This window comes from Streptomyces desertarenae, from assembly GCF_042681365.1.
GTDB lineage: Bacteria > Actinomycetota > Actinomycetes > Streptomycetales > Streptomycetaceae > Streptomyces > Streptomyces desertarenae.
Genome location: NZ_JBHUFU010000004.1, coordinates 114064 through 229406 on the forward strand (window position 1 = coordinate 114064; position 115343 = coordinate 229406).

The 115343-nt window shown below is 72.7% G+C and carries 97 protein-coding genes, 1 tRNA gene and 1 pseudogene (2 of these 99 only partly in view); 61 read left to right on the forward strand and 38 right to left on the reverse strand.

Annotation, left to right across the window (positions count from 1 at the left end; genetic code table 11):
* Positions 1–387, forward strand: the 3' portion of a protein-coding gene (locus ACFSJS_RS08520) for a glycerophosphodiester phosphodiesterase (RefSeq protein WP_380898529.1). 300 nt of this gene lie to the left of the window's left edge; the window shows 387 of its 687 coding nt (coding positions 301–687); its start codon lies beyond the left edge, outside the window; the stop codon is at positions 385–387.
* On the opposite strand, the gene ACFSJS_RS08525 is transcribed toward ACFSJS_RS08520, so the two are convergent.
* Positions 371–982: a GNAT family N-acetyltransferase gene (locus ACFSJS_RS08525; protein WP_380898531.1), complete on the reverse strand. Its 612-nt coding sequence runs from the start codon at positions 980–982 to the stop codon at positions 371–373. The genes ACFSJS_RS08520 and ACFSJS_RS08525 overlap by 17 nt on opposite strands.
* Positions 983–1060: 78 nt before the next feature.
* Here ACFSJS_RS08525 and ACFSJS_RS08530 point away from each other — a divergent pair, with 78 nt between their 5' ends.
* From ACFSJS_RS08530 to ACFSJS_RS08550, 5 genes are all read left to right on the forward strand, one after another.
* Positions 1061–1453, forward strand: a complete 393-nt coding sequence (locus tag ACFSJS_RS08530; protein ID WP_380898533.1) for a VOC family protein — start codon at positions 1061–1063, stop codon at positions 1451–1453.
* A 165-nt stretch (positions 1454–1618) separates the two neighbouring features.
* Entirely contained in the window at positions 1619–2191 is a 573-nt protein-coding gene (locus ACFSJS_RS08535; protein WP_380898535.1) for a DUF5134 domain-containing protein, read from the forward strand.
* Positions 2192–2255: 64 nt separating this feature from the next.
* Entirely contained in the window at positions 2256–3200 is a 945-nt protein-coding gene (locus ACFSJS_RS08540; RefSeq protein ID WP_380898537.1) for a M56 family metallopeptidase, read from the forward strand.
* Between the two features lie 102 nt (positions 3201–3302).
* A complete protein-coding gene (locus ACFSJS_RS08545) occupies positions 3303–3980 on the forward strand; it encodes a phosphatase PAP2 family protein (RefSeq protein WP_380898539.1) in 678 nt (225 codons plus the stop codon).
* A gap of 211 nt (positions 3981–4191) precedes the next feature.
* The gene (locus tag ACFSJS_RS08550) at positions 4192–4887 is read left to right on the forward strand and encodes a TetR/AcrR family transcriptional regulator (protein ID WP_380898541.1); all 696 of its coding nucleotides are present in this window, start codon (positions 4192–4194) and stop codon (positions 4885–4887) included.
* On the opposite strand, the gene ACFSJS_RS08555 is transcribed toward ACFSJS_RS08550, so the two are convergent.
* Positions 4878–6359: an LVIVD repeat-containing protein gene (locus ACFSJS_RS08555; RefSeq protein WP_380898543.1), complete on the reverse strand. Its 1482-nt coding sequence runs from the start codon at positions 6357–6359 to the stop codon at positions 4878–4880. The genes ACFSJS_RS08550 and ACFSJS_RS08555 overlap by 10 nt on opposite strands.
* A 166-nt stretch (positions 6360–6525) precedes the next feature.
* Between ACFSJS_RS08555 and ACFSJS_RS08560 the strand changes: the two genes are divergently transcribed.
* Positions 6526–7227 (forward strand): DUF305 domain-containing protein, encoded by a 702-nt coding sequence (locus ACFSJS_RS08560; protein ID WP_380898545.1) that lies wholly within the window; start codon positions 6526–6528, stop codon positions 7225–7227.
* On the opposite strand, the gene ACFSJS_RS08565 is transcribed toward ACFSJS_RS08560, so the two are convergent.
* Entirely contained in the window at positions 7224–7586 is a 363-nt protein-coding gene (locus tag ACFSJS_RS08565; RefSeq protein ID WP_380898548.1) for an ArsR/SmtB family transcription factor, read from the reverse strand. The two genes, ACFSJS_RS08560 and ACFSJS_RS08565, sit on opposite strands and share 4 nt — an antisense overlap.
* A 109-nt stretch (positions 7587–7695) precedes the next feature.
* Here ACFSJS_RS08565 and ACFSJS_RS08570 point away from each other — a divergent pair, with 109 nt between their 5' ends.
* The 4 genes from ACFSJS_RS08570 to ACFSJS_RS08585 all read left to right on the forward strand — a co-directional run bounded on the left by ACFSJS_RS08570 (position 7696) and on the right by ACFSJS_RS08585 (position 11733).
* Positions 7696–8778 carry an NADH:flavin oxidoreductase/NADH oxidase gene (locus tag ACFSJS_RS08570; RefSeq protein ID WP_380898550.1) on the forward strand — a complete coding sequence of 361 codons (1083 nt, stop codon included), beginning with the start codon at positions 7696–7698 and terminating at the stop codon, positions 8776–8778.
* Between the two features lie 121 nt (positions 8779–8899).
* Positions 8900–9577 (forward strand): uracil-DNA glycosylase, encoded by a 678-nt coding sequence (locus tag ACFSJS_RS08575; protein ID WP_380898552.1) that lies wholly within the window; start codon positions 8900–8902, stop codon positions 9575–9577.
* Complete coding sequence (locus ACFSJS_RS08580; protein WP_380898555.1) at positions 9574–10608, forward strand: N-acetylglucosamine kinase; 1035 nt, start codon at positions 9574–9576, stop codon at positions 10606–10608. The genes ACFSJS_RS08575 and ACFSJS_RS08580 overlap by 4 nt, the downstream gene beginning before the upstream one ends.
* A 153-nt stretch (positions 10609–10761) precedes the next feature.
* A complete protein-coding gene (locus tag ACFSJS_RS08585) occupies positions 10762–11733 on the forward strand; it encodes a sirohydrochlorin chelatase family protein (protein ID WP_380898557.1) in 972 nt (323 codons plus the stop codon).
* A gap of 25 nt (positions 11734–11758) precedes the next feature.
* On the opposite strand, the gene ACFSJS_RS08590 is transcribed toward ACFSJS_RS08585, so the two are convergent.
* Both ACFSJS_RS08590 and ACFSJS_RS08595 read right to left on the reverse strand, forming a co-directional pair.
* Positions 11759–12814, reverse strand: coding sequence for a lactonase family protein (locus ACFSJS_RS08590; protein WP_380898559.1), 1056 nt, complete (start codon positions 12812–12814; stop codon positions 11759–11761).
* 170 nt (positions 12815–12984) lie between these two features.
* Complete coding sequence (locus ACFSJS_RS08595; protein ID WP_380898561.1) at positions 12985–13407, reverse strand: secondary thiamine-phosphate synthase enzyme YjbQ; 423 nt, start codon at positions 13405–13407, stop codon at positions 12985–12987.
* 91 nt (positions 13408–13498) lie between these two features.
* Between ACFSJS_RS08595 and ACFSJS_RS08600 the strand changes: the two genes are divergently transcribed.
* Positions 13499–14620, forward strand: coding sequence for an NAD(P)-binding domain-containing protein (locus ACFSJS_RS08600; RefSeq protein WP_380898564.1), 1122 nt, complete (start codon positions 13499–13501; stop codon positions 14618–14620).
* A 15-nt stretch (positions 14621–14635) separates the two neighbouring features.
* On the opposite strand, the gene ACFSJS_RS08605 is transcribed toward ACFSJS_RS08600, so the two are convergent.
* The gene (locus ACFSJS_RS08605; RefSeq protein WP_380898934.1) at positions 14636–15649 is read right to left on the reverse strand and encodes a LacI family DNA-binding transcriptional regulator; all 1014 of its coding nucleotides are present in this window, start codon (positions 15647–15649) and stop codon (positions 14636–14638) included.
* 135 nt (positions 15650–15784) lie between these two features.
* Positions 15785–16105, reverse strand: a complete 321-nt coding sequence (locus ACFSJS_RS08610; RefSeq protein ID WP_380898566.1) for an L-rhamnose mutarotase — start codon at positions 16103–16105, stop codon at positions 15785–15787.
* A gap of 244 nt (positions 16106–16349) precedes the next feature.
* On the opposite strand from ACFSJS_RS08610, the gene rhaI reads away from it, so the two are divergent.
* From rhaI to ACFSJS_RS08650, 8 genes are all read left to right on the forward strand, one after another.
* Positions 16350–17510: an L-rhamnose isomerase gene (gene rhaI, locus ACFSJS_RS08615; RefSeq protein ID WP_380898568.1), complete on the forward strand. Its 1161-nt coding sequence runs from the start codon at positions 16350–16352 to the stop codon at positions 17508–17510.
* A gap of 5 nt (positions 17511–17515) precedes the next feature.
* Complete coding sequence (locus ACFSJS_RS08620) at positions 17516–19567, forward strand: bifunctional aldolase/short-chain dehydrogenase (RefSeq protein ID WP_380898570.1); 2052 nt, start codon at positions 17516–17518, stop codon at positions 19565–19567.
* 213 nt (positions 19568–19780) lie between these two features.
* Positions 19781–21295, forward strand: coding sequence for a rhamnulokinase (locus tag ACFSJS_RS08625; RefSeq protein ID WP_380898572.1), 1515 nt, complete (start codon positions 19781–19783; stop codon positions 21293–21295).
* Positions 21286–22047 (forward strand): (Fe-S)-binding protein, encoded by a 762-nt coding sequence (locus tag ACFSJS_RS08630; protein WP_380898573.1) that lies wholly within the window; start codon positions 21286–21288, stop codon positions 22045–22047. The genes ACFSJS_RS08625 and ACFSJS_RS08630 overlap by 10 nt, the downstream gene beginning before the upstream one ends.
* On the forward strand, positions 22044–23549 hold the full coding sequence (locus ACFSJS_RS08635; RefSeq protein ID WP_380898575.1) for a LutB/LldF family L-lactate oxidation iron-sulfur protein: 1506 nt from the start codon (positions 22044–22046) through the stop codon (positions 23547–23549). The genes ACFSJS_RS08630 and ACFSJS_RS08635 overlap by 4 nt, the downstream gene beginning before the upstream one ends.
* Positions 23546–24202, forward strand: coding sequence for a LutC/YkgG family protein (locus tag ACFSJS_RS08640; RefSeq protein WP_380898577.1), 657 nt, complete (start codon positions 23546–23548; stop codon positions 24200–24202). Before ACFSJS_RS08635 ends, ACFSJS_RS08640 begins: the two co-directional genes overlap by 4 nt.
* Before the next feature lie 130 nt (positions 24203–24332).
* Positions 24333–25631 (forward strand): exo-beta-N-acetylmuramidase NamZ family protein, encoded by a 1299-nt coding sequence (locus tag ACFSJS_RS08645; RefSeq protein ID WP_380898580.1) that lies wholly within the window; start codon positions 24333–24335, stop codon positions 25629–25631.
* A 172-nt stretch (positions 25632–25803) separates the two neighbouring features.
* Complete coding sequence (locus ACFSJS_RS08650) at positions 25804–26034, forward strand: hypothetical protein (RefSeq protein WP_380898582.1); 231 nt, start codon at positions 25804–25806, stop codon at positions 26032–26034.
* Here the strand turns inward: ACFSJS_RS08650 and ACFSJS_RS08655 are convergent.
* Together ACFSJS_RS08655 and ACFSJS_RS08660 are read right to left on the reverse strand one after the other, a co-directional pair.
* Complete coding sequence (locus tag ACFSJS_RS08655) at positions 26018–26533, reverse strand: O-acetyl-ADP-ribose deacetylase (protein ID WP_380898583.1); 516 nt, start codon at positions 26531–26533, stop codon at positions 26018–26020. The genes ACFSJS_RS08650 and ACFSJS_RS08655 overlap by 17 nt on opposite strands.
* A 75-nt stretch (positions 26534–26608) precedes the next feature.
* Positions 26609–27301 (reverse strand): ThuA domain-containing protein, encoded by a 693-nt coding sequence (locus ACFSJS_RS08660; protein ID WP_380898585.1) that lies wholly within the window; start codon positions 27299–27301, stop codon positions 26609–26611.
* Between the two features lie 91 nt (positions 27302–27392).
* Between ACFSJS_RS08660 and ACFSJS_RS08665 the strand changes: the two genes are divergently transcribed.
* Complete coding sequence (locus ACFSJS_RS08665; RefSeq protein ID WP_380898587.1) at positions 27393–27782, forward strand: VOC family protein; 390 nt, start codon at positions 27393–27395, stop codon at positions 27780–27782.
* On the forward strand, positions 27779–28213 hold the full coding sequence (locus ACFSJS_RS08670; protein ID WP_380898589.1) for an NUDIX hydrolase: 435 nt from the start codon (positions 27779–27781) through the stop codon (positions 28211–28213). The genes ACFSJS_RS08665 and ACFSJS_RS08670 overlap by 4 nt, the downstream gene beginning before the upstream one ends.
* A gap of 34 nt (positions 28214–28247) precedes the next feature.
* On the opposite strand, the gene ACFSJS_RS08675 is transcribed toward ACFSJS_RS08670, so the two are convergent.
* A complete protein-coding gene (locus ACFSJS_RS08675; RefSeq protein WP_380898591.1) occupies positions 28248–30128 on the reverse strand; it encodes an ABC transporter ATP-binding protein in 1881 nt (626 codons plus the stop codon).
* Between the two features lie 295 nt (positions 30129–30423).
* Between ACFSJS_RS08675 and ACFSJS_RS08680 the strand changes: the two genes are divergently transcribed.
* Positions 30424–32295 carry an ABC transporter transmembrane domain-containing protein gene (locus ACFSJS_RS08680; RefSeq protein ID WP_380898593.1) on the forward strand — a complete coding sequence of 624 codons (1872 nt, stop codon included), beginning with the start codon at positions 30424–30426 and terminating at the stop codon, positions 32293–32295.
* Positions 32292–34073, forward strand: coding sequence for an ABC transporter ATP-binding protein (locus ACFSJS_RS08685; RefSeq protein ID WP_380898595.1), 1782 nt, complete (start codon positions 32292–32294; stop codon positions 34071–34073). Before ACFSJS_RS08680 ends, ACFSJS_RS08685 begins: the two co-directional genes overlap by 4 nt.
* A 73-nt stretch (positions 34074–34146) precedes the next feature.
* On the opposite strand, the gene ACFSJS_RS08690 is transcribed toward ACFSJS_RS08685, so the two are convergent.
* Positions 34147–34941, reverse strand: coding sequence for a metal-dependent hydrolase (locus ACFSJS_RS08690; RefSeq protein WP_380898597.1), 795 nt, complete (start codon positions 34939–34941; stop codon positions 34147–34149).
* Positions 34942–35062: 121 nt separating this feature from the next.
* Between ACFSJS_RS08690 and ACFSJS_RS08695 the strand changes: the two genes are divergently transcribed.
* Positions 35063–37576 carry a DEAD/DEAH box helicase gene (locus ACFSJS_RS08695; RefSeq protein WP_380898599.1) on the forward strand — a complete coding sequence of 838 codons (2514 nt, stop codon included), beginning with the start codon at positions 35063–35065 and terminating at the stop codon, positions 37574–37576.
* A gap of 34 nt (positions 37577–37610) precedes the next feature.
* On the forward strand, positions 37611–38516 hold the full coding sequence (locus ACFSJS_RS08700; RefSeq protein WP_380898601.1) for an acyl-CoA thioesterase: 906 nt from the start codon (positions 37611–37613) through the stop codon (positions 38514–38516).
* Here ACFSJS_RS08700 and ACFSJS_RS08705 read toward each other — a convergent pair.
* Both ACFSJS_RS08705 and ACFSJS_RS08710 read right to left on the reverse strand, forming a co-directional pair.
* Positions 38450–39433, reverse strand: coding sequence for a DUF6397 family protein (locus ACFSJS_RS08705; RefSeq protein WP_380898603.1), 984 nt, complete (start codon positions 39431–39433; stop codon positions 38450–38452). The two genes, ACFSJS_RS08700 and ACFSJS_RS08705, sit on opposite strands and share 67 nt — an antisense overlap.
* A gap of 181 nt (positions 39434–39614) precedes the next feature.
* Positions 39615–40007, reverse strand: a complete 393-nt coding sequence (locus ACFSJS_RS08710; RefSeq protein WP_380898605.1) for a roadblock/LC7 domain-containing protein — start codon at positions 40005–40007, stop codon at positions 39615–39617.
* A gap of 190 nt (positions 40008–40197) precedes the next feature.
* Between ACFSJS_RS08710 and ACFSJS_RS08715 the strand changes: the two genes are divergently transcribed.
* Positions 40198–40797 (forward strand): class I SAM-dependent methyltransferase, encoded by a 600-nt coding sequence (locus tag ACFSJS_RS08715; protein WP_380898606.1) that lies wholly within the window; start codon positions 40198–40200, stop codon positions 40795–40797.
* Between the two features lie 133 nt (positions 40798–40930).
* Positions 40931–41746 (forward strand): hypothetical protein, encoded by an 816-nt coding sequence (locus ACFSJS_RS08720; RefSeq protein ID WP_380898608.1) that lies wholly within the window; start codon positions 40931–40933, stop codon positions 41744–41746.
* A gap of 118 nt (positions 41747–41864) precedes the next feature.
* Here the strand turns inward: ACFSJS_RS08720 and ACFSJS_RS08725 are convergent, their stop codons facing one another.
* From ACFSJS_RS08725 to ACFSJS_RS08745, 5 genes are all read right to left on the reverse strand, one after another.
* On the reverse strand, positions 41865–42050 hold the full coding sequence (locus ACFSJS_RS08725; RefSeq protein ID WP_380898610.1) for a hypothetical protein: 186 nt from the start codon (positions 42048–42050) through the stop codon (positions 41865–41867).
* Positions 42051–42173: 123 nt separating this feature from the next.
* Positions 42174–43250: a fatty acid desaturase family protein gene (locus ACFSJS_RS08730; protein WP_380898612.1), complete on the reverse strand. Its 1077-nt coding sequence runs from the start codon at positions 43248–43250 to the stop codon at positions 42174–42176.
* A 363-nt stretch (positions 43251–43613) separates the two neighbouring features.
* Positions 43614–44420 carry an SGNH/GDSL hydrolase family protein gene (locus ACFSJS_RS08735; protein WP_380898614.1) on the reverse strand — a complete coding sequence of 269 codons (807 nt, stop codon included), beginning with the start codon at positions 44418–44420 and terminating at the stop codon, positions 43614–43616.
* A gap of 448 nt (positions 44421–44868) precedes the next feature.
* On the reverse strand, positions 44869–45120 hold the full coding sequence (locus ACFSJS_RS08740) for a DUF397 domain-containing protein (protein WP_380898616.1): 252 nt from the start codon (positions 45118–45120) through the stop codon (positions 44869–44871).
* Complete coding sequence (locus ACFSJS_RS08745) at positions 45117–45995, reverse strand: DUF5753 domain-containing protein (protein WP_380898618.1); 879 nt, start codon at positions 45993–45995, stop codon at positions 45117–45119. Before ACFSJS_RS08745 ends, ACFSJS_RS08740 begins: the two co-directional genes overlap by 4 nt.
* Positions 45996–46158: 163 nt before the next feature.
* Between ACFSJS_RS08745 and ACFSJS_RS08750 the strand changes: the two genes are divergently transcribed.
* On the forward strand, positions 46159–46626 hold the full coding sequence (locus tag ACFSJS_RS08750) for an ATP-binding protein (protein WP_380898620.1): 468 nt from the start codon (positions 46159–46161) through the stop codon (positions 46624–46626).
* Positions 46627–46915: 289 nt separating this feature from the next.
* Here the strand turns inward: ACFSJS_RS08750 and xylA are convergent, their stop codons facing one another.
* Entirely contained in the window at positions 46916–48088 is a 1173-nt protein-coding gene (xylA, locus tag ACFSJS_RS08755) for a xylose isomerase (RefSeq protein ID WP_380898622.1), read from the reverse strand.
* A gap of 78 nt (positions 48089–48166) precedes the next feature.
* On the opposite strand from xylA, the gene xylB reads away from it, so the two are divergent.
* From xylB to ACFSJS_RS08785, 6 genes are all read left to right on the forward strand, one after another.
* The gene (gene xylB / locus ACFSJS_RS08760) at positions 48167–49594 is read left to right on the forward strand and encodes a xylulokinase (protein WP_380898624.1); all 1428 of its coding nucleotides are present in this window, start codon (positions 48167–48169) and stop codon (positions 49592–49594) included.
* A 70-nt stretch (positions 49595–49664) separates the two neighbouring features.
* Positions 49665–50885: an ROK family protein gene (locus ACFSJS_RS08765; protein WP_380898626.1), complete on the forward strand. Its 1221-nt coding sequence runs from the start codon at positions 49665–49667 to the stop codon at positions 50883–50885.
* 686 nt (positions 50886–51571) lie between these two features.
* Positions 51572–51862: a hypothetical protein gene (locus ACFSJS_RS08770; protein ID WP_380898628.1), complete on the forward strand. Its 291-nt coding sequence runs from the start codon at positions 51572–51574 to the stop codon at positions 51860–51862.
* A gap of 83 nt (positions 51863–51945) precedes the next feature.
* Positions 51946–52713 (forward strand): bestrophin-like domain, encoded by a 768-nt coding sequence (locus ACFSJS_RS08775; RefSeq protein ID WP_380898630.1) that lies wholly within the window; start codon positions 51946–51948, stop codon positions 52711–52713.
* A 90-nt stretch (positions 52714–52803) separates the two neighbouring features.
* Positions 52804–54288 carry an acyl-CoA synthetase gene (locus ACFSJS_RS08780; protein WP_380898631.1) on the forward strand — a complete coding sequence of 495 codons (1485 nt, stop codon included), beginning with the start codon at positions 52804–52806 and terminating at the stop codon, positions 54286–54288.
* The gene (locus tag ACFSJS_RS08785) at positions 54281–55639 is read left to right on the forward strand and encodes a carboxyl transferase domain-containing protein (RefSeq protein WP_380898632.1); all 1359 of its coding nucleotides are present in this window, start codon (positions 54281–54283) and stop codon (positions 55637–55639) included. Before ACFSJS_RS08780 ends, ACFSJS_RS08785 begins: the two co-directional genes overlap by 8 nt.
* A 63-nt stretch (positions 55640–55702) precedes the next feature.
* On the opposite strand, the gene ACFSJS_RS08790 is transcribed toward ACFSJS_RS08785, so the two are convergent.
* The 9 genes from ACFSJS_RS08790 to ACFSJS_RS08830 all read right to left on the reverse strand — a co-directional run bounded on the left by ACFSJS_RS08790 (position 55703) and on the right by ACFSJS_RS08830 (position 68468).
* On the reverse strand, positions 55703–56935 hold the full coding sequence (locus tag ACFSJS_RS08790) for a monodechloroaminopyrrolnitrin synthase PrnB family protein (protein ID WP_380898634.1): 1233 nt from the start codon (positions 56933–56935) through the stop codon (positions 55703–55705).
* Between the two features lie 230 nt (positions 56936–57165).
* Positions 57166–58206, reverse strand: a complete 1041-nt coding sequence (locus ACFSJS_RS08795; RefSeq protein ID WP_380898635.1) for an MsnO8 family LLM class oxidoreductase — start codon at positions 58204–58206, stop codon at positions 57166–57168.
* Between the two features lie 49 nt (positions 58207–58255).
* The gene (locus ACFSJS_RS08800) at positions 58256–59092 is read right to left on the reverse strand and encodes a nitroreductase/quinone reductase family protein (RefSeq protein WP_380898636.1); all 837 of its coding nucleotides are present in this window, start codon (positions 59090–59092) and stop codon (positions 58256–58258) included.
* A gap of 782 nt (positions 59093–59874) precedes the next feature.
* A complete protein-coding gene (locus ACFSJS_RS08805; RefSeq protein ID WP_380898638.1) occupies positions 59875–63000 on the reverse strand; it encodes an FG-GAP repeat domain-containing protein in 3126 nt (1041 codons plus the stop codon).
* A 202-nt stretch (positions 63001–63202) separates the two neighbouring features.
* On the reverse strand, positions 63203–63910 hold the full coding sequence (locus tag ACFSJS_RS08810) for an ABC transporter ATP-binding protein (protein ID WP_380898640.1): 708 nt from the start codon (positions 63908–63910) through the stop codon (positions 63203–63205).
* Complete coding sequence (locus ACFSJS_RS08815) at positions 63903–64889, reverse strand: ABC transporter ATP-binding protein (protein ID WP_380898642.1); 987 nt, start codon at positions 64887–64889, stop codon at positions 63903–63905. The genes ACFSJS_RS08810 and ACFSJS_RS08815 overlap by 8 nt, the downstream gene beginning before the upstream one ends.
* The gene (locus ACFSJS_RS08820; protein WP_380898644.1) at positions 64886–65803 is read right to left on the reverse strand and encodes an ABC transporter permease; all 918 of its coding nucleotides are present in this window, start codon (positions 65801–65803) and stop codon (positions 64886–64888) included. The genes ACFSJS_RS08815 and ACFSJS_RS08820 overlap by 4 nt, the downstream gene beginning before the upstream one ends.
* The gene (locus ACFSJS_RS08825; protein WP_380898935.1) at positions 65800–66768 is read right to left on the reverse strand and encodes an ABC transporter permease; all 969 of its coding nucleotides are present in this window, start codon (positions 66766–66768) and stop codon (positions 65800–65802) included. The genes ACFSJS_RS08820 and ACFSJS_RS08825 overlap by 4 nt, the downstream gene beginning before the upstream one ends.
* 104 nt (positions 66769–66872) lie before the next feature.
* On the reverse strand, positions 66873–68468 hold the full coding sequence (locus ACFSJS_RS08830; RefSeq protein ID WP_380898646.1) for an ABC transporter substrate-binding protein: 1596 nt from the start codon (positions 68466–68468) through the stop codon (positions 66873–66875).
* A gap of 286 nt (positions 68469–68754) precedes the next feature.
* On the opposite strand from ACFSJS_RS08830, the gene ACFSJS_RS08835 reads away from it, so the two are divergent.
* Entirely contained in the window at positions 68755–70020 is a 1266-nt protein-coding gene (locus ACFSJS_RS08835) for an extracellular solute-binding protein (protein ID WP_380898648.1), read from the forward strand.
* Between the two features lie 84 nt (positions 70021–70104).
* On the opposite strand, the gene ACFSJS_RS08840 is transcribed toward ACFSJS_RS08835, so the two are convergent.
* Entirely contained in the window at positions 70105–71082 is a 978-nt protein-coding gene (locus ACFSJS_RS08840) for an acetylxylan esterase (RefSeq protein ID WP_380898651.1), read from the reverse strand.
* 237 nt (positions 71083–71319) lie between these two features.
* On the opposite strand from ACFSJS_RS08840, the gene ACFSJS_RS08845 reads away from it, so the two are divergent.
* On the forward strand, positions 71320–72744 hold the full coding sequence (locus ACFSJS_RS08845; RefSeq protein WP_380898654.1) for a lipase maturation factor family protein: 1425 nt from the start codon (positions 71320–71322) through the stop codon (positions 72742–72744).
* 140 nt (positions 72745–72884) lie between these two features.
* On the opposite strand, the gene ACFSJS_RS08850 is transcribed toward ACFSJS_RS08845, so the two are convergent.
* Positions 72885–74222, reverse strand: a complete 1338-nt coding sequence (locus tag ACFSJS_RS08850; RefSeq protein WP_380898656.1) for an NAD(P)/FAD-dependent oxidoreductase — start codon at positions 74220–74222, stop codon at positions 72885–72887.
* Between the two features lie 436 nt (positions 74223–74658).
* Between ACFSJS_RS08850 and ACFSJS_RS08855 the strand changes: the two genes are divergently transcribed.
* Positions 74659–74732: transfer RNA gene (locus ACFSJS_RS08855), tRNA-Pro, on the forward strand.
* Positions 74733–74931: 199 nt separating this feature from the next.
* Here ACFSJS_RS08855 and ACFSJS_RS08860 read toward each other — a convergent pair.
* Positions 74932–76149 (reverse strand): tyrosine-type recombinase/integrase, encoded by a 1218-nt coding sequence (locus ACFSJS_RS08860; protein ID WP_380898657.1) that lies wholly within the window; start codon positions 76147–76149, stop codon positions 74932–74934.
* The gene (locus ACFSJS_RS08865; RefSeq protein ID WP_380898658.1) at positions 76149–76355 is read right to left on the reverse strand and encodes a helix-turn-helix transcriptional regulator; all 207 of its coding nucleotides are present in this window, start codon (positions 76353–76355) and stop codon (positions 76149–76151) included. The genes ACFSJS_RS08860 and ACFSJS_RS08865 overlap by 1 nt, the downstream gene beginning before the upstream one ends.
* Before the next feature lie 1339 nt (positions 76356–77694).
* Between ACFSJS_RS08865 and ACFSJS_RS08870 the strand changes: the two are divergent.
* From ACFSJS_RS08870 to ACFSJS_RS08900, 7 genes and pseudogenes are all read left to right on the forward strand, one after another.
* A pseudogene (locus tag ACFSJS_RS08870) lies at positions 77695–77868 on the forward strand (transposase); the annotation flags it as partial.
* Positions 77869–78121: 253 nt separating this feature from the next.
* A complete protein-coding gene (locus ACFSJS_RS08875) occupies positions 78122–78295 on the forward strand; it encodes a hypothetical protein (protein ID WP_380898953.1) in 174 nt (57 codons plus the stop codon).
* 224 nt (positions 78296–78519) lie between these two features.
* Positions 78520–79575 carry a serine/threonine-protein kinase gene (locus tag ACFSJS_RS08880; RefSeq protein ID WP_380898660.1) on the forward strand — a complete coding sequence of 352 codons (1056 nt, stop codon included), beginning with the start codon at positions 78520–78522 and terminating at the stop codon, positions 79573–79575.
* A gap of 60 nt (positions 79576–79635) precedes the next feature.
* Entirely contained in the window at positions 79636–82572 is a 2937-nt protein-coding gene (locus ACFSJS_RS08885) for a helicase-related protein (RefSeq protein WP_380898662.1), read from the forward strand.
* The gene (locus ACFSJS_RS08890) at positions 82569–87482 is read left to right on the forward strand and encodes a type II restriction endonuclease subunit M (RefSeq protein WP_380898664.1); all 4914 of its coding nucleotides are present in this window, start codon (positions 82569–82571) and stop codon (positions 87480–87482) included. Before ACFSJS_RS08885 ends, ACFSJS_RS08890 begins: the two co-directional genes overlap by 4 nt.
* A 9-nt stretch (positions 87483–87491) precedes the next feature.
* Entirely contained in the window at positions 87492–94103 is a 6612-nt protein-coding gene (locus ACFSJS_RS08895; protein ID WP_380898665.1) for a DEAD/DEAH box helicase, read from the forward strand.
* Entirely contained in the window at positions 94103–96253 is a 2151-nt protein-coding gene (locus ACFSJS_RS08900) for a UvrD-helicase domain-containing protein (protein WP_380898666.1), read from the forward strand. Before ACFSJS_RS08895 ends, ACFSJS_RS08900 begins: the two co-directional genes overlap by 1 nt.
* A gap of 102 nt (positions 96254–96355) precedes the next feature.
* Here the strand turns inward: ACFSJS_RS08900 and ACFSJS_RS08905 are convergent, their stop codons facing one another.
* Positions 96356–96652 (reverse strand): hypothetical protein, encoded by a 297-nt coding sequence (locus ACFSJS_RS08905; protein ID WP_380898668.1) that lies wholly within the window; start codon positions 96650–96652, stop codon positions 96356–96358.
* A gap of 36 nt (positions 96653–96688) precedes the next feature.
* Complete coding sequence (locus tag ACFSJS_RS08910) at positions 96689–97429, reverse strand: phosphotransferase enzyme family protein (RefSeq protein ID WP_380898670.1); 741 nt, start codon at positions 97427–97429, stop codon at positions 96689–96691.
* 799 nt (positions 97430–98228) lie between these two features.
* Between ACFSJS_RS08910 and ACFSJS_RS08915 the strand changes: the two genes are divergently transcribed.
* Positions 98229–99296, forward strand: a complete 1068-nt coding sequence (locus tag ACFSJS_RS08915) for a hypothetical protein (RefSeq protein WP_380898672.1) — start codon at positions 98229–98231, stop codon at positions 99294–99296.
* Positions 99297–99799: 503 nt separating this feature from the next.
* Here ACFSJS_RS08915 and ACFSJS_RS08920 read toward each other — a convergent pair.
* Together ACFSJS_RS08920 and ACFSJS_RS08925 are read right to left on the reverse strand one after the other, a co-directional pair.
* Positions 99800–100033 carry a DUF397 domain-containing protein gene (locus ACFSJS_RS08920; RefSeq protein WP_380898674.1) on the reverse strand — a complete coding sequence of 78 codons (234 nt, stop codon included), beginning with the start codon at positions 100031–100033 and terminating at the stop codon, positions 99800–99802.
* A complete protein-coding gene (locus ACFSJS_RS08925; RefSeq protein WP_380898676.1) occupies positions 100030–100935 on the reverse strand; it encodes a DUF5753 domain-containing protein in 906 nt (301 codons plus the stop codon). The genes ACFSJS_RS08920 and ACFSJS_RS08925 overlap by 4 nt, the downstream gene beginning before the upstream one ends.
* A 188-nt stretch (positions 100936–101123) precedes the next feature.
* On the opposite strand from ACFSJS_RS08925, the gene ACFSJS_RS08930 reads away from it, so the two are divergent.
* From ACFSJS_RS08930 to ACFSJS_RS08950, 5 genes are read left to right on the forward strand one after another with little or no spacing between them, the layout of a single operon-like run.
* Positions 101124–102617 (forward strand): hypothetical protein, encoded by a 1494-nt coding sequence (locus tag ACFSJS_RS08930; RefSeq protein WP_380898678.1) that lies wholly within the window; start codon positions 101124–101126, stop codon positions 102615–102617.
* Positions 102618–102656: 39 nt separating this feature from the next.
* Positions 102657–103658, forward strand: coding sequence for an asparaginase (locus ACFSJS_RS08935; protein WP_380898680.1), 1002 nt, complete (start codon positions 102657–102659; stop codon positions 103656–103658).
* 31 nt (positions 103659–103689) lie between these two features.
* Entirely contained in the window at positions 103690–104169 is a 480-nt protein-coding gene (locus ACFSJS_RS08940; RefSeq protein WP_380898682.1) for a PPC domain-containing DNA-binding protein, read from the forward strand.
* Positions 104170–104229: 60 nt separating this feature from the next.
* A complete protein-coding gene (locus ACFSJS_RS08945; protein WP_380898684.1) occupies positions 104230–105456 on the forward strand; it encodes a tetratricopeptide repeat protein in 1227 nt (408 codons plus the stop codon).
* An 11-nt stretch (positions 105457–105467) separates the two neighbouring features.
* On the forward strand, positions 105468–105965 hold the full coding sequence (locus tag ACFSJS_RS08950; protein ID WP_380898936.1) for an NUDIX domain-containing protein: 498 nt from the start codon (positions 105468–105470) through the stop codon (positions 105963–105965).
* Between the two features lie 22 nt (positions 105966–105987).
* Here the strand turns inward: ACFSJS_RS08950 and ACFSJS_RS08955 are convergent, their stop codons facing one another.
* Positions 105988–107034, reverse strand: a complete 1047-nt coding sequence (locus tag ACFSJS_RS08955) for an aldo/keto reductase (RefSeq protein ID WP_380898686.1) — start codon at positions 107032–107034, stop codon at positions 105988–105990.
* Positions 107031–107591, reverse strand: coding sequence for an ATP-binding protein (locus ACFSJS_RS08960; RefSeq protein ID WP_380898688.1), 561 nt, complete (start codon positions 107589–107591; stop codon positions 107031–107033). Before ACFSJS_RS08960 ends, ACFSJS_RS08955 begins: the two co-directional genes overlap by 4 nt.
* Before the next feature lie 848 nt (positions 107592–108439).
* On the opposite strand from ACFSJS_RS08960, the gene ACFSJS_RS08965 reads away from it, so the two are divergent.
* From ACFSJS_RS08965 to ACFSJS_RS09010, 10 genes are all read left to right on the forward strand, one after another.
* Entirely contained in the window at positions 108440–108697 is a 258-nt protein-coding gene (locus tag ACFSJS_RS08965) for a DUF5999 family protein (protein ID WP_380898691.1), read from the forward strand.
* A gap of 23 nt (positions 108698–108720) precedes the next feature.
* Entirely contained in the window at positions 108721–109266 is a 546-nt protein-coding gene (locus ACFSJS_RS08970; protein ID WP_380898937.1) for a DUF5999 family protein, read from the forward strand.
* Positions 109263–109652, forward strand: a complete 390-nt coding sequence (locus tag ACFSJS_RS08975) for a DUF6302 family protein (RefSeq protein WP_380898693.1) — start codon at positions 109263–109265, stop codon at positions 109650–109652. Before ACFSJS_RS08970 ends, ACFSJS_RS08975 begins: the two co-directional genes overlap by 4 nt.
* Positions 109653–109766: 114 nt before the next feature.
* Positions 109767–109946, forward strand: a complete 180-nt coding sequence (locus ACFSJS_RS08980) for a hypothetical protein (RefSeq protein ID WP_380898695.1) — start codon at positions 109767–109769, stop codon at positions 109944–109946.
* A 32-nt stretch (positions 109947–109978) separates the two neighbouring features.
* The gene (locus ACFSJS_RS08985) at positions 109979–110902 is read left to right on the forward strand and encodes a Scr1 family TA system antitoxin-like transcriptional regulator (protein ID WP_380898698.1); all 924 of its coding nucleotides are present in this window, start codon (positions 109979–109981) and stop codon (positions 110900–110902) included.
* Positions 110899–111093, forward strand: coding sequence for a hypothetical protein (locus ACFSJS_RS08990; protein WP_380898700.1), 195 nt, complete (start codon positions 110899–110901; stop codon positions 111091–111093). Before ACFSJS_RS08985 ends, ACFSJS_RS08990 begins: the two co-directional genes overlap by 4 nt.
* A complete protein-coding gene (locus ACFSJS_RS08995) occupies positions 111090–111878 on the forward strand; it encodes an SAM-dependent methyltransferase (RefSeq protein WP_380898702.1) in 789 nt (262 codons plus the stop codon). Before ACFSJS_RS08990 ends, ACFSJS_RS08995 begins: the two co-directional genes overlap by 4 nt.
* Positions 111875–113725, forward strand: coding sequence for a glycoside hydrolase family 15 protein (locus ACFSJS_RS09000; protein WP_380898704.1), 1851 nt, complete (start codon positions 111875–111877; stop codon positions 113723–113725). The genes ACFSJS_RS08995 and ACFSJS_RS09000 overlap by 4 nt, the downstream gene beginning before the upstream one ends.
* A gap of 94 nt (positions 113726–113819) precedes the next feature.
* Entirely contained in the window at positions 113820–115115 is a 1296-nt protein-coding gene (locus ACFSJS_RS09005) for an ATP-binding protein (RefSeq protein WP_380898706.1), read from the forward strand.
* Positions 115112–115343: the 5' portion of a roadblock/LC7 domain-containing protein gene (locus ACFSJS_RS09010; protein WP_380898709.1), read on the forward strand. It continues 173 nt past the right edge of the window; only the first 232 of its 405 coding nucleotides appear in the window; its start codon is at positions 115112–115114; its stop codon lies beyond the right edge, outside the window. Before ACFSJS_RS09005 ends, ACFSJS_RS09010 begins: the two co-directional genes overlap by 4 nt.

Consider the following 115343-nt stretch of genomic DNA (forward strand, 5'->3'; position numbering starts at 1 on the left):
ATCAAGGACCGCGCCGCGGCCCGGGTGCTCGCCCGGGCCGTCGAGCGGCTCGGCCTGCACGAACGGGTCAGGGTGATCTCGTTCCACGACGACGCCCTGCGCGAGACCCGCAAGCTCCTGCCGGAGATCCCCATCGCGCTGGTCACCGGCTCCTCCACGCCCACCGCACCCGAGCGCGCCGCGGACCTGGGGGCCGACATGGTCTCCTGCGAGCTGCCGCGGCTGACGGCGGACGTCGTGGAGCGCTGCCGCGGCATGGGCATCGAGGTGATCTCCTGGACGGTCAACACCGACCGGGACCTGGCCCGCGTCCGCGAGCTGGGCCTGGACGGGGTCGTCACCGACCTGCCCGCCGTACGGCGGGCGATCGTCAGCGGAGCGGCTTGACCAGCAGCTCGAACTCCAGGTCGGGGCGGCGCGGGACACCGAAGCGCTCGTCGCCGTACGGGAAGGGGCTCCGCTGCCCGGTGCGCACGTAGCCGCGCCGCTCGTACCAGGCGACCAGCTCCGCGCGGACCGTGATCACGGTCATGTGCATCTCGCGCGCGCCCCACTCGTCCCGCGCCAGCCGCTCGGCCTCCGCCAGGACGGCCCCGCCCAGCCCGCCGCCCTGGAGGGAGGGGCGGACGGCGAACATCCCGAAGTACGCCACCGGCTGCCCGGACCCGTCCGTGCGGCGCTCCAGCTGGCAGCAGGCGACGGGCTCGCCGTCCCGCTCGGCCACCAGCAGCAGGCTGCCGGGGGCCCGGATGACGCCGGCGACGCCCTCGGGGTCCGTGCGCTGCCCGTCCAGCAGGTCCGCCTCGGTGGTCCAGCCCGCCCTGCTGGACTCCCCGCGGTACGCCGACTGCACCAGCGCGACCAGCGCGGGCACGTCCTCCTCGCCCGCGGGGCGCAGGCGCAGGGCCGGTACGGCCGTGCCGCCGGGGGCGGCGTCGTGGAGGGCGGTGTCCTGGGGGCCTGCGGCGTTCGGGGCGTTCATGGGGCCGAGCCTAACCGGCACGCCCGCCGTCCGGTTTCCGCGTTCCGCGCACCGGACTCCGGCCCTAGGCTCCGGGGCATGGTACACGTACTGAGCAGCCGGGTGCTGCTGCGCCCCGCCGACCCCGAGCGCTCCCGGGCCTTCTACGGCGAGGCCCTGGGCCTGCCCGTCTACCGGGAGTTCGGCACGGGGGCGGAGCGCGGGACGGTCTACTTCCTGGGCGGGGGCTTCCTGGAGGTCTCCGGGCGCTCCGGGGAGCCGCCCTCGCCCGCGCTGCGGCTGTGGCTCCAGGTCGCCGACGTCGCCGCGGCCCACCGGGAGCTGGCCGCCCGCGGCGTGGAGGTGCTGCGCGAGCCGCGGCGGGAGCCGTGGGGCCTGGTGGAGATGTGGATCAGCGACCCGGACGGAGTGCGGATCGTCCTGGTCGAGGTCCCCGCGGACCACCCTCTGCGGTACCGCCCCGGCATCTGACCGGGGCCGGACGGGGGCGCGCCCAGCGGCCCGTCCCCGCGGTACGCCCCCGTCCCGCTCCGGCGCCCTCCCCGTCCGTGCGCACCCTCCCGTCCGCTTCCGCGCGCTCCCGTGCGCGCGGCCCCGGCCGGGCAGCCTCCCCGCGGAGTCGGTCGGGGAGGCGCGGTGCACGGACCGGAGCTGGTCGGCTGGATGCTGGTGGCCCTGTGCGGCGGCGTGGGCGCCTCCCGCCTGCGGCCGCTGCGCGGCGGCGGGCCCGGGCGGCGGGCCGCGGCGGGCGAGGCGCTGATGGGGTTCGGCATGGCGGTGATGGCGGTGCCGGACCCGCCCGTACAGCCGCCGCCCCACGCCTTCACCGTGCTCTTCGGCGCCGCCGCCGTGTACGAACTGGCGCTGGCCGCGGGCGGCTCCGGCCACCGTCCGCACCACCTCCACCACGCCGTCGGCGCCCTGGCCATGGTCCACATGGCCCTCGCCATGGCGTCCTCCCCTCCGGGCGCGCACGGGCACCACGCGGCCGGGGCGGCGGGCGGCCCGGTCCCGGCCGGCGCGGTGACGGCCGTGCTGCTGGCGTACTTCGCGGTGTACGTGCTGTACGCCGGCGCCCGGCTGGTCCCCGCCGTGCCGCGTCCGGGTACGGCCGTCGCCTCCGGCGCGGCGCCGCGGCCGCCGGAGGTGGCGGCGGCCTGCCGGCTGTCGATGGGCATCGGGATGTTCGCCATGCTGCTCGCCGTGTGAGGCGTACGTCACTTCCCCCCTCCGGCCGGACCCGCCGCGGCGGCCTGCTCATAGGCTGTGCCCCATGATGGTGGCGCTCGCACTGCTCGTCCTGGGCGCGCTGATCGCGGCGACGGCGCCGCGCGTGCTGGCCCGCGGCTCCTGGCCGGATCGCGAGCCCGTCCTGGCGCTGCTGGTGTGGCAGTGCATGGTGGTCGCCGTGCTGCTGTGCTGCGTGCTCGCCATGGCCCTGTCCGGCGCCGCAGCCTGGCAGGCCGTCCGGGGCCACGTCTTCGCCCCCGCCCCCAGCCAGGTCGTCGAGGCGTACGGGCTCAGCACGTTCGGCGAGTCCTGGCCCGCGGTGGTCGCGGTGCTGCTGGCCTGCGGCGGCCTGTGGACCGCGGCGATGCTCACCCGGGAGATCCGCCTCTCGCGCGCCCGGCGGCGTGCGCGCCGCGCCGAACTGCGCACCCGCGCGCCGATGCTGCCGGGCGAGGAACCCGCCCCCGGCGAGCGGCTGGTGGTGCTGGAGGGCGACCGTCCGGACGCGTGGTGGCTGCCGGGCAGCCCCCCGCGGCTGGTGGTCACCACCGCGGCGCTGCGGCGCCTGGAGGGCCGGGGGCTGGACGCGATCCTCGCCCACGAGCAGGGGCACCGCCGGGCGCGGCACGACTGGCTGCTGCACTGCTCCTCGGCGCTCGCCTCGGGCTTCCCCCGGGTACCGGTCTTCCGGGCGTTCCGCGACCAGGTGCACCGCCTGGTGGAGCTGGCGGCCGACGACATGGCCTCGCGGCGCTGCGGACGGCTGGCGGTGGCCCTGGCACTGGTCGAACTCAACGAGGAGCGGGGCGTCTTCGACCCCGCCGTGCCGCACCCGGCCGCACAGGTCCCGCAGCGGATCGACCGGCTGCTGGCGGCCAGGCCCAGGCTGCCGGTCGTCCGCCGGCTGCGGGTGACGGCGCTGGCGGCGGCGGTGCCGCTGGTGCCCCTGCTGGTGGCCTTCGTCCCCGGGCTCAGGGCGCTGGGCTGACCGGCGCGCAGGCCGGCCCGTCCCCGCCTTCCGTGTCCGCGCGCCCCCTCCTCCCGCCCCGCCGGACGGTTGAAAAGCCCTCCGGCGGCCACGATGTCCACCATGGCCTCCTCCCCCGCACCCCCGAAGTCCTCCCCCCTCCGCCTCACCGCGCTGGTGTGCACGGTCGTCTCCGCGGTGGTCGCGGCCCTCGTCACGGCCGGCTGGGACCCGCTGCTGGGGTTCGACGCCCGCGTCACCTCCGAACTGCACCGCACCGCCCACGCCGAGCCGGGCTGGACCCGGCTCAACCGGGTGCTGACCGACTGGGTCTGGGACCCGTGGACCATGCGGGCCCTGCTGCTGGCGGTCGTCGTGTGGCTGCTGGCGCGCGGCGCGGCGCGTCCGGCGCTGTGGACCGCGTGCGCCGCGGCCGCGGGCACCCTCCTCCAGCAGGGGCTCAAGGCGCTGCTGGACCGCGACCGCCCCAGCTGGCCCCGTCCCGTGGACTCGGCCGACTACGCGGCCCTGCCCTCCGGACACGCCATGACGGCGGCCCTCACCTTCGGTCTCCTGCTGTGGATCGCGCAGTTGACCGCCGTCCGCCGCACCGTGCGCCTGGCCGTGCTCTGGGTCGGCGCGGTGAGCGTCGTCGGGGTGGGGTTCACCCGGGTCTACCTCGGCGTCCACTGGCCGACGGACGTCCTCACCGGCTGGCTGCTGGGGATCGCCGTGGCGGCGGCCACGGCGGCGCTGTGGCACAGGCGGGCCGCTCGGGCCCCGGAGCGCCGGCCGGGCTGACCGCCCCGCGCCGGAGGGCCCTCGCCCGGTCCGCCGGGGCGGGACGGGCGCTTCGGGCTGCGCCGGAGGGCACCGCGAAGCCGGTGGCCGATCTCGGGCGATCCCCCGCGTCGCCCGAGATCGGCGGTCGGCCGGGCACCGGCCTGCACGGTCGGTGCCCGAAGTCCTCTGAGTATATTGGCTCGGAGCCAGTCAACGCAGGAGTTACAGGATGTCCCCTCGCAGCGCATCGGTCAATGAGGAGTTGCGCCGACGGTCGCGCGAACGGCTGCTGCGGGCGACGGTGGAGCTGGTCGACGAGCGCGGCTACGAGGCGACCACGCTGGGGGACATCGCGGACCGGGCGGGCTCGGCGCGGGGGCTGGTGTCGTACTACTTCCCCGGCAAGCGGCAGTTGCTGCAGTCGGCCGTCCACCGGCTGATGCACCTCACCCTGGCCGAGGCCCTCGACCGCGAGCCCCGCCCCGCGGGCCCGGACGCCGGACGGGAGCTGCTGGCCCGCGCGATCGACGCGATCCTGGGGCTGGCCAGGGACCACCCCACCCTGATGCGCACCCACATGGCGGGGATCCTGCAGTACGAGGGGTTCGTCCAGTGCGACGAGCAGCAGCGGCTGGCCGGGCTCCTGCGCGACACCGTCGTCCGCTACGGCTCCCCCGACCCGGACACCGACTACCCGATGCTGCGCGCGCTGCTCATGGGCGCCGTCTTCGCCGTGCTGCTGCCCGGGGCCCCGATGCCGCCGGCGCGGCTGCGCGCCGAGCTGTTCGGCCGGTACGGGCTGGAGTGGGGGATGGGCTGCCCGCCGGACGCCCCCGAACCCGGGGCGTCCGGCAAGGGCCCGGCGCCCGCCGGCCGTGACGGCCGGCGGGCGCCGGGGGGCGGAGGCGTCCGGCCTCAGCGGTAGTCGGGCTGGGTCTGGGCGTTGAGCTCGTCCAGCCTGACGCGCTCGGCGCCGGCGACGCGCCGGTCCCGGATCTTCAGCACGTCGAAGCCCATCTGGATGTCGTTCGAGTAGATGTGGCCGTTGTAGTAGTACGCCGACCACGAGCCGCCGATGGCGTCGGGGTCCGCGTACGGGCCCCGCTCGAAGTAGCCGATCTCCCTCGGCCGGGTGGAGTCGGTGAACTCCCAGACGGAGACGCCGCCCTGGTACCACGCCTGGACCATGATGTCGCGGCCCTTGACCGGGATCAGCGAGCCGTTGTGGGCCACGCAGTTCTCGGTGTCGGCCTGGTGGCGCGGGATCTTGAAGTAGCTCTTGAACACCAGCTTGCGCTCGTCGCCCCTGCCGGTGATGTGGTAGATGCCGTTGGCGCCGCGCTTGTCGCCGACCTCGGCGTTGCAGGTGGCTCCCACACCGCCGCCCAGCTCGTCGGTGAAGACGACCTTGCGGCCGTTCTCACTGAAGGTCGCCGAGTGCCAGAACGCGAAGTTCTCGTTGTCCTGCACCCGGTCGATGACGCGGGGCCGGGCCGGGTCGGAGACGTCCATCAGGATGCCGTCGCCCATGCACGCGCCCGCCGCGATGTCCTCCTCGGGGAAGACGGTGATGTCGTGGCAGCCCGTGGTGGGGACCATCGTGTTCGGGTTCGACGGCGGACCGGGGTTGCCGCCGTCCGGGAAGAGGACGGGGAAGTCGACGACCGCGGCCTTCTCGGGCGCCGTGCGCGGCACCTTCACGATGGAGATGCCGTCGTGCGGCGGCCGGCAGTCGGGGTAGGTCTCGTCGGGGAAGTAGGACGAGACGTAGACGTAGACGTCCCTGCGCTCCGGCACCAGCGTGTGGGTGTGGGAGCCGCAGGCGGTCTCGACGGAGGCGACGTACTTCGGGTTGCGCTTGTCGCTGATGTCGAAGACCTTGATGCCCTCCCAGGCGCTCTTCTCCGTGGGCGACTGCGCGGTGCTGCTGCAGGAGTCGTCGCTCCGCGAGGAGTCGGTGGACAGGAAGAGCAGGTCGCCGGAGACGGAGATGTCGTTCTGCCCGCCCGGGCAGAGGACCTGGCTGACCACCTTCGGGGCCTTCGGGCGGCTGATGTCGTAGACGGTGAAGCCGTCGTAGTTGCCCGCGAAGGCGTAGCGCCCCTGGAAGGCCAGGTCCGTGTTGAGGCTCTTCAGCGCGCCCTTGGGCAGGTTGGCCAGATGGGAGATGTTCCTGCTGTGGACGATCTCGTCCGAGCCGGGTATACCGCCGCGTCCGGCCTCCCCGGCCGCCGTGCGGTTCTGCTCCGACGCCTTCCCCGGCCTGGTCGGCGGGTCGCCGGGGTCGGGGACGGCCGCCGCCGGTCCGGCGGTCGTGAGCGCGGCCAGCAGGCCGAGTACGGCCGCCGCGGCGCCGAGGTGTCTGCGTCCTGCGCGGGGTCTGGGCAGCGACGTCACTTTTCCTCCCTGTCGATCCGTTCGGCTCCGCCCGGGTCGGGCGGTCGACGGACGTGGGCAGTATGCCGTCTTACATGCTCATGGCGACAGGGATATACCGGCACGGTGACGGCGCCTTCCGTGCCAGGATCGGGCGCACCGGACCATCCAGTGCCCAGGAGGAGAAGTGGCAGACCGTCACGGATTCCCGACCGCCCCCGTCCCCCGCAGGCCCCTGAGGCGGCCGGCGCTCGCCGCGCTGGCCGCACTGACCGCGCTGACCGCGCTGACCGGCTGCGACGGCGGCTCCGGGGAGGCGGCCCCCTCCGCCGCCGGCCCCTCGGTGATCGCGCCCGGCAGGCCCGGCGAGGCGGCCGAGACGCTCTCCGCCGAGGAGGCGCGGAAGGCGGGCGAGGAGCGGCGGGACAAGCCCAACGAGGCGGACTTCTCCTACGTCTCCGGCATGATCGAGCACCACGAGCAGGCACTGGTGATGACCGGCCTGGCCGAGGAGCACGCCTCGGCCGGCGCGGTGCGGAGGCTGGCGGAGCGGATCTCCGCCGCCCAGAAGCCGGAGATCACCGCGATGCGGTCCTGGCTGCGGCGCAACGGCCGCGGGGAGGGCGGGGACGGGCACGGGCACGGCGGCCACGGCGGGGGGCCGATGCCGGGGATGGCGACCGAGGAGCAGCTCGAGGAGTTGCGGCAGGCGCGCGGCGGGGAGTTCGACCGCCTCTTCCTGAAGCTGATGATCACCCACCACGAGGGCGCCGTGACGATGGCCGAGGACGTGGCCCGGGACGGCCGGGACGTGCAGGTCCAGGAGATGGCGGGCGACGTGGCCGTCCAGCAGACCGTCGAGATCGGCAGGATGCGCTCGATGCTCTAGCCCGCGCCGGCCCGCCCCTCCTGCCGGGCCGCCGCGGTGAGCACCGCCTCCAGCAGCCCGGGGAACAGCGCCTCCAGGTCGTCGCGGCGCAGTTCGCTCATCTTCGCGGTGCCCCGGTAGCTCTGGCTGATCACGCCGCTCTCGCGCAGGACCCGGAAGTGGTGGGTGGTCGTGGACTTGCTGACCGGCAGCTCGAAGACCGAGCAGGACATCTCCTCCCCGGCCGTCGCCAGGGTGCGGACGATCCTCAGGCGGACGGGGTCGGAGAGGGCGTGCAGGACGCCCTCCAGCCGGATCTCACCGGTGGCCGGGTGATCCAGCTCTCGGGCGGCGGACGGGCTCTGGGTGCGGGGCGTCACAGTTCCATGGTACGAGAACCATCGTAGTTTGACACCTCCCGTACTACGACGGTTATCGTAAAAGGACCAGTCGGCCGACCACCCGATCCGATCCGACGAGGAGCCCGCCGTGAGCGCCCTGTTCGAGCCGTACACCCTGCGATCGCTGACCGTGCCCAACCGCGTCTGGATGTCCCCGATGTGCCAGTACTCGGCCGAGCCCGACGGACCGGCGGCGGGCGTGGCCGGCGAGTGGCACGCCGCCCACTACGCCGCCCGGGCGGTCGGCGGGACCGGGCTGATCCTGCTGGAGGCCACCGCCGTCTCCCCCGAGGGCCGGATCAGCCCCGGAGACCTGGGGCTGTGGAACGACCGCCAGGCCGAGGCGCTGAAGCGCATCACCGGCTTCCTGCGGGAGCAGGGCGCCGTTGCGGGCATCCAGCTCGCCCACGCCGGGCGCAAGGCCTCCACCGACGCGCCCTGGCGCGGCGGCGCGCCGCTGGCCGCGGACCGCGGCGGCTGGCGCCCCCTCGCCCCCAGCCCGGTGCCCTTCGCCGAGGGCCACCCGGTGCCGCACGAGCTGACGCGCGAGGAGATCGGCCGGATCGTGCGGCAGTTCGCCGACGCCGCCCGGCGGGCCCTGGCGGCCGGGTTCGAGGTCGCCGAGGTCCACGGTGCCCACGGCTACCTGATCGGCCAGTTCCTCTCCCCCCACAGCAACCGGCGCACCGACGCCTACGGCGGAAGCTTCGAGAACCGCACCCGCTTCGCCCTGGAGGTCGTGGACGCGGTGCGGGAGGTGTGGCCGCAGGAGCTGCCGCTGTTCTTCCGCATCTCGGCCACCGACTGGCTGGAGGAGGGCGGCTGGACCGCCGACGACACCGTGCGGCTCGCCGCCGTGCTGCGCGAGCACGGCGTGGACCTGCTGGACGTCTCCAGCGGCGGCAACGCGGCCGGCGTGCGCATCCCGGTCGGCCCCGGCTACCAGGTGCCCTTCGCCGCCCGCGTGAGGGCGGAGACCGGGATGCCGGTGGCGGCCGTCGGACTGGTCACCGAGCCGGAGCAGGCCGAGAAGATCGTTGCCAACGGCGAGGCCGACGCGGTGCTGCTCGGCCGCGAGCTGCTGCGCGACCCCCACTGGGCGTACCGCGCCGCGCGGGAACTGGGCGGCGGGCCCGTGCGGGTGCCCGATCAGTACGCCTGGGCGCTGTGACGCGCCCGTGCCGTCCCGCCCGCGCGGGCGGGACGGCACGGCCCCCGCGGCGCCGGGGCGGCGCGGTCGGTACCCGCCGCCGGGCCGGGCGGGGGCGGCGGAGCCAGTAGAGTGACCGCCCGTGGCAGCACGACCGTTGAACGAGATCGTCGAACCGGGCTGGGCCAAGGCGCTGGAGCCGGTGGCCGGGCGCATCGCCGCGATGGGCGACTTCCTGCGCGCGGAGATCGCCGCGGGACGCACCTACCTTCCGGCCGGGCCCGATGTGCTGCGCGCCTTCCGGCAGCCCTTCGACGACGTCCGGGTCCTCATCGTCGGCCAGGACCCCTACCCGACGCCGGGCCACGCCGTCGGCCTCAGCTTCTCCGTCGCCCCCGACGTCCGCCCGCTCCCCGGCAGCCTGGAGAACATCTTCCGGGAGCTCCACGCCGACCTCGGCGTCCCCCGGCCCTCCAGCGGCGACCTGACCCCGTGGACGGAGCAGGGGGTGCTGCTGCTCAACAGGGCGCTGACCACCGCGCCGCGCCGTCCCGCCGCGCACCGCGGCAAGGGCTGGGAGGAGGTCACCGAGCAGGCGATCCGGGCCCTGGTGGAGCGCGGCAAGCCGATGGTGGCCATCCTGTGGGGGCGCGACGCGCGGAACCTGCGCCCGCTGCTGGGGCCCGTGCCGTCGGTGGAGTCCGCGCACCCCTCCCCCATGTCGGCGGACCGCGGGTTCTTCGGGTCGCGCCCGTTCAGCAGGGCCAACGACCTGCTGGTCCGGCAGGGGGCCGAGCCGGTCGACTGGCGGCTGCCGTGACGCGCTGGGTGCTGGGCGTCGACTCCGGCGGCTCCGGACTGCGCGTCGCGCTGGCCCGGGCCGACGGCGCCCCGGACGGCGTGCCCGTGCCGGCGGGCGCCGCCGACGCCGGCGGGCCGGTGCGCACCGGCCCCTCGGGCATCGACCCCGACCACCTGCTGGACCTGGTGCTGCCCCGGGCCAGGGCCCTGCTCGCGGAGGCGGCACCGGGCGGGGAGGGGGAGCGCGGCGGTGGCCCCTCCGGCCACCGGGTCGACGCCGTGTGCGTGGGCGCGGCCGGCATGGCGACCCTCGGGGACGCGCTGCGCGCGGTGCTGCCCGGCGCGTTCGCCCGGGAGCTGGGGGCCGGGTGCGTGGCCCTGGCCGCGGACGCCGTGACCGCCTACGCCGGGGCGCTGGGCGAGCGGCCGGGCGCGGTGGTCGCCGCGGGCACCGGGATGATCGCGACCGGCACGGACCTGGGCGCCTGGCGGCGGGCCGACGGCTGGGGCCACCTGCTGGGCGACTGCGGCGGCGGCGCCTGGATCGGCCGGGCCGGTCTGGAGGCCGCCCTGCGCGCCCACGACGGCAGGGCGGGCGGCTCGGCGGCGCTGCTCGCCCGCGCCGAGGAGGTCCTCGGACCGGCCGCTTCCCTGCCCGGACGGCTCTACCCGCGCACCGACCGCCCCGCGGTGCTGGCGTCGTTCGCCCCCGAGGTCGCCCGGTGCGCCGGGGGCGACCCGGTGGCGGCCCGCATCATGGCGGAGGCCGCCGCCGAGATCGCCGCGAGCGCCGCCGCCGTCTGCCCGGCGGGCCGGGAGAGCCGGATCGCCCTGACCGGCGGCCTGTTCCGGATCGGCGAACCGCTGCTGGCCCCGTTGCGCCGGGAGCTGGCCGGCCGGCTGCCGCACGCCCGCACCGTCCCCGCCGCCGGCGACCCCCTGGCCGGAGCGCTGCTCGTGGCCGGCCGGCTGGCCCGGGACGCGCTGCGGCTGCCGCCCGATCCGGCGCTCCTGCACATCACCCGCACCGGCGGAGGGCGCTCCGCGTGACCGGCGCCGCGCGGAACGGAGGAGGCGGCACCTGATCCGGTGACCCAGGGAGAGGGTCCCGTCACCACGACGCGCGGGAGGAAAACGGACAGACCGGGACTCGCCCGCCCCGCCCGAACAGCCGAGCCCGTCCAGGCATTAGCATGCGGCGCCATGAGCACCCCCACTGGGCCCGCAAATGGCCTGCCCGTACGAATGCCGCGTCCCCGCCAGCCCGGACGGCACCGCCGGCCGGAGCCCGTCGTCGCGCCCGAGGGTGCGCCCGCTCTGGTGCTGGCCGTCCCCGGGGTGCCCTCCGGCGCCTCGCGGAGCCTGGCCGAGGAGACCCTGAGCATCGCCCGGTCCGAGCTGCCCGGACTCGACGCCCGGGTCGGCCACGTCGACGGTGACGACGAGGAGTTCCCGTCGCTCCGGTCCGTGCTGGCCCAGGTGGCCTCCGAGCGCTCCGCGCGCATCGCGGCGGCGGCGGCCGCCGCCGAGGCCGCGGCGGCCGAGGGCTCGGAGGTGGCTCCCGAGGCCGAGGAGGCCCGGCGCCGACTGGAGGAGTCCCCGGCCGCGGTGGTCATCCCGCTGCTGGCCGGCCCGGACAGCGCCCAGCTGCGCCGCATACGCCAGGCCGTGCTGAACAGCGGCTCCGGCGCCGAGCTGACCGACGTGCTCGGCCCGCACCCGCTGCTGGCGGAGGGCGTCCACGTGAAGCTCTCCGAGGCGGGGCTGGCGCGCGCCGACCGCGCCCGGCTGTTCACCGTGGCCACCGCCGCGGACGGCATCATCCTGGCCACCATGGGCGGCGAGGAGGCCGTGCAGGCGGCCGGCATCACCGGCATGCTGCTGGCCGCGCGCCTGGCGATCCCGGTGCTGGCCGCCGGGCTGGACGAGGACGGCGCCGTCGCCCGCGTGGCGGAGCAGCTGCGCGAGGCCGGCTCCCGGCAGCTGGCCCTGGCGCCCTGCCTGATCGGCCCCGAAGTGCCCGAGGGCCTGCTGGAGTCCGCCGCGAAGGAGGCCGAGTGCCCGGCCGCAGAGCCGCTGGGCTCCTACACCGCGGTGGGCAAGCTGATCGCCTCCGCCTACGCCGCCAAGATCGGCATCGCCCAGCGGTCGCCGCAGGGGGCGCCGGCCCGCTGACGCGGGCCGCCCCTGCGGCGGGGCGTCACCCGAAGACGACGCACGTGGCGGCGGGCACCTCGATGCTCCCCGCCCGGTGCGGCGTACCGGTCGCGGGGTCCAGGTCGAACCAGGTGACGTCGCCCGAGCGCTCGTTGGCCGCGTAGAGCCTGCGCCCGGCCGGGTCGAGGGCCAGGTCGCGCGGCCAGTGCCCTCCGCAGGAGACCGTGGTCACCAGTTCCATGTCCGCGCCGTGCGGCTCCAGGGCCAGCACCGCGATGCTGTCGTGCCCCCGGTTGGCCGCCCAGGCCCAGCGGCCGTCGGCCGAGACCACCAGTTCCGAGGGGTGGTTCTCCCCCGCCGCTCCGGCGCCGTCCGGCAGCGTCCGGACGGTCGCGGCCGGCTCCAGGGCGCCGCTCGCCCGGTCCCAGCGGCAGCAGGTGACGGTGGAGTCCAGCTCGTTGATGACGTAGAGCCACTCGCCGCGCGGGTGGAAGACCAGGTGCCGCGGCCCGCTGCCGGGGCGCAGCGGGGTCTGCCCGTGGGGGCGCGGCGCGGCGCCGGCGTGGTCGAGCCGGTAGGTCCACACCGAGTCGGTGCCCAGGTCCACCGCCAGCAGCCAGCGCCAGGAGGGGTCGGCCACCACCGCGTGGGCGTGCGGACCCTCCTGCCGGTCGCGCACCGGCCCGCCGCCGTGGTGCGGCAGCACGGTCGGCGGCCCGGACAGGCCGCCGTCGGGCCGCAGCCGCAGGGAGCTGATGCTGCCCGAGGTGTAGTTGGCGGTGATCAGCTGGCCGGCGGCGCAGGTCAGATGGGTCGGCCCGGAACCGCCGACGGGCACCGGGGCGCCGACGGGCGCCGGCCGGTCGGGGTCGGCCAGGGAGAACGCGGCGACCCGGCCGTCCTCCGTCTCGCTGACCGCGTAGAGCATTCCCGCTCCCGGTCCCGGCACCAGGTAGGAGGGGTCGGGCACCGCGTCCGTGTGGTGCAGCACGGTCAGCGCACCGGTGCCGGGGTCGACGGCGGCCGTGGTGACGCCGCGCCCGCCCGCCGAGGTGAAGGACCCGATGTAGGCCCGCCGTCCGCCGCCCGTTCCGTCCACTGCGCCGCCCCTCTCCTGCTTCTTCTCCGTCCGGCCCCGCGCGGGGGCACCGCCGCCCGCCGCCGGGCGTGCCGGGCCGACCGTAGCATTGGACTGGACCAAGATGGGAGCGCTACCAGCCTCCTTCCTCGCCCGCCCGCGTACGGTCCGGGCCGGGCGGCGGGCGGCCGTCAGGCGAGGAAGCTCAGCCGGACCCTGCGCTCGGGGTTGTCGCCGTTGGTGTCCACCAGGCAGACCGACTGCCAGGTGCCCAGCTCCAGCCGCCCCTCCACCACCGGCAGCGTGGCGTGCGGCGGGACGATGGCCGGGAGGACGTGGTCGCGGCCGTGGCCGGGGCTGCCGTGCCGGTGGCGCCAGCGGTCGTCGGCGGGCAGCAGGTCGCGCAGCGCGGCGAGGAGGTCGTCGTCGCTTCCGGCTCCGGTCTCGATCACCGCCACGCCGGCGGTCGCGTGCGGCACGAAGACGTTGAGCAGCCCGTCGCGGCCGCCCGCCACCTCCGCGAGGAACGCCTCGCACTCGCGGGTGAGGTCGGCGACGGTCTCGCCCGAGCCGGTGGTGACGTGGAGCACACGGGTGGTGAATCGATCGCTCATGCCTCCATCTTGGCGCCTTCCGGTTCCCGTCCGCTCCCCGCCGGGTGCCGGATCCGGGAAGCAGCGGAGCTCCCGCGCGGTTGGTGCGGACATGGACGATGTGGAGGTCGTGGTCGTCGGCGCCGGGCAGGCCGGGCTGTCCAGCGCCTACCACCTGCGGCGCACCGGATGGGAGCCGGGACGGGACTTCGTCGTCCTGGACCGCTCACCGCACCCGGGCGGAGCCTGGCAGTTCCGCTGGCCCACCCTCACCTACGGCCGGGTGCACGGCATGCACTCCCTGCCCGGCATGGAGCTGACCGGCGCCGATCCCGCACGCCCCTCCGCCGAGGTGATCGGGGAGTACTTCGACGCCTACGAGCGCGCCTTCGGCCTGCGGGTCCTGCGCCCGGTCCACGTGCGCGCGGTGCGCGAGGCCGGGGACGGGCGGCTGCGGGTGGAGAGCGACGCCGGCGTGTGGACCACCCGCGCGCTGATCAACGCGACCGGCACCTGGGACCGGCCGTTCGTGCCCCGGGTGCCCGGCCAGGAGACCTTCGCCGGGCGCCAGGTGCACACCGCCCGGTACCCCGGGCCGGACGCCTTCGCGGACGAGCGGGTGGTCGTCGTGGGCGGCGGCACCTCGGCCGTCCAGCACCTGCTGGAGATCTCCCGGACCGCGGCCGCCACCGCCTGGGTGACCCGCCGCGAGCCGCTCTTCACCGAGGCCCCCTTCGACGAGGACCGCGGACGTGCCGCCGTCGCCCTGGTCGAGGAGCGCGTGCGGGACGGGCTGCCGCCGCGCAGCGTGGTGTCGGTGACGGGCCTGCCGATGACCGAGGAGGTGCGCGCCGCCCGGGAGAGCGGGGTGCTGCGGCGGCTGCCGATGTTCGACCGGATCGTGCCCGCAGGCGTGGAGTGGGACGACGGGCGGGCGGTGGCGGCCGACTCGATCGTGTGGGCCACCGGTTTCCGTCCGGTGGTCGGCCACCTGGCGCCGCTGCGGCTGCGCGAGGCGGGCGGCGGGATCCGGATGGCGGGGACCCGGGTGGCCCGCGACCCGCGGATCCACCTGGTCGGCTACGGCCCCTCGGCGAGCACCGTCGGCGCCAACCGCGCGGGGCGGGCCGCGGTCCGCCAGGTGCGGGCCCTCCTCGGGCGCGACCGGGCGGGCGGACCGGGGAGCGGCCCCCTCCTCGGCGGCGCGACCGCCCGGGAGCCGGCCGCGCGGTGACCGGGGGCCGGCGGGTCAGCGGGGCGAGGAGATGCTGGAGTCGCGGACGACGAGTTCGGGCTGGAGGACGATCCGCTGGTGGCGGTGGGACTCGGCCTCCCCACCGGTCTCCTCGATGAGGAGGTCGGCCGCCGTGCGGCCCATCCGGAAGGCGGGCTGCCGCACCGAGGTCAGCGGCACGGCGGCGGCCGCGGCGAACTCGATGTCGTCGTAGCCGACCAGCGCGATGTCACCGGGCACCGAGACCCCGGCGGCGAACAGCGCCTGGAGCACGCCCAGGGCCAGCAGGTCGTTGGCGCAGAAGACGGCCGTCGGCCGGGGCGTCATCCCCAGCAGCCGCGCCCCCGCGTCCCGTCCGGCCGCCACGTCCAGCCGCTCGCCCTCGACGCGCCGCAGCGCGCCCTCGGGCAGGCCGGCCTCGCGCAGCGCCGCCAGGGCGCCGGTGTACCGGTCGCGGCACTGCGACAGCTGCATCGGGCCGCTGACGTAGACCAGTTCGCGGTGGCCCTGCGCCAGCAGGTGCCGCGCGGCCAGTGAGCCGCCGGTGATGTCGTCGACGGAGACCGAGCAGCCCTCCTCGCTGGGGAGCACCCGGTCCACCACGACGTAGGGGATGTCGTGCCGCCGGAAGTCGGCCAGGTTGCGGCCGGTGGCGTCGGCCGGGGTGACCAGGACGCCGCGCACCCGCTGCTCGGCGAAGAGGGAGAGGTAGTCGGCCTCCTCCGCCGGGCTCTGGGCGCTGTTGCACAGCATCACGCCCAGGCCCTCCTCGCGTGCGGCGCGCTCCGCGCCGGAGGCCACGTCGGCGAAGAAGGGGTTGGACATGTCGAGCACCAGCAGCGCGATGATCCGGCTCCGTCCGGCCCTCAGGTGGCGCGCCGACTCGCTGCGCACGTAGCCGAGGCGGCTGATGACGGCCTGCACCCGGGCCCTGGTCTCCTCCGCGACCATCTCCGGCCGGTTGATGACGTTGGAGACGGTGCCGACCGACACCCCCGCCTGACGTGCCACGTCCTTGATGCCCACCATGCGCGCCACGAGTCGACCGTCCCCTGACCTCTCACTCTCCGCGGCGCCTGGCCCGGGGCCGCGCGCCCATGCTACGCACCCGCCCACCGCGGCGGGTCCGTGTCCGGCGGTGGCCCCGCCGCCCGGCGGCGCTCCCTAGTCGAGGTGGAAGACCTCGGTCAGGGGGCGCATGGCCTCGTCCGGCCGCCCGCCGTCCAGCGACTCGAAGAAGCCGGCCATCTCCGCCTGCCACCGGGCGTTGACCTCGGTCGCCTCCATCGCCGCCCGGGCGGCGTCGAAGTCCTCGGTCTCCAGGTAGCCCACCAGCAGGCCGTCCTCGCGCAGGAAGAGGGAGTAGTTGCGCCAGCCGCTCTCGCTCAGGGCCCGCAGCATCTCCGGCCAGACGGCGGCGTGGCGCTCCCGGTACTCCGCGAGCCGGTCGGCACGGACCTTCAGCAGGAAGCAGACACGCTGCACGGGCTCCTCCTCGTCCGGATATGGGGTGCCATGGCCATGAAAGGTTTCAAGGTGATCGCAGGGACGCTAGGGCCGTCGAGCGGCGCCCGTCAATGGCCGAGCGGGGAAAATCCGAACCGGGCCGGAAAGAGCGGTGACATCGGGGCGGGATGCCACCCGCCCCCTTGACACCCCGATCGGCCGCCCATAGTTTTCCGCCGATGAAACGATTCATGAAGCCGTTCACCTCCAGGAGCTCTGACACATGACCGCCGTGTCCGCCGTGAAGGCGGCCCTCAGGAAACAGGCCGTCGAGACACCCTCGTGGGCCTACGGCAACTCCGGAACGCGCTTCAAGGTCTTCGCGCAGCCCGGCGTCCCGCGCACCCCCCGGGAGAAGCTCGACGACGCGGCCCGGGTGCACGCGCACACCGGCGTCGCGCCCACCGTGGCCCTGCACATCCCCTGGGACCGGGCCGACGACTACGCCGCCCTGGCGGCGTACGCCGAGGAGCGCGGGGTGCGGATCGGCACGATCAACGCCAACGTCTTCCAGGAGGACGACTACCGGCTCGGCAGCGTCTGCCACCCCGACGCGGCGGTGCGGCGCAAGGCGCTGGACCACCTGCTGGAGTGCGTCGACATCATGGACGCCACCGGTTCGGGCGACCTGAAGCTGTGGTTCGCCGACGGCACCAACTACCCCGGCCAGGACGACGTGCGCGCCCGCCAGGACCGGCTGGCCGAGGCCCTGGCGGCGGTGTACGAGCGCCTCGGCACCGGGCAGCGGATGCTGCTGGAGTACAAGCTCTTCGAGCCCGCCTTCTACACCACCGACGTCCCCGACTGGGGCACCGCCTACGCCCACTGCCTCAAACTGGGCGAGAAGGCCCAGGTCGTGGTCGACACCGGGCACCACGCGCCGGGCACCAACATCGAGTTCATCGTGGCCGTGCTGCTGCGCGAGGGGAAGCTGGGCGGCTTCGACTTCAACTCCCGCTTCTACGCCGACGACGACCTGATGGCCGGCGCGGCCGACCCCTTCCAGCTCTTCCGGATCATGTACGAGGTGGTGCGCGGCGGCGGCTACGGGCCGCAGACCGCCTTCATGCTCGACCAGTGCCACAACATCGAGCCCAAGATCCCGGCGATCATCCGCTCGGTGATGAACATCCAGGAGGCCACCGCCAAGGCGCTGCTGGTCGACCGCGAGGCGCTGGCGGCGGCCCAGGCCGCCGGCGACGTGCTCGCCGCCAACGCCGCGCTGATGGACGCCTACAACACCGACGTACGGCCGCTGCTGGCCGAGGTCCGCGAGGAGATGGGCCTGGACCCGGACCCGGTCGCGGCCTACCACCGCTCGGGCTGGGCCGAGCGGATCGCCGAGGACCGCAAGGGCGGCCGGCAGGCCGGCTGGGGGGCGTGAGGGACATGACCGGAACGACCGAACGGAACGAAGCGGTCGAGGCGCTGCTCGCCCGCTCCCACCGGCTGGGCGCCGACCCGCGCAACACCAACTACGCCGGCGGCAACGCCTCCGCCAAGGGCACCGCCTGCGACCCCGTCACCGGCGGCGAGGTGGAGCTGCTGTGGGTCAAGGGCTCCGGCGGGGACCTGGGCACGCTCACCGAGCAGGGCCTGGCCGTGCTGCGCCTGGACCGGCTGCGCGCGCTGAAGGCCGTCTACCCGGGCGTGGAGCGCGAGGACGAGATGGTCGCCGCCTTCGACCACTGCCTGCACGGCAGGGGCGGCGCGGCCCCGTCCATCGACACCGCGATGCACGGCCTGGTCGAGGCCGCCCACGTGGACCACCTCCACCCCGACTCGGGCATCGCGCTGGCCTGCGCGGCCGACGGGGAGAAGCTGACCGCCGAGTGCTTCGGCGACCGCGTGGTGTGGGTGCCCTGGCGGCGCCCCGGCTTCCAGCTCGGTCTGGACATCGCCGCCGTCAAGGAGGCCAACCCGCGGGCCATCGGCTGCATCCTGGGCGGACACGGCATCACCGCCTGGGGCGAGACCTCCGAGGAGTGCGAGCGCAACTCGCTGGAGATCATCCGCACCGCCGAGGCGTTCCTCGCCGAGCGCGGCAGGCCCGAGCCCTTCGGCCCGGTGGTCGAGGGCTACGAGCCGCTGCCGGAGCGCGAGCGCCGGGAGCGCGCCGCCGCGCTGGCGCCGCACATCCGGGCGATCGCCTCCGCCGACCGGCCGCAGGTGGGCCACTTCACCGACTCCGAGGCGGTGCTGGACTTCCTCTCCCGCGCCGAGCACCCCCGCCTGGCGGCCCTGGGCACCTCCTGCCCGGACCACTTCCTGCGCACCAAGGTCCGCCCCCTGGTGCTGGACCTGCCGCCGGCCGCGCCCCTGGAGGAGGCCGTCGCGCGCCTGGAGGAGCTGCACCAGGAGTACCGCGCGCAGTACCGGGCCTACTACGAGCGGCACGCCACCGCGGACTCCCCGGCGATGCGCGGCGCGGACCCGGCGATCGTCCTGGTGCCCGGCGTGGGGATGTTCTCCTTCGGCCGGGACAAGCAGACGGCGCGCGTGGCGGGCGAGTTCTACGTCAACGCGATCAACGTGATGCGCGGCGCGGAGGCGGTCTCCTCCTACGCTCCGATCGAGGAGTCGGAGAAGTTCCGCATCGAGTACTGGGAGCTGGAGGAGGCCAAGCTGCGCCGGATGCCGGCGCCCAAGCCGCTGGCCACCCGGATCGCGCTGGTCACCGGCGCGGGCTCCGGCATCGGCCGGGCCATCGCGCACCGGCTGGCCGCCGAGGGCGCGTGCGTGGTGGTCGCGGACCTCGACGGCGAGAACGCCGGCCGGGTCGCCGAGGAGCTCGGCGGGCCCGACCGGGCCGTGGCCGTCACGGCGGACGTCACCGACGAGCAGCAGATCGAGGCGGCCTTCCGCGAGGCGGTGCTGGCCTTCGGCGGGGTCGACCTGGTGGTCAACAACGCCGGGATCTCCATCTCCAAGCCGCTGCTGGAGACCACCGCGCGGGACTGGGACCTCCAGCACGCCATCATGGCCCGCGGCTCCTTCCTGGTCTCCCGCGAGGCCGCCCGGGTGATGACCGCCCAGGGGATGGGCGGCGACATCGTCTACATCGCCTCCAAGAACGCGGTGTTCGCCGGCCCCAACAACATCGCCTACGGCGCCACCAAGGCCGACCAGGCCCACCAGGTGCGGCTGCTGGCGGCCGAGCTGGGCGAGCACGGGATCCGCGTCAACGGCGTCAACCCCGACGGGGTGGTGCGCGGCTCCGGCATCTTCGCGAGCGGCTGGGGCGCGCAGCGGGCGGCCGTCTACGGCGTGCCGGAGGAGAAGCTCGGCGAGTTCTACGCCCAGCGCACCCTCCTCAAGCGCGAGGTGCTGCCCGAGCACGTGGCGAACGCGGTCTTCGCCCTCACCGGCGGCGACCTGTCCCACACCACCGGACTGCACGTCCCCGTCGACGCGGGCGTCGCCGCGGCCTTCCTGCGCTGACGCCCGCCGCCCCGTGCCGGGCCGCCGCGGGCGGCCCGGCGGCCGGCGGCTCCCGCCCGGCCACCGCGTGATCGCCCCGCGGTGGCCGGGCGGGCACCGGCTCCCCGCCGCGACCGCCGCCCGGTCCCTTCCGGCCCTCCGGGCCCTTCCACCACCCCTCCCCCTTCCGGCTCTCCGGCTCCTCCGTCCCTTCCGCGTCCCCGCGAGGTCCCCGTGCCCCCTCCCCCGACCGCCCGTTCCTCCGCCGCTCCCTGCGGCCCGCCGTCCTTCGCCGCCGTCGACCTGGGCGCCTCCAGCGGGCGCGTCATGGTGGGCACGGCCGGGCCCGGCGTCCTGGAGCTGCAGGAGGTGCACCGCTTCCCCAACCGGCCGGTCCGCGTCGCGGGCACCCTGTACTGGGACGTCCTGGGCCTGTACCGGGGGGTGCTGGACGGGCTGCGGGCAGCCGGGCGCGCCGTGCCCGGCGGGCGTCCGGCGTCCGTCGGCATCGACTCCTGGGCGGTGGACCACGGTCTGCTGGACGCCTCGGGGACGCTGCTGGGCAACCCGGTGCACTACCGCGACGGCCGCACCGACGGCGCCGCCGAGCGGGCCGCGGCCGTGATGCCGCCGCGGGAGCTGTACGCCGCCACCGGCCTGCAGCACCAGCCGTTCAACTCCCTCCACCAGCTGGTCGCCGCCCGCGGCACGTCCGCGCTGGCCGCCGCCCGGCACCTGCTGCTGATCCCCGACCTGATGGCGTACTGGCTGACGGGCGAGATGGGCACCGAGCTGACCAACGCCTCCACCACCCAGCTGCTCGACCCGCGCACCGGCGACTGGGCGCGGCCGGTGGCCGAGGCGTTCGGCGTCGACCTGGCGCTGTTCCCGCCGCTGCGCCGTCCGGGCGATCCGGCCGGCGAACTGCTCGCGGAGGTGCTCGCGGAGTGCGGGCTGGACGGGCCGGTGCCGGTCACGGCCGTCGGCTCGCACGACACCGCCTCCGCCGTGGCCGGGGTCCCGGCCGAGGGCGGCCGGGCGTTCGCGTACGTGGCCACCGGCACCTGGTCGCTGGCCGGGGTGGAGCTGGAGGCGCCGGTTCTCACCGAGGAGTCGCGGGCCGCCAACTTCACCAACGAGCTGGGCGTGGACGGCACCGTCCGCTACCTGCGCAACATCATGGGCCTGTGGCTCCTCCAGGAGTGCCTGCGCACCTGGGAGGCCGACGGGCTGCGGCCGGAGCTGGAGGCGCTGCTGCGCGAGGCGGCGAAGGCCCCCGGGCTGCGCTCGGTGGTCGACGCCTCCGACCCGGTCTTCCTGCCGCCGGGCCGGATGCCGGAGCGGATCGCCGAGGCGTGCCGCCGCACCGGCCAGCCGGTGCCGCGCGATCCGGCCGAGACGGTCCGCTGCGTGCTGGACTCCCTGGCCCTGGCCCACCGCAGGGCGGTCGCCGACGCCCAGCGGCTGTCGGGGCGCGAGGTGGAGGTGGTGCACGTCGTCGGCGGCGGGGCCCGCAACGAGCTGCTGTGCCGGCTGACGGCCGACGCCTGCGGGCTGCCGGTGGTCGCCGGCCCGGCCGAGGCGGCGGCCTTCGGCAACGTCCTGGTCCAGGCGCGTGCCGCCGGGGCCGTCCACGGCGACCTGACCGCACTGCGGTCGCTGCTGCGGACCACCCAGCCGCTGCGGCACCATGAGCCCATGGGTGATCGAGGGGCCTGGGAGCGGGCGGAGGCCGCGGTATGCGGGTAGCGCTGTTCGTGACGTGCGTGACCGACACGCTCTACCCCGGCACCGGGCGGGCCGCGGTCGCCGTGCTGGAGCGGCTGGGGGTGGAGGTGGACTTCCCCCCGGCGCAGAGCTGCTGCGGGCAGCCGCAGTTCAACACCGGCTACCGCAGCCAGGCCGAGCCGCTGGTGCGCCGCCACGCCGAGGCGTTCCGCGGCTACGACCACGTCGTGACCCCGTCCGGTTCGTGCGCGGCGATGGTGCGGGAGAACCATCCGGGGATCGCCGCCCGCTCGGGGGACGCCGCGCTGGAGCGCGCCGTGGCCGAGGTGGCGTCCCGGACGTACGAGTTGAGCGAGTTCCTGGTGGACGTCCTCGGTGTGACGGACGTCGGCGCCTCCTACCCGCACACCGTCACCTACCACCCCACCTGCCACGGTCTGCGGGCCCTGGGGCTGGGCGACCGGCCCCGGCGGCTGCTGGAGAACGTGCGCGGGCTGGAGCTGGTGGAACTGCCGGGCGCGGAGGAGTGCTGCGGTTTCGGCGGGACGTTCGCGGTGAAGAACGCGGCCGTGTCGGCGGCGATGGGCGCCGACAAGGCGCGCAGCATCGAGGGCACCGGAGCCGAGGCGGTGTGCGCGGTCGACAACTCCTGCCTGATGCACATCGGCGGCATCCTCACCCGGCGGGGGTCGGCCGTCCGCCCCGTCCACCTGGCCGAGATCCTGGCCTCCACCGACGGCACCGGACGCGACGCGGAGGGCGGGGAGCGATGAGCGGCCGCACCTACCTGGGCATGCCCGCCTTCCCCGAGGCCGCGGGCCCGGCCACCCGTGACGCGCGGCTGCGCCGCAACCTGCGCCACGCCACCGGCACCATCCGCGCCAAGCGCGCCGGAGCCGTCGCCGAGCTGCCGGACTGGGCGGAGCTGCGGGCCGCCGGCGCGGCCGTCAAGGACCGCACGCTGCGCCACCTCGACCACTACCTGGAGCAGGTGGAGGAGGCCGTCACCGCCGCGGGCGGCACCGTCCACTGGGCGGTCGACGCCGACGAGGCCAACCGGATCGTCACCTCCCTGGTGCGCGCCACCGGCGAGCGGGAGGTCGTCAAGGTCAAGTCGATGGCGACCCAGGAGATCGGCCTGAACGCGGCACTGGAGGAGGCCGGGATCCGCGTCTGCGAGACCGACCTGGCCGAGCTGATCGTCCAGCTCGGCGACGACCTCCCCTCCCACATCCTGGTGCCGGCCATCCACCGCAACCGCGGGGAGATCCGCGACATCTTCCGCGAGCGGATGGGCCGCTGGGGCCGCCCGGCGCCCGAGGGCCTGGGCGACGACCCCGCCGAGCTGGCCGAGGCGGCCCGGTTGCACCTGCGGGAGAAGTTCCTGCGGGCGAAGGTCGGGATCTCCGGCGCCAACTTCATGGTGGCCGAGACCGGCACGCTGGTGGTGGTCGAGTCCGAGGGCAACGGACGGATGTGCCTGACCCTGCCCGAGACGCTGATCTCGGTGGTCGGCATCGAGAAGGTGGTGCCCACCTGGCGGGACCTGGAGGTCTTCCTCCAGTTGCTGCCCCGCTCCTCCACCGCCGAGCGGATGAACCCCTACACCTCGATGTGGACCGGCACCGCGGGCGCCGGGGAGGCCGACGGCCCGCGCGACTTCCACCTGGTGCTGCTGGACAACGGCCGCACCGACGCCCTGGCCGACACCGTCGGCCGCCAGGCGCTGCGCTGCATCCGCTGCTCGGCCTGCCTGAACGTCTGCCCGGTCTACGAGCGGGCGGGAGGGCACGCGTACGGCTCGGCCTATCCGGGGCCGATCGGCGCGATCCTCACCCCGCAGCTGCGCGGCACCACGACGGAGCTGGACGCCTCGCTGCCGTACGCCTCGTCGCTCTGCGGTGCCTGCTACGAGGTCTGCCCGGTGGCCATCGACATCCCCCGGGTGCTGGTGCACCTGCGCGAGCGCGTCGCCGAGGGCGGGGAGACGACGGTGCGCGGGCAGCGGACGACCGTCCGGCCCGCGCGGGGGCACGCGGCCGAGCGCGCCGCGATGCGGGCGGCCCGCTGGGCCCTCGACCACCCCGGCGCGCTGCGGGCCGGGCAGCGGCTGGCCTCCCGCACCCGGCGGCTGCATCCGCGCCGCCTGCCGGGGCCGGGCCGGGCCTGGACGGCGAGCCGCGACCTGCCCGCGGTCCCGGCGGAGTCCTTCCGCCACTGGTGGCAGCGCACCCGGGGAGCCGGGAGCGCCCGGACGGAAGGGGAGGGGCGATGAGCAGCCGCGAGGTGGTGCTGGGCCGGATACGCCGGGCCCTGGCCGACGTACCGCGCACGGAGGAGCCGGACGGCGTGCCCGTCCCCCGCGGCTACGCGCGCGCCCACGTCCCGTCCGGCGGGCCCGGCGCGACCGCGGCGCTGGTCGACCTGCTGGCGGAGAACCTGGCCGACTACCGCGCCGTGGTGCACCGCACCGGCGCCGACGGCCTTCCGGTGCTGCTGTGCCGGCTGCTGGCCGAGCGCGGCACCGCCGAGGTGCTGGTGCCGCCCGGGCTGCCGCCGTGGTGGCTGGCGGCCGCCGGCCCGGTGCGGATCCACGACCGGGCGGCCTCCACGCCGGCCGAGCTGGACCGGGTCCACAGCGTGGTGACCGGGTGCGCGGTGGCGATCGCGGAGACCGGCACGATCGTGCTGGACGGCTCCCCCGACCAGGGGCGCCGGCGCATCACGCTCGTCCCCGACCACCACGTCTGCGTGGTCCGGGTGCCCGACCAGGTGGTGGCGTCCGTCCCGCAGGCCCTGGAGCGGCTGGACCCCGTCCGCCCGCTGACGTGGATCTCCGGCCCGTCGGCCACCAGCGACATCGAACTGGACCGCGTCGAGGGCGTCCACGGCCCGCGCACCCTGGAGGTCGTCCTCCTGGCGCAGTGAGTGGCGGTCCCGGGGCGGTCCCGCCGCCGCGGGGCCGCCCTTGCGCCGTCGGTGCCCTGTCATTGCTCTACACCTATGTCGCCGTGCGTGGCCCCTTGTCGCCCGCGGTGCGCGCGGATAGCTTCCCGCCATGCCTTCCCGCCGATCACTTCTCGCCGGTGGTGCGGCCGCCGCGCTGGCCGCCCCGCTCGCCTCCCCCGCCACCGCCGCCACCGCCGCCGACGGCCCCTCCGGGGGGCGGTCCCGCGGCCGGGACGTCGTCCCCGGCGCCGACGCCGCGGCCGCCCGCGGCTGGTCCGTGCTGCGCGGCCGCAGGGTGGGCGTGATCAGCAATCCCACCGGGGTCCTGCGCGACGCCACCCACATCGTGGACTCCATGGCGGCCCACGGCGAGCTGGACATCGCCGGGGTGTTCGGCCCCGAGCACGGCTTCCGGGGCAGCGCGCAGGCCGGGGAGTCCGAGCCGGAGTTCACCGACCCGCGCACCGGGCTGACGGTGTACGACGCCTACGGCGCCAACGCGACCAGGATGGCCGAGCTGTTCACGAGGGCCGGCGCGGACACGATCGTCTTCGACATCCAGGACGTCGGCGTCCGCTACTACACCTACATCTGGACCATGTACAGCGCCATGGTGGCCGCCCGCTCGATCGGCGCCCGGTTCGTGGTGCTGGACCGGCCCAACCCGATCGGCCGGCGGGCCGACGGACCGCTGATGACCGAGGAGTTCACCTCCGGCGTCGGAGCCGAGGTGATCGTCCAGCAGCACGGGATGACGGTGGGCGAGCTGGCCCGCTACTTCAACGGGGAGCTGCTGCCGAAGGAGGGCCCCGGCGGGACGGTGGAGCTGGAGGTGGTCCCGGTGCGGGGCTGGGACCCGTACTCGACCGCCCACGAGCACGGCCTGCCCTGGGTGCCGCCCTCCCCCAACATGCCGACCCCGGACACCGCCGTCGTCTACGCCGGGACGGGCTACTTCGAGGGCACCAACCTCTCCGAGGGCCGCGGCACCACCCGCCCCTTCGAACTCATCGGCGCGCCCTACCTGGACCACCGCTACAGCGACCGGCTCAACGCGCGGAAGCTGCCGGGGGTGCGGTTCCGCGAGGGCTACTTCGTGCCGACGTTCGGCAAGCACACCGGCACCACCTGCGGTGGGGTCCAGATCCACGTCACCGACCCGCGCCGCTACGAGCCCGTCACCACGGCGGTCGCGATGCTGGTGGAGGCGCGTCGCTACGACGCCTTCGCCTGGCGGCAGGACGCCTGGGACACCAGGCGCCCGTTCTGGATCGACAAGCTCTCCGGCTCCCCCCGGCTGCGCGGGATGGTCGACGCCGGCAAGGACGTGGACGAGATCACCGCCGCCTGGCGGGAGGAGGTCCGCGCCTTCGAGCGGACGCGGCGGGCCTACCTGCTCTACCGCTGACCGGACCGGCCGCGGACGCGCGGGGCGAAGGCGGCACGGGGAGGCGCGGGGTGGCGCGGGGACATGCGGAGCGGACGTAACACCGCGTTCTCGCACGGGTCGACGGTGCGTAGCACGGGCACGGCAGCATGGGGGCCCGTCACACCCCTCGAACCCGTGTGAAGGAGTCCCCGTGCTGCGGATCGTCACTCCGCTCGCCGCGCTCCCCCTCGTGCTCCTCGTCCTGGCCGAGCCCCCGGAGCCCCCGGACCCGTCGCCGGGTCCGGGGGGCGGGGAGGCCTCTGCGGACACGGACTCCGCCGGGGGCTGGTGCTACGCCCTCACCGGCGGCCCCGACGACACCTGCACCGTGCAGGTGGTGCGGGTGGGGCAGGCGCGGGAGCCGGTCACAGCCATGCCGTGAAGGCCTCGTACGCCCGCTGCCCGAAGAGCACGAAGCGGATCTCCTCGAACGTGTCGTCCCGCTCGGTCTCCCGGCGCACCGCGGCCAGCGCGATGCGGGCGCCGTCGTCCAGCGGCCAGCCGTAGACGCCGGTGGAGATGGCGGGGAACGCGACCGTGCGGGCGCCCAGTTCACGCGCCACGCGCAGCGACTCCCGGTAGCAGGAGGCCAGTTGCCCGGAGCGGTCCTCCGAGGCGGACCAGACCGGCCCCACCGTGTGGATCACCCAGCGCGCGGGCAGCCTTCCGGCGGTGGTGGCGACCGCCTGCCCGGTGGGCAGCCCCTTGCCGTAGCGCGAGGCGCGCAGGTCACGGCATTCGGCGAGGATCTCCGGGCCGCCCCTGCGGTGGATCGCCCCGTCGACCCCTCCACCTCCCAGCAGTGAGGAGTTGGCGGCGTTCACCACCGCGTCGACGGACTGTTCGGTGATGTCACCCGGAATGAGATGGATTGTGACCATACAGCCATCCTTCCACCGTGCCGGGGGCCTACCCTTCCGGTCGTGATGGCCGGACGACGCGTCCGGCGGGCCGGCTCAGGCGTCCGGCGAGTCCGGGGCCGGCAGGGGCAGCCGGGCCGCCCAGGCCAGCCCGCCCAGCAGGTGCCGGCGGAACGCGGGGTCGGCGTAGGACTCCCCGGTGTGGCCGAGGGCGGTGTAGAAGACGCGGCCCCCGGTGTTCTCGTGGCACCACGCCAGCGGATGGTCCTCCCCCATCCCGCCGCCCCGGTAACTGCTCTCGTCCGCGGAGAGCAGCACCCTGACCCGGCCGCGCGGGCTGGAGCGGAAGTCGTACCACTCGTCGGTGAACGGCCACGAGGGCCCCAGGTGCGCGGTGGCCGGGTGGTCGCGGTCCTCGACGACGGCGACGCCCGGCTGGAGCGCGGGGTGCCGGTCGAAGCGGGCGCCGAGCAACTCGCCGTACCAGGGCCAGTCGTACTCGGTCGTGGTCGCGGCGTGGACGCCGACGAAGGCCCCGCCCCGCTCGGCGTACGCCCGCAGGGCCTCGCGCCCCCCGGGCGTGAGCACCTCGCCGCTGGTGGAGAGGAAGACCACCGCGCGGCAGTCCTCTCCGGCGAGGGCGGCGGCGAGCTCCTCCGGGTCCTCGGTGGCGGTGGCGGCCAGGCCGAGGGCGGCGGCGAGCTCCCGGAAGGCGTCGGTGCCCTGCGGGATGGAGTCGTGCCGGTAGCCGGTGGTCCGGGTGAAGACGAGGATCCTGGCGGGAGTCATGGCCCCATGATCCCCCACCGCGCCCGGGACCGCGGCGGGCGGTCGGCGTGCCCGGGGCCGCGGCGGGCGGCCGCCGGGCTACGCTCGGCGCATGCCCGCACGTGTCAAGGACCTGGTCGTGGACGCGGCCGACCACCAGGGGCTGGCCGACTGGTGGTGCGCCGCCCTGGGGTACGAGCGCCGCCGGCCCCTGGGTTACCCTCCCCCGCCGCCCGAGTGGCCGGTGGCCATCCACCACCCGCACGACGCCGGACCGGTGATCTGGTTCGTGCCCGTGCCCGAAGTGGGGGACGGGCCGAGCCGGGTGCGCTTCGAGGTCTGGGGCGACACCGACGAACTCGTCGCGCTGGGCGCCACCGTGGTGCGGCTGCGCGACCGGGAGAAGGAGTGGGACGTCCTGGCCGACCCGGAGGGCAACGAGTTCGGCGTGTTCACCCCGCGCAGGCCGGTGCTCGCCCTCGGAGAGGGGGAGGCGCGGTGACGCTTCCCGCGGAGGGCATACCCGGCGGGCCGGCCGGCCTCGTCGACACGGTGGCGTGGGTGCACCTGCGCGACGGGCTGATCCTGGGCGCGCGCACGCGCGGCAAGGAGCTCTTCTACATCCCCGGCGGCAAGCGCCACGAGGGGGAGAGCGACGAGCAGACGCTGCTGCGGGAGGTCGAGGAGGAGCTGACGGTGGCGGTCCTGCCCGAGAGCATCGTCCACGTCGGCACCTACGAGGCGCCGGTCGGAGCGCACGCGCCGGGCCTGGTGGTCCGGATGGCCTGCTACACCGGCGACCACCGCGGGACGCTCGCCGCCGCCGGGGAGATCGAGGAGATCGCTTGGCTGTCGTACGCCGACCGCGACCGGGTGCCGCCGGTGGACCAGCTGGTCTTCGACGACCTGCGCGCGGCGGGGGAGCTGGCCTGAGCACGGCCGGCCGGAGGAAGGGCCCGCAGGTGCATCAGGCGGACGCGGCCTCCACCGCGCCCGGACCCGCCGCACCCGGACCGGGGCTCGGACCCGGTCCGGCACCGTCCGGTCCGGGCAGGGCGGCGTCGCGCCGCAGCAGGGCCGCGTAGCGCCCGCCCCGGGCCAGCAGCTCCTCGTGGGTCCCCCGCTCGGCGATCCGGCCGCCGTCGAGGACGACGATCTGGTCGGCGTCGCGGACGGTGGACAGCCGGTGGGCGATCGTCAGCGTGGTGCGGCCCGCCGCCAGGGCGTCGATCGCACGCTGGACGGCCTGCTCGGTACGGGTGTCCAGGGCGCTGGTGGCCTCGTCCAGGACGAGGACGGGCGGATCGCGCAGGATCGTGCGGGCCAGGGCCAGCCGCTGCTTCTCCCCGCCGGAGAAGCGGTAGCCGCGCTCGCCGACGAGGGTGTCGTACCCCTGCGGCAGGGAGGCGATGTGGTCGTGGATCTGGGCGGCGCGGGCCGCCTCCTCGATCTCGGCGTCCGTGGCGTCGGGACGGGCGAAGCGGAGGTTGTCGGCTACGGAAGCGTGGAAGAGGTAGGTCTCCTGCGACACCACGCCCACCGTGCGGGCCAGGGAGTCGAAGTCCAGGTCGCGCACGTCGACCCCGTCGATGGTGACCCGCCCGGCGGTGACGTCGTACAGCCGGGGCACCAGGTAGCCGAGCGTGCTCTTGCCCGATCCGGTGGCCCCGACGACGGCGAGGCTGCTGCCCGCCGGGACGGTCAGGTCGATGCCGCTGAGGGTGGGGGTGGCGGCGTCCGGGTCGTAGGAGAAGCAGACGCCCTCGAAGCGGACCTCGCCGCGGGCCCGGTCCAGCCGCACCGGCCGGGCGGGCTCGGTGATGTCCACCGGCAGGTCCAGGTACTCGAAGATGCGCTGGAAGAGGGCGAGGGAGGTCTGCATCTGCACGCCGGTGCTCAACAGGGAGACGGTGGGGCGCAGCAGGCCCTGCTGGAGGGTGACGAAGGCGACCAGGGTGCCGAGGGAGAACGACGGCCCGCCCAGGTGCAGGAGCAGGCCGGCGGTCCAGTAGAGCAGGGCCGGGATGGCCGCCATGACGATGCCGATGACCGACATCCGCCAGCGTCCGGCCGTGTTGGAGCGGACCTCCAGGTCCACCAGGCGCTCGGACTCCTCGGCGAAGGCGCGGGTGAGGGAGTCGGCGCGGCCCATGGTCCGCCCCAGCAGGATGCCGCTGACCGACAGCGACTCGGTCACCATCGCCGACATCGCGGCCATCTGCTTCTGGCGCCGCGTGGCGATCCTCTTGCGCTCGTTGCCGACGCGCCGGCTGATCCAGACGAACAGCGGCAGCAGGACCAGGGAGACGACCGTGAGCCGCCAGTCCAGCGCCAGCATGGCCGCCACCGTCGCCACCACGCTGGTGAGGTTGGAGACCAGGGACGTCGCGGTGGAGGTGACGGTCGCCTGCATCCCGCCGATGTCGTTGGCGATGCGGGACTGGACCTCGCCGGTGCGCGTGCGGGTGAAGAACGCCAGGGACATCCGCTGGAGCTTGGCGTAGACCTCGGTGCGCAGGTCGTGCATGACGCGCTGGCCGACCGTGGTGCTGATCAGCGTCTGGAGGACGTTGAAGACGCTGGTCAGCACCGCTGTGGCGATCATGCCGAGGGCGAGCAGGGTCAGCAGGCCGGTGCGCTGCTGCGGCAGGGCCACGTCGAGGATCTCGCGCAGCAGGAACGGCGAGGCGACCGAGACCAGTGAGGACGCGCCCACCAGCAGCCCGACGACCGCCAGCCGCCCCCGGTAGGGGCGGAACAGGCGCAGGATGCGGCGGATCTGGGCGGGCGGCTGCTCTGCCCCCTGCTCGCGGGACGGCGGGGCCCAGGCGGGTTCGTCGTGGTGCAATGCGCTCCTCGTGGGCGGTCCGGGCGTTCCCCGGCCGGGCCGGCCGGGCCGCCGCGGCGGCCGGTACGCCGGCGCCCGCGGCTCGGCCACCAGCCTACGGTCGCCCGCCGCGGAACCCGGGAGGCCGGGCTCGGCAGCCCCTCCGGGCCGGGGGCGCCGGACGGGCCGAGAGGGGCGCCGCGGCCGGCCGGTGCGGAACCGGGGTCCGCGGGAAAACCCTTTGCCCCTCCCCGGGGAGGGAGGGGAGGCTTGCACGGTTGTTCCTCCCCCTCCCTCCGAGCCGCACGGGGACGCCATGCGCATCAGCGACCTTCCGTATCCCGATCCCGGGGACCCCGACGTGCGCTCGGGGTTCCGCTTCCTGGTCTGGCTGTGGCGTGCACAGGCCGGCGGCCAGCTGAAGTCGCTGGCCTGGGGCATCCTGCAGATGGGGGCGGTCGCCTCCTTCCCCGTGGTGGTGGGCATGGCCGTGGAGGGGGCCGCCGCGGGCTCCGGCGAACGGCTCGCCGCGGTGGGCGCGCTGGTGATGGCGCTGGGCCTGGCGGTCATGGTCGGCGACACCATGCTGCACCGCACCGCCGTCACCAACTGGATCACCGCCGCGGCCCGGGTGCAGCAGCTGCTGGCGCGGCGGACCTCGGAGCTGGGCGCCGCTCTGACCCGGCGGGTGGCGGCCGGCGAGGTCGTCGCCGTCTCCACCGGCGACATCGAGAAGATCGGCTGGTTCGTGGAGAGCGTCTCCCGCTTCGGGGCGGCGCTGCTGAGCACGATCGGGGTGTGCACGGCGCTGACGGTGTACGAGCCCCTGCTGGGCGGCGTGGTGACGCTGGGCGTGGTGGTGCTGGTCCTAGCCGTCCTGCCGCTGCTGCCGCCGGCCACCCGCAGGGCGGACGTGCAGCGCGCGAAGGCGGGGCGGGCCACGGAACTGGCCGCGGACACGGTGGCCGGGCTGCGGGTGCTGCGCGGCATCGGCGGTGAGGAGCTGTTCCTCGACCGGTACCGGCAGGCCTCCCAGGAGGTGCGGCGGGCCGCGGTGCACACCGCCCGGATGTGGTCCCTGATCGACGCCGTGCAGGTGGTGCTGCAGGGGCTGCTGCTGCTCTCCGTGGTCTGGACGGGCACGCGCATGGCCGTGGACGGCCGGGTGGGGGTGGGCGAGCTGGTGACGGTGTACGGGGCCGTGACCTTCCTGCTCTTCCCGCTGCGGCTCTTCCAGGAGGTCGCCATGGCGTACTCCTTCTCCAAGCCCTCGGCGAGGCGGGCCGCCCGGGTGCTGGCCCTGCGCCGGCAGACCGGCGAGAGCCCCGCCGGCGGCACCGGGGGAGTCCGGGAGCCGCACGGCGACCTGTACGACCCCGCCAGCGGGCTCCTCGTCCCGGCCGGTGCGCTGACCGCGGTGGTGTGCGGCGACCCCGACGCCGCCGGCCGGCTCGCCGAGCGGCTGGGCGGGCACGGTGCCGGGTCCGTACCGGGGGAGCCGTCGGTGCTGCTGGGCGGTGTGCCGCTGGACGGACTCCCCCTGGCGACCGCGCGTACGGCCGTGCTGGTGCAGGACAAGGACCCGGTGCTGCTCTCCGGCACGCTGGAGGAGCTGCTCGACGTGCCGTCCTCCGGCGCGGTCCCACCCCGGCGGGCGCTGGAGGCCGCCCAGTGCGGCGACGTGCTGGACGCCCTGGCGCGGGCCTCCGCCGAGCCGGGGGGCGACCCGATGCGGGCGCGGATCACCGAGCGCGGCAGGTCCCTGTCGGGGGGCCAGCGCCAGCGGCTGGCCCTGGCCCGCTCGCTGGTGGCCGACCCGCAGGTGCTGGTGCTGGACGAGCCCACCAGCGCGGTGGACTCGCACACCGAGGCCCGCATCGCGGGGGCGCTGCGCCGCGTCCGGGCGGGCCGCACCACCGTGGTGTTCTCCTCCAGCCCGCTGCTGCTGGACCGGGCCGACCGGGTGGCGTTCGTGCGGGACGGCGCGGTGGCCGCGACCGGCACGCACCGCGACCTGCTCGCGCGGGAGCCGGCGTACCGCGCGGTGGTCACCCGCGACACCGGCGGCACCGCGGACACCACCGGCGCCCCGGGCACCGCCGGCGCGGACGAAGCGCCCGGGGACGGGCCCGTGGCGGCGGAAGCGCCCGTACCGCACCGGCACGAGCAGATGGAGGAGACCGCGTGATCGGCGTCGCACCCCCTTCCCACGATCCGGCCGCACCGGAGTCGGCCACCACCCTGCCAGTGGGCTCGCCGCGGACCGTGCGCGCCTACGTCGGCGAGCTGGCCGGACGGCACCGGGGCGCGTTCGCGGCCCTGGTGGCGGTCAACGCCACCGCGGTGACGGCCTCCATGGCCGGCCCCTACCTGCTCGGGCGCCTGGTGGAGGATCTCGCCGCGGGAGCGCGCGACCTCCACCTGGAGCGCGTCGCGGCCCTGTTCGCCCTCGCCGTGGTCGTCCAGGCCGTCTTCACCCGGCAGGTGCGGCTGCGGGGAGCCGTCCTGGGCGAGCGGATGCTGGCCGATCTGCGCGAGGACTTCCTGGTCCGTTCGGTGCGGCTGCCACCGGGTGTGCTGGAACGGGCCGGGACCGGGGACCTGCTCTCCCGGATCACCACCGACATCGACCGGCTGGCGAGCGCCATGCGCGAGGCGGTGCCCCAGCTGGCCGTCGGCGTCGTCTGGGCGGGTCTGCTGCTGGGCGCGCTCACGCTCACCGCTCCCCCGCTGGCCCTGTCCATCGTGATCGCCGCGCCGCTGCTGCTGGCGGGCGCCCGCTGGTACTACCGGCGCGCGCCCGCCGCCTACCGCTCGGAGACGGCGGGATACGCCGCCGTCGCCGCGGCGCTGGCCGAGACGGTGGACGCCGGGCGGACGGTGGAGGCCCACCGGCTGGGCGCGCGCCGGGTGGCGCTGTCCGAGCGCCGCATCGCCGAGTGGACCCGGTGGGAGCGGTACACGCTGTGGCTGCGGACGGTGCTCTTCCCCGCCGTCAACGGCACGCACGTACTGGTCCTGGGGTCGGTGCTGGTGCTCGGCGGTCTCTTCGTGACGCGGGGCTGGGTCTCGGTGGGCGAACTGACCACGGGGGCGCTGCTCGCGCAGATGCTGGTCGACCCGATCGGCCTGATCCTGCGCTGGTACGACGAACTCCAGGTCGCCCAGGTCTCCCTGGCGCGGCTGGTGGGGGTGCGGGAGATCGAACCGGACGCCGGGGACGGGGCGGTGTCCCCGCGCGGCCGCGAGGTGCGTGCGGACGCGGTGCGGTTCGGCTACCAGGCGGGCGGCGACGTGCTGCACGGGGTCTCGCTGGAGGTGTCGCCCGGCACGCGGATGGCGCTGGTGGGGCCCTCGGGCGCGGGCAAGTCCACGCTGGGACGGCTGCTGGCCGGGATCTACGCCCCCCGGACCGGCGAGGTCACGCTCGGCGGGGCCGAGCTGGCCCGGATGCCGGCGGAGCGGGTGCGCACCCACGTGGCACTGGTCAACCAGGAGCACCACGTCTTCGTCGGCACGCTCCGCGACAACCTGCTGCTGGCCGACGCCGGTGCCGGTGACGGCGCGCTGTGGGACGCCCTGGCGGCGGTGGGCGCCGACGGCTGGGCGCGCTCCCTGCCCGACGGACTGGACAGCGAGGTGGGCTCCGGGGGCGCCGCCGTCACCCCGGCCCAGGCCCAGCAGATCGCGCTGGCCCGGCTGGTGCTGGCCGATCCCCACACCCTGGTGCTGGACGAGGCGACCTCGCTGCTGGATCCGCGTGCCGCCCGGCATCTGGAGCGCTCGCTCGCCCGGGTGCTGGAGGGGCGCACGGTCATCGCGATCGCCCACCGGCTGCACACCGCGCACGACGCGGACGTGATCGCGGTCGTGGAGGACGGCAGGATCAGCGAGCTGGGCAGCCACGACGAACTGGTCGCCGCGGACGGTGCCTACGCGGCGCTGTGGCGCTCCTGGCACGGCTGACCGCACGCCCGCCCGTCCCCGGCCCTCCTCCCCCGCCGCCCCGCCCGGTCGCGGGGGAGGAGGGCCGGGCGCGTCACCCGATGTAGCCCAGAGCCCACAGCCCGCTCAGGCCGCCGGTCAGCATGAACCCGGGCATCAGGACCTGCACCTCCAGCCAGCTGCCGGCTTTGAAGCGCATGGCCTTGGGCGGCCCCACCGGGTACCAGCGCCTGCCGCCCACGGGGACGGGCCACAGGATCGGGCAGCCGGAGACGGTGATGGCGTCGCCGAGGTCGTGGACCAGGGAGCCGAGCACGATCGGCAGGCCCAGCCACAGGTACTCCTGACCCGCACCGGTGAACAGCCAGTCGGCTCCGTTGCCGGGCTTGTTCAGGATGTCCGCCAGGATCCACGCACTGGTCGCGCCGAGCAGCCACACCAGGACGTCGCTGGAGACCCGCGCCGCCCGCCACAGCAGCCCCTCGACGGCCAGCACCATGTGGACGAAGAGGATGCCCAGGACCGCCCAGCGGCCGCCCAGCGCCGCGAGCGCGGAGAAACCCGCTCCCATCAGCACCGCCCACAGCCAGGTGTGGGTGAGGGTCCGGTGGCCGCCCGCCCGCCGGGGGTCCCCGGGCTTGCGGGTCGCCTTGTAGACCGCGCACGACAGCTTCTCGATCACCGTGCAGAGCCACTTGGACAGCGGCCCGAAGGCGCGGGAGATGGTCGCCGACTTGTGGTCGAGGTCGGGGGCGAGGGCGGCACCCGCGCAGATCAGTGCCCCGGCCACCAGGACCGGCCACGGCATCGGCCGGTCCAGGGCGTGCGCCACCGCTCCCACCCCCAGCCACGCTGCCGCTCCCGACAGCGAGTGCGCCGGTCCCATCATGTGTGTCCCCACCCCATCGCGTCCGCTCCGCCGTCCTGCCGGCGACACAGCGTAGCGTCGGTGATCTTCGGGCCGTCGGCCGGTTCACGCCGGGAGGGGGACGGCAGGCAGTATGGGGGGCGTGACCCTTATCGATCAGATGCCGAGCACCGCCGACCCCGACACTCTTTACGAAGCCTTCTCCGGCTGGGCCGAGGGCAGGGGCATCACGCTCTACCCCGCCCAGGAGGAGGCCCTGATCGAAGTGGTCTCCGGGGCGAACGTCATCCTGTCCACGCCGACCGGCTCCGGCAAGAGCCTGGTGGCGGCCGGCGCGCACTTCGCCGCGCTCGCCCAGGACAAGGTCACCTTCTACACCGCCCCCATCAAGGCGCTGGTGTCGGAGAAGTTCTTCGACCTGTGCAAGATCTTCGGCACCGAGAACGTGGGCATGCTCACCGGCGACGCCTCGGTCAACGCCGACGCACCCGTCATCTGCTGCACCGCCGAGGTGCTCGCCTCCATCGCGCTGCGCGACGGGGCGGACGCCGACATCGGCCAGGTCGTCATGGACGAGTTCCACTTCTACGCCGAGCCGGACCGCGGCTGGGCGTGGCAGATCCCCCTGCTGGAGCTGCCGCAGGCACAGTTCGTCCTGATGTCGGCCACCCTCGGTGACGTGAGCCGGTTCGAGGAGGACCTGACCCGGCGCACCGGGCGCCCCACCGCCGTGGTGCGCTCGGCCACCCGGCCGGTGCCGCTGAGCTACGAGTACCGCACGACGCCGCTGACCGAGACACTGACCGAACTGCTCCAGACCCACCAGGCGCCGGTGTACATCGTGCACTTCACCCAGGCGCAGGCCGTGGAGCGGGCGCAGGCGCTGATGAGCATCAACATGTGCTCGCGCGCCGAGAAGGACGAGATCGCCAAGCTCATCGGCAACTTCCGCTTCACCACCCGGTTCGGCCGGAACCTCTCCCGCTACGTGCGGCACGGCATCGGGGTGCACCACGCCGGCATGCTGCCCAAGTACCGGCGGCTGGTGGAGAGGCTGGCCCAGGCGGGCCTGCTGAAGGTGATCTGCGGCACCGACACCCTCGGGGTGGGCGTCAACGTGCCCATCCGCACGGTGCTGTTCACCGCCCTGACCAAGTACGACGGCAACCGGGTGCGGGTGCTGCGGGCGCGGGAGTTCCACCAGATCGCGGGCCGGGCCGGACGGGCCGGCTTCGACACGGCCGGTCTGGTCGTCGCACAGGCGCCCGAGCACGTCATCGAGAACGAGAAGGCCCTCGCCAAGGCCGGCGACGATCCGAAGAAGCGCCGCAAGGTGGTGCGGAAGAAGGCCCCGGAGGGCTTCGTCAACTGGAGCGAGAAGACCTTCGAGAAGCTGATCGCCTCCGACCCGGAGCCGCTCACCTCCCGGTTCAGGGTGACCCACGCGATGCTCCTGTCCGTCATCGCCCGTCCCGGTGACGCCTTCCAGGCCATGCGCAGGCTGCTGGAGGACAACCACGAGGACCGGCGCAGCCAGCTGCGCCACATCCGGCGGGCGATCGCCATCTACCGCTCGCTGCTGGACGGCGGGGTCGTCGAGCAGCTCGACACCCCGGACGCCGAGGGGCGCACCGTCCGGCTCACCGTCGACCTCCAGCAGGACTTCGCCCTCAACCAGCCGCTGTCCACCTTCGCGCTGGCGGCCTTCGAGCTGCTGGACCCCGAGTCGCCCTCCTACGCGCTGGACATGGTCTCCGTCGTGGAGTCGACCCTGGACGACCCGCGGCAGATCCTGGCCGCGCAGCAGAACAAGGCCAGGGGCGAGGCCGTCGCACAGATGAAGGCGGACGGCGTCGAGTACGAGGAGCGCATGGAGCGGCTGGCCGACATCAGCCACCCCAAGCCGCTGGAGGAGCTGCTCTTCCACGCCTACAACCTCTACCGCAGGAGCCACCCGTGGGTCGGCGACCACCCGCTGTCCCCGAAGTCCGTCGTCCGCGACATGTACGAACGGGCGATGACCTTCGGGGAGTTCGTCTCCCACTACGAGCTGGCCCGCACCGAGGGGATCGTGCTGCGCTACCTCGCCAGTGCCTACAAGGCGCTGGAGCACACCGTGCCGGACGACCTGAAGTCCGAGGACTTCCAGGACATCGTCGCCTGGCTCGGCGAGATGGTGCGGCAGGTCGACTCCAGCCTGCTGGACGAGTGGGAGCAGCTGGCCCATCCCGAGGACGAGACGGCCGAGGAGGCCCAGGAGCGCGCCGACCAGGTCAAGCCCGTCACCGCCAACGCCCGCGCCTTCCGCGTGCTGGTGCGCAACGCGATGTTCCGGCGGGTGGAGCTGGCCGCGCTGGACAAGGTGGAGGAGCTGGGCGAACTGGACGGCGAGGCCGGCTGGGACGCCGACGCCTGGGCCGAGGCCATGGACGCCTACTGGGAGGAGTACGACGACCTGGGCACCGGACCGGACGCCCGCGGGCCGAAGCTGCTGCGGATCGAGGAGCGGCCCGAGGACGGCCTGTGGCGGGTCCGGCAGACCTTCGCCGACCCGGAGGGCGACCACGACTGGGGCATCTCCGCCGAGGTCGACCTCACCGCCTCCGACGCGGAGGGACGCGCGGTGATCAAGGTCGTCGACGTGGGCCGGCTGTGACGGCGGACGGGAAGGACATGAGAGAGGACAGACGATGAGCGAGACCGCCCGGACGGACCGGAGCGGCCCCAAGGCCCCGGCCGACGCCGCCGAGAGCCTGGTCGACCTGCTCGACCTGGAGCGGATCGAGGAGAACATCTTCCGCGGGCACAGTCCCGACGAGTCGCTGCAGCGCGTCTTCGGCGGGCAGGTCGCCGGGCAGGCGCTGGTGGCGGCCGGGCGCACCACCGACGGGAAGCGCCCGGTGCACTCGCTGCACGCGTACTTCCTGCGCCCGGGGAGGCCCGGGGTGCCGATCGTGTACCAGGTCGAGCGGGTGCGGGACGGGCGCTCCTTCACCACCCGCCGCGTGGTGGCCGTGCAGCAGGGCCGCACGATCTTCAACCTGACCGCCTCCTTCCATCGCGGTGAGCCGGGCTTCGAACACCAGCTGCCGATGCCCGAGGTGCCGGATCCCGAGTCGCTGCCGAAACTGGCGGACGAGCTCCGCGAGCACCTGGGCTCGCTGCCCGAACCGCTGGAGCGCATGGCGCGCCGCCAGCCGTTCGACATCCGGTACGTGGAGCGGCTGCGCTGGTCCCGGGAGGAGCTGCGGGGGGTCGATCCGCGCAGCGCGGTGTGGATGCGGGCGGTGGGGCCGCTGGGCGACGACCCGCTCGTCCACACCTGCGCGGTCACCTACGCCAGCGACATGACGCTCCTCGACGCGGTGCGCCTGCCCGTGGAGCCGCTGTGGGGTCCGCGCGGCTTCGACATGGCCTCCCTGGACCACGCGATGTGGTTCCACCGCCCCTTCCGGGCCGACGAGTGGCTCCTCTACCAGCAGGAGTCACCCGTGGCGACCGGTGCCCGCGGGCTGGCCAGGGGCCTGCTCTACGACCGGCGGGGGCGGCTGGTCGCCTCGGTGATGCAGGAGGGGCTGTTCCGGACGGCGGGGTGACGCCCGCACCGCGCCCCCGGCCCCTCCTCCGGGCGGGACAGGGGGCGCGCGGCCCGCGCCGTGCCGAGCGCCGCCGCCAGGCCCAGCCGGTGCCACAGCACCTCCTCCTCGCCGTCGGCGGTGAGGAGGGCCCGGACGACCCGCCCGGCCGCCGGGGAGTCCGGCCGGGCGGTGACCAGTGCGGGTCGCAGCTCCTCCAGCCTGGCCCGCTCCGCCGGATCCGGTACGGCCTCCGCCAGCACGTCCGGGGCCAGCACGGCGGCGTGGGCGGCCGCGGCGGCCCACGGGTCGTCCGTACGGCGCACGGCCTGGGCGATCCGCCGGTTGCGCCAGTGGCGCGGCCGCCAGTCCTCCCCCCGGGCCAGCATCCGCCGCACCCCCTCCGGCAGGGGGCCGCGGAGCAGGTCCGGCCGGTGCCCGGCCACGTCCCTCAGCTCGGTGGCGAGGTAGAACCAGACCACGGCCCGGTACCGGTTGAGGGAGAAGCGCACGGGGCCGACGCACCCGGTGCGGGCCAGGCGCGCGAACCGCGCCCGGCTCACCCCCAGCAGCTCGGCGCCCTCCCGGGCACCGACCAGACGCAGCCGCTCGCGCAGGGTGGCCGGAAAACCCTCCTCGGCGCGGAGCCGGGCCAGTTCCGCCGCCGGAACCCGCCGACCGCGTCCACACGGCGGGCCCGCCGCCACCGCCCCGATCTCCCCGAGTTCGACGGCGAGTTCCAGCTCCCGCGGCTTCAGCCCGAGCGCCCGGCACGCCTCGCCCGCCGGCACCGCCTCCACCGGGGCGCCCCGGACACCCCCCGGCGCGTCCTGCGCCGGTGGCGCGCAGGGCAGGGGCCGCGGCGCGGCCTCCGCCTCGCGTACCCCTGCGACCCCCGCGGTCTCCAGCGCCGACGCCCGTACCCGTGCCACCGACATGGCCATCCCCTCCGCACTCTTCCGATCACCGAGTGCGACGAAGGTAGTCCGCCGGCCCGCCGCTTCGCCGAACCTGTGGACGACTCGGGGAAACCGCTGGTGGAGCCGGGTCACCGGGGTCGGCCGCCGGCCTGCGGCGCACCGGCGGCGCGGGAATCGCGCCAGGGCCCTCCCCGGCCGTTCAGCGGCCGTTGCGCGTGGCCACCCCCAGGTGCTCGCCGACCCGGCTCACCAGCAGGGTCGTCTCGTAGGCGAGCTGGCCCATGTCGGCCTCCGGTGCCGCGAGGACGCACAGGCAGCTGCCGTCACCGGCCGCCGTCACGAAGAGGATCCCCTCGTCGAACTCGATCACGGTCTGGCGCACCCGGCCCGTCCGGAAGTGCTCCCCGGCGCCCCTGGCCAGGCTGTGCAGGCCGGAGGCGACCGCGGCCAGGTGCTCGGCGGCGCTCCGCTCGAGCCCCTGGCTGGCCCCGGTGACCAGCCCGTCGCCGGAGAGCACCAGCGCGTGCCGTACCGATGCCATCCGCTGCGTCAGGTCGTCCAGCAACCAGTCCAGTCCACTGCCCAGAGCCATTCCGGTCCCCCTGTCTGATGGTCGTGCCGTGCCAGCCTTACCCAGGACGGCCGCCGGGGCAACCATCGTTCTCGGCCTCCCCCGGCACGGCCGGAAACGTGAGGGGGTACCGTGCCCGGGCGCGGCGACGGTCGCCGGCGGACGGCGGGCCGCGCCGGGCACGCGGCGGAGGACGCACGAAGGAGGGTCTGTGGCGGAGGACGGCAGGGCGCGGACGCGGGAGTTCTTCACCGAGCGGGCCGCGGGCTGGGAGGCCCGCTTCCCCGACGACGGCCCCGCCTACGAGGCCGCCGTGGCCGAGCTGGGGCTCCGCCCCGGGGACGCCGTCCTGGACGCCGGCTGCGGCACGGGGCGCGCACTGCCCGCCCTGCGCGCGGCCGTCGGCCGGCAGGGGACCGTCCTGGGTTTCGACCTCACCCCGGCCATGCTGGAGCAGGCCGTCTCGGCCGGGCGGCACCGCCACGCCCTGCCGGCCGTGGCCGACGTCATGCGTCTGCCGCTGCGCGACGGCGGGCTGGACGCCGTGTTCGCCGCCGGTCTGCTGTCGCACCTGCCCGACCCGGCCGGGGGGATGCGGGAGCTGGGCAGGGTGGTCCGGCCGGGCGGCCGTCTGGCGCTCTTCCACCCGGTGGGCCGCGCCGCCCTCGCGGCCCGCCACGGGCGCGCGGTCGCCCCCGGCGACCTCCGGGCCGAGCCGAACCTCCGGCCCCTGCTGGAGGCCGCGGGCTGGCGGCTGGCCTCGTACGCCGACGAGGACCGCCGCTACCTGGCGCTGGCCGTGCGCCTCTGACCCGGCTGCCGCCGACCCGCGGGCTCCCGCGCCGCCCCTCCCCCGCCCGGTGTGTCCCCCGTCTCTCGACGCGGCCTCCCCGCCGTGGCTAGGGTGCGCGCACGATGTCCGGCTGGCCGGAGAGGAGACCGGTGTGGCGGAGGCCCGGAGCGGGGACGGCGCGGGCGGCGGCGACGACGCCCTGTACGTGCTGACCGCGGTGCTGCTCACCCCGGCGCAGTTCCCGAGCGTCCTCGGCGACGACTACCCCGAGGCGTGCGCCGCGCTCGGTCTGGAGCCGTACGCCGAGGGGTACGGCCTCGTCCTCGGGCAGGACGGGGAGGGCGCCCGCTGGACCGTCGCCACGGAGGACGTCTCCCTGGTGGCGTGCGCGATCGCCGCCTGGGACTGCGGCATGGGGTACGACCTGTCGCCGGGCGAGCGGACGATCGCCGCGGTCCTCCCCGGCTGGCCGGTGGCGGTGGCGGTGGCCGCGCCGGGGGTCCCCGCACCGCACGATCCCGGGCCCGGACCGGAGCCGGGCGGCGGCCGTCCGCCCCTCTCGCCGCCCGACACCTCCGCGTGGGGCCCGGCGCAGCGGCGGCTCGGCGCGGACGAGATCGCGCTGCAGTGGGCCGAGTGGCGCGCGCAGGTCGACGCGGACGTCACGTTCGTCGATCCCGGGGAGGGCTCCGGCTCCAGGGCGCGGCGCGCCCTGGAGGAGGCCCGGGCCTACCTGGACTCCCCGCCACCGCCCGGCCGCGTCCGTTCGGCGTTCGCCCCCGGCGAGGCCCGGACGCTGCGTGTGGACGGTCCCGGCTGGAGCCTGGTGGCGCGGACCGACGACATCGCGTTCGTGCTGCTGGACGACGAGCCGGGCGAGGTGCTCCCGGTGGGCCGCGGGCCGGAGCTGCCCGGTCTGCTCCGGGCGCTGGAGCGCCTGGCGGTCCGGCCGGACACGGTCGTCTGAGCCGGCCGCACGGCGGCCGCCGCCGCCCCGTCGCCCCGCCGCCGTGCGCGGCGGTACCGGAGCGGAGGCCCTCGCCGGGCGCGCCTGCGGAACGGCAGGGATCCCGGGCGGCTGCCCGTCAGCGCCCCAGTTCCTTGCGGCCGACCCGCCGCACCCTGCGGCGCTGCGCGGGGTCGAGTGCCAGGTAGGCGAGGGCCGGGATCCCGACGACCACCGCCAGCCCTATCAGGAAACTGCCGGTCAGCACCCACAGGAGCAGCCCCACGGCCACTCCGCCGACGGCGACCTTCCCCCGGTTGCCCATCTTCAACGCCTCCTCGTGCGGCGGTGGACCGCCGCCTCATCCCTGGAACGTCCCCGCGGCCCGGAGGGTTCCCCGGCCCCGCCCGAAGCAGGCCCGGACGCCGGCCGCCGCCCGCGTGCGGCCTCAGGCGCGCAGCTCGGCGCCGACCTCGTGCATGTGCCGCAGCGCCTGCCGGTAGGAGTCCAGTACCCCCGTCTCGGTGTAGGGCACGCCCAGCGCCTCGCAGTGGCGGCGCACCAGCGACCGGGCCTGCTTCAGGTGGGGGCGGGGCATGCTCGGGAAGAGGTGGTGCTCGATCTGGTGGTTCAGGCCGCCCAGCAGCCAGTCGGTGACCGGCCCGCCGCGGACGTTGCGCGAGGTGAGGACCTGGCGGCGCAGGTGCCCCCAGGGCTCCCCGCCCGGGTCCGGCATCTGCATCCCCTTGTGGTTGGGGGCGAAGGAGCACCCCAGGTGCAGCCCGAACAGCGCGTGGTGGACCAGGGCGAAGGCCAGCGCCCGGCCCAAAGGCATCGCCGCCAGCAGCAGGGAGGCGTAACCGGCCCAGTGGGCGGCCAGGAGCACCGCCTCCACCGCGCGGTCGCCGCGGTGGAGGCGGTCGCGTCCGCCCGACCGCAGCATCCGTATGCTCGTCACCTTCAGGGCGACGCCCTCCAGCAGCAGGAGCGGGAAGAACAGCCGAGCCTGGTTGCGGGTGAGCCAGCGCGCGGCACCGTGCCGCCCGGCGGCCTGCCGCTGGGTCCACACCAGCACGCCGACCCCGACGTCGGGATCCTTGTCGACGTGGTTGGGGTTGGCGTGGTGGCGGTTGTGCTTGTCGTTCCACCACGCGTGGCTCATGCCGAGCAGCAGGTTCCCGTGCACCAGCCCGATCACGCGGTTGGCGCGGCGGCTCCCGGCGATCTGGGCGTGTCCGGCGTCGTGGCCCACGAAGGCGGTGCGGGCCCACAGGACGGCGAGCGGCACGGCCCACACCAGGACCCACCAGGAGTCCCCCAGGGCGAACACCGCGGCGGTGACGGCGGCGAGGGCGAGCGCGTTGACGGCGATGCCCGCCGCGTACCAGCCCGTGCGGTGCTCCAGCAGGCCCTGCTCCCTGACCTGCCGCAGCAGTGGGGAGAACTCGCTGCCGCCGGACGCGGCGGTCTCCCCCGCCGGGCCCGGCGGGCCCTGGGGGACGGTCGGGGGTGCTGTTCCGGGCATGCTGCCTCCGGGGCTGCGGGACGGTGCGGCTTCCGACCCGCCCCAACCTAGGAGCGCCGTACGGGCACCGGCCATGGCGCCGGCACCCGTGCGGCCGGGGACCCAGCTCCCCCGGCCGTACGGGGGGCAGCCCCACCCCGTCCGGCCCGGGCGGTCGCCCGCTCCGGCGCGGTCCCGGGCTCCGGCGAGGCGGCCCTGACCGGTCCCGGGCCGGATCCCGGGGCGCTGGAGTCCCTGGTGGCGCGGACGTCCGGCTCCGGCCGGGGCGGGACGGCCGGCGGCGGCCGCACCGGAAGGAGCGCGGCCGGTGGCGGCCCGCGGGTCCCGCGGGCCGCCACCGGCCGCCGCTCTGGCCGGGTCGGCTCAGGCGATGCCCTCCAGCACGGGGTAGTAGCCCCCGGACTGGCCCGCCGCCTTGGGGTGGTACGAGTTGGTGATGTTGAGCCAGTCGACGCTGTGCAGCCAGGAGTCGCTGGAGCAGATCTCGTGGCCCGTGAAGCGTCCGCGCACGTCGCCGAAGGTGAAGCCGTGGTCGGCGACCCGCTTGGCGATGACGTCGCTGAGGTGGTCGGCCGCGGCGTTGATGGCCGCGCGGGAGGTCTCGCTGAGTCCGACCCAGCAGCTGCCGTTGAGCTTGTAGAAGCGGGGGTAGTTCAGCACCACGACCCGGGCGTTGGGCGCCTTGCCCCGGATGGCGCTGTAGACGGCGTCGAGCCGGCCCGGGAGGGTGTTGGCGATGTACTCGCGCGCCTGGTTGATCCGGGACACGCACGCGCTCTCGCCCTGCAGCACGCAGGTCGTCATGGCGTCGGCGAAACCGGCGTCGTTGCCGCCGACGCTGAGGCTGACCAGGGAGGTGCCCGAGTTCAGCGGACCGAGCTGGTTGTTGATGACGTCGGTCGTCCTGGCCCCGGAGCAGGCGGTGAAGTGGAAGGAGGAGGGGGCGTTGGCGTTCTTCCACAGCACCGGGTACGCCCGGTTGCTCCGCTTGCAGGAACCGCTGGCGCTGTCGTAGTCGCCGGCGCCGACCCCGGAGGAGTACGAGTCCCCCAGGGCCACGTAGGACGTGGCGGCGGCCTCCTGGGCCGACGCCACTCCCGCGCCACCGATTCCCAGTCCGAGGACGGCGGCGAGGGTGACCGCCGCGGAGGCGAGGCGGGACAACTTCATGGGACCTCCCAGAGTGTGGAGGAAGAGGGGAGAGGGATTGTGCCTACTCCGTGGTAGCAGCGGAGAGCGCTTTTAGGAAGCGTCCATGTCAAAACCGATGCGGACATTCAGCTGAACAACCGGTTCACCCTGCCTCGGGTAACGCCCTATGTCCCGACGCTTCGTCAGATAGCGTCCCGGAAAAGGAATCCGCCGAAAACCCGTTCGTCCGGCGTTCGCCGCCAATCCGCGCAAAAAACCCGCGCGCACCGAATCGAGTCGGGCCGCCCCGCGTCCGCCGGAGAAAGCGGAAAGGAGCGGTCCGGCGCCCTGCGGATTTCCGCCCCGCTCCCGGCGCTTCGAGGACGCCTGCGGGCATCGGGGCGCGAGGGGGCGGGGCCGGTCGGTCGCACCGCCTCCGCCGGGGTCCCCGCGGCCTCGTGCGCTCCGGCGCGGGGCGGCCCGCCCCCTACGCGGTCTCCCGGGCGAGCAGGAAGTCCGCCTCGCCCGCCTTCACACCCCGGATGAACCCGGCGATCTCGTGGCGGGTGCAGATCAGGGCGGGGCCGTCGGGGTCGGCGGACTGGCGCAGCGCCACCCGGCCGTCCGCCAGCCGCATGACCTCCACGCAGCTCCCCCCGTTGCCGCCGCTCCACGGCTTGTGCCAGCCCTCGGTCCCCAACTGCCGGGCCGGCATGCCGCTGTAGACGCGTTCCTTCATCCGATCTCCCACAACTCCTTGCGCAAGCCCTCCAGAACGGCCTCGGTCCGCTGCACCGGCGCGGCCTGCGCGCACATCCGGTCCAGTGCCTCCTGGAACGCCGACACCTCGTCGCGCCGGTCGAAGCAGACGGCGCCCACCAGGCTCTCGCCGTAGGCGACGTCGGGCAGTTCCGGGACGGGGAACCGGAAGATGTGGAAGGGCCCGTACATGGCCGGGTGGGGTCCGGCGGCGAAGGGCATGACCTGCAGGCGCACCGTCGGCATCGAGCACGCCTCGACCAGCCGGTCGAGCTGGGCGCGCATGACCTCCGGTCCGCCGACGGGCCTGCGCAGCACGGTCTCGTCCATCACCACCCACAGCAGCGGCGGTTCCGCGCGCTCCAGCAGCCGCTGGCGCTCCAGCCGCAGCGCGACCCCCCGCTCGATCTCGGCGCCGGAGGCGTGCGGCATCCCGGCGCGCAGCACGGCGCGGGCGTAGTCCTCGGTCTGCAGGAGTCCGGGCACGTAGTGGGGCTCGTAGGCGCGGATGACGTGCGACTCGCTCTCCAGGGCGACGAAGGCGCTGAACCACTCGGGCAGTACGTCGCGGTAGCGGTGCCACCAGCCGGGGCGGTTGGCCTCGCGGGCGAGCGCGAGGAAGGAGTCGATCTCCCCCTGGTCCGCGATGCCGTAGGTGCGCAGCAGCTTCTCGACGTAGGGGAGCTTCAGGCCGACCTCCGCCCGCTCCATCCTGCGGACGGTGGCGTGGGTGACGTCGAGCGCCGCCGCGGCCCTGTCGTAAGTCAGTCCGGCGCGCCGGCGCAGTTCCCGCAGCCGCCTGCCCAGCACCACGCGCAGCACCGTCGGTGCGCCGCCCGTCCGGGATTCCGCCACCGCCGCCCCTCCCGCTCCCGCCGACCCGCCCGGCCGGCCAACCGGCGCGCGGAGAGCGGCAGTCTGTCATGCCACTTGACTATTGCGACAGGGTGGCATGTGCGTTTTTGCAAACAACAGATTGATCCTTGCCAGATGTTGTCACCGCCTCCACACTGGGGACGTGGCTCACTTTTCCGAAGTTCGCCCGTTAGAGCGCACCGAGGGTTCGGCCGAACGGAACCTGCGGGACGCTTTCCACCTTCCGGCCATCGGCGCCTCCGTCGCCGAGGCGCGCCGGAGGGTGCTCGCGCGCCTGACGGAGTGGGACATCGGGGCGCTGGTCCGCGACAACGCCCAGCTGGTCGTCTCCGAGCTCTTCACCAACGCCGTCAGACACACCGAAAGCGACAAGGTGGACTGCGAGCTGCGGGTCACCGGACTGCGGCTGCGCCTGGAGGTCACCGACCAGGGCGGAGGCACCCGTCCGCGCCGGCAGGGCGCCGGCGGCGGGACCGACTCCGAGGGGGAGAGCGGACGCGGACTGCTGCTGGTCAGCGCCCTGGCCGAGGAGTGGGGGGTGCGCCCGCGGGAGAGCGGCGCGGGCCACATGGTCTGGGCGGAGCTGGAGTTCGGCCGCTCCGCTCCCTGACGCGGGGCCGCCCGGCCCGGGCGGGGGAGGCCGGGCGGCCCCGGCGCACGCGCACGTCCCGCCTCCGGCGGCCCGCCCGGAACCCGGTCCGGCCCGCCGCGCCCTCCCCGGCCGGGAGGTGCACCGCGGGTACGGGGGAGGCGGCCCCCTCACAGGGCGCGGGGCAGCCCCGCGCGGCGTGACGGACGCACGGCGCGCGGGTGCGCGGGAGGCCGCGGCGGCCGGAGGGAACGGCCGTGCGGGGGTGCGGGCCGCCACCCGCGCCCCCGCACGGGGCTCGCCGGCGCCCTCAGCCGCGGACGCCCAGCAGGTGGTCCATCGCCAGCTGGTCCAGCTGCTCGAAGGCCATGCCGCGCTCCGCGGCGGCCTCCACGTCGAACTCCTCGAAGGCGCTCCGGTCGGCCAGCAGGTCGGCGGCGGTCTCGCCCTCGTCCAGGGTCGGCTTCGCCAGCTCGTCCAGGCGGGCGGCGCGCAGCGCCTCCTGCACGGCCGGGTCGGCGCGGAAGGCGGCGGCCTTCTCCTTGAGGATCAGGTAGTTGCGCATGCAGCCGGCCGCCGAGGCCCACACGCCGCCGAAGTCCTCGGTCCGCGGCGGCTTGAAGTCGAAGTGCCGCGGGCCCTCGTAGCCGGCCGACTCCAGCAGGTCCACCAGCCAGAACGCCTGGCGCAGGTCGCCGGCGCCGAAGCGGAGGTCCTGGTCGTACTTGATGCCGGACTGGCCGTTGAGGTCGATGTGGAACAGCTTGCCGTGCCACAGCGCCTGGGCGATGCCGTGCGGGAAGTTGAGTCCGGCCATCTGCTCGTGGCCGACCTCGGGGTTGAGGCCGACCCGGTCGGCGTGCTCCAGCTCGCCGATGAACGCCAGGGCGTGGCCGACGGTGGGCAGCAGGATGTCGCCGCGCGGCTCGTTGGGCTTGGGCTCGATGGCGAAACGCAGGTCGTAGCCCTGGGAGACGACGTAGTCGCCGAGGAGGTCGAACGCCTCCTTGAGGCGGTCCAGGGCCACCCGCACGTCCTTGGCGGCACCGGACTCGGCGCCCTCTCGGCCGCCCCAGGCCACGTAGGTGCCGGCGCCCAGCTCGACGGCCAGGTCGATGTTGCGCATGGTCTTGCGCAGGGCGTAGCGGCGCACGTCCCGGTCGTTGGCGGTGAAGGCGCCGTCCTTGAAGACCGGGTGGGTGAAGAGGTTGGTGGTGGCCATCGGCACCTTCATGCCGGTGGAGTCCAGCGCCTGGCGGAAGCGCTTGACGATGCCCTCGCGCTCGGCGTCGGAGGACCCGAAGGGGATCAGGTCGTCGTCGTGGAAGGTGACGCCGTAGGCGCCCAGCTCGGACAGCTTCTGCACGGTCTCGACCGGGTCGAGGGCCGGGCGGGTCGCGTCACCGAAGGGGTCGCGACCCTGCCAGCCCACGGTCCACAGACCGAAGGTGAACTTGTGCTCGGGCGTCGGCTCGTAGCTCATGACATGCCTCTCGGGTATTTCGTCAGGGCCGTTGACAAATTAGTATGCGCCCAGAAGCCCCAGAGAGGAAGAGGCGACATGGCCGCACCCGAAGGTCCGCTCGTAGTCGGTGTGGACAGCTCGACGCAGTCCACGAAAGCGCTGGTCGTCGACGCCGCCACCGGCCAGGTGGTGGCCCGCGGCCAGGCGCCCCACACCGTCTCCCCCGACCACGAGAGCGATCCCGGGCAGTGGTGGGAGGCCCTGTGCCGGGCGCTGGAGCAGTGCGGACCGGCCGTCCACCGGGCCGCGGCGGTCTCCGTCGGCGGACAGCAGCACGGGCTGGTGACGCTGGACGCCGGCGGCCGCCCGGTGCGCCCGGCCCTGCTGTGGAACGACGTCCGCTCCGCCCCGCAGCGCGACCGGCTGGTGGAGGAGCTGGGCGGGCCCGGGGCGTGGGCCGAGCGCTTCGGCAGCGTCCCGGCGACCTCCTTCACCGTGACCAAGTGGCAGTGGCTGCGGGAGAACGAGCCCGAGGCCGCTGCCTCCGTCCGCGCGGTGCGGCTGCCGCACGACTACCTCACCGAGCGGCTGACCGGCCTGGGCACCACCGACCGCGGTGACGCCTCGGGCACGGGCTGGTGGTCCACGGCCACCGAGGAGTACGACGCGGAGATCCTGGAGCGGGTCGGGCTCTCCCCCGACCTGCTGCCCCGCGTGCTCGGCCACGGCGAGGCCGCCGGCACCGTGCGGCCCCTGGACGGGCTGCCGCTGCCCCAGGGCGCGCTGGTGGCCGCCGGCACCGGGGACAACATGGCCGCCGCGCTCGGACTGGGCCTGAGCCCGGGCCGGCCGGTGCTGAGCCTGGGCACCTCCGGCACCGTCTACGCCGTCTCCACCACCCGGCCGGCCGACCCCACCGGCATCGTCGCCGGTTTCGCCGACGCCCGCACCGACTGGCTTCCGCTGGCCTGCACCCTCAACTGCACCCTGGCCGTGGACCGCGTCGCGGCCCTGTTCGGCCTGGACCGCGAGGCGGTCGAGGCCGGCGGGGGCGTCACCGTGCTGCCGTTCCTGGACGGCGAGCGCACCCCCGACCTCCCCTACGCCTCCGGCACCCTGACCGGCCTGCGGCACGACACCACCCCCGGCCAGATCCTCCAGGCCACCTACGACGGGGCGGTCTACTCGCTGCTGGCCGCCCTCGACCTGGTCCTGGACGCCGACGCCGCACCGGACGCGCCGATCCTGCTGATCGGCGGCGGCGCCAAGGGCACGGCCTGGCGGGAGACCGTCCGGCGGCTGTCCGGGCGCCCGGTGCAGGTGCCGCGGGCGCAGGAGCTGGTGGCGCTCGGCGCCGCGGCGCAGGCCGCCGCCCTGCTGCTGGGCGAGGACGCGGCCGCGGTGGCGCGCCGCTGGGCCACCGCCGACGGTCCCGCGTACGAGGCGGTGGAGCGCGACGAGGAGACCCTGGCCCGCCTCGCCACCACCCTGAACGACGCGGATACGCTGCTGCGACGGCACTGACCGGGCGCCGGGCGGGCCCGCCCGGCGCCCGCCCGGCGGACCGCCAGGAGACCCCGAGGAGCACACGCCCATGGCAGCACCCGCGCCCACGACCCAGCAGGAGATGCGGCGGCGGAACCTGGCCCGCGTCCTGCACGCGGTGGCCGACGACGGGCCCATGTCCCGTGCCGCCGTCGCGGCCCGGATCGGCCTGACCCGCACCTCCGTCTCCACCCTCGTGGACGAGCTCCTGGGCGCGGGACTGCTGGTGGAGCTGGGCCCGGGGCGCTCCGGTGCGGTGGGGCGGCCCGGTACCGCGCTGGCCCTGAGCGACCGCGGCCCCTGCGGGATCGGCGCCGAGGTCGGCGTCGACCACCTGGCGGTGTGCGCCGTGGACCTGCGCGGCGAGGTCCGCGTCCGGATCGCGGTGGACGCGGCCAACCGCGACAGCGATCCGGGCCCGGTGCTGCGGCGGCTCTCCTCACTGGTGCGCGAGGCGGCGGCGGAGGCCGGGAAGGCGGGGCTGGCCCCGGCCGGGCTGGCCGTGGCCGTGCCGGGCCTGGTGGCCCGGGGCACCACCACCGTCGTCCAGGCGCCCAACCTGGGCTGGACGGACCTCGACATCGCCTCCCTGCTGGACGAGGACACCCCGGGCCTCGCCCCCGGGGCGGGGTGCTCCGTCGACAACGAGGCCAACCTCGGCGCCCTGGCCGAGCTGTGGCTGGGCGGTCACTCCCCCGAACCCGACGGCTTCGTGCACGTCTCGGCCGAGATCGGCATCGGCGCCGCGGTTGTGGTGGACGGCGAGCTGCTGCGCGGCACACGCGGGTTCGCCGGCGAACTGGGCCACGTCCCGGTGCGCCCGGAGGGCCGGCCGTGCGCCTGCGGCGGCATCGGCTGCCTGGAGCAGTACGCGGGCGAGGAGGCCGTCCTGCGGGCCGCCGGCTTCGATCCGCGCGTCACCGCCGAGCGCCATCCCGGCCCCGGCGCCCGCATCGACCTGCTCGCCACCCGTGCCGAGGGCGGCGACCGCGCGGTGCTCAGGGCCCTGGCGGAGGCCGGCACGGCGCTGGGCACCGCCCTGACGGGCGCCGTCAACCTCCTCGATCCGCGCACGGTGGTGCTGGGCGGCGCCCTCGCCCGGCTGGCGCCCTGGCTGCTTCCCTCCCTCGAACACGAGCTGGACCGCCGCCTGGCCGGCCCGCCGCCGGTGGCGGTCTCCCGCCTCGGCCCGGACGGCCCGCTGCTGGGCGCGGCCCACTCCGTCGTCCGCGCCGTCCTGGACGACCCGCTGGCGCACCGGGAGGCCTGACGACCGGGCCGCCCCGCTTCGGGAGCTCGGTGCGCGGAGAATGACGCCAAATTCCCCGATCGGGAAGAGCTTTGGCACATTTTCAGCACATCGGGGGAACCACTGTCCGTTTCCCCCCGTCTGTCGCCCAACCGGCGTAAGAAACACATGTGAACCGAAGGAACCGCAGGCTGGGAGTGGGCGCGGCGGCAGCCGGAGCCGTCCTCGTGCTCGCCGCTCCGGGCGGCGCCCGCGCCGGGGAGGCGCCCGGAGCGCGGATCGCGCTGCCCGGTGTCGAGGTCCGGACCGGGAACAGCGCCGAGGCGCGGCTGACCGGCGGCGGCTCGTCGCTGGAGGTGACGACCCGTCCCGGCTGTCCCCGCCTGTCGGTGGCGATCACGCACGGGGGGGACCTCGGTCCGCTGCTCGACGTGATCCTGGGACGTCACTGCCCCCCGCCCACACCGCCTCCGCCTCGGCCGACCCCCACGCCCACACCGACACCGCCTCGGCCGACCCCCACGCCCACGCCCACACCGCCTCCGCCTCGGCCGACCCCCACGCCCACACCGACACCGCCTCCCCCGCCCCCGTCCCCGACCCCCACGCCCACCCCCGAACCGACACCGCCTGCACCGGCTCCCACCCCCACGCCCGAGCCGCCGGCCGTCCCTCCCACGCCCCCGGCCGCCCCCACCACCGGCCCCGTGCCGCCCCGGCCGGCTCCCGCCCAGCCCGTTCCCGTCACCGCGCCACCGCCTCCCGTCCACGCCGCGCCGCCGCGTGAGAACCCGCCACCGGAGCGCGCCGCCCCCACGCCGAGCGCCTCCCCGGAGGTCGTCTTCCGGGCCACCGCCCCGCACCGGCGGACCGACTCGCGCCTGCCCCTCATCGGGCGCACCCTGCTGATCGTCGCCCCCGCCGTACTGGCCGCCGCGGCGCTGCGCCCCCGCTCCGGCCCGGGGTCCCGTTCCGGCCCGGGAGCCCGTTCCCGCTGATTCCCGCGACCGGCTCCCCGCCGGACCCCCTCCGTCCCCCGGGACGGTCCGCCTCCACCCGACACCACCCGCGAGGGACTCCCATGGCCGAATGGCTCTTCCTGCTGCTCGTCATCGCCGGCTCCTGCGCCGCCGTCGTGGCCGCCACCCTGCTGCGGCAGCGGCGGGCCGGCGAGGACGACGACCCGTCGGAGACCCCCGACGTCATCGAGTACATGACGATGATGATCGGCGTGGTCTATGCCATCGTGCTCGGCCTGGCCATCGCCGGCGTGTGGGAGGGCCGCTCGGCCGCCGACGAGTGGGTGCGCCAGGAGGCCCAGGCCCTGTACGAGGTGCACGAGCGCGTCGAGGCCTACCCCGACGAGGTCCGCGACCGGGTGCGCGCCGACGTCGACGCCTACGTCCGCCACACGGTGACGGTGGAGTGGCCGCACATGTCCGAGCACGGCGAGCTGACCGAGCGCGGCGACGAACTCCTCGACCGGCTGCGCCGGGAGGTGACGGACCACGAGCCGGGCAGCGCGCGCGAGGCGCAGACCTACCAGGCGCTGGTGGACCGGGTGGCCGCAGCCGACGAGGCCCGCACCGCGCGCGGCCAGGGGGCCGAGCCGACCCTGCCCGGCGTGGTGTGGATCGGGCTGGTGTCGGGCGCGGTGATCGCCGTCGGCATGGTGTTCGCCCTGCAGATCCAGCGGTCGGGCCGGGAGCTGGTGCTGGCCGGGCTGTTCACCGCGCTGATCGCCTTCCTCCTCTTCCTCGTCTGGTACTTCGACTCGCCCTTCATCCGCGGACTGGAGGATCCGGCCCAGGCGTTCACCTCGCTCTTCCCGCGGGCGGCGGGCGACTGAGATCACATCGCGCGGCCCGGGCTGCGTGCGGCCGAATGGGTAGGCACCCTGGAGACCGACCGCACGGCCGTACGACACGAGGAGCCCCGGGTGCCCGCAGCGCTGTTTCCGACCCTCCACCAGTCGCCGGGGAAACCGGCGCTGCGCTTCGGCGACCAGGTGGTCGACTACGGGCGGCTGGCCGCGGCCGCGCACGCGCTCGCCCTGCGGATCGCCGAGACCGGGCGGGTCGCGGTGTGGGCCACGCCGTCCGCGCACACCTGTGTCGGAGTGCTGGCGGCGCTGCTGGCCGGGGTGCCGGCCGTCCCCGTCAACCCGCGGGCCGGTGTGGAGGAGATCGCCCACATCGTCTCCGACAGCACGCCCGACCGCGTGCTGGCCGCCCCCGGTGACGAACTGCCCGGGGCGCTGGGCGCACTCCCCCGTACCGACGTCGACCTGGAGCCGGAGGGGACGTACCGGCCCGACGGCACCACCTCGGCGCCCGACGAGAGCGCTCCGGCGCTGATCGTCTACACCTCCGGCACCACCGGGCCGCCCAAGGGCGTGGTCCTGCCGCGCCGGGCGATCGCGGGCACCCTGGACGACCTGGCCGACGCCTGGGCGTGGACGGGCGACGACGTGCTGGTGCACGCCCTGCCGCTGTTCCACGTGCACGGTCTGATCCTGGGCGTGCTGGGACCGCTGCGGCGCGGCGGGACCCTCCACCACCTGGGCCGTTTCTCCCCCGAGGGGGTCGCCGCGGCACTGGAGGAGGGCGGCACCGTGCTCTTCGGGGTGCCGACGATGTACCACCGGCTGGCCGAGGTCCTGGACGGCGGGGCGGCGGACGGCGCGGGCGGTGCGGACGCCGGACGGCTGGCCGCGGCCCTGCGCGGCGCCCGGCTGCTGGTCTCCGGCTCGGCGGCGCTGCCCCTGCACGACCACGAACGGATCACGGCCGCCACCGGGCAGCGGGTCGTCGAGCGCTACGGGATGACCGAGACGCTGATGATCACCAGTGTGCGGGCCGGCGGCGAGCACCGCGCCGGCACCGTCGGGGTACCGCTGCCCAGCGTGGACGTCCGGCTGGTGGACGACGCCGGCGAGCGCATCGAAGGCGGCGACGGCGAGACCGTCGGCGAGGTCCAGGTGCGCGGACCGAACCTGTTCACCGAGTACCTGGGCCGCCCGGACGCCACCGCACAGGCCTTCGACGGCGGCTGGTTCCGCACCGGCGACATGGCCGTCCGGGACGCCGACGGCTGCTACCGGCTGGTGGGCCGCCGTGCGACCGACCTGATCAAGAGCGGCGGCTACAGGATCGGCGCCGGGGAGGTCGAGAACTGCCTGCTGGGCCACCCGGGCGTCGCCGAGGCCGCCGTCGTCGGCGAGCCCGACCCGGACCTGGGCGAGCGGATCGTGGCCTGGATCGTGCCGGCCGAGGGCCGGGAGCGGCCCGGCGAACAGGAACTGGCCGACCACGTCGCGCGGCGGCTCGCCCCGCACAAGCGTCCCCGGGCCGTGCGGTTCGCCGACTCCCTGCCCCGCAACGAGATGGGCAAGGTCGTGAAGCGGGAGCTGGCCCGTGGCTGAGCGGCTTCCGGCCCGCGCCGTGCTGGACGCGGTCTCCGAGGGCTTCGCCGAGCTGCCCGGCAGCGGTGCCGGCCGGGGCGCCGGGGACGGGGACGGCGGCGGCAGCGGTGACGGTCCGATCGGCTGGAGCGGCTACGGCGCCGCCCGGGCCGGGGCGCGCGAGCGGACGGGCGAGCGCGAGTCGGTGGTGTGCGGCACCGGCACGGTCGGCGGTGTCCGCACGGTGCTGCTCGCCTTCGAGTTCGGTTTCCTGGGCGGTTCCCTCGGGCAGCGCACCGGGGACCGGATCGAGGCCGCCCACCGGTACGCCCGTGCCGAGCGGCTGCCGGTGGTGTCGCTGATCGCGACGGGCGGCAGCCGCATGCAGGAGGGCATGCGGGCGCTGGCCCAGCTCCAGCGGGTCGCCCGCCAGTCGGCGCTGACCCGTGCGACGGGCCTGCCGCAGATCGCCGTGGCGCGGGACCCCACGACGGGCGGCGGCTGGGCGACGCTGGGGGCCGGCTCGGACGTGGTGCTGGCGCTGCCCGGTGCGCAGGTCGCGTTCGCCGGCTCGCGGGTCCGCCCGCCGGGCGCCGACCCGGCCGCGTACCGGGCCGAGGAGAAGCTGGCGTCCGGGCAGGTGGACCGGATCGTGGCCCCCGAGGAGCTGCGGGAGGCGCTGGGGCGCTGGCTGTCCCTGCTCGCCTCCCCCGCCGACGGTCCCCCCGAACCGCCGCGTGCGCTCGGCACGGCGCCCGGCCTGCCGCGGACCGGCTGGGAGGCGGTGGAGCGGGCCCGCGCCCCGCACCGGCCGCGCGCCGACGCCTACCTGGACGCGTACTTCGAGGTGCGCGAGGAGATATCCGGTGACCGCTGCGGCGGGACGGACCCGGGGATGCGCTGCGGCTTCGGCATGCGGAACGGCCGCACGGTCGCCTATGCGGCCCAGTGCGGCACCCCGAACCTGCCCGCGGGCTTCCGCACCGCCGCCCGGCTGGTCCGCATGGCCGACCGGCTGGGCATCCCGGTGCTGACGCTGGTGGACACCCCGGGGGCGGCCAACGACGAGGCGGCCGAGCGCTCCGGTGCCGGTGCGGCCATCGCGGACGCCTTCGCGGCGGTGGCCGAGGCCCGGGTGCCGGTGACGACGCTGGTGGTCGGGGAGGGCGGTTCGGGGGGCGCGCTGGCACTGGCGGCGTCCGGCAACACCTGGGTCACGCCGGACTCCTACTTCTCCGTCATCGCCCCGGAGTCGGCCGCCGCCATCCTCAAGCGCGGTCCGGAGCGGGTGCGGGAGACGGCCGACGCGCTGCGGCTGCGCCCGCAGGACCTGGTGGAGCTGGGCATCGCGCGCGGCATCGTGCCGTCGTGACCACCGCCGCCGGGCGGGGCCGGGGACCGCGCCCCGACCGGCGCGGCCCGCCGGGGGCGGCCGTCAGGGTCCGGCCGCCAGCAGTTCCCGGAGCCTGTCGAGGTGGGCCCGTGCCCCGGCCGTCCCGGGCCGGGTGCGGGCCGCGCGGAGGTCGCTCAGCCTTCCGAGCACGGCGATCACCGCGTCCAGGGGCGAGCCGCCGGCCGTGACGGGCCCCCGGCTCTCCCCCGGCAGGTGCCGGGCCGGCCGGGCCGGTTCCTCCAGGAAGGGTCTGACCAGCCTGTGGTGGTGGAAGGCGTAGGCGGCCCCGTGCGCCCGGCACACGTCGAGGAAGAGTTCCGCGTTCCGCCGCAGCCACGGGCCGACGGGGCCCTCCGACGCCTCGTGCAGAAACGCGTCCAGCAGGGGCCGCGCGGTGACGGCCGCGCTCAGGGCGGCCTGGTCCCCCGGCGGGACGTAGGGCCGTTTCTCGGCCAGTACGCCCTGGTAGAAGGGGTCGTCGGCCCGGCACAGCCCGAGCAGGAGGTCGATCTCGTTGATCGCCGCGAAGTCCCCCGCGTTCGCGCCCCGGTACTCCGTGCCGCCGACGCGGTGCGACTGGAAGTACGGCCTGATGTTGAGGCGGAAGCGGTCGGCGTCGAGCGTCTCGGCGAGCCTCCGGTTGAATCCCAGCACGTCCCCGAGCGCCGAGCGGGCGTTCTCCAGCGGGTAGCCCGCCATCGGGTTCGACACCCCCATGGCGGGGATCACGCGCAGGGCCTCGGCGGCGCGCCGGTAGGCCAGCGCGGCCAGCCCGTTGACGGTGACGAACAGGTGCTCGTCGTCGAGCCGGGTGAAGGTGTGCAGGGCTCCCCGGACGGACAGGTTGTGCAGGGACTGGTGGGCGAAGACGTACCGGGGGGCGACGCCGAGCGAGGCGCCCAGCAGGTTCGCCAGCGACCAGGCGGCCGTGAGCGGGCCGCCGGAGCCGCCGCCCGGGCCGGAGCCGCCGCCCGGGCCGGCGCCGTCGGTCCCGTGCCTGCGGCAGGCCGCCAGGTGGAACCCGACCGCGCCCAGGAGCCGGTACCTCTCGTGGGCGTCCGCCGGGACGCGGCCGTCGGCGGCGATCCGGGCGATCAGCCGCGCGCCGTCGGCCGTCAGGGTCCGCCGGGCCTCCTCCAGGTCGGGGCGGCCGGGGACGAGGTCGCCCCCGGCTTCGAAGTACCCCTCCTCCAGGCGGGTGTTCAGGTCGACGAACTCGTTCCTGACCCACCGGTCGAACCGGTCGACCGCACTGTCCACGCTCTGCCTCCGCATGCTCGCTCCCGTCCGCTGCCTCCCCCACCCTGCCTCCGCATTGGACCGCTCGACAGGGCCAAAAGGAGCAGGGCCGACAGGTCCATTGCCGAGGCGTCGCGGCCCTCGGAGCGGGCGGGGGTGCGCCGGGGCGCCGCATCCCGGGCGCGCGGCGGGGCGCCGCATCCCGGGCGCGCGGCGGGGCGCCGCGGAACCGGGGCGGTGGCGGAGCCGGCCGGAGCCGGCTCCGCTCAGCCGCGGGCCGGGCCGGCCAGGCGGGCCAGACGGGCCAGACGGCGGTAGGAGTCCAGGCGCAGCCCGTGGTCGTAGGCGTTCAGGGTGAGCAGCAGCTCGTCGGCGCCGCTGCGCCGGACCAGCCCGGAGAGCGCGGCGGCCACCTCCTCCTGCGTCCCGTGGACCTGGGAGCGGCGGGCCTCGGCGAACAGGGCGCGCTCGCGCCCGGTCATCTCCCGCCCGGTCACCTCCCGCGGCGGGAGCAGCGGCGGGAAGACGCCCCTGGTGCGGGAGACGACCGTCGCCCACGCCTCGGACACCTGCATCGCCTCCGCCTCCTCGGCGTCGGCGCCGACCGCCGCGCTCACCGAGACCACCACGTAGGGCCTCCGGTACGGGTCCGGGGCGTCCGGTGCGGGGCGGAACGCGCTCCGGTACTCCCCGATCGCCCGCAGCATCCGCTCCTCGCCGCGCACCGGGGCGATGACCAGCGGCAGCCCGCGCTCGGCGGCGAGCCGCGCCCCTGCTCCGGTGGCCAGCACGAACACCGGCACCCGCAGCCCCTCGGACGGTACGGCGCGCACCCCCGGCGCGGTCCGGGCCCCGTCGCCGGCGAACCAGCCGAGCAGTTCGGCCAGGTCCTCGCCGAACCGGTCGGCGTCCTCCTTCTGCGCCCCCAGCGCCCGCCGTACGGCGCCGGTGAAGCCGACCGAGCGCCCCAGCCCCATGTCGATCCGGCCGGGGAAGAGGGACTCCAGCACCCCGAACTGCTCGGCGACCACCAGCGGCCGGTGGTTGGGCAGCATCACCCCGCCCGTGCCCACCCGGATCCGCTCGGTGGCCGAGGCGACGGCCGCGGCGAGCACGGTCGGCGCGGAGCCGGCGACCCCGGGCACGCCGTGGTGCTCGGAGACCCAGAAGCGGTGGTAGCCCAGCGCCTCGATCTCCCGGGCGAAGCGCACGGTGGCGCGCAGGGCCTCGTCCGCGCCCTCCCCCTGCCGGATCAGGGAGCGGTCGAGGACCGACAGCCGGACGGCGCGCAGCGGATCGTCGGTCATGCTCCTTCCAACAACCGCGGCCGTGCGGGATTCCCGCCGGGCGTCCTCCTCAGCGGGTCGGGGCGTCGAGCACCGGGACCAGGTGCTCCTCCTCGTGGCGCAGATGGGCCTCGAGCTCGTCCGTGAGCCGTTCGACCTCGCGGAGGACGTGCGCGGGGTCCGCGCCGTCGGCGGAGACGGCCTGCCGCAGGTCCTCCAGGAGGACCGCGACCTTCTCGTGCTCCCGCTCCAGCTGCTCGACCACCGGGGCGAGTCCGGGACGGTCCCGGACGAGGGCCGGGAACATCCCGGTGTCCTCGCTGGTGTGGTGGTGGTGCAGCCCGGCGCAGAGGGTCAGGCAGTTCACCCGGAGCTGGGCTCCCAGCCCGGGGCCGGAGCCGGCGACCTCCCGGCGGATCAGGGACAGCTCCCGGCGGAAGGCGTCGTGGACGGCCTTCAGGGCCTCGCCCCAGGTCTGCGCGGTCGGGTTCGGGGGGCCTGGGACGGCCGTCAGGGCGACGACCGGGATGACGCGCCCGGCCCGCGCCTGGTACTCGGCCCACCCCGGGTCGGCCTCGGCCGCGCGGGCGAAGAGCCGGTCGCGCTCGTCGCCCTCCAGGACGGTGGCCTCCGCCTCGTAGGTGAAGACGCCGTCCTCGACGGTGACGCGGGGGTGGGCGACCAGGTTGCGGAACCAGTCCGGGTGCTCCGGCGCGCCGCCCGCCGAGGCGATGACGAGGATCCGGTCGCCGTCGTGCAGGTATCCGACGGGGGTGGTGTGCGGGGTGCCGGAGCGCGCTCCGGTGGTGGTGAGCAGGATCAGGCGGGCCCCTTCGAAGGGTCCGCCGACCCGTCCTCCGGTGGCCCGGAACTCCTCGATGACCTGCTGGTCGAAGTGATTCGGCATGTGCTGCTCTCCGTTCGGGGGGACACTGCGCCGCATCCGGCCGCGGACGGGGCCGGTCGGAGCCGGCCGGCCGTCCGGCTCCGCCTCCGTGTCGGGGAGGGGCCGCTGTCCGGGATGCGGGGAGGGGACGAGGGCGCGCCGGTTCCGCGGTCGGTCCGGCCGCCGGCCGGCCCCGGGCGGGCTCACGCCGCCGGCGTCGCCGGGGCGGCTCGCCAGGGGGCTCGGGGGCGTCGCACGGAACGTGCGACGCCGCGCGCGCGGCGCGCGGAGAAGGCGGAGACGGCGGGAACGGAACGGCGGGCCCCTCGCCCGCCCCGGCGTCATGCCGGGGCCGGGTGCCCCACTCGTGTATGGCCCATGGCCGACCCGGCAGTCACGGCGGGAAGCCTAGGGGTGGGGGCGGGTCCGCGCAACACCCTTCCGCCGCCGGTCCGTCCTGCCGCACGGGACGACCCCGCGGCCGCGTCCGTGCGTGCCCCACCGCGAACGGACGGGGAGGCGGAGGGAGTCCGCCGGTGCACGTCACGCCGGCCGAGGAGGTCGTGCTGCTGCCGCCGGTCGACGAGTCCGGCTCGGCGAGGGAGTGGTCCTCCACCGGCTGGGGGCCGCCGGGGGCATCCTGCCGGAACCGGTCCTGGCGGGCCGCATCGCGGTGGGCGGGGGCGGGCGGCGGCACCGGTGGACCCGCCGGCTTCGGGAGCGCCGGCGGGTGGGGGCGGCACGGGGCCGGGCAGGGCGCCCAGCGCCCTGCCCGGCCCCTGTCCGGCGGTGGTGGCGGGCCCTCAGAACAGGCCCTCGTAGCCCTTCCAGCCGACCGACACCCGGGTGCGTCCGGAGAAGGTGCCGTCGCCCTTGCCGTCGTTGCGCCACAGCACGCCGTCCCTGTCGCGTGCCACGAGGTCGGCGTGGCCGTCGCCGGTGACGTCCCCGGCCCCGAGGACCGTGTCGTACCAGCCGCCCCAGCCGGAGGCGAGCAGGACCCGCTCCTCCAGCAGTCCGGTGCCGGTGCCGTCGTAGCGGTAGAGCGTCCCGCTCTCGTAGCGCGCCAGCACGTCGCCGTACCCGTCGCCGTTCAGGTCGCCGGCCCCGACGACCGCGGTGTAGCCCGTCCACCCCGAGCGGATCCGCCGCGCCGCCTCCAGCGTGCCGTCGGCCCGGGCGGCGAAGAGGTGGATGTCGCCGGTGGACGCCTGGCGGGCCAGCAGGTCGGCGCGTCCGTCACCGGTCATGTCGCCCGGCGAGGTCAGCACGTCGTAGGCGTTCCAGCCCGTGCCCAGTCCGGTGTACGGCGCCGATGGCGCGACCGGGTCGCCGCACTCGGGCCGGTAGCCGCGCAGCGCCCCGTCGGGCATCCGCACCAGGACGTCGTTGCACCTGTCCCCGTCCAGGTCCCCGAACGGCACCGCCGTGATCCCGCTCGGCCAGCCGTCCGCCGAGGTCTTGCCCTGGAAGCCTCCGGCGCCGTCGCCGCGCTGGAAGGTCAGCCAGCCGCCGTCGGGATGGAAGGTGAGCAGGTCGCCCACGCCGTCCGGCTGGTGCACCGGTCCCGCGTGGTCGCGGCGCACCGGGCCGGCGCCGCGCAGCACGACCGTCCCGCCGTGGGTCAGGGCGGCCCCGTGGCCGTCCTCCGGGGCGACCGACAGCGTCCAGCGGTACCGGCCGTCGGGGAGGAACACGTCACCGGACGCGCCCGGGTGGAGACCGCGCCAGCCGACGGAGAGCAGGCCCCCGGCCGAGCTGCCCGTGACCGTGTCGACCGTCCGTCCCGTCACCGCGTCGCGCACGGTCAGCGTCCAGCGGCCGGCCGGCTTGGACAGCAGCACGGAGGTGATCCGGGAGGGCGCGGCGTCCCGGGTGGCCGCCCACACCTCGGGGGCGTCGCCGGGGGCGCCGAGCGGGGCCAGCGGCCGGGTCGGGACGCCGGTGGGCACTAGGTGCACGCGCTCCTGGCCGTCCACCCACGCGACGTGCCCGCCGAACTCGTCCACCGTCCAGCGCACCCCGCGCTGCGAGGCCCCGGTGTCGGGCAGCTCCCCGACGACCCTGCCGGAGGCGGCGCCGCCCGTGACGTCGGTGAGCGTCAGCCGCCCCGAGGAGCGGTCGTGGGTGACGACGTGGCCGTCGCCGAGCAGCGCCTCGCCGGACGGCACGGTCACCGTCCGGCCCGTGGCGCGGTCGTGCACCACGGAGGGCCCGCTGCCGGGGCAGTCGACGTGGAGCCGGTCGCCGACCGCCTGGAGCTCCTCGGGCACGCAGCCGGCGCCGGTGTCGACCGTGGCCACGGTCCTCCGTGCGGCCAGGTCGTAGGCGGTGACGGTGCCCGCCGTGCCGCCGGGCGTCCACAGCAGGTCGCCCCAGACCGCGGCGGCTCCGGCGGCGCGGATCAGGACGGGGTTGGCGTGGTGGCCGATCCGGTGGACGGTCTGCTCCCCGGGCGCGGTGTGGACCAGGTACTCGCCGGACACGTCCGTGATCTGCCCGCCCGCCCGCACGGGGAACGAGAGGTCCTCCGGGTCGCCGGGGCCGTGGACCCGGACCGTGTCCTGCCCGTCGCCCGTGGCCCGGTCCAGCCAGGCGATCCGCCCGTCCGCGAGGCCGTGGACGCGCGAGCACCCGGCGTCCTGCTCCGGGCAGGGGGCGAACTGCACGGTGGAGTCGGTGAACAGGGTGCGCTCGCCGAAGTCGGGGGTGCCGGTCGCGACGGCCCGCCGCCAGACCTCGCGCCGGCCGCGGCTGTCGTCGGCGACCATCAGCTGCCCGTGGGCCAGCGCCACGCCCCGGATCGCGGTGCGCGGGCGCGGGAGCGGTTTGACCGTGACGACGGCGGGCCGCCCGTCCTCCGCGGCGACCACGCGGTGGATGCCCCAGTCGTCCTGCGCCGTCCGGCCGGTGCGGCCGACGACGACGGCGGTGTGGCCGGGCGCGGCGGAGACCTTCGGGTGGATGTCGGCCAGGAGCGTGACCGCGTCGCCGCCGGCGGCCGGTACGGCCCTGAGGGAGTCCTCCGCGCCGGACCGCCGGTAGGCCAGCCAGTCCCCCACGGCCGTCAGGTGGTGCGCCGGGCTGACGGAACCGCCCTCCAGGGCGACCTCGGCGGGCGCGGCGGACGGGTCGGTGCGCGGCACCACCAGGAGGGTGCTCTGGGAGGTGCTGTACAGCGCGAGGTGGCCGGAGGTCAGGACGGCGTGGACGTAGTGGGCGGGTACCGGGGCGGTCCAGCCCTCGATCCGTCCCGTTCCGCGGTCGGCCAGGGCGGTCCGCTGCTGTCCGCCCACCCTGGCGAGGAAGGCGACGCTCTCCTCGTCGGCCGCCACGGGCCTGCCGATCTCCGAGCCCGCCGGCAGCCCGGTGACGGTCGTGTCCCCGGTGGTGCCGTCGGCCCGCGGCGTCAGCAGGTGGGCCTCCCGGGTGGTCGTCCCGTCCCCGGCGGTGACCGTGCGGTAGGTGGCGACCGTGGATCCGAAGACGCCGTAGAACCCGTGTCCGGCGGGGACGTCCACGGTGCGGGTCGTCCCTTCGGCCACGTCCCGCAGGGTGATCCGGTTCCCGTCCCGGTGGGCGAGCACGTCGCTGCCGGTCGTCTGGGGCGAGGGCAGGTCGTCCCGCTCGGGCACGGGGACGGTCCGGCCGTCGGAGTAGCGCGTCCACTGGAGGCCGGAGCGGCCCTCCAGGGTGTGCAGGACGCCCCGGGCCCCCGCGCCGTCGGTGCTCGACGGGGACTCCGCGCCGTACGGCACCGCCGAGACGTCGAGGGTGCGTTCGGCGGCCGGGACCACCGTCTCCTGCGGGACCTCCGCCGGTGCGGCGGCCGCCGGCGGCACCAGGGCCGTCGCCGCGGCGGCGGACACGGCGGCGGCGACGGCGGCGCGCAGGGCCGGCCGGCCGCGCGCGAGGATATGACGGGCCACAGAGATCCCCTCCCCGAGGAGTTCGAAGCGAGGGGACGACCACCGTCGAAGAAACCGGATTCCCCGGCCGAACCCCCGTACGACGTGTGCCGGGATCGTAACAGCGGCCGGACGGCCCGGATCCCGGCCGGCGCCCGTGCGGCGGTGGCGGTCCCGCGCCGGCTCCGGCCCGTGCGGGGCGCGCCGCCGGCTCCTCCCCGCCTCAGCCCGCCGGGAAGTCCACCACTCGGTCGCACCAGCGCCCCAGCAGCACCCGGTCGTGGCCGACCGCCAGGAGCGCGGCCCCGCGGGCGCGGCGGTACTCCTCCACGGCGGCGACGAGGGCGGCGGCGGTGGAGGCGTCCAGCATCGCGGTCATCTCGTCGCAGATCAGCAGTTCCGGGCGGAGCACCAGCGCGCGGGCCAGGCAGGCGCGCTGGAGCTGGCCGTCGCTGACCTCGTGGGGGCGGCGGGTGAGCAGGTCGCCGCCCAGGCCGACGGAGGCGGCCAGTTCGGGGAGGCGTTCGGGGACCTCGGCGCGGCGGCCGGTGGCGCGCAGCGGCTCGGCGATCAGGTCGGCGAGGGTCAGGCGCGGGTCGGCGGCGAGCCGGGGCTGCTGGAAGACCACGCCGACGGACGTGCGCAGCTCGCGCGGGGCGCGGTGGCGGAAGCCGCGCGCCGGGCGGCCCGACAGCCGCACGGTGCCCGACCAGGGCCGGTGGAGCAGGGCGGCGACGCGGGCCAGGGTGGACTTCCCGCAGCCGCTGGGGCCGAGCAGTCCGACGGCCTCGCCGTCGGCGACGGTCAGGGACACTCCGCGCACCACGGGGGTACGGCGGTCGTACCCGGCGGTGATGTCGCGCAGTTCGAGGGCCGGGGCGGGGCGTGCGTCCGGCGCGCCGGGGGCCGGCGCGGGGGTCGTCTCAGGCATCGGCGGTCTCCGGCGCGCGGGTGTGCGCGTGGTGGCAGGCGACCGCCCGGCCCGGGGCGCCGGGCGGGGCGGTCAGCGCGGGCACGACCGTGCAGGCGTCGGTGGCGCGGTCGCAGCGGGGGGCGAAGGCGCAGCCGCCGGGCAGGGCGTCCAGCTCCGGGGGCATGCCGGGGATGGAGGTGAAGGACCGCTCGGGCAGGGCCTCCAGCAGTCCGCGGGCGTAGGGGTGCCGGGGGCCGGGGGCGCCGAAGAAGTCGTCCGCGCCGGCGAGTTCGACGATGCGCCCGGCGTACATCACCGCCACCCGGTCGGCGACGCGCTCGGCGGCGGCCAGGTCGTGGGTGATGACGAGCAGCCCGCAGCCGGCGTCCACGTGGCGGCGCAGTTCGCCGACGGTGCGGTCGACCAGGTCGCGGTCGAGGCCGGTGGTGGGTTCGTCGGCGATCAGCAGCGGGGCGTCGCCGACGAGGGCGAGGGCGGTGGCGGCGCGCTGGGCGAGGCCGCCGGAGAGCTGGTGGGGGTGGCGGTCGAGGTGGTCGGCGGGGAACGCGGCGCGCTCGGCGGCGCGTTCGGCGGCGGGGCGCACTCCGGCCCCGCGCAGGCCGGTCAGCTCCCGCACCGTCTCCTCCAGTTGGGAGCGGACGGTGCGCACGGGGGTGAGGTGCGAGGCGGGGCTCTGCGGTATCAGGGCGATGCGGCGGCCGCGCACGGTGCCGGCCAGGACGCTCTCCCGGGCGGTGAGCAGGTCCAGCCCGTCCAGCAGGGCCGTCCCCCGCGTCCGGGCGTTGCCGGGCAGCAGGCCCAGCAGGGCCGAGGCCAGCACCGACTTGCCGCAGCCGCTCTCGCCCACCAGGGCCAGGCACTCGCCCGGAGCCAGGTCGAAGGAGACCCCCGTCACGGCGGCGACGGTGCGCCCGCCGCTCAGGTGGAAGCGCACCGACAGGTCGCGCACGGAGAGCCGGGGCGGTTCGGTCGTCACAGCATCAGCTCCGATCGGCGGCGGGGGTTGATCCGCTCGCGCCAGGCGCCGGCGAGTCCGGCGACGGCGAGGGTGGGGACGATGATGAACAGGCCGGGCCAGAGGGTGGGCCACCAGGCTCCGGCGAGCAGGGTGCCGCGTGCGGCGTCGACCATGGTGCCGAGGCTGGCCTGGTGGGCGGGGATGCCCAGGCCCAGGAACGAGAGCGCGGACTCGTGCCAGATGGCGTGCGGGACCATCAGCACCGCGGCCAGTCCGGCCTGCGGCAGGACGCCGGGCAGCAGGTGGCGCACCGCCACCCGCCACCGCGAGGCGCCGCCGGAGATCGCCGCGTCGACGAAGGGGCGGGCGCGCAGCGAGTGGACCTCGGCGCGGACGATGCGGGCGGTGGAGAGCCAGTGGGTGAGGCCGACGGAGGCGATCACCGGCCAGACACCGGGCCGGAACATCGCCACGATGAAGATGCCCAGCAGCAGGTGGGGCACGGCGGCGAAGACGTCCACGACCCGCATCACCAGCCGGTCGGTGCGGCCGCCCAGCGCCCCGGCCAGGCCGCCGACGGCGATGCCGACGACCGTGGCGACCAGGGCGGCGACCACGCCGACCAGCAGGGAGACGCGCAGTCCGTAGACACAGCGCAGCAGCAGGTCGCGGCCCATCTCGTCGGTGCCGAAGGGGTGGTCGGGGGAAGGGGGGCGGAGCTTGGCGGACAGGTCGACGGCCTGCTGGTCCAGGGGGAACAGCAGCGGCACGGCCACCACCGCCAGCACGACGGCGGCGACGACCGCGGCCGAGGCGCCGGTGCGCAGGGCACGGGCGCGGCCCGGGCGTCCTGCGCCGCCCGCGGAGGGGGCGTGCGGGCCGGCCGGGGGCCGGGTCCGGCCGGCGGGGGCGGGCGGGGCGGGGGCGGTCACATCGCCTCCAGGTCGATCCGTGGGTCGGCCAGCGCGTACAGCAGGTCGGCCAGCAGGTTTCCGGCGAGGACGGCGACGGTGGCGAGCACGGTGACCGCCGCCAGCAGCGGGAAGTCGCCGGCGGTTGCGGCCTTCACGGTGGCCGAGGCGATGCCGGGCCAGCTGAAGACGGTCTCCACCAGCAGGGCACCGGTGATCAGTTCGGGGATGCGGGTGCCGACGAGGGTGAGCACCGGCAGCAGCCCGGAGCGCAGGGCGTGCCCCGTCAGGACGGTCCGCTCGCGCAGGCCGCGGGCGCGGGCGCCGCGCACCGGGTCCTCGTGCAGCGCGTCGGCGACGCCCTGGCGCACGTAGAGGGCGAACCACGGCAGCTGGGAGAGGCCGAGCACGGCGGCGGGCAGCGCCAGGTGGCGGAGGAGCGATCCGGCGGTGACGGTGTCCTCGCCGGTGTCGGTGAGTCCCCCGGCGGGCAGCACGCCGAGTCGGAGGGCGAAGAACCACACGGCGAGCAGTCCGAGCCAGAACGGCGGGGCCGCCTGGAGGACGTACGAGGCGCCGGTGACGCAGCGGTCGAGCCATCCGCCCTGCCGGCGCGCGGCGGCGACGCCGAGCACGGTGCCGAGCACCACCGCCAGGACGAAGGCGACCGCGCACAGCAGGACCGACCAGCCCAGCCGTTCGCCGACGACCTGGGTGACGGGCTGCCGCATCGACGTCGACTGCCCGAGGTCGCCGCCGAGGGCGGCGGTGAGCCAGCGCCACCAGTGCTCGGTGAAGGGGCCGTCCAGGGCGAGGTTCTCGCGGAGCTGGTCGAGGGTGTCCTGGGAGGCGCGCAGCCCGGCGCTCCCGGCGTACTGGCGCACCGGGTCGAAGGGGGAGGCCGCGGCCAGCGCGAACACCCCGAGCGTCACGGCGGCCAGGACGGGGACGGCGGCCAGGGCGCGCCGCCCGGCCAGGCGTGCCATGGGGGCCCAGGGCAGACCGGCGCGGGGATGGCCGTCACGCGCCCCGGCCTCGGTTCCCGCGCTCCCCGGCACCGGGGAGCGGTCCGGTTCCTTCACGGTGGACGTCACCGCCTGGGCCGCCAGTCCTCGACGTTCCACCAGGGGCCCGCGCCCAGACCGTGGTCGTGGGGCTCGACCTGGGTGGTGACGCCCTCCCAGGCGTCCTTCACCACGTACACGTGGTCGATGTGGGTGAGGAAGGTGTAGCCGGGGTCCTCGGCCAGCTCGCGCTGGACGGTGGCGTAGGCCTCGGCGCGGGTGTCGCGGTCGCCGGAGCGGCGGCCCTCCTCCAGCGCGCGGTCGACGGCGGGGTTGTCGTAGGCGGCCATGTTGTTGAAGCCGTCCAGGGCGAGGGAGGAGTGCAGCAGCGGGTAGAGGTCGAAGTCGGGGTCGGCCGGGCTGCCGCCGCCGGAGAGGACGGCGTCGTCCTTCATGCGCGGCTCGATGACCTCCCAGGTGCCGGACTCGACGGTGATGTCGATGCCGATCTTCTTGGCGTCGGAGGCGTAGGCGAGGGCGTGCTCCTGGCGGAGGCGGTCGCCGGAGGGGTACCAGAGGGTGAAGGCGGCGCGGCGGCCGTCCTTGCGGCGCACTCCGTCCCCGCCGGGCTTCCAGCCGGCCTCGTCGAGGATCTTCTCGGCCCGCTCGGGGTCGTGCCGGCGTTCGGTTCCCTCGGCGAACCAGGGGCTGTCGGCGGGGACGGGCCCGTACGCGGCCCGTCCGGCGCCGTTCAGGACGCTGTCGACGATCGCGCCGCGGTCCACCGCGACGTCCAGGGCGCGGCGGACGGCGCGGTCGCCGGCGACGGGGTGCGCGGTGGGGAGGGTGACGGCGCGGAAGTCGGCGGTCCTGGCCCGGATCACGCGCTTGTCCCCGTCCTCGGCGAAGGTGTCGGCGAGGGCGGGCGGCAGGATCGCGGCGTCCAGGTCGCCGGAGCGCAGCCGGGTGGCGCGGACGTCGTCGTCCTTGATGACGGCCATGGTCAGCTTCTTCACCTCCGGTGCGCCGCCCCAGTAGTCGGGGTTGGCCTCGAAGGTGAGCTTCTCGCCCTTGCTCCAGCCGGTGAGGACGTAGGGGCCGGTGCCGACCGGCTCGGTGTTGTACGGACCGGTGTTGACGTCCTGCCCCTTGGCGGCCTCCTCGGAGGCGATGGGCAGCACGGTGCGCTCGGCGAAGGCGGCGTAGGGGTACTTCAGCCGGAAGACGACGGTGTCCTCGTCCTTGGCGGTGACGCTCTCCAGGGCGTCCAGTTCGCCCTTGGAGGGGTTGTTGGTCCCCTCGTCGAGGATGGTCTCGTAGGTGAAGACCACGTCCCCGGCGTCGAAGGGGCTGCCGTCGCTGAAGGCGACCCCGTCGCGCAGGGTGTAGGTGTACGTCAGGCCGCCGTCGCCGACCTCGGGGAGTTCGGCGGCGAGGGCGGGCTGCAGCCTCATCTCGGCGTCGTGCCGCAGCAGCCCGTCGAATATCTTGGAGTTGCCGTCCTTGCCGTAGCCGAGCAGGGGGCTGAGGGTCTCCGGTTCCTGGGCTATGCCCACCACCAGGGTGTCCCCCGCGCCGTCGCTCCCCCCGTCACCGGCGGGTGCGGAGCAGGCTCCCGCACCCGCCAGCACCGACCCGGCCACCGCGGCGACCGCCGCTGCCCGCATCGCCCGGACTCGCATGATCCACATCCCTGTTGCGCCTGGAGTCTTGTTGCAAACAGCTTGCAATTAAACAACAGAGATGCGCCACCCCGCCCACCGGGGCACTTCGGCGCTCACCCGCGGCACGGCCCCCGACCGCGACGCTTTGGTCACCCTTCGATCACCTCACGGTCACGAATGACCCCCCGAACCGGTTTACTCGATCTCCTTTTGGTCTGGACCTTGACCACCCCCTTGGCCTGTGCCAAATCTGTGCAGACCCCCACGCGCCCAGGTTTCACACGGCAACCCCCAGGGGAGAGCCATGCCCTTCCGTCACCCCGTCCGGTCCCTCGCACCCCTCCTCCTGTCCACCTCCCTGCTGCTCGGCGGCTGCGGCGTCCTCGGCGACACCGCCGGGGAGGAGGACAGGACCCTCGACGTCTGGCTGATGCGGGGCAGCCTCACCGAGGAGCTCACCGGCGACCTCGTCCGGGACTACGAGCGGCGCAACCCGGGTGTGGAGGTGGAGGTCACCGTCCAGGAGTGGCCCGGCATCGACAAGAAGGTCACCGCGGCCCTCGCCTCCGGCGACGCGCCGGACGTCATCGAGGTGGGCAACACCCAGGTCGCCCAGTACGTGGAGGCCGGCGGCGTCCGCAACCTCACCATCGAGGTCGGCGACCTCGGCGGCGACCACTGGATCCCCGGTCTGGAGGAGCCGGGGAAGATCGACGGGTACCAGTACGGCGTCCCCTTCTACGCCGCCAACCGCGTCGTCATCTACCGCAAGGACTTCTTCGAGCAGGCCGGGATCACCTCGCCGCCCACCACCCGCGACGAGTGGATCCAGGCCACCGCGCGGCTCGACCGGCCCGGGCAGCAGGGCATCTACCTCCCCGGCCAGAACTGGTACGTCCTGGCGGGCTTCATCTGGGACGAGGGGGGCGACCTGGCCACCGAACTCAGCGGGCAGTGGTCGGGCTCGCTCCACACCCGCGAGGCGCTGCGCGGCATGGAGTTCTACCGGCAGCTCCAGTCCTACGGCCGGGGCCCCGTCGACTCCGACGAGGCCGACCCCGAGCAGCGCGGCGTCTTCGCGAAGGGCCGGATAGCGCAGCTGATCGACGTGCCCGGCGCCGCGGAGCTGATCACCGAGGCCAATCCCGGCCTGACCGGCAAACTGGGCTTCTTCCCGATCCCCGGGAAGGAGAAGGGCGAGCCGGGAGCGGTCTTCACCGGCGGTTCGGTGCTGATCATCCCCGAGCGGGCCGCCGAGCAGAAGGAGGCGTACTCCTTCGTCAAGCTGGCCACCGGCGAGAAGTGGCAGCGCGAGCTGGCCCGGACGATGAGCGTGGTGCCCAACAGCACCGAGCTGGCCGACGCCCTGGAGGACGACCCCGGCGCGACCGCGATGGCCGAGGGCGCCCGCAACGGCCACGCCACCCCCAACTCCCCGCGGTGGGGCAGGCTGGAGGCCGACAACCCGATCAAGGAGTACCAGACGGAGGTCCTCCGGGGCGCCGATCCGGCCACGGCGGCGCGCGAGGCGTCCGAGGAGATCACCAGGATCCTGGGCGGGCACTCCTGACGCCGGCCCGGCCGCGGTCCTCCCCCGATCCGGTGCCGGGCTCCGGGCCCTGCCGTGCGGCGGGGCCCGGAGCCCGGCCGCGGCTCAGGACGCCAGCCCGCGCTCGCGCAGCCACAGCAGCTGCTCGTACGGCTGCGAGGCGCGGCCGCCGGCGTGGTCGCCGAAGTGCCACACCCGGATGTCCTTGTCGGCCCCCGCGTAGCGGTGGTAGGCGGCGAAGACCGTCGAGGGCGGGCAGACCGGGTCCATCAGGCCGACGCTGAACAGGGCCGGTGCCGTGGCGCGGGGCGCGAAGTGCAGCCCGTCGAAGTAGTCCAGGGTGGTGAAGACCGCCTCGGGGTCGATGCGCTGGTGCACCCCGAGGTAGTGGGCGATCTCCGGGTAGGGGCCGGCCGAGGCCAGCTCGGCGCCGCGCCGGTAGTGGCACAGGAACGGCACGTCCACCAGCGCCGCCGCCACCTTCTCCGGCGCCAGCCCCGCCACGGCCAGGGCCAGTCCGCCGCCCTGGCTGCCGCCCGCGGCCACCACCCGCTCCGGATCCACCGCCGGGTGCTCGCGCACGGCGTCCACCGCCCGCACGCAGTCGGTCATCAGCCGCCGGTAGTAGTGGTTGGCGGGGGCGTCCAGACCGCGGGTCATGAAGCCGCCGACGTACTGCGGGGCGGTCCCCGGGTCCGGGTCGGGGGTGGCGTGGCCCTGGCCCCGGCTGTCGACGACGAGGGTCGCGTAGCCGGCCGCGCTCCACAGCAGGTGCTCGATGTACAGGCCGCGGCCGCCGCTGTAGCCGATGTACTGGACCACCGCGGGCAGCGGCCCGTCCGCGCCGCGCGGCAGGATCAGCCAGGCGGCGACGGGCTGGCCGTCCCAGCCGGGGAAGCGCACGTCGAACACCTCGACGGCGGTCAGGGGCGCGTCCTCGACCCGCCGGTACTCCGCCGGGCCGGGCGCGGCGGCGCGGGCGGCGGCGAGGGTCTTGGACCAGAAGTCGTCGAAGTCCTCCGGTTCGGCCACCTCGGGCCGGTAGGCGCGCAGTTGGTCCAGCGGCAGGTCGGTCAGTGGCATGCGGGTGTCCGTTCCCTCTCGGCGACATACGGGAGTAAGCGCTTTCTGTCGGCAACCTACGACCGGTCGCGCCCCAGGTCAACGGCTACCCGGGAGTCCGCCCGGCAGACCGGCCCCGCCGTGCCGGCGCCCTCTCCCGCGGCCCCCGCTCCAGAGCGCCGGGCCGCCCGCGCGGTCACCCGGACGACCACCGGGGCCACCGCATGACGGGGCCCTCCGGTGGTATCCATCTGCGCCATGGAGTGGTTCGCGGCACCCGAGTACTGGCTGAGCCGGACGGTCCTGCAACGGGCCCTGGCCGCCGTCTACCTCGTCGCGTTCGCCTCGGCGGCCCTGCAGTTCCGGGCGCTGATCGGCGAACGCGGCCTGACCCCGGCCCCGGCCTTCCTGCGCCGGGTGCCCTTCAGGGCCTCCCCCAGCCTGTTCCACCTGCGCTACTCCGACGGGCTCTTCGCGGCCGCGGCCTGGCTGGGCGCCGCGCTGTCGGCGGCGGTGCTGCTGGGCGCGGCCGACCGGACGCCGCTGGCGGTCTCCATGGCGATGTGGACGCTGCTGTGGGTGCTGTACCTGTCGATCGTCAACATCGGGCAGACCTGGTACTCCTTCGGCTGGGAGTCGCTGCTGCTGGAGGCGGGCTTCCTGGCGATCTTCCTGGGCAACGCGCAGGTGGCGCCGCCGCTGCTCACCCTGCTCCTGCTGCGCTGGCTGCTGTTCCGGGTGGAATTCGGCGCGGGCCTGATCAAATGGCGCGGCGACGCCTGCTGGCGCAAGCTCACCTGCCTGGACTACCACCACGAGACGCAGCCGATGCCGGGGCCGCTGAGCTGGTTCTTCCACCACCTGCCCAGGCCGCTGCACCGGGTCGAGGCGGCGGCCAACCACATCACCCAGCTCGTCGTCCCGTTCCTGCTGTTCGCCCCGCAGCCGGTGGCGACCGGCGCCGCCGCGGTGGTGGCGGCCACCCAGCTGTGGCTGGTGGCCTCCGGGAACTTCTCCTGGCTCAACTGGATCACGATCGTGCTCGCCCTGTCCGCCGTGGACACCTCCCCCGTCCACGACGCGCCGGAGCACGGCCCGGCACCGCTGTGGTTCGAGGCCGCCGTGATCGCGGTGACGGCGCTGGTGGCGGTGCTCAGCTACTGGCCGGTGCGCAACATGCTCTCGCGCCGCCAGCAGATGAACCGCTCCTTCAACCGGCTCCACCTGGTGAACACCTACGGCGCCTTCGGCAGCGTGACGCGCCTGCGCCACGAGGTGGTGATCGAGGGCACCGACGAGGAGGAGATCACCGGCGCCACGCGGTGGCGGGAGTACGAGTTCCGGGGCAAGCCCGGGGACGTGCGCCGGCTGCCGCGCCAGTGGGCGCCGTACCACCTGCGGCTGGACTGGCTGATGTGGTTCGCCGCCCTCTCCCCCTCCTACGCCGCGCCCTGGTTCACGCGGCTGCTGCACAAACTGCTGGAGAACGACCGGGACGTGCTGCGCCTGCTGCGGTCCAACCCCTTCCCCGACGCCCCGCCCGCCCACGTGCGCGCCCTGCTGTACCGCTACCGCTTCACCACCTGGCGGGAGCTGCGGTCCACGGGCGCCTGGTGGGACCGCGAGCCGGTGGGACCGTACGGCCCGCCGGTCTCCCGGCGGGCCATACGGGACGCCGGATGAGCCGGTCCCGGGACGCCGGATGAGCCGGTCCCGGGGCGCCGCCGCTCCGGGGCCGTCCCGCTCCGGGGCCGCCGAACGCGGCGGGGCCCGGGCGGACCGGGAGCGGTCCGTCCGGGCCCCGCGGTGAGGGCCGGCTCCCGCTACCGGTTGCGGGCGGCTCCGCCCGCCAGCCGGGCCGTCTCAGGGGAGGCGGTGTCCAGCGGCACCGACCAGGCGTCCAGGACCCCCAGCTGGACGGCCTGCCGCCGCAGCACGGCGTCCAGCAGCCAGTCGGTGACCACCCGGATCCGGTTCCCCGGCATCGCGGCGAGGTGGTAGCCGCGGGTGACGAGGCTGGCGGGCAGGCCCGACAGCCGCACGCCGAACGGGTTGGCGGCGGCCTGGAGCCCGCCGAGGTCCACCACGAAGCCCAGGTCGCTGTGCCGGTACGGGCGGCGGGTGCCGACACCGTAGGACGCCGCGATGTTGTTCGCGGCCGTCTTGCCCTGCCGGTGCGCGTGCTGGGCCGTCATCGCGGTGTAGTGGCCGGGATCGGTCAGGTCCGGCACGGCGGCCGCGTCACCGCAGGCGAACACCTCGGGGTGGCCGGGGACGTTCAGGTACTCGTCGACCAGCAGCCGGCCCTTCTCGGTCGGCAGCCCGAGCTGGTCCACCAGCGGGTCGGGGCGCACGCCCACGCACCAGATGAGCGAGCGGGTGGGGACGAACTCCCCGGTGTTCAGCAGGACACCGTCCTGGGTGGCCTCCTTCACCGAGGTTCCCATCCGCACCTCCACCCCGCGTTTGCGCAGCACCTGGTCGGCGGTCCGCCCCAGCTTCTCGTCCAGCCCGGGCAGCACCCGGTCGGCGATGTCGAGCAGCATCCAGCGGGGTTTGGCGTCGGCCCGCATGCCGCCGGAGCTGCGGGCGTGCTGGCGGGCGAGGGAGTCGGTGAACATCTTGCCGTGCGCGGCGACCTCGGTGCCGGTGTAGCCCGCGCCCACGACCACGAAGGTGGTGCGCGCCCGGCACTCCTCGGCGTCCTCCGCGTTGGCGGCCAGGGCGATCTGCCGGCTGATGTGGTCGCGCAGGTACAGCGCCTCCGGCATGCCCCGGAACCCGACCGCGTGCTCGGCCACGCCGGGGATGGGCAGCAGCTTGTTGACGCTCCCGACCGTCAGGACGAGGCGGTCGTAGTCCAGCCGCTTCTCGCGCCCCTCGGGGTCGGTGTAGGTGACCGCGCGCCCGTCCAGGTCCACTCCGTGGACCTCGCCGAGCACCAGGCGCACCTTCGGCAGCGTGCCCGCCAGCGACACCGAGACCCGGCGGGCCTCCAGCAGCCCGGCCGAGACCTCCGGCAGCAGCGGCAGGTAGAGGAAGTAGTCGTTGGGGTTCACCAGAACGATCTCGGCAGCCCCGCGGAGTTTCCGCGACAGCGTCCTGGCGGTCTGGTAGCCGGCGAAGCCGGCTCCGACGATCACAATCCGGGAACGGCTCACGTGCGAACTCCAGTCCTCGGGACCAACGGGCCAGGTCACACGCGTTTCCCGCCAGGGCGCGGGCAAACCAGGCCCCTTCCCGCCGGTGGCGGCGCCGCCGTCACCGGATGCACACGCGCCGTGTCCGGCCGGTGCCCCTCGTACGCCCCCGCCCCCGCTCCCCGCCGGACGGGAGACGGGCGGATCGCACGGGCCGCAGGGCGACCCGCGCCTTCGGCGGGATGCCGCCGCGCGCGGCACCGGGTCGGCCATCACCCCAGGCGGGAGGGGGCGGCACCCCCGAAGACCCGCCGCGGCAGGGCCGCCGCCGGCCGCCCGGCCGGCGGCGCGGTCGATCTTCCGCTCCGCCCTCCGGGTGCGCGCGAGCACCCCGCGGAATGCGGTATGGTTTCTGTGCGCGCCCGGCGAGGGGGAAGATCCCGAACCGGGGGAGCAACGGGACGTGGCGCAGCTTGGTAGCGCACTTGACTGGGGGTCAAGGGGTCGCAGGTTCAAATCCTGTCGTCCCGACACTGTCGGAAGGCGCTTCGACCGGGGAGAAATCCCAGGTCGGAGCGCCTTTCTTCGTCTGACGGAACACCAGACCGACCGAGGCGCCGCCGCCCCCTTGGGGACCACTTGGGGACCAGCCGCGGGAAGAAACCGCAGATCAGAGCACGTTTCCCTGGGGACCAAGATCGCCGGGGTTATCCACCCGATTGTGGGATGCCTACAACACCCGGCGCACCGCCCCCGGCGGCTTCGGCGGGCCGGCCGCCACCGACAGGTGGGCGCTGAGCGAGCGGCCCGCCTCGGTGATCGACCGCAGATCCGGATGCAGATAGCGCTGGGTGGTGGCCAGTGATCCGTGCCCGGCGATCTTCCGCAGCACATGCAGCGGGACTCCAGCGTCGGCCATCCACGTCAGTCCGGTGTGCCGCAGGTCGTGGCGGCGCAGGTGCTCGTAGCCGAGCCGGGCGACGACCTCGTCCCAGCGGGTGGCGTCCCGCAGCACCGCGGTGGTGATCCGCCCGCCGCGCGGCCCGGTGAACAGCCGGGCATCCGGATCCGGGCCCATGGCCAGCAGTCGCTGGGCGACCAGGGGCCGCACCTCCTCGATCAACGGCACCCGACGGGCCACCTTGCCCTTGGTTCGCTTGTCCGCCAGCCCGCCCGGGGAGGGGGTGGTCTGGCGGCGCACGGTCCAGATCCAGTTCACCGGGTCGATGTCGCGAACCCGTACCCCCGAGACCTCTCCGATCCGGGCCGCGGTGCACGCGGCGAAGACCACCACCTCGCCCCACCCCGCGAACCTCCCGTGGGAGCGCGCGACCAGGGTGTCGGCCAACGCGGTCAGAGCCGCCCAGTCCGGCAGCGCCAGGGAGCGGGGATCATCGAGCTCGTCCTCGGCCTTGTGATACTCGCTCTGCCAGCCCTTCACCCGGGCCGGATTGGACTGGATGAGCCCGTCCCGCCGGGCCTGCTCCATCACCCGCACCAGCACCGCCAGGCTGTTCTTCACCGTGGACCGGCTGCACCCGTCCGCGATCCACCCGTACACACTGCGGTCCACCGCACCGTTGCTGACCATCGGCAGCGGCAGATGCCCCAGGGAGGGCACCACCCGCCGCCGCCAGCCGGCCAGATAGGGATCGGTGGTCTTCGGCTCCAGCCCGCGCAACGCCAACGCCATGTTCGCCTCCCCATAGGCAGCCAGCGGCTGAACGGAGGTGGCCGGATCGATCCCGCGCAGCGCCGCGGCGCTCAGGGCATCGATCCACTCCTGCGCCTGTTCCTCGGTGCCGTGCGACTGCGAGAGCGACTTGCGCCGCTTGGTGCGGGGCTCGGTCCAGCGCACCCGCGCCCGGTAGGGCTGGGCTCGGTCAGGCCGGTGCTCGATATCGGCGGAGAGCGGAACGGCGACCGGGAGCCTTTCTATGTGCGACATCAGCCCGCCTGCTTCGGATCGACGCGGTGGTCGGCCAGCCACTGCCGGACATCGGCCACGCTGTAGAGGGTGACCCGCTCCGACAACTTGACGAAAGGCGGCCCCTGAGGCGGACGTGCCGTCCGCCACCGGCGCACAGTCGAGGGATCCACTTTCAACAGATGCGCCAGCTCTTCTGTGCGATACCAACCCGCTTCGCTGGACATAGCGACGGGAGGACGGGTGAATGAGGATTCAATGTGTCGCGGCATCAATTTTCCGTGCAAGTAGGCAAGACGGCCCTAAAGACCGAGCGTGAGGTTTATCCGAGAGGCAACGGCTACGGGAAGCAGGGCCGAAGAATCACCTACAGCGCCCATGAGACTCACCAGGGGACTACCGCATCCGCTGAGGAGGATCCCAAGGGAAGGAGTACACCCTGCCCATGGATCGGTCATTCATCTCCACGAGACAGAAACGATCACTCAGCGAGCCCGATGTTCGCCAGAGACTCCCGCAGCCCATAAGTTGCCTCTAAAAATCGCTGCAGGTAGGCGTAGGAATTCTTTGATGAATTGAGCACTGCACACCTGTATCTTCGCTACTATCAGACGCAGCAGATCGAGCACGCGGTCTGTGGGCAGTGCAGACTGCGTTCACCGTTGGCTTCTGGTCCCGCTTGACTGCTGCCGCCGTGAGGCCCTCACCGTCCGGAAGAGATGTGACGTCGGGAGGCCGGTCAAAGAGCTTCCGTGCCAGAGCCGGAAGAGGGCACAGGTATCACGGGCCGACATACAGAGGGGGTCCTTAATCGCAAAAAGGGAGGAACAAGGTGGGATGGCAATACCACTCCCATGCGCGGTGATTGAAAATTACACCGCACATCAGCAGGAAGACGCTGTTGCACCGGAGAGGTGCGGATCAGAGCAGCTCCTTGTCTCCTCTCCTTCTACTCGACACTGCCTACCGAATCCGCAAGGCCCTACCGCCAAGCACAGCCCAGCGCGGACACCCTCAATAGTCATCACGATCGCCGGTTTGGCCAACCGGCGATCGTGGTCTATGTTGCCCCCCACCTCCACACCTCCAAGTTCTAACTGCACACAGGAACAGCAGAGCACAACAGCACTTCCCCGGACCGCTCTAGGTTTACTTACTTCGCCTCGCTGTTCCAGTCCGTTGCGCACCCAACGTGTTTGCTGTCGGCGAATCGGACGATCCCAGCGACAGGCGGGAGCACCGCTGCAAGCGCACTCACTTGACTGCCATCATCAGAGAACAGAGCGGACGCTTTCTAACTGGCTGTTCTCTATCTTTTCATGAAGTCGATCAGGTTCGAACGAGGCCCTTGCCTGGGTGAGTCGGCCGGTGCGGGCGTATGGAAGGAGGGCCTCTTGGTAGCTCGCGGTTGTCAAATCCAGCGAGAGACAAGAGGCCCTGTTGCCGAAGTGTCGCGTGGTCACCGTCGCCGGGTCCAGTTCGCCCACTCCTAGACGTGACTGCCTCGCCCATCGGCTCGGAAACGCGGCCGACCGGCCGGAGCGCCGACCCCGGTATTCCTCGGGCATGAGCGATGCAGAGTGGGTCCAGGTACGGGATCTGCTGCCGGTGCTGGCCTGGATAGCGGGCCGGGGCGGGCGGCCGGAGAGCTACTACCACCGACAGATGATCGACGCGGTGCGCTATCTCGTCGACAACGGCATCAAGTGGCGAGCCATGCCGTGTGACTTCCCGCCCTGGCCACGGGTGTACGCCTTCTTCGCCCGCTGGCGGGACTCCGGCCTGGTGGCCGAGTTGCACGACCGGCTGCGCGAGGCCGTCCGCCGCTCGGAGGGCCGCAAAGAGAAACCGACAGCAGCCGTGGTGGACTCGCAGTCGGTGAAGGCGGACGCCACCGTCACCCATGTATCGCGGGGCTTCGATACCGGCAAGAGGATCAACGGACGCAAGCGGCACCTGCACCGGCACCAGCGAGACCGTCATCCTGTGGTCGATGACCATGGTCGTGAGCCGCCGCCTGGCCGCCCGGCACCAGCCCGTTCCGGTGTGGGAGAGCGTGAAGCGGCCGGGCTTGCCCTCCACCAGCCGCTTCAGCCGGGCCCGCGCCCCTTCGCCCCGGGAAGCCACCGCGCTGTCCCAGCCCAGCGCCACCGCCGCCGCCCGCTGAGCGCCGAGCCCATCGGGTCCCGTCTCCGCAGCAGCGGCCGGCCATCAACACCTGGTAGTCCACCGGCAGCACCTCGATGCCGGCTGGTCCCGTGTGGCGCGGACGAGGTCCAAAGCGGCACAGGACGTACTCCGTACCGCTGATAACCTCTCTGCTGTTGACGTGTGACGCATCGCGTCCGGTGCTTTCGCCTTCATCTGCCCGGTCGCGGAACGGGGGCGATCGTGTTCGAGCCGCTGCGGGAGAAGGACCCCCGAGAGGTCGGGGGCTTCCGGTTAACCCAGCGGCTCGGCAATGGCGCGATGGGAGTGGTCTACCTCGGTTTCCGCAGCCCCCGCCCGGTGGCAGTGAAGATCATCAAGCCGGCGCTGGCGGACCAGCCGTACTTCCGCCAGCGCTTCGCCCAGGAGCTGGAGGCGATCCGACGCGTCGGCGGTTTTCACACCGCAGCGCTCGTGGATGCCGACCCGGACGCCGAGCAGCCGTGGATCGCGACGGAGTACATCCATGCACCCTCCCTTGAGGGGCTGCTCAAGCAGCACGGGGCGGTCAGCGAGCCCGGAGCGTGGTGGCTGGCTGCCAGTTTGTCCGAAGCGCTGCTCCACATCCATTCCGTCCGGTTGCTCCACCGTGACCTGAAGCCCAGCAACGTGCTCGTTACCACGCAGGGCACTCGCGTGATCGACTTCGGCGTGTGCCATGTAGGCGGCGCGACCGGACTCACCTCGGGCGATTCACCGGTCGGCACCCTCGCGTACATGGCACCGGAGCAGGCCAGGGACTCCCGCAAGGCGAGTGAAGCCGCGGACGTGTACAGCCTGGCCGCGACACTGGTGCACGCGGCGACAGGACATCCTCCGTTCTATGCGGACATGCCCGTACAGCGGATGCTGGACGCCGAGCCGGACCTCTCTGGCCTGCCCGCAAGTCTGCGTGAGCTGGTTGTCAGTGCCCTGTCCTACTCTCCTGACGACCGGCCTTCGGCCCACACCATGCTGGAGGTGGCGATGGACCGGCTGCTGGACCACGCGGTGCCGGTCGGCGGCCCCAGGCACCCGCCGCTGCCCGAGGTCTTCCTCAGAGACTTGCTGCAGGTCGAAGGGGCGCCTCCCGCACCACCGTCCGCAGCGCAGTTCCCGGGGCCGGAAGGGCGAGGAGCGGGAGCCGTGGCACCATCGGCCGAGCCTGCTGCCGCGGGCGTGTCCAGCGGTGGGGGGAAACCATGGGCGGAGCGCTGGCGCGGGAAGATCCGCGACCGGCGGTCCGACTTCGGTGGCTGACGTCCGGCCGCGCGGAAGAGCACGACAGGAAGTTCAACAGTGAGTAAAGGTGAGAGCGCGGTGACCAGCGTGACAGGCGTTGCCAAGTTCGCCCCGGGCATGCAGGTCCGCGCACGGGACGAGGACTGGCTGGTCGTCGAGGTGTCCGAGACGTCCCACGACGGCACTCGTCTGGATGTCCGCGGGATCTCGCCGCTGGTACGTGACCAGCGGGCCGTCTTCTTCGCCCACGACTCCCTGGACAAAGTCACTCCCCTACGGCCCGAGGACACCGACCTCGTCGTCGACGGCTCCCCGGAGTGCCGCCGCTCCCGGCTGTTCATCGACGCGCTGATCCGCAAGACCCCGCTTCCCCTGTCCGAGCAGCGGCTCGCGACAGTCGGTACGCACCTCGTCGATGACCTGGTCTATCAGCGGGAGCCGGCCAAAGCGGCACTGCGCGGCCTGCGTCCGAGGCTGCTCATCGCGGACGCGGTCGGGCTGGGCAAGACGCTTGAGATCGGCTTGCTGCTCTCGGAGCTCATCCGGCGGGGCCGCGGGGAGCGCATCCTTGTGGTGACGCCCAAGGCGATTCTCGAACAGTTCCAGCATGAGCTGTGGACGCGCTTCGCGATTCCCCTCGTGCGCCTGGACTCAAGCGGTATCGAGCGCATCCGGCAGAACATCCCCGCCGGCCGCAACCCCTTCTCGTACTACAAGCGCGCGATCATCTCCATCGACACCCTGCGCTCAGACCGCTGGCGCAGCCATCTCATGCAGGTCACCTGGGATGCCGTCGTCATCGACGAGTCCCACAAGCTGATCAACAAGGGCACGAAGAACAACCGGTTGGCGGGACTCCTCGCTCCACGGACTGACGCCTTGGTACTGGCCAGCGCGACACCGCACAACGGCGAGCGCGAGTCGTTCGGCGAGCTGCTGAGTCTCTTGGACCCGACCGCCATCCCCGACACCAGCGACTACGACGAGACTCAGCTCGGCCACCTCTACGTCCGTAGGCACAAGATGTCACCGGATGTGTCGGCGGAGATCGGTCACAAGTGGGCCACCCGCAAGAAGCCCGAAGCCATCGACTGCGTGGCGAGCGATGCGGAGCAGAGGATCTTCGAGGAGCTGTACGACGTCTGGGTCAGCCCTGGGGAGGGCCGGTCGGCTCCGGTGAGCGGCAAGGGAGCCCGCCTGTTCCCCTACACGCTCCTGAAGGCGTTCCTGTCCTCGCACGAGGCTCTGGCCGAGACCGTGAGAAACCGGATCGCGGCCATCGACAAGGACGCCGCGGATCACCCTGAGAACGAGGAGAGCCGTGCCCCTGAGCGCGCGGCTCTTGTACGGCTCGGCGAGGTGGCCGCCGAGGCCGCGGTGGAGGAGGCTGCCAAGTTCCGCCGCCTGGTCACCGAGCTGAAGGAAATGAGGGTCGGCCCGGGGTCCGACAAGCGCGTCGTGGTCTTTTCCGAACGCCGCGCCACCTTGAGAATGCTCCACGAGGCCCTGCCTGGCGAGTTGGGCTTCGAGAAGTCCACCGAGAGGGCCGGCGGCGCGATCCGGCAGTTGCACGGCAACCTGTCCGATGACGAGCAGCAGCGAACTGTGAAGGACTTCGGTCTGGCCGACAGCGACCTGCGGATTCTGCTCACGGGTGACATCGCTGCCGAGGGCGTGAACCTGCATCGTCAGTGCTACCAGATGATCCACTACGACCTGCCCTGGTCGCTGATCACCATCGAGCAGCGCAACGGTCGCATCGACCGGTACGGGCAGCAGACGCCGCCGGAGATCCGCGCCCTGCTGCTGGTCCGCCAGGACGAGGATCCTGAGGTCCCCTCCGCGGACCGGCTCGTTTCCCGTCGACTGCTGGAGCGTGAGGACGAGGTCCACCGCACGCTCGGCGAGGCCGCTTCCATCCTCGGTCTGCGCGACGAGGACGCGGAGGATAAGGCCATCAAGGAAGGGCTCGCAGAGGGAAAGGCGTTCGATGAGATCGTCCCGCCTCAGCCGGATGATCCCTTCGACCTCTTCATGGCCCACCACACGGTCGACGGATCGGGTGCGCGCTATCGCGTACCGCAGTTGTTCTCCTCGACCCGGGCCTTCGTTGAGGAAGCTCTGGAAGAGGTGTACGGCGACCCCGAGCAGAAGATCCACAAGGAATGGGACAAGGACTATCCCGAGCTGCTCACTTTCTGCCCCGACCGCGAGCTGCAGCGCCGTCTCCTCGTCCTCCCCCAGAGCTATCTTGACGAGCGCGGTGTGCTCGACAAGCTGCGCGTCACCTTCGACCCCGGATTCGCCCAGCAGCGTCTTGACCGCGCCCGCGAGCTGAGCGGCGAGCGGCCCAAGGGCGCGATCACCAAGCAGACACGGCGCGAGACGTCCGGCTGGCCCGATGTCAGCTATCTGACCGATCAGCACCCGGTCGTGGAGTGGCTCACCGACAAGGTCCTGGTCCGGCTCACTCGCAACACCGCGCCTGTCATCACCGCCGATGTCGACGAGCCGACGTTCTTGATGCAAGGCATGTACTCCAACGCCAAGGGCCACCCGACAGTCCTCGCCTGGTCCTGCGTGACCGGCCTGGAGCGCGGTGCTCCCGAGTTCGACGACGACATGGTCGGGGTGCTGGAGCGTGCCGGCGTGAAGCCGAAGATGCTCAACCGGCCCTTCGCTGGTGACCTCGACGCGTTGCGTGCCCTGGTGCCGCATGCGGTCGCGGCCACCAGACGGCATCTGGCCGAGCTGCGCAGCAGCCAGGAAGAGCCTCTGATCGAGCAGCTGGCCGAGTACGAGAAGCGTCTGGCGGCCTGGCGCAAGGCAAGCCAGTCGAGCTTCGAGCAGCTCACCCTTGCCATCCACCGCGAGCACGCGGAGAAGCGTGTGGAGAAGACCGCCATAGAAGTGGGGCAGCTGATCGAGCAACTGGCCACGCAAGGTGAGGCAATGATTCGCGTGGTCGGGGTTCTTGTCCCAACCACGGGGGCCGACGAAAAGAAGGGTGTGTGATCACCGTGGCATTCGAAGCGATCGTCAACCGCGGTGAGTACATCTCCGCCCACTACCTCGCCGAGGTCTTCTCCAAGGATCTCGTCGACCTGCGCAAGCGCTGGACCGCAGCGGACCGGGCAGGACAGCCCACATCCCGCTCGGGGGTGAAAAACCTGGGCCGCGGCTACTTCAAGGCCAAGGTCAACATCACCGAGAAGGGCGACCTTGGCGGTGCCGAGCTGCGCAAGCTCAACGACGCCCTGCTCACGGCCCTGGCCTACACCAGCCCCGGGGATGAGCCGCAGCAGCGTGAAGGTGACACCCACACCAGGATCCAGCGTGGTGTCTACGAGGTCATGCGAGCAGACAAGGTCCGTGAGGTCCCCGTCGCTTTCGCCGCGAAGGGCCCCGGAGGCGTCGAACTGGTGGCTCTGGATGTCACCTGGGGCACGGACGCCGACCTCGTCGTCTCCGATGTCGAGGACGGAGGAGCTGAGCTGCTCACTCCGATCCATCTGGACGGCAAGCAGAGGATCACCAGCGCAGCGGACGCCGTCACCTTCCTCTTCGGCTGTGAGGACTCCTACGCCCCGCGGTTCGTACTGCTACTCGCCGGCGGCGCGATCGTTCTTGCCGACCGCACCGCATGGCACGAGGGCCGGTTCCTCGGCGTCAACATCGATGCAGCACTCGACCGCAACCTGGCCGGCGACGATGGTGAGCTGGAAGCCGTCTCGGCCCTGTTCGGCGCCGAGTCCCTACTGACGGGAGGCGGCGCGGTCGGCTTCCTGGACAACCTGGTCGACAAGGGCCGCAAGCACGCGGTCGGCGTGTCCAAGGAACTGCGAGAGGGACTACGGCGGTCCGTCGAACTGATCGCCCAGGAGATCCTGGACCGGATCCACGACCACCCGGCCGACCCAGCAGAACTCGGTGACAGCAACGAACTGGCCACCCGACTCACCCAGGAGTCACTGCGCTACCTCTACCGCATCCTGTTCCTTCTGTACGCCGAAGCCCGACCGGAGCTGGGCATCCTGCCCAGCCAGGACGACGCCTACCAGGATGGCTACAGCCTGGCCCGGCTCGGCGAGCTGGTCTCCTACGACCTGCCCGAGGAAGCCCAGGAAGGGCACCACTTCTACGAGTCCCTGGACCTGCTGTTCCGCCTCGTCGACCAGGGTCACCGCACGATGGAGGACCACGAGCCGCACCACACCGAAACGCTGGACACGGACGGCATCCGCTTCGAGTCGCTGCGCAGCGACCTCTTCAAGGCCGACGCCACCCCGCTGATCGGGTCGGTACGCATCGACGGCGAGAAGGTCGACACCCGGTTGCGCAACAAGGTGTTGTGGCGGGTGCTGAACCTGCTGATGCTCAGCCGAGGCAAAAAGGGCAAGGGCTTCATCTCCTACGCCCAACTGGGCATCAACCAGTTGGGCGCGGTGTACGAGGGACTGATGTCGTACACCGGTTTCTTCGCCACGGAAGATCTGTACGAAGTCGCCAAGCCGGATTCGGACGGACTGGCTGGCACCTGGGTCATCCCCCAGAGCGAAGCCGACAACTATGACGACGAGGTCTTCGTCAAGCGCCCGGACGAGATCACGGGTGTACCCAAGCGGGTCGAGCACAAGAAGGGCTCGTTCGTCTACCGCCTCTCAGGCAGGGAGCGGCAGCGGTCCGCCTCCTACTACACGCCCGAAGTACTCACCCGCAGCACGGTCAGGCACGCGCTAGCCGAGCTGCTGGACCAGGACGGCAAGACCACGCTTGCCAGGGACATCCTGGACCTGACCGTGTGCGAGCCGGCACTGGGTTCGGGAGCATTCCTCAACGAGGCCATCAACCAGCTCGCAGCCGAATACCTCAAGCGCCGCATGGCGGAACTGTCGGCCGAGCAGGGCAAGGAAGTGCAGCTGCCACCGGACCAATACGAGGTGGAACTCCAGAAGGTCAAGGCATACCTGGCACTCCACAACTCCTACGGTGTAGACCTCAACCAGACCGCCGTGGAACTGGCTGAGGTATCGCTATGGCTCAACGCGATGCACAAGGGCCTCAAGGCCCCGTGGTTCGGCCTGCACCTGCGCCGTGGCAACTCCCTCATCGGTGCACGGCGCGCGGTGTACAACGTGTCGGCTCTGAAGCGGAAAGCATGGCTGACCACGGTGCCAACCGATCGGCCGCTCCAGGAAGGCGCAGAGGAGGGCGTCTTCCAAGCAGGGGAGGAGATCCATCACTTCCTGCTCCCGGCCAAGGGGTGGGGCGCTGTCGCGGACGCCAAGCAGGCCAAGGAACTGGTACGGGAGGAGCGCGATCGCCTCGCGGAATGGCGTAAGAAGGTCGCGTCCACTCCGTCAGCGGCGCAGACTAAGCGGCTGCTAGCTCTGGCCACACGCGTCGAGAGACTATGGGCGTTGACGTGGCGCCGCCTTGTCGTATCAGAAGCAGAAGTCCGTCGCGACATCGGAGTGTGGGAAGTTGACAAGGAACGTCCTCTACCGCGCTCGTCGGGAGCGGTATCGCGCGAGCAGGTCGAACAAGCTCTTCAGGAACCGGGCGCACCACTAGGGCGTCTGAAGCTGGTAATGGATGCCTGGTGCGCCTTCTGGTTCTGGCCTGTGGGGCAGCCTGGCACACCGGAACCCCCGACGTTCAACGAATGGCTGGATTTCTGTGAGGCTGTTCTAGGTGTGCCTCCAGCCAAGGCAAAGGCTAAATCAACCAAGCGCGGCGCCGGGGCTGGCCTGGATGATGAGTTCGGGTTGTTCGCGGACAGTGGGGACTTCAAACAGCTCGCAGTCGATGACGAACTCGACCGTACACTGAGCCAGTGTGCGGACATGCCCACGGTAACGGTTCGCTTCCCGTGGCTCAGCGAAGTAAGTGTGATTGTCCGCCGCGAGGGCTTCTTTCACTGGGATCTTGAGTTCGCCCATATCTTCAAGCGCGGAGGGTTTGATCTACAGGTAGGAAACCCCCCGTGGCATAAGCCTGCCTGGAACGACGAACTGTCACTTGCTGAGTACGACCCATGGTTCGGCCTCACGAAAGAGGCACCTGAGAAGGTCCGAGAAACACGCCGTCTTGCCACACTGGCGAATGAAGTCGCCAAGCAAGGATACCTGGCAGATCTCAATTCCTGGGCAGGCGTCAATGCACAGCTTGGGCATGAAACTCTTCATCCTGTAACCAGCGGAATGAAGACGAATCTGTATCTCAATTTCATGGAACAGGCTTGGAGGAACCTCGGACCCCAAGGAGTAGTCGGCCTCCTCCACCCAGAGTCACACTTCACTGACCCGAAAGGTGGCGCACTCAGGTCTGCAACCTACCGGAGACTGCGCAGGCACTTTCAGTTCAGGAATGAAGCCCGACTTTTTGAAGAAGTCCACCACACTTTCGAGTTCGGGATTCACGTGTACTCGCTTCCTCGCGAACCCCTATTTTTCAACATGAGCGGAATCTTCATTCCGGATACCATTGATAAGTCATTGAATCATGATGGCTCAGGGGAGATTCCCGGGCTTCAACACGAGAGCGGCGGGTGGGACACGCGCCCACATTTCAGCAGAGTCGTAGAAGTAAACCCTTCGGTTCTCTCCGAATGGGCAACTCTACTCGATGATCCTGACACACCAAGCAACATGGCGCGAATGGCGCGCCCACTCACAGTCATTGACAGGAATGCAGTGGAGGTCTTCGCAAAGTTCCCCGAAAGACTTGGAGGCCATAAAAACTGGATGACACTCGCTTTCGACGAAAAGAAAGCAAAGCGGGACGGTTTCATCGAATGGAAGACTGCCATTCCGTCATCGATTGACGAAGTGGTTCTCCAGGGGCCGCACTTCAGCGTCGCGAATCCCTTCAATAAGCAACCGAACCCAGGTTGCAGGTCTAATCAAGACTACAGCACCCTCATCCTCGGCGATCTCCCCGAGAGCTTCATTCCGCGAACTAATTACGCTCGAGCGTGTTCACCGGAAGAATTCCGCGACGCACAACGCAAGTGGGACGGAAGAGCTTCAACAGAATACTTCCGAGTGGCGTGGCGGAATATGACATCATCCGAGTTGGAACGCGGCCTTCACGCAACACTAATCCCGCCAGGGCCAACTCATGTTCACGCCGTCCACTCAATGGCGCTTGATTCCCCCATGAAGACTGCAATTGTCGCGGGGCTATGGGCGTCAATCCCGCTAGACTTTCTAGTAAAGGTATCCGGGACGGCGAAAGTTAGCATGGAGTTGGCCGATCGGTTCCCTGCACCTTTTTCTCACCCGCTCGCCACCCCGCTTCTTCTGCGCGCCCTCCGGCTCAACTGTCTGACCCGCGACTACGCGCCTCTATGGGAGGATTTGTTCGAGGCCGTCTGGCTTTCGGATCGCTGGACAGTTCCCGACTCACCCCGTTCGGAAATCCAGGACGTAGAGCCGACATGGTCGATGTCTACGCCGCTGCGCGTGGAGTACGACCGTCGCATGGCCCTCGTCGAGATCGACGCGATCGTTGCCGTGATGCTCGGCCTAACCGCCGAGCAACTCTGTGCAATGTACCGCTCCCAGTTCGCGGTCCTACGCAAGTATGAGTGGGAAATGTTCTTTGCCGCAGACGGTCATAAGATCGGTGCGGCAAACCATAACGTAGGTATCCGGCAGACGCCCGAGGAGACAGCCTTCGTCAAGGCGTGGGTGAAGGCTGCGCGCGCTGGCGATCCGACTCCTGCGGTTCCTGAGGGTTGGGTGAAGCCCAACCGTGAAGCTGAGATGACTCGTGCCCACGCCGACTTCACCGCACGTCTGCTCGCCGGCGAGTACGGGGACTACGCTGCGTACGCCGCTGAGCATGATGACCACGGCAACCTTCTTGGCAAGGCCGAAGCCGATCAGGCTCCTTCCGACGTTCCGGCAGAAAGCAGGTAAGACGCCGTCATGCTGCCCTCTCTGGTCGCCGAGGACCTGCGTCGCGCTCTGGCCACCTACCTCACGACGAGTTTCGCGCTCGCCGACGACGATGTGCGCGAGGAGCTCGACGCGTTCCTTGAGCGGCCAGAGAGCCGGTTGTTCCGCGGACCGTATCTACGTGTACGGACTCCCTTCCGGGAAGCCTCCCCGGGCTGGGAGGCCGCGCTCGACTGGCGTCCGAAGGACTTCACGCCCTACACACATCAGGCTGCCGCCTGGCAGCGGCTGTCGTCGAAGGCAGGACGTCAGCCGGAGCCCACCATCGTCACCACGGGCACGGGATCGGGTAAGACAGAGTCCTTTCTGGTGCCGATCCTGGATCACTGTGCCCGCGCCCGTGCCGCGGGGCAGCAGGGTGTCAAAGCCCTGCTGCTGTACCCGATGAACGCCCTGGCCGATGACCAGGCCCGCCGTATCGATGAGTTCCTCGCCTCCGAGGAAGCGCTGAAGGACGTCACGGCAGGCATATACATCGGTGGCGCCTCCGGGCCTCGTACAGCGCCGGATGAGGGCGAGAGCGAACCGGGCTCCTACGGTCGCGACACCGGTTCGACGTCACTTGCCGGGGATCCCACGATCAAGAAGCTGGTCACCGATCGGGAGGCGATCCGGGCCGAACCACCGGACATTCTGCTCACCAACTACAAGATGCTGGACCTGCTGCTGCAGCGCATCCCGGATGTTCCGCTGTGGCAGTCCAACTCCCTCGCGTACGTCGTCCTCGACGAGTTCCACACCTACGACGGGGCCCAGGGAACCGACGTGGCGATGCTGCTGCGCCGTCTGGGGGCCGCGACCAGAGCGGCACGTGAAGGACGTCCGCTCGGTGACATCACGCCGGTGGCGACCTCCGCGACGCTCGGCGGAGGGGATTCCGGCGAGCTGGCGGTGGAGGGTCCTGAGAAGTCGGACCGCGAGCTGTTGCTGGAGTTCGCGGAGAAGGTCTTCGGTACACCGTTCCCCGGCGCCGCGCTCATCGGCGAGGATCGGTTGCTCCCCGGTGAGATGGTGGCCGAGCCCGATTTCCTGCTGCCCACGCCGACACCCGCCGACCTGGCCGCGCTACCCGACCCGCTGGATGACGAGTCGGCTCTCGTGGACCTGGCGCGGCTGATGCTCGGCCAGCCGATCAGTGACCCGGTGCAGATCGGTACCAAGCTGAGGCAGCACATCTTCGTCAAGGCGATTCTCGATGTTGCCGGGAACACTCCCATCACCGTTCCCGACATCGCGCGGGAGTTCGCCCAGCGCGGTGGCGGGCCGGCCTGGGACGAGGCCGCTCGGAGCGATCCGCGGCTCGTCGAGCTTGCCTTCACACGGATTCTCGCGCTGATCTCGCACGCTCGCACTCCGCATCCCGTGACGGGAAGGTCCGGCCCCTTCCTGCGAGTGGAAGCCCAGCTGTGGGTGCGCGAAGTGAGGCGTGTCATCCGCGCGGCAACCGCTGAGCCGCATTTTCGCTGGTACGACGACGACGGGCCGACCGGTGATTCCCGGCCGAACCCCGCCAATCTCGCCATCTACCAGCCAAAGGAGGTCGACAGCGCCGGGGAGATCGACGAGCTGACCGACGCGTCACGCCGTCCTGTCGGACCGCCTTACCGGCGGCACCTTCCCGCGGTGTACTGCCGCCACTGCGGACGGTCTGGCTGGGCGGCTCTGTCCACCGAGCTGGAGTGGCAGCAACTCAAGACGAACACGCTGGAGATCTACAAGGCTTCCGCGCAGGGAAGGCGGGCTGTGCGCTGGATGTTGCGCGCCCGTCCGGATGAGTACCCGGTGCTTCATCTGCATGCGGAGAACGAACGGCTTCTGACCAATCCCACCGATGACACCGTCGCGGTCATCACGCCCCATGAGCCGCTGCCTGCGAACGCCGGTGACGAATGTCCCTCCTGTGGGCTCGACGACGGCATGCGCTTCCTCGGTGCGGGCACGGCCACTCTCGCCTCCGTCACCACCACCCAGCTCTTCTCGGACCGAGGGCTGGCCGGGGATGAGCGGAAGCTACTGGTGTTCACCGATGCGGTGCAGGACGCCACCCATCGAGCCGCTTTCATCGCCAACCGCAGCTTCGGGTTCACCTTCCGCGGCCTTCTGACCGAGCACCTCCCTCCGGGGCGTCCGATCGCCGTGCACGATCTCGCCGCCGATGCTGCCGAGGCCGTCGTCACGGCCGCCGGCGAGGGCAAGCGCGAGGAGCTCGCCTCCATCGTCCCGCCCGACCTGCGTGAGAACCCTGAGATCCGCACCCTCGTCGACGACTCGGACAGCTTCAGCGACGCCGGCGCGGACATGCTCTACAGCCGTATGGTCTTCCAGACCTTGCTCGAGTTCGGTCTGCGCTCCCGCCTGGGCCGCACGCTGGAACTCACCCGTACCGCGGCCGCCGAGGTCGACCTCAAAGACCTCCCTGCTCTCTGCGCCGAGTTGCGAGAGCGGCACCAGCGTCTCCCGGGGCAGATCTCGCTGCCAACCGAAGATGCGGCATACGCCGTCTTCCTGCGTGGACTTGCCGAGCGGCTGCGGCTGCGCGGCGCGCTGTATCACCCCTGGCTGCAGGAGTACATCCGCCAGGCCGGCTCAAGACGCTGGCCCATCTGGGGTGGCAGGCCCACGGGGATGCCGGCATTCCCGCGCGGCCTCGCCGCTCCTACGTTCCCGGTGTCGGGCGGTACCCGTACCACGGGATTCGACTCGCTCACCCGCGACAACACCTGGTTCGCGGACTGGGGACACCGTGTGCTGGGCTGTGACCGACGCGAGGCGCGTGCGGTGACGGAACTCGCCATGAAGCTGCTTGCCCAGCGGGACATCTTGGCCACCTACCACGCCGAAGGGGGCGCCCTCGTCTACGCCCTCAAACCCCGCAACGTCCTCGTACACCGCATCGACGACATGTCCACATCGGGCGAGGACACCGTCAACGCATGCGGTGTGCGCTGTGACACCTGTACCTGGCGGCAGACCGTGCCGCCGGGGCGGCGCGAGGAGTGGCTGAACACCGAGTGCCTGCGGTTCCGCTGTGCGGGCCGCTTCGTCGAGGACGACCGCGACTACACCACCGACTACTACCGGCACCTCTACACCGTCGACCGCCCGGGCGACGTGCTGACCGCCGAGCACACCGGCGCGCTCAGCCGCGAGCGGCGCGAGCGGATCGAGGCCGCCTTCAAGCACCGGGCCTCGTCCTTCGACCCGAACGTGCTGACCTGCACACCTACTCTTGAACTCGGCATCGACATCGGTGACCTGTCGGCCGTGCTGCTGGCCTCCATGCCGCCCGGGCCCGCCAACTATGCGCAGCGGATCGGCCGGGCGGGCCGCAGCACGGGCAATTCACTGGCCGTCACCTTTGTGCCCCGAGGCGCTCGCAACCACTACTACCTGCACGCCCCGGAGCAGATGCTGGCAGGCCGGGTCATCCCCCCGGACTGCTATCTGGATGCTTCGGAGATCCTGCGCCGCCAGTACCTGGCGTTCCTCTTCGACCGCGCCGCCGACCGCAGCCTGTGGGAAGGCACGGTGATCCCCGAGCGTCCCATGCCGGCGCGCATCGGCGAGCTCTTCGGACGAGGGCTGGCCGAGGACGGCTGGTTCCGCCGCTTCCTCGATGTGGCGAGCACCCGCCATGCCGAACTGTCCGAAGCCTTCATCTCGCTGTTCCCATCGATGTCTCCGGTCGCGGCCCACGGCGTCAGGACCTTCGCCGTCCAAGGACTGGAGGAGGCCGTCGGAACCGCCGCCAACGCGTGGAACAAGCGAGTAGCCGCCCTGCGCTCAAGGATGCGGCAAATCGGCCGGGCCTTCGATTCCCTGGCCTCTGCGACAGGAGATCCGGAGCGCGACAGACAGCGGCGCCAGCTCTTCGCGGAACAGCGGACCGTGCGCAAGCGCCGGGACGCCCTTGTCTCGGAGAACTCGATCAACGCCCTGGTGCGGTTGGGCCTGCTGCCCAACTACACCCTCCACGACGACGCGACCGTGCTGGACGCCACTTTGTGGTGGCGGAACAGCGACGGCGAGTTCGACGAGAGTTCGACCGACTACGGCCGCGGCTCGCGACTCGCTCTGACCGAGCTCGCCCCCGGCAACATCTTCCACAGCGACGGCTACAAGTTCATCGTCAACGGTGTGGACCTCGGCACCGGTGCCGGCGGAGGCGAGAACGCGTACGCTCTGTGGCGTTTCTGTCCCGAGTGCGGTTTCGTCGCCACGGAGGAGACCGGACTCGACATCACTGCCTGTCCGCGCTGTGACGCTCCGCAGATCGCCGACCCCGGGGCCGTTCACAAGGTGCTGGTACCCGAGCGAGTCGTCGCCCGTGAACGGCGAGAGGATGCCCGGCTCACCGATGAGAGGGACGAGCGCGAACGCAGGCAGTTCGACGCGATCACTCTGGTTGACATCGACAAGGACCAGCCCCAAGGGTTGAGAGCGTGGCGCCGGATCAGCGAGGCCGACGGCTCGCCCAGCGGCCCGCCTTTCGGCGTCGAATTCGCCAGGGTGGCCACCATCCGCACCATCAACCTGGGGTCGGCATCCGCGCCGGGCCCGACCCACGTGATCCGCGGTGAAGAGGTTCAAGCCCCCGGTTTCGAAACCTGCCTGGAATGCGGGGCGGTACGGGGCGCCCACCCGCAGGCGTGGGATCCTTCGGCCCAGCGGGTTGGCACCCGCCATGCGTACTGGTGCTCCCACCGCGATGACGGCGTGAACCACGAACCGGCGGAGAGGCTGCTGCTCGCCCACGAGCTGACCACACAGGCACTGCGCATCCTGCTGCCCGTCTCCACGACGGACATCGCGCCTCGCCTGGTCTCTTTCAAGGCGGCCCTGCTCCTGGGCATCACCAGGCACTTCGGTGGCGCTCCCGACCACATCCGCGTGATCACTGACAGCATGCCCGGCGACAGCCGGGAACTGCGGCGACGCTTCCTCGTGCTCCATGACTCCATGCCGGGTGGCACCGGCTACCTGGAGCACCTGGCGGACCCTGTCGTGCTGCACCGCGTCCTGAAGCTCGCCCAGACAGCGCTCCGCGACTGCCCCTGCCAGAAAGAGGAGCAGCGCACCCCTTGCCACCGCTGCCTGCTGCCCTTCGTCTCCAGCAGTGAGCATCCCGACGTCTCCCTGCGCATCGCGAAGGAGCTCCTGGACGAGATCCTCAAGGACTGGGCCGTCGAAAAGGTCGACACCCTCTCCGGTGTCCGTATCGACCAGCTCGTCGACAGCGAACTGGAGGACCGGTTCGTCCGTACCCTCATCGCCTGGGGCCGCCGCGAGGAGGAGAACGGATCGGTCACCGCCAAGGCGGGTCAGCGCGGTGTGGAGCACGAGTTGCGCTTCACCCGCGGTGACGTGGCCACACGCTGGCGCATGCGGGACCACGTACGGATGGACACTTCCGTCCCCTGTGAGCCCGACTTCCTTCTGGAGCGCACCGACGGCCCCACGGAGCGGGTCGCGGTCTTCCTCGACGGCTTCTCCTTCCACGCCAGCGAGCGCGTCAACCGCATCGCCGACGACGCAGCCAAGCGGGCGGCCCTCAGAGCAGAAGGCGTACTGGTGTGGCAGTTGTCCTGGGACGACGTCACGACGTGGGCAGCGGCTGTCAGCAGCGCTGCCCAAGGACAACGGGTGCGTACACCCGCGCAGCCTCCGCATACGGATTCCGTACTGCAACTCGCTCGCCGGATCCATCAGAGTCTGGTCGGCCGGGCTTGTCCCAACGACACCCTCGATCCGGCGCTGCGCAATCCCGTGGAGACGTTTCTGGAGTTCCTCTCCGATCCTGACCGGGCCAAATGGGCGCGGCGGGCAGCCGGCCTGCTGGGCGGCTTCGGAGCAGTGGCACAGCCGCAGCCGATAGACCGAGAGGAAATCGGTCGAGTACTCCCCGACGTAATCCGGGGTACGAGTCTGCCCGCCTCGACCGGGGCTGCCGAGGCAGTCGCGTTCGACGGCCGCACACCTGGTCAGGCGCGGATCATCGGCCTGCTGGACCGCAGACCCGAGCCACGGAGCAAGAAGCCGGATATGCGAGCCTGGTCCGTGTTGGCCGTGCTCGACGATCGGCCGGACGCCGTCGCAAGTGGCGGGCACAAGGAATGCTGGGCGGACTGGCTGCGCTGGTCGAATCTCCTGCAGTTCCTCCAGCCCGCAGCCAGCGACGAGCTGCCCCGCTCCTTCCACCAGGTCGCAGTCTCCACCGGCGACCAGGTGGATCCACACACCGTGGCTCTGCTGACCAGCTCGCTTCCCACGGGAACGGGAGAACCGCAGCCGCTGCCGCCAAAATGGGCCGAAGCGGTCGAGTGGGCCTCCACTGAGGTCGAGGACATCCTGCTCCAACTCGTCGAGAAGGCCCGGGGCGGGAACATCGACGTGCCGCAGGTCGGATTCGAGTACGGAGATCAGGCAGTGCAGGTCGAACTCGCCTGGCCGGACGAGAAGATCGCGGTCTTCGTTGACGTGGACGAGCACCGGGACGCCGATCTCAAGCGCGCGGGCTGGTATGTGGCACACGCCGACGCCGTGAGCGTGCCTGAGCTCATCAAGAAGTTGGAGGGGAAATGATGCCCGGCGCCAAGGTCATCATGGCGGACGTCTTCGGAAAGTCCTATGACGCGCTGGACGGCTCCGTCCAGCCGCAGGTGCTGCAGTTCATCATGAAGATGCAGCGCGACCCGGACTCCAACGGCCTCAATCTCAAACCGCCGAAGGGCGCCAAGGACAAGCGGGTCCGTACCGCGCGTGTCACCGACAACTACCGCGCCGTCCTCATGCACTACGCCGAGCGTATCTACTACCTGGTTGCCGTACTGCCGCACGACGACGCGTACGACCTCGCCGCCAACATCCTCTTCGACATCAACAAGGTCACCGGCGGCATCGAGCTGATCAACCTCGGTAGCCTCTACGGCACTCTCAGTGGGCAGCCGAAAGCCGCCGGCAGCGCGGAGGGTACCCAGCCGTCGTTCTTCGCCGGTGTCTCCGATGCCGACTTCGAACGCCTCGGTGTCCATCCCTCCATCATCCCGGCGCTTCGGGAGATTCGCAGCGAGGACGCGGTCCTGGGCATTGTCGAGACGATGCCCAAACTGGCCCGTGACGTCGTCCTGTGCCTCGCCGACGGCATGTCCGTCGAAGAAGTCTGGGAGCAGGTCAGTTCCCTAGCGGCCACCGAGGACAAGATCGATCCCCAGGACTACGAAGCCGCAATCGAACGCCCGGCCACCAAGGAGGCGTTCGTGGTGACGGGTGACATCGCCGAATTCGGGCGGATCCTGACCGAGCCGCTCTCCGCCTGGCGGATCTTCCTTCACCCCGCGCAAAGGGCCCTGGCAGAGCGCAAGACTCCCTACAAGGGGCCTGCCCGTGTCACTGGGGGTCCTGGTACCGGCAAGACGGTGGTGGCCCTGCACCGCGTCAAGGCGCTGGCCGAGCGCCTGCCCCCCGGTCAGGCCATCCTGCTGACGACTTTCACCACCAACCTCGCCAACCTGCTCAAATCCCACCTGAAAGACCTTGGTGGCGCCCAACTGCTGGCCAAGGTCGACGTCCGCAACATTGACAAGGTCGCCTACGGGACGGTCAAGGAGACCTTCGGCCCCGAAGCACCCAGTCGGCTCAAGGACAGCGAGATCCTCAACCGCTGGATCGAACTCGCCGAGGAGCAGCCGGTACAGCGCTACGACGGCCGCTTCCTCAACGCCGAGTGGAAGCAAGTCGTCCTCGCTCAGGACATCCGCAGCCGCGACGAGTACTTCGCCGCCAACCGCGCCGGCCGCGGCCGGCGGCTCAACCGCCCCGAACGCGCCCAGGTCTGGTCCCTGATCGAGGAATTCGAGCGCAGACTCGACCGCGAGAAGGCCGCCAGCGTCATCCAACTCGCTGCCCAAGCAGCCCGTATCGCCTCTGGCTGGTCCGATGAGGAACGGCCGTACCGGCACATCGTCGTGGACGAAGCACAGGACCTGCACGCCGCTCATTGGAAACTGCTCCGTGCCCTGGTCCCCGAGCAGGACGACGACCTGTTCATCGTCGGCGACGCACACCAGCGAATCTACGACAACCGGACGTCCCTCAGCGCCCACGGCATCAACATCCGCGGCCGTTCCAAGCGGCTGACCCTGAACTACCGCACCACCCGACAGATCCTCGCGGCCTCGCTGAACCTGCTGGGCGACTCCAAGTTCGACGACCTCGACGGGAACACGGAGCAGCTCCGCGGATACCGCTCCGTCCTGTCGGGTGCCAGCCCCGAGACCGTGCGCTACCGCTCCCCTGCCGAAGAGATGTCTGCCTTGGCCAAGCGCGTCGAGACCTGGCAGCAGGAAGGCATCAAACCTCAGGAGATCGCGGTCGTCGGACGCACCCACGCAATCGCCGACAGCGCCGTGCAGGCTCTACGCGATGCCAAGCTGGACGCGGTGAAGGTCGAGGATTACCGCGTACCAGACCCCGATGAAGGCGTCCACGTCATGACGATGCACCGCATCAAAGGGCTCGAGTACCGCGCGGTCGCCATCGTCGGGGCCAGTGACCAGAACATGCCCCTGCCCAGTGCTCTCACTCCGGAGACCGAAGACCGGCTCCAGCACGCCGCTGATCTTCGTCGCGAGCAGTCACTGCTCTTCGTGTCCGCCACGCGTGCCCGCGAGCAGCTCTCGGTCACCTGGTCAGGTCGGCCCAGCCGCTTCCTGGAGCCGCGCACATCCCGTTGAGATGCCCTCAGCAGGATAAGCAGACCGCATCGTCGTCATACAGCGCCCTGTGAAGGAGTAGTACTCACAGGGATCCGCCGGCCTGGGCGGGGCCGGGGTGGGTTACCGGCTGGGTGGGTTGCTGGTGTGGGCCGCGTGTGCCAGCGCGGCCTCGACCTCGTCCAGACGGTCGAGGAGTGCGCTGGCCGCGTGGTGGCGCAGCAGCCAGAACTGGTCGAGGTCACCCTGATCGAGGCCAGGCGCCAGGTAGTGCTCCTTGACGCCGTAGAGACTGACCGCGAGCTGGATGAGCGCGACGCGGGCGCAGGCGGTGACGTCGGCGGCGGGCAGGTGCGGGTTGGCCTCGCGGTAGGCGGTCACGAGGGTGAGGCCGGAGGCGATCCAGTCTGGGGCGTGCACGATGGAGCGGGGGTCGAAGGCGATCCGGCCCAGTTCTCAGGCGGCCAGGTAGGGCTCGGTGGGGCCGAAGTCGACCACGGCGGTGATGTCGTCGTCGCTGAAGAGGATGTTCTTGACGGAGTAGTCGCCGTGGAGGACCTGGGTGTGCAGGGGCGGGAGCCCGGCGAGCAGACCGGGCAGGTGCCGCAGCTGGGTGCGGCGCTCGGCGAGGGTGGCGGCGGCCTGCCGGTCGAACTCGTCGTGCTCCGCACGCCCGTTGATGAGGTCCGACAGCCGGTTGATCGTCGCCTCGCGCTTGGCCAGGTCCGGGGCCAGCCACCTGTCGGCCTTGGGCGAGGGACGCACGCTGGCGGGGTGGCCGGCGAACGCGGCGTGGATACGGCCGAGCATGTGGCCGGCGGCGGCCTGCTGAGCGGGCGTGAAGCCGCTCTCGACAGTGTGGCCGGGCATCCACTGCCACACCGACAGCGCGGTGGCTGCGTGGCGGGTGATGGCCTCGCCGTCGCAGCTGGGGATGACGGCAGCGACCGGCACACCGTGCTGGCCGGCGAGCCGGGTCTGGGCGATCACGTCTTCCTCGGCGGTCAGGTCAGCGGCGGGCTGGTAGTGCTTGACGAACACGACCCGCCCGTCTTCCGACTCGGCGCGGTAGTTGATGGCGACTTGGCCGTCGAGCCGGGTCAGCCGCGCCCCGGCGAGGCCGTAGGCGTCGGCAAGGATCTCGGTGATCTGCGTGGCGGTCGGTGGCTCGGTGGCATTGGTGGTGGTCGTCGGCATGGCCCGCTGTCCTCCTCGGTCATTACGTTTGGTGATCGAGCCGCTACCTTAGCGAGGGTGAAGGTGGTGACGGCTTCGGCGGCCACCTGGTGGAGGACGCGGTCCCACCAGGCGCGAGCCGCCCGGTAACGGTGCAGGCAGGCGGCCGGCGAGCGGTCCGTACCGGTCCACTCCACGGCGACCTCGATCCGCTGCCCGGCGGTGATCCGCGCCCCGGCCTGAGCGGCGACGCTGTGGCACCGGTCCGCGCCGGCACCCGCGTCCGACAGGTGCAGCACCTCCGCCTGGTCCAGCAGGGGTGCGAGCGCCGCATCGCAGCCGTGCTGGCTGGAGGTGTCGGCTGGGGTGAGCTGAAGAACCAGCTCTTCGAGGTCCTCAACCAGGAGATCACACCCCTACTCGAGAGGTACCACGCCCTCATGAAGCCGGACAGCGAGCTGGACGCCCTGCTGACTGAGGGCGCGCAGAAGGCCCGGGAACGCGCCCAGCGCGTCCTGCGGTCGGTCCGCTCCGCCATCGGCATCGACACCGAACATTGGAAGACCGGACATGGAGGTCAGATGACAGGTACAGCTCCGTCCAACGGGTTAGCGGCTGACCTCCGCACCTTCCTCCAAGCGCCGGAGCAACGAGGTGTCTCCGGGTGGCGCACCTGGGCGGGGCATCACAGAGCATCTTGTTTCAGGCCACCACAGGCCCGAAAAGGGATGATCTTCAGCCATTCGACCCCGCGGCGCCGCCCCTCCCGGCACACTACGCAGCGAAGCCAGACGGTTACTTTGATGTGAAGGGTGGGGCTGTGGCCCGCGGGAACAACGAGATCATTCCTCTGCTGGTGGACACCAAGAACACCATCGAGCGCTCAGTGAAGGACGTCGGCGGCCAGGTCACCGCAGGCAACCAGGAACTGAGCCGGCAACTGGAGGGTGCGGTGGCCTCCATCCTGGAGGACCACCGCGAAACCCGTGACCGAGCCTTCGCCGCCTCCACCCAAGCCACCCAGGCCACCGCCGAAATCGCAGGACTGAAGCGGGAAGTCAACGCCCTGCGCAGGACCATTGAGGACCTCGCCGCCCTCCTTCGGGAGGCGCCCGTCCTGCCGCCCGAGTCCGACCAGGCCCCCGTCACTTCGGTGCCCATTCCGCCGTCGGCTCCGGCCGCGGCGGCACCCGCCGCGCAGCCCGGCACCACCCCGAGCGTCACCCTCACCCTCCCCGGCCCGGACAGCAGCACCGCCGGCCAGGACGGCGCCCCGCCGGTGCCCGCCCAGCGCGACGGCTCCCACGACACCGCCCCGCCCACCGACCAGACCTCCGAGGCCGGGACCGACACCGGCCCGGTCGACGCAGCAGAGGCTCAGCCCGCGGCCGGCACGGGCGGGGAAGACGACAGCGAAGCCGGCGCGGCTGCCTCCGCCGCCGACGAGGACCAGGCGGTGGAGACGCCCAGTGAGGACGAGGAGAACAACCACGGTGCTCTTCTGCTGAAGGCCGCGCGGATCGCCCGCGTCACCGTGGTCTGCCACCGCGACGCCTGGGACTTCATCGCCGACCGCGCCGCCGGCCACGAGCACTTCCGCACCACCGCCGTCGTCACCGACGAGGCCGACGGCCTGGTCCGCGTCACCCTCTCCGGCCGCTCCCTCATCGGCGCGCTGATCACCCTGCACGACACCCGCACCGAGGACCGCACGCGGTGGGACGGCACCTGGGCCATGGCCGCGGCCTTCTACGACCGCATCGCCGAAGACCTGTACAAGGCCGGCCGCGACGGCTCCACCCCGCTCACCATCGTCTTCAACGACGGCATCACCGACACCACCCCCACACCCACTCCCCAGGACAACCCCGACACACCTCAGGAGTAGGCGTTCGACAACACGCGCAAGCACACAAGCGGGGGACCCGAGCCATGCGGCGGGCTCGGGTCCCCCGCTCGGGGCCCTCAAGACCGTCTCCCGGCCCCGCGGAGCCAAAGGATTCATCCTCTTGCCCCGCTACTGGAAGGCCGAAGGCACCCTCGGCTGGATCGTGAAATCCCGGCGCAATGTCAGCGACTACGAGCACCTCCCGCAATGCTTCGAGACACACCTCACCTGGGCACTCATCACATTGATGCCCCGCAGTTGCACACGACGAGACCCTCGCATCAACTGGTCGAGAAAACCTTGGCCACCTCTCCGACCTGCACGCTGTCGGCAGCGGTACCTACAGGGCCTTGTAATAGCGGACCAGGAGCAACGCTGTGCACCCGGCTTTCTCCTACGCACTGCGAGCGGTCGCGTGGCCCAAGTGGAGGCCAATGAACTATCTGCGGCGGTGCCTGGCCGGGCCTGGCTGGCCCGGCCACTTGATGGCGCTTCGGGCCAGATCAGAGATCGAGCAGGAAGTCGAAGTCCGTATCCTTGGCGCCGAGCAGCCATGCCTTCGCCTCATCAGGCGTGAACACCTGGGGCAGTCGATCCGGATTCTGCGAGTCACCGATTAGAACGAATCCGTTCTGGACGGCGACCCGCACGCAGTTTCCGCCACCGCCGCTGTACTTGGACACCGTCCATTCGACCGATGTCAGGTCGAACGAGGACGGGTCCGGCTTCGCTGTCACTGTTCTAGCTCCTCGATCCTTTTTTCGAGACGCATGCGCGTCTCTGCGGGGTCCAGCGCCCGCTCCCACAAATTGGTGAAAGCTGCGGTGTAGCGCTGTACGTCTTCAGCACCGTCGAAGTACACGGAACTGACCATGGTCTCCACCCACACCACCTGGCGAGCAGCTTCGGGAAAGCTCATGAGGACGAACGCGCCTGCCGCCCCCGGGTGAAGGCCAATCGCATCAGGAAGTAGGCGGATGGTGTTCCGGTGATCGTCGGACTCGGCGCGAATCCTCTCCAGCTGGTGCCTCAGCACCAACCGGTCCCCGATGGTGTCGCGGAGCGCGCGCTCGTCCACGAGCGCGCGAAACTCCCTCGGCGTACCTCCTCGGACCTGCTGCTGCCGGTCCATGCGGACGTCAACGAGGGCCTCCACTTCCGCGGCGCTCAGTTCAGGTCGCATCCGCGTGATGACGATTCGGGCGTAGTCCTCAATCTGAAACAAGCCCGGCCATATGTCCCGCTCGTAGTTCCAGAGTTCAGCAGCTCGTCGCTCCATCTTGAGGAAGCCCTCGAACTGCATAGGGCCGAGCAGGTTGGCGTTCCGCCGCCACAGCGCGGGACGCGGTCGGCCGGCCGGCGTGGTGTCCGCGCCCAGGAGAGCCAGAATCTCGGAGCGCTCTGCGGCCTTGGCCTGGTAGCACTCGAGCAGCGCCTCGACGAGGTCGCGGGTGACACGACGGCGCTGCCCGCGCTCCAGTCGACTCAGCCCGCTCTTGTCGATCTTGATTCCGCGCCGACTCAGCACCTCGTGACCTGCGGCATCGCCTTGAGTGAGGCCGCGTCGTTCGCGCAACTCCTCAAGACGCAGGCCGACTTCGCTGAGAGTCAACGAGAACGGCGTCTTCGCTCCTGGCATGGTGGCCAGTCTGACGGCTGGCCGCGCTGCCTACAAGCAATATGGTCAAGCAATTTGCTCGACCATATTGCTAAGAGCTCACCTGGAGGAGCATCCTAGCCAGGGTCACGAAGTGTGCAGCGCCCGTCGCCATGCGTGGAGGTCGTTCCGCTGCTCTGCCCGTACACGCCCAAGGAGGGGCCGCCGCGATGCGTCGGACGCTGTTCAGCCTCCTGTTGAAAGACCGCGACCTACTCAGATGGGAAGCGTTCTGCATCCACTTCACGGCGATCGGCCGGGAGCTCGCGCACGAAACGGGCAACCGCCGACTCGCCACGGCCAGCGTGGGGCGCACCACGTTCGACAGGTGGTCCTCGGGCACCTGGTACGGCCGTCCCCGCGGCGAGGCGGCGCAGATTCTGGAGCGCATGCTTGGGCACACCGTCGGAGAGCTGTTCAGCCCGGCGCCCGACGCGACCGAACCAGTGGCGGAGCTGCAGCCGGCAGCCACACGGCTCGGCTCTCGCTGGTCCACATCAACCTTGCTTCTCCCTGCGGGCGGCCCGGTCGGCACCTGGGAGATCGCCGGGCGTCAGCGCCTGGATGGCACCAGCGCCGCAGTCCACCTCCTTCCCGTCACCAGACAAGGTGAGGACGCCGATGTCAGCGACCTCAGCCAGGACGAACTGCGAGACCTGGAGCGGTTCTTACGGCCGGCGCGCCGCGGATTCCTCGTTGGTGTCGAGAAGCGGCACGACGACGTCAACCTGTATGTCCGCGACGCCGCAACCGCCCGCAGGCCAGCGCTACCGACGCCGCCTCCCACCGGACCCCTGTCGATTCCCGCGGCGTACCTCCTGGACGACCTCACCTACGGCATTCTCTGGGCGCTCACCCAGCTCGACGACAGCCTGCTCGCCGATGACCAGGTACTCGACACTGAACAACACCTTTTCAAGACCTACCTGTCCCTGCCCCGATCGGCGCCCAGCCAGCTGCTCGTCGGCCTGACCACCGTCGGCAGCAGTTGGATGGGGTCAGCGTTCTGTGCCCGGCACATCCAGCAGGAGCTGGCCGATGCGACCGAAGTTCCGATGTTCTGGACGCGTGAGCAGAGCGGGGAGGAGGCGGCCTGCTGGCTGTTCTTCAAGCACAAGCTCGATTACCTCAGCGCCCTCGAACGCTTCCACGGCACCGCGGCACAGACCGTCCGGGTCTTCTGCCTGCCCGAGGCCGAGGTGGCGCACTCCGAAACGTACGAGAGGGTTCTCCTGCTGTTGGCGATCGCCCTCATGGAGTGCTTCGGAATCCGGGTCAGGGTGGTAACGAACCCGGAGTACTCGAAGGTGGATGGAGTAGCCCTGATTCCCGGCCAGCGCGCCGTCATCGCCAACTGGGGGCGGGTGCCCGGCGGAGCCCTCTGGGCTGCAAGCAGCACCTCCGCCCGCGGAGAGCTGCGTACATACGCCACCGTATTCGCCGACGCCCAGGACGCTGAAGTGCTGGGCGGCGATGATCCGACGGGCCGCCTCCGGTCGCTCGCTGACTACCTGGGCCTGGACTGGAGTTGGCTGACCTCTCGGTGCCACGCGCTGGGCGAGCACGGCGTCGCCGGCCTCGTGCGACCTCGCAGCCGTCTACTGTCCGTAGACGCGCTGGATGAGACGCTGCTGTTCCTCGGCAAGCTCGCGCTCTCGCGATGAACCCCTGTCCGCGCTGCCACCCCGCCTGAAAGGTCCTTCGTGCTCTCCGCTGACCGCGACCCCAACCACACCGTCCTGGTGCTCACTCTCGGCGGCACCATCGCCATGACCCGTTCGAGCACGGCATCCGGCGTCACACCGACGTTGACCGGCTCCGACCTCGTGGCCGCCGTGCCCGGCCTTCAAGACGCCGCCGAGGTCACCGCGGAGGACTTCCGGCAGATGCCCGGGGCCTCCCTGACAGTCAGCGACATCGTCAGCCTCGTGGACCGACTGCAGCGGGCCGACCGCGACGGCGTCAATGGGATCGTTGTGACCCAGGGCACCGACACCCTCGAAGAGACCGCGTACCTGACCGACCTCTACTACCAGGGCAGCACGCCGGTGGTCTTCACCGGCGCGATGCGCAACGCCGCGACCGCAGGCGCCGACGGCCCCGCGAACCTCCTCGCCGCCGTGCAAACCGCCGTGAGTGCAGGGGCTCGGGGGGCGGGGATCCTCGTCGTCCTGGGCGAGGAGATCCATGCCGCACGTCACGTCCGGAAGATGCACACGACCAGTCCGGGAGCCTTCGGTTCCCCGAGCACCGGTCCGGTCGGCCATGTGGTGGAAGGAGCAGCCAGGTTCCACCACTGCCTGAACCCGATCTCCCCCGTACCGCTACCGATCAGCGACCTGCCCTCGGTGGAGATCATCACCGCGTCCCTGGGCAGCAGCGGGACGTTGCTGGAGGGACTGGAGAACAAGGTCGCCGGCCTGGTGGTGGCAGCGTTCGGCGCCGGCCACGTCCCGGAGACATGGTGCGCTCGGCTGGAAGCACTGGCGGCCGCGATGCCCGTCGTCCTCGCGTCACGCATCGGTGCTGGCTCCGTGCTCACCTCCACCTACGCCTTTCCCGGCTCCGAGAGTGATCTGCTGACCCGCGGCCTGATCAGTTCGGGTGTACTCGACCCGTACAAGGCCCGGCTGCTCCTCATCGCCCACCTCGCAGCCGGATCACCCCGCCCGGAGATCGCGAAGGCGTTCCTCGACCACTCCTGAACCCCGACCAGTAAAAAGGACGTCTCTGACCATGCGCTACGCCCAGGTCCATTCCGGCAGAAGGTTCGTGCTCGCCCTCGATCACGGGGAGGACCTCCTGGAAGGCATCACCCGGTTCTGTGCGGACCAGGACGTCCGGGCCGGGTACATCCCGACGTTCGTCGGCGGTCTCCGCTCGGCCCGGCTGGTGGGTACGTGCGAACCCCTTACCGACCCCGAGGCCCCGTTGTGGGAGGAGATCACCGTCGAGACACTCGAGGCACTCGGCGGCGGGACGCTCGCCTGGGACACGGAGAAGGACTGCCTGGCCCCTCACATCCACGTCGCAGCCGGCATCAAGGGCAAGTCGGCCGAAGGGCGGGTGTCACATCTGCTCGGCGCGACCGTGCAGTTCATCTGCGAGATCCCCATCGTCGAGGTCGTCAGCAACGCGGAGGGGCCGGCGTTGACGCGGAGGCGCAACGCGGACCTCTACGACGTCCCCCTCCTCGGCTTCGGCACGGACCACTGACGGAGGGGTGTGACGGTGCGCAGGGCGATCCGCTTTCCGGACGTGGTTAAGGACCACCACATGCGCATCTACGAGACGTTCACGCTGCACTTCGAGCGGGCGGCCAAGGAGGTAGCCCGGCTCGACGGTAACCCCTCCCTTGCTTCCGTGTACGTATCCCGGTCCACCTGGGACCGCTGGATGGCCGGGGAGATCAAGGGACTGCCGCGCCAGGCGACGTGCCGGGTCCTGGAGCACCTCTTCGGCGAGCCTGCCGAGCAGCTGTTCGGCCCCCGGCACCCGGGGGCCGAACAGCGAACCGATGCCAGCGCCACCACGGCGGGCGCAAGCATGGCGGGGAACAGTCCGCAGATGGCGCCGCACCTCGCCGCCATGGAGTCGTTCCGGCTCGCGGACCGCCAGCTCGGCGGCGGCCACGTCTACCGCTCCGTGGTCCAGTACCTCAACACGGTGGTGGCTCCGAGTCTCTTCAGCACAGCGGACCGCCGCGAAGACGGCGAGACCGTGTTCGGTGCGGCCGTCGTCCTCACGGAGATGGCGGCGTGGATGGCCCACGACGCCGGACGGGACGAGCTGGCATCCGGCCACTTCGGCCGAGCCCTACGGTTGGCGAAGAGCCTGACCAACGTGACCGCAGGCGCGAACGTGCTGGCCGGCATGAGCCACCTGGCTCTGCAGACAAACGAAGTGCACGCCGCCGCCGACCTCGCCCGTAGCGGGTTGGCCCGCCTCGCGGCCGGCCCGCCGGTGCCTGCCCTCGCAGCGCGCCTGCATGCCATGGAGGCCCGGGCATTCGCGCAACTCAACGCACGAGGCGAGGCGCAGCGGGCTCTCGACACGGCGCGCGAAGCCCTGGCGCTCGCGCACGAAACGCCAGCGCCCCAGTGGGTGGCGCCGTTCGACGAAGCGGCGCTCGCCAGCGAGGCCGCCTCCGTGCTCCTGGACCTCGGCCTGCTCAGGGACGCAGCCCAGGAGGCGGAGCGCGCCCTGGCGCTACGCGATGCGAGCCGGGTCCGCAGCAGGGCGTTCGGGCAGGTCACACTGGCCCGAGTCTTGCTCGCCCAGGGTCAGCCCGACGCGGCATGCTCGGTCGGCGTGGAGCTGTTGAACGCCTGCCAGTCGGTCACATCTCTTCGGCTCAGCAGCCAAATCGAGCTGCTGCAAGGTGACTTCTCCCAGTTCCGCCAAGTGGCCGATGTCCGCGAGCTCCTCTCGCGCATGACCGCTACGGCGCAGCACCGTAGATTGCTGCTCGGCAGTCTCGCGCTCCCGGAAGGCCCGCAGTGAACGACGCACCCATGCCAGGTGACCCCGGCCGTGACGCCTACCTGGCCGAGGGCAACGCGAAGCAGGCACGGAAGCGAGTGGCCGCCGACGCCCTGATCCGGGACGAGGACGGCAGGCTGCTTCTGGTGCACCCGACCTATAAGGAAGGGTGGGATCTCCCCGGCGGCATGGCCGAGGGCAACGAGGCCCCCGAGGACGCCGTCCGAAGAGAGCTCCGTGAAGAGCTCGGCCTCATGATCACCGGCCTGCGGTTCCTGTGCGTCGACTGGGTCGAACCCCATGGCCCATGGGACGACCTTCTGGGCTTCATCTTCGATGCCGGTGTCCTGTCACCAGCCCGAGCCGCGCAGGTGAAGCCCAGCGACGAGGAGATCTCGGAGCACCGGTTCTTGGAGCTCTCGGAGGCCCTGCCGCTGTTGCCGGATCGCCAGCGGGCCCGGACCCTCCATGCCTGGCAGGTCCTGGACGACGGAGTCCCGCGCTACCTCCGCAACGGAGTTGCCCTCTGAGTGTGGCCCACTTCGCAGCGAGTCAGGCGCTGACCTCCACGGAGGTGGCGTGTCCCTCCTGCTGGATCAGCCCACTCCTCATGCGGGAGAACACTCCTTCGAGCGCCGCGAGCTCCTGAAGAGACAGAGGCGGGCCGAGGGAACGGAGGTCGTACCCGACCCGCTGCTCGTCGCCGACCCCGACGACCGCTACAGCGTTCTGTGCCCGCTGGAGGATGAAGCGTAAGGCTACCCGGGCCAGAGCATCAGGGGACGGGCCGAACCGGGCGACGAGTTCTGTGAGGCCGCAGGTGATCGCTGACGTGACCACTTCCGCGCGTTCGGTAGCCGAGCTTCCCCAAGCAGCCAGAGCGCGGTCCGTGCGGCCGCTCGCCAGCGCGCCGTGTGCCAGCGGGGAGGCGATCACCAGGCCGACCCCCCGGCGAGCGGTGAAAGAGCCGAGGTCCTCCCCGTCTCCGAGGTCGGGCAGAGGTAGCAGGCCGCTCGCCTGCGTCCAGACAGCGTCAGGACGGATTCTCTCGAAGAGGTCCAGAAAACGTCGTATCGAGCAGCGCGAGGCACGGAATCCCGGGCCACGCAGACCGATGGCTCGGATCTGACCGAGATCGCGCAGCGCGTACATCTGCTCGATGACCGAGTCGAGGTATCGATCGCCGACGCCGAAGTCGTAGGACTCGAGGGTGTAGAGGGCCAGCTTATCCAGGTACAGATTTTCCAGAGTCTGTTCGAGCTGATGCCGAACCCGCGGGCCGGCGTAGGGATGCGGGGCGGAGCCCTGGACCCGGCCGACCTTGCTGGCGACCTGCGCCCTGTGACCCCGGTGCTCTTTCAAGACTTTACCGATGAGCCTCTCAGCGTGGCCGCACCCGTGGTTGTCGGCTGTGTCGAACAGCTGCGCCACATCCTCGCCGGCGCCAGCCTCCAAAGCGCGGCGCAGGCCGTCGAGCATTCGGGCGTCGTCCGGTTGGACGGCGCACGACGCCCAACGAGAGGTGCCGCTGCTGACGCCCAGCGGGCGCACCATCAGATCCCGGGCTAGACGGCGAGGTGCGAGATCGCTCGTTGTCATCGGTCAGCGTCTCCCGGTCGGTAGAGGAAGATCGCGACGACGCGCTTCCCCTTGCTGTCGCGCTGGACTCCCCAGGCACTCGCCAGTACATCCACCAGAAACAGACCTCTCCCGCCTTCATCATCCTCATCGGCAGCCGGAGGTTTCGCAGGCACCACTGTGGTGTCTTCACCACCGTCCCGAACCTGGACAGCCACTCCCCAGTCGTACACGTCGAGGGAGATGTCGAGGGCCGCTCCAACATGCTGAACAGCGTTGCCCACCAACTCGTCGGCTACCAGGACCACATCGTCCGTGTATGTGACGTCAGCCTGCCCCGCGAGGATCTTGCGGACAATGCGACGGGCGGCGCGCTGCGGGGCGTCGAGGTCGCTGAGTCTGATCGCAGCGTGTGTCGCGGGGTGACCGCCGTCGCGGCCTTGGTCACATGGCAAGACGGTGCTGGTGGAACCAAGCACGGAATCACTCCTCGCTGCATTCACGATGCCCGGGGGATGGACTGGCAAGTCCTGCTGAATACCGTGGCCCATCTCGCTGCGCAGGCGATAGCGAAACACGTCCCCACTTCTCCCCACTTCACCGTCGGCTCCGCGTCCTTCCCAAGTGCGAGGGGGTGCCGATGGCGGGCGATGTCGTACAGAGGAACGATATTCACGCACTCCGCCGGCGCTGCGAAGGTGTCGGTGCAGAGTCTGCCGTGTACCCGTTCTGTCGGCGGCTGGAGGCGTCAAGCAAGCCAGCACACGCCTCTACCTGGGCTGACGCCAAGCAGCTAACCCCTGACCCCTGTCAGCTTGGCTGCGCGCCTTTACCACTGCTTGTGAATTTCGGTCAAGCGCTTTCGGAGAAGTGGGGCGAAGTGGGGAGGGGAAGGTGGTCTCCAGCGACCGGGAGTTCTGACGCGGTCTTACTCTCGGAATCCGTGACCGGATTTTCCGCTATTGTCCGCGTCGCATTGGGAGCCGAAGGGCACTTGCGCCGTTCTCCGCGCCCTTGAAGTGGGGAGAAGTGGGGGGCGTTTTCGCTACCTAAGCGCGGCGAGGAACGGCAACGCTATTCGCAGTCCTTCCGCATCGCCGTCCACGGAGAGGTTGCCGTGATCGCTCTCATCTCGCCGGTTCTCGGCACCCAGCCCTGTGGCGAAGCCCATGCACTCCGCTCAGCAGGCCGACGGCTTGCGTCCAACCTGTTCCCCCTCGGACGGCCCCAACAGGTCAGTGCCGACGTCATTGCTGCCGTGATCCGCCAGATCCCGGGAGATCCCGACCGACCGCTGGGAGGCCGGAGAGGGACACAGGGCCTTTACGCGGCAGCCTGGAGGCAGCCGGGGCGAGGTCTCCCCCCACGGCCGCCGGTCACCACCGCCCGCTCCCGCCCGCAGCGCCGCCTCCACCGACGACTCACCATGTGTCGGCGCACGCCCACCTGCCCCTCTGCCGAGGCCGCCATCGTGATCGTGGCTCACCGGGATCAGGCTTGGTCGCAGCTGTGCAACGGTGTCCTGCTCTTCGAAGGCAGCGGCGGGATCCTTCCCAACGACAGAATCACCGCCCCCCGTCGGCTGGGCTGGCGCTATGACGAGCGCCGCCGCATAAGCAAGTCCCAGCACGCACCGGGCCGTCTTCCAGCGCCCTACGGCGCCGCCGAGGAGGCTATGCCATGAACCTCCGCCCGCCCCGTACTGCCATGCGTCCGAGGTCAGTTGGCGTTCCTGCCGGCACCCGCTCGATTTCCGCTTCTGCCAGGGAGACCCTTGCCCTGGTGCTCGACGAGAACGCGTCCCTTCTCGACGGCAACCGCGATATCGACGACCTGGTCCTCAGGCTGCGCGGCCACCTCATGGAACTGGGCTACGCCGCTCCCGGTCGGTGGCCGGCCATCGAGAAGGCGCTCGCGGCAGCCCGCTGGCTCGCTGACACGGACGTGCCCACGGAGTACGTGGCGGCCCGCGTACACCTGCGCCGCCTGGCAGAGGCCGTGAAGATAGTGATCAGCGAACTGGCTGCCGCCGGCTTGGTGTGTGGTCACCGGCCCGAGTGCCCGCCGGCCAATGCCGACGACCGCGAGGCCGCACGCGTGCGTGCTCGCCGCCCTGAGATCGGCTGCAGCGAGCTGTGCAACGGAGTGCTTGTCTTCGAGGACACCGGATGCCTCCTGCCGTCCGGTGAGGTCATCGGACCGCGGCGGCCGCTGCCCCCGGTCAGGACTACGCGCACGGCGGTGACGTCGTGATCCGGACGTGCCCGCCCCCGGCCCGGCAGCCGCTGGGTGTGCAGCTCCTCGCCGCAGAGGAGGCGTGCGACTTCGAGTACTGGGCATCTCGGCTCGTGCACGTCGAACTCCTGCTTGGCGCAGTAGCGGTGGCGGTGTACCGGCTCCCGCTCCTCGCGGTCCCGGTGAGTAGGGGGCGCCGCGGTGGCCGGATGAACATGCTCCACGAGGGCTTCGCGGAACTCACCGTGCGGGAGCTACGGGGACGCCCGGGCTTCCATGACGTGGCGGCCAGCGGGACACACGTCGTGTGGGGGGAGCCGGTCCCGGCGGACCTGGACCCCGACGCGCGACGCCGGTTCTTCGGTCTGCGCGAGCGGGCCGACTGGGAGGTGTGGCGTGCGTAGGCCGCCGCCGGTGAAGCGGCCGACGGGGTGGCGCCTGAGCCGGAACCAGGTCCGCATCGGCGTTTTCGTCCTCGCGATGGCCATCCTGATCTACGCCGGATCCGGGCCGAGACCATGGTGACCGGCACCGGTCTGATCCTCACCGGCCTCATCGTGACCGCCATGGGCCTGCTCGTCCTGCTCGGGGCGAGAACACGGCGACCGTCGCCGCCTCATCTGGCCCGTGAGCCGTTGTCGGAACCGTGCGAGCGCCCCGACCACCCCGGTCGCTCCGTACCGCGCGACCTGCCCTGACCCATCCGAACGACCTACGCGAGGTCCCTTTCATGCTGCATGCCGTTCCGTCGTCGCCCACTGAGGTGCCGCAGGCTCCTGCCCGGATCGTGACGGGCCTCTACCTGCGGTGCCTGCGCGAGGCGAAAGGCGCCACGCTCGAGGACGCGGCCGGCGCCGCGCGGGTGTCCAGCTCGGCCGTCAGCCGGTGGGAGCGGGCCGAGTCGCCCATCCCACCGGACGCGCTGCAGACGCTGCTGAAGCGCTACGGCGTGGCAAGGAAGCACGCCGAGTTCCTGATGCTGCACATGCCGCCGCAGAGCTACCGTCGCGACCAGTGCGCAGAGCAGGGCCTCGCCCGCCGGACGCGGCACGACTTCTGGGCCGATGTGGCCGACGACGGCGAGGCGGCGGCCCGCTACATCGCCGTGATGCGGACAGCGGACAAGGTGAGCCAGTTCTGCATGGGAGTGCCCGCCGGGCTGCGCACTCTGGCGTACCAGAAGCTCGTGCTGGACCCCGATGAGTGTGCCGCCCCCGATGAGCCCGTGCTCGGGCTGCCGTCGTGGGTGCACAAGGTCCCGTGGGCCGCAGGGCAGCAGCGAACCGTGCTGCTGGACGAGAACGTGCTCATCAGGGGGAGCAGCCAGACCGAGGTGGTGGCCGACCAGCTGCGGCATCTGGCTGACCTGGTGAGGCGGGAGGAACCCGACGGCCGGGGGCTGGTGGTCCGCATCCTGCCGGCGAATCCGGTCCTGTTCGTCCACATGGTGAACTCGCCCGCCGAGGTGACACTCCACAGGCACCGCCTGATGACGCGGGTCGGCCTATTCCCCACCTACGAGACCGGCTCCGGCGCGGCGCGGGCCGTAAGCGCCGCGCTGAGGGAGGCCGTGGAGGCCGCGTGCGGCCGCGAGGAGACGTACGCAAGGTTCGTGCGCGCGGCCGACGCCATGTATCGGAAGGCCGCCTCATGATCCTCACCCGGCTGCTCAGGATCCTGCTCGGTGGCGCGCCGCCTGTCGCGCCCATGGCCCGGCTGCTCGTCCTCGATCACACAGCCTTCGTACTCCGCGTCCGTACCGGCGCCCGGTATCAGGCCGACGGCGAGGTCCGCGGAGTCCGCGGCTACGGGCGCACGCTCCAGGGCGTGGAGGTGCGGGCATGACATCAGCGCTCCCCGCGGACTACTTCGCCACGCCGAGTGTCGCTCGCGTCCAGGACCATCTCGACGGCGGGACCGACAACTACCTCGTCGACCGCGAATTCGCCCACGGCCTTCGCGCTGTCGCGCCCTGGCTGCCGGCCAGCGTGCGAATCAACCGCGCCCACGGTCCCCGGATCCTCACCTTCTTCGCCCGGGAGCTCGGCATCGACCAGGTCATTGACTTGGGCTGTGGCCTGCCGCACGACGACCACGCCTCCTTGCCCGACGCTGTGCGGCGCATCGTCTACGTCGACCACGACCCCGGCGTCGCGGCCCACGCGCGGATGAGCCTGGCCGAGCGCCACGGCACGGCTGCGCTCCACGCGGACCTCAAGGACATGCCCGCCCTACTCGCCGCCGACCGGGTCGCGCGACTCGACCGCACCCGTCCGATCGGGGTCCTGCTGCACGACGTCCTGCCGTGGATCAGCGACGAGGCGGCCCGCACCGCCCTGGCAGCGTTGAAGGGCTGGCTCCCGCCCGGCTCCGCTCTCTCACTGACCCACGCCACCACGGATACGGCCCCCGACACGATGGCCGGCCTCGCCGCCCACTACGCCCGGGCCAGCATCGTCTTCCGGCCCCGGACCAGGCAGCAGATCCAGGACCTGGTCCGCCCGTGGACCGCGCTGGACGAGGGCGGGCCCGCAACTACCGCTTCCTGGCGCCGCCCGCCCCTGCACCCGGACCTCGACCACTCCCATGCCTACGCCATCCTCGCCTCACCTGGAGACCGCACCCCATGATCACGCCGCCACTCCCCCCGCCTGCCCGCCGTCCGCGCATCGAGGACTACGCCCTCATCGGAGACATGCAGACCGCCGCCCTGGTCTGCCGGGACGGCAGCGTCGACTGGCTGTGCCTGCCCCGCTTCGACTCACCGGCCGTACTCGCCAGCCTGCTCGGCACGGACCAGAACGGGTCCTGGCGGATAGGCCCCGCCGTCCCCGCCGGTGTGCCGGCCCCGTACGCCGACCGCCGCCGCTACGTGGGCGACAGCCTCATCGTCGAGTCCGAGTGGGACACCGCGACCGGCACCGTCCGCGTGCTCGACTTCATGCCGCCTCGTGACGGGCACGGCCCGCAGCTGACCCGCATCGTCGAGGGCGTCTCCGGCACGGTGGAGATGGCGTCGGCCCTCTCCCCGCGGTTCGGCTACGGCCGGCACACGCCGTGGATCTACGGCGAGAACGGGCGGACGGCCGCGGTCAGCGGCCCCGACGCCCTGTGGCTCGACACCTCCGTGCCGGGCACCGAGAAGGACGGCGCCGTCCGCCACGCGTTCACCATCGCGGCCGGCGCGTGGGTGGCCTTCGCCCTGAGCTGGCAGCCCTCCCACACTGCCCCGCCCGAAGTCCCCGACGCCGAGGCAGCCCTCGTGCAAACCACAGCCTTCTGGGCGGCGTGGGTGGAGCAGCTTCGTTACGACGGCCCGTACCGCGAGCCGGTCGTCCGTGCCCTGATCACCCTCAAGGCCCTCACCCACGGTCCCACCGGCGGGGTCGTCGCCGCGCCCACCACCTCGCTGCCCGAGGAGATCGGCGGGGTGCGCAACTGGGACTACCGGGCCTGCTGGCTGCGCGATTCCGCGGTCACCCTGTCCGCGCTGCTGCGCACCGGGTACCGGGACGAGGCGACCGCGTGGCGGCGGTGGCTGCTGCGCACGCTGGGTGGGGACCCGCAGAACCTGCAGATCATGTACCGCATCGACGGGCGCCGGGAGCTGCCCGAGCGGGAGCTGCCGTGGCTGCCCGGGTATGAGGGGTCCAGCCCGGTCCGCATCGGCAACGGCGCGGTCGACCAGCTGCAGCTCGACGTGCCCGGCGAGGTCGTCGAGACGCTCTTCCTGGCCCACCAGCACGGGGTCGCGCGCTGCGAGAACACCGAGGCCCTGATCCTCAAGCTCGTCGACTACGTGCGGCAGCACTGGCGCGAGCCCGACGACGGCATCTGGGAAGTCCGCGGCGACCACCGCCACTTCACGCACTCGAAGATCATGTGCTGGGTGGCGGTCGACCGCGCCGTCCGCCTCGCCAAGGACGGTGTTCTGGACGCCGACCTGAACGCGCTGACGGCCCTGCGGGACGAGATCCACGCCGAGGTCTGCGCCAAGGGCTACGACCCTGTCCGCAACACCTTCACCCAGTCGTACGGCTCGACGGAGTTGGACGCCTCGCTGCTGCTGCTCCCCCGCACGGGCTTCCTCCCCCCGGACGATCCGCGGGTGATCGGCACGGTCGACGCGGTGCGCCGGGAGCTGTCGTCCCACGAGGGCCTGGTCCACCGATACCCGACGGCTGGCGCTCAGGAGGGTGTCGACGGTCTTCCGGGAGATGAGGGCGCCTTCCTTCTGTGCTCGTTCTGGCTGGTGGACGCGCTCGCGCTTACCGGCCGTCTCACCGAGGCGAGGGACCTGTTCGAGCGGCTGCTGGCCCTGCGCACCGACCTGGGGCTGCTCGCCGAGGAGTACGACCCGGTCACTCGCCGACAGCTCGGGAACTTCCCGCAGGCCTTTTCGCTCCTGGGCCTGACCGAGAGCGCGGCATTGCTGGCAGAGCTGGACAGGGCGGTGTCGCCGGTGATGGCCGCGTGAGCACCACCCCATCGGTGCCGTACGCCGGCCCGCCGCAGCGGCGCCTATGGCATCTGCAGCCTCAATCCGCCGACCGCACGCCCGCGAGGATCCGATGACCCCCTTGTTGCAGGAAGCGCTCACCCTGGCGCCGTACGCCGTCGCTGTCGCCGCCGGTGGCAGCGCGGTCCACTTCGCCAGGTCGACCGCACGGCACCGCAGGGCCGCCGACGCCGCCACCCGACGGGCCACCGACGCCGAACAGCGGGCGGCAGCCCAAGGCGAGGAGGCGCAGCACTTGGCTGGCTCCCGACTGCCGGGACTCGTCTACGCCATGCAGCACGGGGCCGGCGACCCGACCGCGTTCGGTGCTCTTCTCCACCAGGCGCTGGCCGGCACCGACACCGGCCGAGCCCACCAGGCGGTGCTGGAGCAGGTAGCCACGGCACTGTCCGAGGCCGCCACGCGGTCCGAGGGCGCGGCGCGGGTGGCGGTTCAGGCGGCGACCCGGTCCGTGCAGCCGCTGGGCTACGAGCTCCAGTCCGCCATCACCAAGCTCCTCGAAGCGGGACACGACGACAAGACGCTGGAGCTGGTCCAGCCGATCGACCACACCGCGAGCCAGATGGCCAGGCGGCTGCAGATCCTCGGCGTGCTGACCGGCATGTGGCCCGGCCGCCAGCGCGACGACGTGCCGCTGCTCGACGCGGTACGCGGAGGAATCTCACGGATCCGCGACTTCCCCCGCGTCCAAGTGCCCCCCGCCCGCCCCCTCTACGTCGCCGGCCGCTACGTGGAGCCCCTGGTGCTCCTGCTGGCCGAGCTGCTGGACAACGCCGCCCGCCACAGCGCGCCGACGACCCCGGTCGAGGTGTCCTTCGTGGAGACCCACAACGGGGTGAGCGTCGAGATCCACGACGCCGGTCCCGGGATGACGCCGGAGGTCCTCCACGAAGCACAGCGGCGCGTGTCCGGCCGGTACCCGGTGGAGTTCACCGGGCTGAGCAACCCGGCCGCGTTCGGGCTCCACGGCGTCGGCGTCCTGGCCGGCCGCTACGGCTTCCGGGTCAGCCTGGACATCGAACACTCCCGCTACGGCGGAACGCGGGCCGTGGTGCAGGTGCCTCGCACCATGCTCGCCCCGCCGCCGGACCAGGAGCCCCAGCACACGGTGCACCGGCCGGACACCGCTGATCCGGCGCCCGCCGCACCCGCGGCACAGCACCACTCTCCTTACCCGGTGGCCGACGATGGCCTGCCCGTGCGCCGCCGCGGTGCCGTCACAGCCCCGGTTCAGGCTGCGCCCGACTCAGAACCCCCGCCGCCGCGCGCCGGCCACGGCCTGGCCGCATTCGCCCACGGCACCCGATCCGCCCACCACACCACCACCCCCCAGGAGCCGACCTCATGACCACTGCCGACCTGTCCTGGATCCTCGACGACCTCGTCGACTTCCCCAGCGCCCGGCACGCCGTGGTGCTCTCCGCCGACGGCCTGCGCATGGCCGCCTCCCACGACGTCACCGACGAGCTGGCCGACCACATCTCCGCGACCGCCTCCGGCATGCAGTCCCTCAGCCGCAACGCCGCGACGTTCGTGGGCGACGACGTCACCCCCTGGCAGCAGACGATGATCCAGT

What these genes read in the sequence shown, in the direction of transcription:
- ACFSJS_RS09000 (WP_380898704.1), top strand. Translation starts at nt 111,875, where the DNA reads ATGATCACGCCGCCACTCCCCCCGCCTGCCCGCCGTCCGCGCATCGAG.
- ACFSJS_RS08585 (WP_380898557.1), top strand. Translation starts at nt 10,762, where the DNA reads ATGAGCACCCCCACTGGGCCCGCAAATGGCCTGCCCGTACGAATGCCG.
- rhaI (WP_380898568.1), top strand. Translation starts at nt 16,350, where the DNA reads ATGACCGCCGTGTCCGCCGTGAAGGCGGCCCTCAGGAAACAGGCCGTC.
- xylB (WP_380898624.1), top strand. Translation starts at nt 48,167, where the DNA reads ATGGCCGCACCCGAAGGTCCGCTCGTAGTCGGTGTGGACAGCTCGACG.
- ACFSJS_RS08865 (WP_380898658.1), bottom strand. Translation starts at nt 76,355, where the DNA reads ATGTCCAGCGAAGCGGGTTGGTATCGCACAGAAGAGCTGGCGCATCTG.
- ACFSJS_RS08700 (WP_380898601.1), top strand. Translation starts at nt 37,611, where the DNA reads ATGAGCGAGACCGCCCGGACGGACCGGAGCGGCCCCAAGGCCCCGGCC.
- ACFSJS_RS09005 (WP_380898706.1), top strand. Translation starts at nt 113,820, where the DNA reads ATGACCCCCTTGTTGCAGGAAGCGCTCACCCTGGCGCCGTACGCCGTC.
- ACFSJS_RS08965 (WP_380898691.1), top strand. Translation starts at nt 108,440, where the DNA reads ATGTGTCGGCGCACGCCCACCTGCCCCTCTGCCGAGGCCGCCATCGTG.
- ACFSJS_RS08795 (WP_380898635.1), bottom strand. Translation starts at nt 58,206, where the DNA reads ATGACCGACGATCCGCTGCGCGCCGTCCGGCTGTCGGTCCTCGACCGC.
- ACFSJS_RS08940 (WP_380898682.1), top strand. Translation starts at nt 103,690, where the DNA reads ATGCGCTACGCCCAGGTCCATTCCGGCAGAAGGTTCGTGCTCGCCCTC.
- ACFSJS_RS08740 (WP_380898616.1), bottom strand. Translation starts at nt 45,120, where the DNA reads ATGAAGGAACGCGTCTACAGCGGCATGCCGGCCCGGCAGTTGGGGACC.
- ACFSJS_RS08595 (WP_380898561.1), bottom strand. Translation starts at nt 13,407, where the DNA reads ATGAGCGATCGATTCACCACCCGTGTGCTCCACGTCACCACCGGCTCG.
- ACFSJS_RS08730 (WP_380898612.1), bottom strand. Translation starts at nt 43,250, where the DNA reads ATGCCCGGAACAGCACCCCCGACCGTCCCCCAGGGCCCGCCGGGCCCG.
- ACFSJS_RS08680 (WP_380898593.1), top strand. Translation starts at nt 30,424, where the DNA reads ATGCGCATCAGCGACCTTCCGTATCCCGATCCCGGGGACCCCGACGTG.
- ACFSJS_RS08645 (WP_380898580.1), top strand. Translation starts at nt 24,333, where the DNA reads ATGCCTTCCCGCCGATCACTTCTCGCCGGTGGTGCGGCCGCCGCGCTG.
- ACFSJS_RS08525 (WP_380898531.1), bottom strand. Translation starts at nt 982, where the DNA reads ATGAACGCCCCGAACGCCGCAGGCCCCCAGGACACCGCCCTCCACGAC.
- ACFSJS_RS08775 (WP_380898630.1), top strand. Translation starts at nt 51,946, where the DNA reads ATGGCCGAATGGCTCTTCCTGCTGCTCGTCATCGCCGGCTCCTGCGCC.
- ACFSJS_RS08800 (WP_380898636.1), bottom strand. Translation starts at nt 59,092, where the DNA reads ATGCCGAATCACTTCGACCAGCAGGTCATCGAGGAGTTCCGGGCCACC.
- ACFSJS_RS08925 (WP_380898676.1), bottom strand. Translation starts at nt 100,935, where the DNA reads ATGCCAGGAGCGAAGACGCCGTTCTCGTTGACTCTCAGCGAAGTCGGC.
- ACFSJS_RS08835 (WP_380898648.1), top strand. Translation starts at nt 68,755, where the DNA reads ATGCCCTTCCGTCACCCCGTCCGGTCCCTCGCACCCCTCCTCCTGTCC.
- ACFSJS_RS08895 (WP_380898665.1), top strand. Translation starts at nt 87,492, where the DNA reads ATGCTGCCCTCTCTGGTCGCCGAGGACCTGCGTCGCGCTCTGGCCACC.
- ACFSJS_RS08955 (WP_380898686.1), bottom strand. Translation starts at nt 107,034, where the DNA reads ATGACAACGAGCGATCTCGCACCTCGCCGTCTAGCCCGGGATCTGATG.
- ACFSJS_RS08790 (WP_380898634.1), bottom strand. Translation starts at nt 56,935, where the DNA reads ATGCGGAGGCAGAGCGTGGACAGTGCGGTCGACCGGTTCGACCGGTGG.
- ACFSJS_RS08840 (WP_380898651.1), bottom strand. Translation starts at nt 71,082, where the DNA reads ATGCCACTGACCGACCTGCCGCTGGACCAACTGCGCGCCTACCGGCCC.
- ACFSJS_RS08900 (WP_380898666.1), top strand. Translation starts at nt 94,103, where the DNA reads ATGCCCGGCGCCAAGGTCATCATGGCGGACGTCTTCGGAAAGTCCTAT.
- ACFSJS_RS08660 (WP_380898585.1), bottom strand. Translation starts at nt 27,301, where the DNA reads ATGACTCCCGCCAGGATCCTCGTCTTCACCCGGACCACCGGCTACCGG.
- ACFSJS_RS08600 (WP_380898564.1), top strand. Translation starts at nt 13,499, where the DNA reads ATGGACGATGTGGAGGTCGTGGTCGTCGGCGCCGGGCAGGCCGGGCTG.
- ACFSJS_RS08705 (WP_380898603.1), bottom strand. Translation starts at nt 39,433, where the DNA reads ATGTCGGTGGCACGGGTACGGGCGTCGGCGCTGGAGACCGCGGGGGTC.
- ACFSJS_RS08845 (WP_380898654.1), top strand. Translation starts at nt 71,320, where the DNA reads ATGGAGTGGTTCGCGGCACCCGAGTACTGGCTGAGCCGGACGGTCCTG.
- ACFSJS_RS08640 (WP_380898577.1), top strand. Translation starts at nt 23,546, where the DNA reads ATGAGCAGCCGCGAGGTGGTGCTGGGCCGGATACGCCGGGCCCTGGCC.
- ACFSJS_RS08810 (WP_380898640.1), bottom strand. Translation starts at nt 63,910, where the DNA reads ATGCCTGAGACGACCCCCGCGCCGGCCCCCGGCGCGCCGGACGCACGC.
- ACFSJS_RS08545 (WP_380898539.1), top strand. Translation starts at nt 3,303, where the DNA reads ATGGCCTCCTCCCCCGCACCCCCGAAGTCCTCCCCCCTCCGCCTCACC.
- ACFSJS_RS08930 (WP_380898678.1), top strand. Translation starts at nt 101,124, where the DNA reads ATGCGTCGGACGCTGTTCAGCCTCCTGTTGAAAGACCGCGACCTACTC.
- ACFSJS_RS08825 (WP_380898935.1), bottom strand. Translation starts at nt 66,768, where the DNA reads ATGGCACGCCTGGCCGGGCGGCGCGCCCTGGCCGCCGTCCCCGTCCTG.
- ACFSJS_RS08655 (WP_380898583.1), bottom strand. Translation starts at nt 26,533, where the DNA reads ATGGTCACAATCCATCTCATTCCGGGTGACATCACCGAACAGTCCGTC.
- ACFSJS_RS08860 (WP_380898657.1), bottom strand. Translation starts at nt 76,149, where the DNA reads ATGTCGCACATAGAAAGGCTCCCGGTCGCCGTTCCGCTCTCCGCCGAT.
- ACFSJS_RS08830 (WP_380898646.1), bottom strand. Translation starts at nt 68,468, where the DNA reads ATGCGAGTCCGGGCGATGCGGGCAGCGGCGGTCGCCGCGGTGGCCGGG.
- ACFSJS_RS08725 (WP_380898610.1), bottom strand. Translation starts at nt 42,050, where the DNA reads ATGGGCAACCGGGGGAAGGTCGCCGTCGGCGGAGTGGCCGTGGGGCTG.
- xylA (WP_380898622.1), bottom strand. Translation starts at nt 48,088, where the DNA reads ATGAGCTACGAGCCGACGCCCGAGCACAAGTTCACCTTCGGTCTGTGG.
- ACFSJS_RS08620 (WP_380898570.1), top strand. Translation starts at nt 17,516, where the DNA reads ATGACCGGAACGACCGAACGGAACGAAGCGGTCGAGGCGCTGCTCGCC.
- ACFSJS_RS08995 (WP_380898702.1), top strand. Translation starts at nt 111,090, where the DNA reads ATGACATCAGCGCTCCCCGCGGACTACTTCGCCACGCCGAGTGTCGCT.
- ACFSJS_RS08665 (WP_380898587.1), top strand. Translation starts at nt 27,393, where the DNA reads ATGCCCGCACGTGTCAAGGACCTGGTCGTGGACGCGGCCGACCACCAG.
- ACFSJS_RS08910 (WP_380898670.1), bottom strand. Translation starts at nt 97,429, where the DNA reads ATGCCGACGACCACCACCAATGCCACCGAGCCACCGACCGCCACGCAG.
- ACFSJS_RS08980 (WP_380898695.1), top strand. Translation starts at nt 109,767, where the DNA reads ATGGTGACCGGCACCGGTCTGATCCTCACCGGCCTCATCGTGACCGCC.
- ACFSJS_RS08945 (WP_380898684.1), top strand. Translation starts at nt 104,230, where the DNA reads ATGCGCATCTACGAGACGTTCACGCTGCACTTCGAGCGGGCGGCCAAG.
- ACFSJS_RS08765 (WP_380898626.1), top strand. Translation starts at nt 49,665, where the DNA reads ATGGCAGCACCCGCGCCCACGACCCAGCAGGAGATGCGGCGGCGGAAC.
- ACFSJS_RS08530 (WP_380898533.1), top strand. Translation starts at nt 1,061, where the DNA reads ATGGTACACGTACTGAGCAGCCGGGTGCTGCTGCGCCCCGCCGACCCC.
- ACFSJS_RS08540 (WP_380898537.1), top strand. Translation starts at nt 2,256, where the DNA reads ATGATGGTGGCGCTCGCACTGCTCGTCCTGGGCGCGCTGATCGCGGCG.
- ACFSJS_RS08690 (WP_380898597.1), bottom strand. Translation starts at nt 34,941, where the DNA reads ATGATGGGACCGGCGCACTCGCTGTCGGGAGCGGCAGCGTGGCTGGGG.
- ACFSJS_RS08950 (WP_380898936.1), top strand. Translation starts at nt 105,468, where the DNA reads ATGCCAGGTGACCCCGGCCGTGACGCCTACCTGGCCGAGGGCAACGCG.
- ACFSJS_RS08710 (WP_380898605.1), bottom strand. Translation starts at nt 40,007, where the DNA reads ATGGCTCTGGGCAGTGGACTGGACTGGTTGCTGGACGACCTGACGCAG.
- ACFSJS_RS08635 (WP_380898575.1), top strand. Translation starts at nt 22,044, where the DNA reads ATGAGCGGCCGCACCTACCTGGGCATGCCCGCCTTCCCCGAGGCCGCG.
- ACFSJS_RS08735 (WP_380898614.1), bottom strand. Translation starts at nt 44,420, where the DNA reads ATGAAGTTGTCCCGCCTCGCCTCCGCGGCGGTCACCCTCGCCGCCGTC.
- ACFSJS_RS08550 (WP_380898541.1), top strand. Translation starts at nt 4,192, where the DNA reads ATGTCCCCTCGCAGCGCATCGGTCAATGAGGAGTTGCGCCGACGGTCG.
- ACFSJS_RS08605 (WP_380898934.1), bottom strand. Translation starts at nt 15,649, where the DNA reads ATGGTGGGCATCAAGGACGTGGCACGTCAGGCGGGGGTGTCGGTCGGC.
- ACFSJS_RS08970 (WP_380898937.1), top strand. Translation starts at nt 108,721, where the DNA reads ATGCGTCCGAGGTCAGTTGGCGTTCCTGCCGGCACCCGCTCGATTTCC.
- ACFSJS_RS08875 (WP_380898953.1), top strand. Translation starts at nt 78,122, where the DNA reads ATGACCATGGTCGTGAGCCGCCGCCTGGCCGCCCGGCACCAGCCCGTT.
- ACFSJS_RS08630 (WP_380898573.1), top strand. Translation starts at nt 21,286, where the DNA reads ATGCGGGTAGCGCTGTTCGTGACGTGCGTGACCGACACGCTCTACCCC.
- ACFSJS_RS08985 (WP_380898698.1), top strand. Translation starts at nt 109,979, where the DNA reads ATGCTGCATGCCGTTCCGTCGTCGCCCACTGAGGTGCCGCAGGCTCCT.
- ACFSJS_RS08990 (WP_380898700.1), top strand. Translation starts at nt 110,899, where the DNA reads ATGATCCTCACCCGGCTGCTCAGGATCCTGCTCGGTGGCGCGCCGCCT.